Origin of the sequence: Sphingomonas trueperi, assembly GCF_040545665.1 — a bacterium.
Lineage (GTDB): Bacteria > Pseudomonadota > Alphaproteobacteria > Sphingomonadales > Sphingomonadaceae > Sphingomonas > Sphingomonas trueperi_B.
Window position 1 is genome coordinate 111,399 of sequence record NZ_JBEPMH010000002.1, and the last position, 112,394, is coordinate 223,792.

A 112,394-nucleotide genomic window follows, 5' to 3' on the forward strand; every position below is an offset into this window, starting at 1 on the left:
CAGATCGGCGATGCGCCCGTCCACATCGCCACGCCCGAGACCGCGACCATCGCCGAGGGGGCCTATCTCGATCTGCATGGCGGCGCGCTGGTATTTGGCGGGGGCGAGGCGTGCCGGGTCGGCGCGCAGATGCAGGCGGACCTGCACGGCGTGCGCTGCTACGGCGTCGATTATCGGACGCCGCCCGAGCATCCCTATCCTGCCGCATTGGACGATACGCTGGCGGCCTATGTCCATGTGCTCGAGCGTCACAAGCCTTCGGACGTGGTGATCGGCGGCAGATCCGCAGGCGGCAACCTCGCCGTCGCCATGCTGCTGCGGGCGCGGGAGGCGGGGCTTCCCATGCCCGCCGGTCTCGTCCTGCTGTCCCCCGAGGTGGACTTGACCGAGTCCGGGGACAGTTTCGCAGTGAACCGCCTGGTGGATCTGATGCTGCCCCTGCCGCTGCGCGCGGCGAACCTGCTCTATGCAGACGGCGCAGACCTTTCCGATCCCGCGCTCTCCCCGCTGTTCGGCGACCTGACCGGACTGCCGCCGACGCTGCTCCAATCCGGCACCCGCGACCTATTCCTCTCCAACACCGTGCGCATGCATCGCGCCCTGCGTCGCGCCGGCGTTTCTGCCGAGCTTCACGTCTTCGAGGCGATGCCGCATGGCGGCTTCCTGAGCGGCACGCCGGAGGATCTGGAGCTGAGCGGCGAGCTCGTCCGCTTCGTCCGCACCTGCCTGCGCGACAGCTGAGGCCGTCGACCCATTTCTTCCAGGACCCCTATGATCGACACCGAGCGGCTTCTCCTGCGTCCCTATGAACCCGGCGACGTGCCGGCGATTCTGGCGCTGTCGGCGGATCCCGACGTGCGCAGGTTCATCAGCAATCTCCCCGATTCCGAAGAAGGCGCCTGGACAAGGGTGCTACGCTGCGCGGGCCATTGGAGCCTCTTCGGCTTCGGCACGCTCGCCGTCGTCGAACGGGCGAGCGACCGGGTCGTGGGCGAAGTCGGGGCGGGCTTCTTCAGGCGTGGCGTCGATCCGATGCTCGACAGCGTCCCCGAAGCCTCGTGGCTTTTCTCGTCCGACGGCGGCGGGCGGGGTTTGGCGTTCGAGGCGATGACCGGCCTTCTGCGCTGGCTGGCACAGGCCACGCCCCATGACCGCGTCGCCTGCCTAGTCGAGCCCGTCAACCTTGCCTCGCTGAAGCTTGCCGAAAAGCTGGGACTCCGGCGGATCAAGGATCTCTCCTACCGGCAAAGACCGTTCGTCCTGTTGGCTAGCCCGGCCCGACCTCCCGCAGGTGCTGCTCCAGCACCGCGATGAACGCGCGGAGACGCTGCAGATGCTTGAGATCGCGATGATAGCCCATCCAGATGTCGCGGCTGGGCGGCGCCTCCGGCAGGTCGAGCAGGCGCAGCCCCGGGGTTTGGCTGCCGACGGCGCGAGGAAGGACGGCGATACCGATCCCCTGTCTGCACATGCGCGCCTGCACATTCCGGTTGTTCGAGCGCATCACTGTCGTCGCCTTGGGGAAGCTTTCCAGGAGCCAGGCGATGTCGGGAAAATGGCCCGTGGAGGTATCATGGGTGATCAGCCGGAAGCCGGTGCCGTCGCCGAACACGGGCTCGGGCGCGCCCGCGGCGATGTAGACGCCGTAGTGCAGCCGGGCCAGCCGCCGCTGGACGATGTCGGAGGTGTCGAAGGGCACGATCCGGAAGGCAATGTCCGCCTCGCGCTGCGCAAGGCTGAACAGGCGCGTGCCGGTCAGGATCTCGACGTCCACGTGCGGATGGGCGCGCGCATAGTCGGCGATGATCGGGGGCAGCACATAGGCGCCGAACCAGTCGGCCGAGGAAATGCGCAGGCAGCCGCGCAGATGTTGCTCCTGCCCGGCAAGCCGACGCTCCATCGCCAGCGCACCTTCCTCCATCTGCTCGGCCAGCGACACGATGGCGCTCCCCTCCTCGGTGAGGATAAGCCCCTCGGCAGTGCGCTGGAACAACGTCTGGCCCGTCGCCGCCTCAAGCGCGCGCAGCCGCCGGCCGATGGTGGGATGGCTGAGGCGCAGCGCGCGTGCCGCGCCGCCCAGCGTGCCGGCGCGCACTATGGCCAGGAAGATACGGACGTCGCTCCACTCCATCCCCTGTCCTTACGCGTTGCCAAGGCGGGGTACACCCTCCGGCAGAAAAGTTCGACGCAGAGTGACCGGGCTCGCGTCGCCGGCGAATAAGGATTCATGCGCCCGGACTTTCTTTCGAGACTCATCTCAAGGCCGCCCCCGGGCGCGCCACAGTCCGCGCGCGCACGGCCTTTCGGCATGGCGCCCGACAGCTGGAGCGGCCTGATGGAGGCGGCCCAGAATGGGCATGGCGGCGCGTATCGGCGGCTGCTGGCAGAGACGTCGGAATGGCTGCTGCGCTATTTCGAGCGGCGGCTGCCGCCTGGCGAGGTCGACGACGCCGTTCAGGAAACCCTGCTCGCGATCCATCGGCGGCGCCATACCTATGACCCGCGCTATCCCTTCGCTCCGTGGCTGGCGGCGATCGCCAAGAACAAATGGGTGGACCAGCTACGCAGCCTGGCGCGCCGCTCAGCGGACGAACTGCCCGACGCGATCGCCATCGCCGATCACGAGGCGGCGGTGGTCAGCAGCTCGGTTCTTGCCAGCCTGCTCGACCAGCTCCGCCCGGCCCAGGCCCGGGCGATCCTTCTGGTCAAGGTGCAGGGCTATAGCGTCGACGAAGCCTCGGCCCAGACCGGCCTCTCCCCGTCGGCCGTGAAGATGAACATCCACCGCGGGCTCGCCCGCCTGACGGCATTGATCGAGAAGACCCCCGATGTCGAATGAAGCCCTGATCCTCGACCTGTCATCCGACCTCGCGCCGGTCAGGCGGCGCAGCATGGTCCGCGAAGGCCTGCTGCTCCTCGCGCTGTGCGCGGTGGAACTCGCCCTTGCCCCGGCTACGGGCCTGATGCGCGCCGACATGCATCATATGGGTTGGGCGCCGCATCTGATGTGGCGGGTGGCGAGCCTCGGCCTTCTCGCCTTGGCTGCCTGCATGCTGGCGGTCCGATCCTTTTCGCCGACGGCACGACCACGGCAAGGGCTGATGCTCGCCTGCGCGTTCGCTGTGCTGGCCATTGTCGGCGGTGCGTTCGTCACGCCCGCGGGCATGGGCGAGCTGGGGCTGCTCGACCGTATCAACCCGGTGAGCGGCATGCGGTGCGCAACCTCGATCTTCGTGCTCTCGCTGCCGATCCTCGCATTGCTCGGGGCGCTGATGCGTCGGGCGGCGCCGACCCAGCCCGGGCTGAGCGCGCTCGCGAGCGGCATCGCCGCCGGGACCTGCGGCGCCTTCGTCTTCGCATTCTGCTGCCCGTTCAACGATCCCCTCTACGTGGTGGTCTGGTACAGCGTCGGGTGCACCGCCGTGGCGGCCGTGGCGCGATGGTGCCTGCCGCAACGCTTCCGCCTCTAACCATCACGCGCGCGGCCGATCGCCGGCCGCACGCTGCCTGAACCGCCGACGATCGACCCACCCGGCTAGCCGGGCGGGAGACGTGCGCCTGCATCACAGAAAGGAACCAAGCCATGAAGACCGTCACCGACGCGACGTCCCCGGACCGCGACTGGCTCAAGACCTATTATTACCTGCGCTTCGCCGTCGCCGCGATCTGGGTCGTCCTCGCCTTCGCCGTTGCCAGGACCATGCCGCCGCTGGCCGCGGTGCTGCTCGTCGCCTATCCGGCCTGGGACGCGCTGGCCAACTATCTCGACGCCCGCCGGAGCGGCGGCCTGGCGCGGAACAAGAGCCAGATGCTCAACTTCGTCGTCAGCATCGTGACTGCCATCGCGGTCGCCGTGACCCTCCCGCACGGCATGCACGCGGTCCTCCAGATCTTCGGCGTGTGGGCGGTGCTCTCCGGCTTGTTCCAGCTCCTCACCGGCGTGCGGCGCTGGAAATCCTATGGCGCGCAATGGGCGATGATCCTGAGCGGTGCCCAGTCCGGCCTGGCCGGCGCGCACATGCTCAGCAAGGCGGCGGGCGCCGCCCCGGTCAGCATTGCCGACATTGCACCCTATGCGGCGTTCGGCGCCTTCTACTTCCTGGTCTCGGCGGTCTCGCTGACGATCAGCGACGTGCGTCGCCGCGCTAAGGCCGTCGCAGCGTGAGCGGGCTGGGATTGGGAGGCCATGGCATGGTGGTGCAGGCCATTCTTGCCGTGGCGGCTGCCGCCGCGACGCCCCCCAATGCCGCCTCGCCAGCCGAGAACCTGCTACCGGTCGACGCCGCGCTTGCGCGATGGGACATGGCCGAGGCGCGGAGGCTGGCGCAGGCGATGCCGAAGGGCGCCGAGCGTTGCGCGGTCGAGGGGATCATCGCCGAGCGCGACAACCGCCTCGAGGAAGCGACGACATCGCTCCCGCGATGCTTGGCGACATTGGAACAAATCCATTCTCCCCGGGCACATGCCGCATTCAGGGCGCTGCTCGACTCCTATGCCCGGCAGGGCGCGTACAGGAAGGAATATGCGTTGATCGTGCGGTGGCTTGCGGCCCATGGCGACCCTGCCGATCCCGACGAACTTGCCGATCTGCGTGAGGCGATCGGAACGGCGGCGGTGTTGCGTGACGTGTCCAGACCAAAGGCGACAGGCAGCAGCACGGCGACCTTGCGCAGTTACCGCAATGTGCTGGGCACGCGGAATGTCGATCTGACGGTACGCGGCGTCCCGCTTTCGTGGAACATCGATACAGGTGCCAACCTTTCCGTTGTAACCGAGAGCGCGGCCCGACGGATGCAATTGGCGGTTCGCGACACCGGCGCACGAGCGGTTGGTTTGACGGGCCATTCGGTTCCGACACGCATCGCTGTCATACACAGGCTTCCGCTTGGCGGTGTGATCCTTCGGAATCTAGTGGCAATCGTTGTACCCGACAGTGCATTGTTCATCCGGTCTCCGCTAGGCGGCTATCAGATCGAGGCGATACTCGGCTGCCCTGCGCTCGCGCAGCTAGGCCGATTCAGGATCGATGCCGACGGCACGTTCGCGATCGATCGGGCGGGTCCGTTGCTCAGATCGGGAGCGAGGCTGTTCATGAAGCAGCTGACGCCTGTGGCCGAGGTGGAGATCGCGGGGCGCAAGGGTTTGGTGAGCATCGACACCGGGGCAAACCGAAGCAGCCTCCATGCGAGCTATGCTACCCGCTTCGCCGACCGCGCGCATTTGGTCGAGGAAGCGAGACACGACATTGGGCCTGGGTGGCGGCACCGAAGGTGATGTGGCGATCGAACCGCGGCTGATGATCACCGCAGGGGCCGCGACGGTGGCCGAACAGGATGTGGCCGTCACGTTGGAGGGCGACACGACGGCGCCCGTTCTTGGCAATCTAGGACAGCCCGCATTGACGGTCAGGGGCAGCTACACGTTCGATTTTCGTGCGATGCGGCTGTTGCTCGGGCCAGAGCTTTCGAATTGATGTGCGGCTCGCTTCGTTCAGCGCCTGTGCAATTGACCGCTGAATGTCTGCTCCTGGCGATAGCGGATGTTGAGCTTATCACCACCCAATGACCGCTTCGCCCTCTGAACGGCCGGCAGCTGTCGACCAGAAATGGTCATGAGACAGCCGGCCTCTGGAAGGCAGCTTTGCTAGAAAACTGTCATCGATCGCCGTTTTATAGCTGAAGGGCTAGCCCCTGTTACGGCCCGCCACGGGCAAGGTTAGCCTGAAAATGGATCCCGTGCCGGTCCGGCCGTATGCGGCATCGCCGCCATGGGCGCGCGCGATGGCCCGGACAACCGCGAGCCCCAATCCCGTGCCCTGCGTGCGCTGTGTGTCCCTCGCGAATGGATCGAACGCCCGGTTCTCGAAGCCAGCACGAAGGCCCGGCCCTTCATCGATGACGCTCACGGAAGCGGTTGCGTCGGTGAAGTAGGTTTGAATGCGGATCACGCAGGGATCGGCATGGCGGCGCGCATTCTCGACGAGCGCAAGGATCGCCTGGCGCAGCCGACCGGCATCGGCTTGGACGGATCCGGGCTGCAGATCCAGCGCCAGGCCGAAACCCGCGGGCGTGAGCATGGAAATAAGGATTGGCGCCAGCGCCTCCACCTCCGCCGCGAGATCCACCTCCGTCAGCATCAAGTCCAACCGCCCGCTGTCCGCCAGACTGACGCTGCGAAGGTCCTCGACGAGGCGGGTAAGGCCGTCGACCTGCTGCAGCAGTCCGGCAATCAGTTGTGCGTCGAGCGCGAAGACGCCGTCCTGTGCCCCCTGCAGCCTCCCGCGCAGGATCGTGAGCGGGGTGCGCAGTTCATGCGCAATCTGGGCATTCCAGGTCGACAGATCCTCGGACATGCCCTGCAACCGCCCCGCCATCGCGTTGAAGTCCGCAATCAGCAGCGCCGTCTCGCCATGCGCGTCCGAAATCTCCTCCACGCGGGTCGCCAGATCCCCGCCGGCGATATTGCGCGCAGCCTCTCCCAGAGCGCGCAGCGGATGAACGATCCGCCTGGATACCCAAAGCGCGATACCCAGCGCCAGCAGCGCGCCGAACAGACAGCCCGCGAGGAGGATGCCGAAGTCGAGGCCGGTGAAGTCATCGGCTCCGGGCGGCGGCGGGGCGAGGATGTGCAGCCGTTCGAGCACCGCGTAGACGATGTAGAAGGTCGCGGACGTGGCGACGATCGCCATTGTCGCGAGCGCCGCCATCACCAGCGCCAGCTGGCGGGTAAGGCTGATCCGCTGTTTCATGCGCGCGACCAGAGCCGGTAGCCGACGCCGCGGACGCCTTCCGGCATGTCGGGGGCGCCCGCCTGGTCCAGCTTGCGCCGCAGCTTACTGATGTGGCTGTCGACCGTGCGATCGAGCGCATCCGATCCCGGCAGGCACGCGTCGAGCAGTTCGCTGCGGCTGAAGACACGAGTGGGCGTGCGGGCCATATGGGACAGCAGGCGGAACTCGGTGAGCGTCAGCGCAACCTCGCCCCGATCGGTGCGGACGATATGCGCGACGGTGTCGATCTCGACCGGGCCGATCCGCAGCACACCGCCCGCGGCCCCGGGCCCCGCGCGGCGCAGCACGGCCTTCACCCGCGCCACCACCTCCACCGGGTTGAACGGCTTGACGACATAATCGTCGGCCCCGATGCGCAGCGCCTGCAGCTTGTCGATGTCCTGATCGAGCGCGGTGAGGACCAGCACCGGCGTGCCGCCCCGACGCCGCACTTCGGACAGCACTTCCCATCCGTCGGCCAGCGGCATCGTGATGTCGAGCAGCAGTATGTCGGGCTTGAGCGCCAGGTGCAGGTCCAGCGCGGTGCGGCCATCGCCGGCCTGCACGGTGCGGAAGCCCTCGCGCTCCAGATAGGCGCGCAGGATGTCGGCAATGTCCTTGTCGTCTTCGGCGATCAGGGCAAGCGGGTTCATGCGGGGCGGGCTCCGGCAGGCATGGTGCGATCCCTATCAGTCAAAGCGGAAGCGCCGCCAGTGCGCCTCCACAAAGCCTCCACACAATGTCGACGGAGGCGCAACCGGACGCGCGGATAGGCGCTGGCATGATGGCTCGAATGCTTCCCCGAACCCTGCCCCTCGCGCTGGCGGTCGCCGGTGCGCTGGGCGCCTGCACTGCCGATACGTCGCCGCTCCCTTCCACCGAGGAGGTCGAGGTGCTGACGCTGCGTGTCGCCCCGCGCGCCGTGATCTCCACCGACGAGCTGCCCGGCAGGGTGGTCGCGTTCCGCACGGCGGAGGTGCGGCCGCAAGTCGGCGGGATCCTCCAGCGTCGCAGGTTCGAGCAGGGCGCGACGGTGCGTGCGGGGCAGGTGTTGTTCGAGATCGGCGCGGCGCCGCTGCGCGCCGATGCCGATACGGCGCGCGCGACCCTGCAGAAGGCGGGCGCTGCCTATGCCCGCGCGCGGACTCAGGCGGAGCGGCTGAAGCCACTGGTCGCCGCCGATGCGATCAGCCGCCAGAGCTATGACGATGCCGTCGCCGCGCGCGACCAGGCCGCCGCCGAACTCGCCGAAGCCCGCGCGACGCTCCACCGCCGCCAGATCGACCTGGGTTTCGCGCGGCTGACAGCGCCGATCGCAGGCAGGATCGGCGCCGCGAACCTCACCGAAGGCGCGCTGGTCACTGCCGGCGACGCCACGCCGCTCGCCACCATCCAGCAGATCGACAAGGTCTATGTGGACGTCCGCCAGCCAGCCGAGCGCTATGCAGCGCGGCGGGCAGCAGGCGGCAGTGCCGGTCCGGTCGAGATCGTCCTGGCGTCGGGTGCGACACATCCGATCAAGGGACACATCCTGTTTTCGGGCGTCGCCGTCGATCCGGCGACCGGGGACGCACTGGTCCGCGTGGAAGTCCCCAATCCCGGCGAGCGCCTGCTGCCGGGCATGTTCGTCCGCGCCCGCCTGCCGCGCGCGCCGATGCCTGCCGCGCTGACCGTGCCGCAACAGGCCGTCACCCGCGCCGACGACGGCGCCGCGCAGCTCGCGGTGGTGGATACGCAGGACCGCGTGCATCACCGGCGCGTGCAGCTCGGGCCGATCGTCGACGGCCGCTACGTCGTGCTGTCCGGGCTTCGCGCCGGCGAGGTGGTGATCGTCGAAGGGCAGGACCGGGTGCAGCCCAACACCCCGGTGAAGCAGCTCCCCTGGCGCGATGGCAGCGCGGGCTGAGGACAGGACCATGCCGCACTTCTTCATCGATCGCCCGGTGTTCGCCTGGGTCATCGCGATCGCGATCGTGCTGGCGGGCGTGCTCGCCATTCCGCAGATGCCCGTCGCGCGCTTCCCCAGCGTCGCGCCGCCGACCGTCAGCATCTATGCCAGCTATCCCGGTGCCACGCCGCAGACGCTGAACGACAGCGTCGTCTCGCTGATTCAGCGCGAGCTTTCGAGCGTAAAGAACCTGCTTTATTTCGAAAGCTCCGCCGACAGTTCCGGCTCTGCCTCGATCACCGCCACCTTCCGCCCGGGCACCGACCCGGAAATGGCGCAGGTCGACGTGCAGAACCGGCTCAAGGCGATCGAGGCGCGGCTGCCCCAGGTCGTGCGGCAGACCGGCGTCACCGTAGAATCCGCAAGCTCCGGCTTCCTGATGCTCGTCAGCCTGATGTCCGACGGGCAGCAGGACGAGGTCGCGCTGTCCGACTACATGACCCGTAACATCGTCGACGAGCTCAAGCGCGTGCCCGGGGTCGGCCGCGTCCAGAATTTCTCCGCCGAGCGCGCGATGCGAATCTGGATCGATCCGGCCAAGCTCGCCGGCTTCGGCCTTACCGCGAGTGACGTGACCGCGGCGATCACCGAGCAGAACGTGCAGATCGCGCCGGGCGCGCTCGGTGCGGAGCCGACCACGCAGGGGCAGCGCGTGCTGGTGCCGCTCACCGCCGACGGCCAGCTCAAGACGATCGAGGACTTCGCCGGCGTCATCCTGAAGGCGAACCCCGACGGATCGAGCGTCACGCTCGACAAGGTCGCCCGCATCGAACTGGGGTCGCAGAGCTTCGGCAACGCCACCCGCGAGAACGGCAAGGTCGCCGCCTCCGTCGGCATCCAGCTCAGCCCCGGCGCTAACGCGGTCGCAACGTCGCAGGCGGTGCGCGCGCGGATGGACGAACTCGCGCGCGCGCTGCCCGTGGGAATGAGCTGGTCGGCCGGCTTCGACACCGCGCCGTTCGTGCGCATCTCGATCGAGAAGGTGGTCCAGACGCTGGTCGAGGCGATGCTGCTCGTCTTCCTGGTGATGTACCTGTTCCTGCAGAAGGTCCGCTACACGCTGATCCCGGCGATCGTCGCGCCGATTGCGCTGCTCGGCACGATCGCGGTGATGCTGGCGACGGGTTATTCGATCAACGTGCTGACCATGTTCGGCATGGTGCTGGCGATCGGCATCATCGTCGACGATGCGATCGTCGTCGTCGAGAATGTCGAGCGGTTGATGCACGAGGAGCATCTGTCCCCCCGCGACGCCACGGCCAAGGCGATGCGCGAGATCACTCCGGCGGTGATCGGCATCACGCTGGTGCTCTCGGCGGTGTTCGTGCCCATGGCGCTCGCCGCAGGATCGGTGGGCACCATCTATCGCCAGTTCTCCATGGCGATGGCGGTATCGATCCTGTTCTCCGCCTTCCTTGCCCTGACGCTGACCCCGGCACTGTGCGCCACGCTGATCAAATCCGTGGAGAAAGAGCCGCGCAAGAACCGCTTCTTCGCCTGGTTCGACCGCAGGTTCGAGGCCGCCACGCGGCGCTACCAGGGCTGGGTGCGGGCGCTGCTCAAGCGATCGCTGCGGATGATGCTGGTGTTCGCGGCGCTGCTCGGCCTGCTGGGCCTGGCCTTCACCCAGCTGCCGTCGTCGTTCCTGCCCGAAGAGGACCAGGGCTATTTCATGACCAGCATCCAGCTGCCCGCCGACGCCACAGCCACCCGCACCCAGGAAGCCGTGCAGGCGTTCGAGCGCCACATGGCGGGGCGGCCGGGCGTCGAGCGGACCGAGGCGATCCTGGGCTTCGGCTTTTCGGGTTCGGGCCCCAATGCGGCGATGATCTACACCATCCTCAAGGACTGGGGGCATCGCGGCGACACCGACGTCCGCCAGGAAGCCGCGGCTGCCGATGCGGCGATGCAGAAGGCGGTGCACGAAGGCCAGGTGATGAGCATGTTGCCGCCGGCGATCGACGAACTCGGCACCTCCTCGGGCTTCGCGCTGCGGCTGGAGGACCGCGCGGGCAAGGGACGGCAGGCGCTGTTCGCCGCGCGCGACGCGCTGATCGCCACCGCCGCGCACAGCCAGAAGCTCGAGGGCGTCTATGCGGAAGGTCTACCTGCCGGCGCCAGCGTGCGGCTCGACATCGACCGGGCCAAGACGCGCGCACTGGGTGTTTCGTTCAGCGCGATCAGCGACATGATCGGCACCGCGCTCGGCAGCAGCTATGTCAACGACTTCCCCAACAAGGGCCGCCTGCAGCAGGTGATCGTCCAGGCCGACGCCAAGGATCGCATGAACCTGGACGACGTGCTGCGGCTGCGCGTGCGCGGCGCCGACGGCAAGACGGTAGCGCTCGCCGAGCTGGTGACGCCGGTGTGGACCACCAGCCCTCTGCAGCTCGCCACCTATAACGGCTATCCTTCGGTGAGCATCACCGGCACCGCCGCGCCGGGCACCTCGAGCGGCGATGCGATGCGCGAGATGGAGCGGCTGGCGGCGCAGCTGCCGCCCGGCTTCGCGATCGAGTGGACCGGACAGTCGCGCCAGGAGCGCGAGGCGGGCGCGCAGGCGCCCCTGCTGATCCTGCTCTCGATGCTGGTGGTATTCCTAGTGCTGGCCGCGCTGTACGAGAGCTGGGCGATCCCGGTCGCGGTGATGCTGGTGGTGCCGCTGGGGCTGATCGGCGCGGTCTCCGCCGTGGCGCTGCGCGGGCTGACCAACGACATCTTCTTCAAGGTGGGCCTGATCACGATCATCGGGCTGAGCGCCAAGAATGCGATCCTGATCGTCGAATTCGCCAAGCAATATCGCGCGAACGGCAGCGGCCTGGCCGAAGCCGCGATCGCCGCGGCCCGGGTGCGCCTGCGGCCGATCGTGATGACCAGCCTGGCCTTCACGCTCGGCGTGCTGCCGCTGATGCTCGCGCACGGCGCCAGCGCCGAGACCCAGCACGCCATCGGCACCGGCGTGTTCGGCGGCATGATCACCGGCACGGTGCTCGCACTGTTGTTCGTGCCCGTCTTCTTCGTGGTTGTGGTGGGGCTGGCGGAGCGCTGGCAGACGCGCCGTGCAGGCAAGGAGGCATGACGATGCGCCGTGTTTCGCTCGTGCTGCTGCTGGCGACGACCGCCTGCTCGATGACGCCGAAACTGACCCTGCCGGCGGCGCCCGTTGGCGACGCCTATCCCGTCGCAGACGGTACCGAGGCGCTGCCCGAATGGCGGGGCATGTTCGGCGATCCGCGGCTGCAACGACTGATCGCGCTGTCGCTCGACAGCAACCGCGACCTGCGCATCGCCGCGCTGAATGCCGAGGCGACCTACGCGCAGCTGCGGGTCCAGCGCGCGCAGGCGTTACCCGGGGTCAACGCGGAGGGAAGCTATGCCCGCCAGCGCCAGCCCTCGTCGGTGGCCGGCGCCGGGGTCGGCCTGGCGCCGGGGGGCGGCGCCGCGGGCTTCGAATTCGGCCAGTTTGCCGCACAGGCGGCGCTGATGAGCTTCGAGCTCGATCTGTTCGGGCGGTTGCGCGCGATGAACGCGGCGGCGCTGCAGCGCTGGCTAGCCTCGGTCGAGGCGCGGCAGGCGGTGCGGCTGGCGGTGATCGGCGCAGTCGCCGAGGCCTATTGGAACGAGCGGCTCGCAGAGGAACAGCTGGTCCTGGCGCGCGCGACGCTGGAGGACTGGCAGGCATCGCTCGAGATCGCCCGCCTGCGCCGGGCGGCGGGCCAGGCGAGCGGCGTCGATCTCGCCCAGGCGGAAGGGCAGGTCCGGCAGGCGCGGGCCGATCTCGCCCAGCGCGAGCGCGAACGGGTGCAGGCAACGAACGCGCTGACGCTTGCGGTGGGGGCGCCGTTGCCCGCCGATCTGCCGCCCGCGCTGTCGCTGTTCGACCAGCCGATCCGCACCGCATTGGCAGCAGGTGCGCCTTCGGATCTGCTGATGCATCGCCCGGACATCGCCCAGGCGGAGCACGAGCTGCGCGCCGCCAACGCCCATATCGGCGCAGCCCGCGCGGCCTTCTTCCCGCGCGTATCGCTGACCGGGGCGTTCGGCTTTGCCAGCCTGGCGCTGGACAGCCTGTTCCGCGGTGCCAACCGCAGCTGGTCGTACACGCCGGCGATCAGCCTGCCGATCTTCCGTGGCGGCGAACTGCGCGGGACTCTCGACCTCGCCAGGCTGCGCGCGTCGAGCGCAATCGCGACGTATGAGAAGGCGATCCAGACAGGATTCCGCGAGGTTGCCGACGGGCTGGCCGCGCAGGCGACCTATACCACGCAGCTAGCCGAACAGGGCGCAGCCATCCTCGCCGCCGAACGCCGTACCGCGCTGGCCGCCATGGCCTATGCCGCCGGGCAGACCAGCCGTCTCGAACTGCTCGACGCACAGCGAACCACCTATGCCGCACGGCAGGCCGCGCTTGTCGCCCGCCGCGACCAGCTTGCCGCATCAGCGGCCCTGTACCGCGCCTTGGGCGGGGACACGGCGTTCGAGAATCGACCGGTGACGTATCGCAGCTAACCTGCGCGCGTCACAGCGCGGCGGACGTGAACCGGGAGGCCATGTCCACCATTCTCGATCCGCACGGACCCGGCGCCGGCTGGCGCTGGCGCTATTGGTCGATCTTCAGCGGACAGACGCTGTCGGTGATCGGTTCCGCCATGACCCAGTTCGTGCTGATCTGGTGGATCACCGATACGGTGGGAACCTTCGGCGCGCTGGCGACCGCAGGACTGGTGGGGCTGTTGCCACAGGCATTGCTCGGACCGATCGGTGGCACCTTTGCGGATCGCTACAGCCGCCGCATGCTGATGATCCTGCCCGACGCGATTGGCGCCGGCTGCATCCTGATGCTGATCGCGCTCTTCCTGCACGGCAGCGTCACCCTTTGGCATGTATATGCGGCAATGTTCGTGCGGAGCGCCGCCGCCGCCTTCCAGATGCCGGCAGCGGCGGCCAGCGAGGCGATGCTGGTGCCCGCTCCTTTCCTACCGCGCGCCGTCGGACTCAATCAGACGATGATGGCAGCGTTACGGTCGCCGCCGCGCCGCTGGGCGCGCTGGCGATCGGCGTGATGCCGGTGGGCATGGCCTTGTGGATCGATGTTTTGACGGCGGCGCTCGGCATCGTGCCGCTGCTGTTCTTCCGCATACCGCAGCAGCGGGTGCCTGGCGAAGGCAAAGGCATTTGGAGCGAATTCGGCGAGGGCGTCGCCGTCGTATGGCGCAATCCCAGGCTGCGTCGTGTCTACGCCCTGCTGACGGCCGTGGTGCTGGTGGTGATGCCCAGCGCGGAAATGCTGCCATTGCTTGTGAAGCAGCATTTCGGCGGCGGGGCGCCGGCGGTTGCGATGCTGGAGGGGCTAGGCGGCGCGGGCATGGTGGCGGGCGGCGGGATCGTCGCGCTGTTCGTACCGATGAGACTGGTCTCCTGGGTGCTGTGGGGATTCGCTCTTTCCTGCGCGACGCTCGCGGCGATGGCGCTGGTGCCGCCGAACCTGTTCTGGCTGGCAGCGGCGTTCTGGACGCTGAGCGGCGTCACCTTCATCCTGGGCGACGCGCCGTTCACCCTGCTGATTCAGACGACCGTGCCGAACCATCTGCAGGGCCGTGCGCTGGCGCTACTCGGCACGATGATGGGCTTAGCCGCCCCTGTCGGCCTGGCCGTGCGCATGGAAAACGGTCTTGGCGATATCCAGCCCGATTGTGATAGCTTGCGACACGGACGCCTCCCTCAGTGGTGCTTCAACACCTCCACTCTGGCACATCGATGCCGTCGGGGGGCGTCCACCCCATCAGCTTTCCTCAAAACCTGCCGCTCTCTTTCTCCTGAATCGGGCAGACTGCTTCACGCCCAGAAACGCCCATTCGCAAATCGAACAGCCGGTAGGCAGAAAGGCGACCTAGCGGGCGCCATTCCGCGTAAGGATCCAGCAAGTTCAAACCGAACCCGGGACAAGGTGTACAGCATTCGAGCACATTCCAACCTATAAAGGCGGCTTCGCCGTCGCTGGAGCTCCGAAGCGCGAATAGAGTGTCGGGAGCACGAATAACGTGAGCAGGGTCGCGCTTATCAAGCCGCCGATCACGACAGTCGCCAGCGGCTTCTGGACCTCGGCGCCGGCACCATGGCCCAGAGCCATCGGCACGAAGCCGAGGCTGGCGACCAGCGCGGTCATCACCACCGCCCGCAGGCGAACGAGGGCGCCGCCGCGCGCGGCATCCGCCCGGTCGTTACCCTCGGCAACGCGTTGCCGGATGGAGCTGACCATCACCAAGCCGTTGAGCACTGCGATACCTGACAGCGCGATGAAGCCCACCGCTGCCGAAATCGAGAAGGGCATGCCCCGCAGCACCAGCGCCAGAACGCCGCCCACCAGCGCCAGCGGCACGCCGGTAAACACGATCGCCGCGTCCCGGACATTGCCCAGCGCGCCGTACAGCAGCATCAGGATCAGCACGAAGCAGGCGGGCACGACGATTGCCAGACGGGCGCGGGCGGAGGCAAGGTTCTGGAACTGCCCGCCCCATTCGAGCCAGGTGCCCGCCGGCAAGGCGATGTCGCGCGCGATTGCTGCCTGCGCTTCGCCGACGACGCTCGCCACCTCGCGCCCGCGCACATTGGCCTGGACGACGACGCGCCTTTTGCCGTTCTCGCGGCTGATCTGGTTCGGACCGTCGAGCAACCGGATGTCGGCGACCGAAGCGAGCGGCACAAAGGCGCCCATGGGCGTCGGCACCGGAATCTGGCCGAGCGTCTCCAGATCGGCGCGCATCGCATCGTCCAGACGAAGGACGATCGGAAAGCGCCGGTCACCCTCGAAGATCATGCCGGCCTGGCGTCCGCCCACGGCGGCGGAGACAGTGTCTGCCACGTCCTGCGCACGAACGCCGAGCCGGGCCGCCGCGTCATGATTGAACGCGATGTCGAGCATCGGCAGCCCCTCGGTCTGCTCGACTTTCACGTCCTCGGCGCCCGGCACCTTGCGCAGAATGGTCGCGATTTTCGCCGCGGTCGCGTTGAGCGCGCCGAAATCCTCGCCGAAGATTTTTACGGACACGTCCGATCGCACGCCGGCGATCAACTCGTTGAAGCGCATCTGGATCGGCTGGGTGACTTCATAGGCATGGCCCGGAACCTGGGCGAGCCGTGCTTCGATCCGCTTTATGACCGCCGCCTTGTCCTCGGATGGATTGGGCCAGTCCTTGCGATCCTTGAGCATGATGAAGGTGTCGGTGGCGTTGGATGGCATCGGGTCTGAGGCGACTTCGGCGGTGCCGGTGCGCGAGAAGACGGTGCGGATCTCCGACATGCCCGCCAGTGCCTTCTCGATCTGCGCCTGCATCTTCTGGCTCTGCTCGACTGAGGTGCCCGGCACGCGGAAGGCTGAGACCAGCACGTCGCCCTCGTCGAGTTGCGGCAGAAACTCCTGGCCGAGCGTGGTGTAGGCGGCGCCTGCCAGCGCGAGGGCACCGAGCGCGACGCCGATGGTCAGCTTCGGCCGTCGCATCGCCCGGTCCAGAGTGGGTTCGTAGCCTCGGCGAAGCCAGGCGACGATCCGCCCCTCCTTCTCGTCGACCGGCCTGGACAGGGCCACGGCTACGGCGGCGGGTACAAAGGTGAGCGAGAGGACGAAGGCGAAGGCGAGCGCGATGATCACGGTCAGCGCCATCGGTTCGAAGGTCTTGCCTTCCACCCCGGTCAGGGTGAGCAGCGGCACATAGACGAGCATGATGATGGCCTGACCGTAGACGGACGGGCGGATCATCTCCCGCGCGGCGTCGGAGATGGTGGCGAGACGCTCCGGCAGTTCGAGCGCGCGCTGTTCGGCATGCTGGCGCTCGGCGAGGCGGCGCAGCGCATTCTCGACGATGATCACGGCGCCATCGACGATCAGGCCGAAGTCGAGGGCGCCGAGGCTCATCAGATTGGCCGAGACGCCCGCCTGCAGCATGCCGAAGCCCGTGAGCAGCATCGTGATCGGGATCACCATGGCGGCGATCAGCGCGGCGCGGAAATTGCCGAGCAGCAGGAACAGCACGACGATGACGAGCAGCGCGCCCTCGGCGAGATTTCGCGAGACGGTGGTGATGGTTGCATTGACCAGCCTGGTGCGGTCCAGCACCGGCTCGATCACGATGTCGCGCGGCAGCGAGGAAGCGATCGCCTTCAGCTTGGCATCGACGCCGGTGGAGACCGTGCGGCTGTTCTCGCCGATCCGCATGATCGCGGTACCGGTGATCACTTCGCGACCATTTTCCGATCCGGCGCCCATGCGTATACCCTGGCCGAGACGCACCTCGGCAACCTGGTCGAGCGTGATGGGTGTATTTTCGCGCGTCGCAATCACCGCGGCCCGCAGCTCCGCCAGGCTGCGAATGCGGGCATCGGCGCGCACCGCAAGACCTTCGCCATTGCGGTTCACCGTGCCACCACCGGTGGCAACATTGTTGCGTTCGAGCGCCTCGGCGAGGTCGGACAGCGACAGGCGCAAGCTCGCGAGCCGCTGAACGTCGGGCACGACCAGATATTCCTTCTCGAACCCGCCGAGCGAGTCGATGCCGGCCACGCCATGCACGGTTTTCACCTTCGGCGCGACGATCCAGTCCTGCACGGTGTGGAGATAGGTCGCCTTTTCCGCCTCGCTGGCGAGCCTGTCGCCTTCGGGCGTGATGTAGCTGCCGTCGGGCTGGAGGCCGGGCTCGCCGGGGCGGTGATCGGCGTGCCCGCGCTCCGCATAACGCAGCGTCCAGATATAGACCTCGCCCAGCCCGGTCGCGATCGGCCCCATTTCGGGGCGGGCGCCGGCGGGCAGGTCTTTCTGCGCTTGCGACAGGCGCTCCTGCACCTGTGCCCGCGCGAAGTAGATGTCGGTGGAATCCGAGAAGATCGCGGTGACCTGGACGAAGCCGTTGCGGCTGAGCGAGCGGGTGCTCTCCAGCCCCTTGATCCCCGAAAGCGCGGTCTCGATCGGGAACGCGACCTGCTTCTCGATCAGTTCGGGCGAGAGCGCAGGTGCCAAGATATTCACTTGCACCTGGTTATTGGTGATGTCCGGCACGGCATCGATGGGCAGGCGCCAGAGCGCGCCGGCGCCAACAATGGCGGCGATGAGGGTGAGCAGGAGGACAAGCCAGCGCTTGTCCACCGCCCATGCGACGATGCGGTCGATCATGCCCTCAGTCCTCGTGGCCGGCTTCGGACGCACCGAGCGCCGATTTCAGGGTGAAGCTGTTCGCAGCCGCGATGGTTTCGCCGCCGGTCAGTCCGGACGCGACGATCACCATCGCTCCGTCCCGGCGACCGAGCGTAACCGGCGCGGCGCGAAAGCCACGCCCGGCGCGGACGAAAACGACCGTACGGCCCTCGACCGTCTGCACCGCGGTGGAGGGCACGCGGACCGCGCCGTCGCCATTGCCCGGCAGCGCGACCGATGCACTGACCGGCTCGCCCGCGCGCCACTGGCCAGCCCGGTTGTCGAGTTCGGCGAGGACCGGCACTTGCCGGGTCTTTTCGTCGAGCACAGGGGAGACGAAGCGGATGCGCGCCTGCCCGGTTCGATCGGCGGCCCGGACCTGCACCGTCGCCCCGACACGGATGCGCGCCGCATCGGCGGGGGAGACGGAGAGCGACACGCTCAGCCGATCCAGCCGGGCAATGCGGAACAGCTCGGTCTCCGCAGCATCGGCGGCGAAGTTCTGGCCGAGCACGGCAGTGCGCGCGATCACCTGGCCGGAAATCGGGGCGGCGAGGACAATGCGGTTATAGCGTCCCCCGCGCGATCCAGTGGCGGCCACCTGCTCACGCGCAAGGCGAAGCGCCACGTCCGCCTGCTTTGCGGCAGCACGCGAGATGTCCACCTCGCGCAAGGGACGGAAGCCCTTGGCATACAGCGCCTCATCCCGGGCGAGCGTCCTGTGGGCAAGTTCCGCGCCGGCGGCGGCGCGCTGCACTTCGGCCTGCAAGCCGGCGGCTTCGCGGCTTTCGAGCACGGCCAGCGTTTCACCCCGACGAACATGATCGCCAAGGTTGCGGCGCAGTTCGACGATGCGGCCGGGTACGGTGGCGGCGACGATCCGTGTCGCTTGCTGGTCGCTTTCGAGCAATGCGGGCAACGCGATAGCGCCGCCGCTGCGGCCAAGCGTCGGGTAGGTCAACTCGATGCCAGCTGTGGTGATCTGTTGTGGGGTCAGCGCAACGACGCTTTCCTCGACCTGTGTGGTCTCGGCCGGCTGGGTCTGATTGGTCTGGTTGGTCTGCGGTTTTCCGCCACCGCCGCCGCAGGCGGCAAGCGTCAGGGTAAGCGGCAGGGCCGCGAATAGCATTCTCATCGATCGGGTTCCTCGGCCGGCTACGCCGGCGATTGCGGTCAGGGATGGACGGCGCTGGCGCGCGTCTCAGCCTCTGGGCGGCCGCAAGGCGGGATCGATCAGGAGCGAGGCCAGCGCGGCGGCACTCGGCGCCACGGCAAGACCCGCCAGATTCAGGTGCAGGAAAGGGGCCGGCGAACCGGCTTCCAGCCCAACCGCATGGCCGTGGCAGCCGCCATGATGGTGCGGCATGTTCTGATCGCCATCGGCCGGCACCTGATCCCTGTCGCCATCGGCGTGCGCCTCTCCGCCGCAGGCGATGGCGGTACTGTCCGGGGCCTCGCGGGCATGCACTGCTCCACTCGTCGTCAGCGCGACGGCGAACAGGACGATCAGCAGGAGCCAGGCATGGCGCAGCATGGCCGCCGCCTTAGCGGATCGCGTCGCGTCTGTCATTTGCCGGATCTGGCGTTCCGGAGCCCAGTTGATACCAGCACCCTGACGATTGGCTAAGCCCGACCAGATATGGCCGTTCACATGTTTGGCCCGATCGTCCTGATTTGACGGAAGCCGCCGACGAGGCGCCACTAAAGCGGCGACAGTAATCGCCGCAGACATTGCCGTTCAATCGATCTCCCTCGTTCCCGAATTCGCCCGTTCTAAAAAAATGCGCGATCGTCCCAATTTTTCATCTGGGATGCGCCATTTCGGGAAAACACAATTGGGAACAGGTTTCGGGAAAGCCACCCCTGTCACCGAGTGCCAGCGCATGCAGCCATCAGCTGGCCCGCGTCAGCACCAGACGAACCGTTCTGCCGGCAAGCCGTTAGGGTCCATCCTGCATCGACACGCTCCACCACCCCCCGAACGATGCAAGGTGATAGCAATGCACTCCAAGGCAACGGACCGCATCCTCCGGCTCAAGGCCGTCCTCGCTCTAACGGGCCTCACCGCGTTCCACCCTTTACCGGAAGATGGACGCAGGCATCTCCCCAGCTAGCACGCAGATCAGCACCGTTGTATCGGCTGGCGCGAGTCCGCTGTTACCCGCTGGCCTGATAACCCTATGAGATATCAGGCGGCTCCGCCCCCCGAGAGATGAGGCGACGATGGACCGGATGTGGGACAAAACAGTCGTCTCGGAGAGATATGCTGAACGGCAGCGCCAGTCAGGAGCCGACCATCGCCCTCCTGCAGCATGAAACCCCGCCCTTCCTTTCAGAACCAACCGTCGTTCACGTGCCACGCCCATAGCGATACGCCAGCGGGTTCGATGGCCAGCCCGAGACGGTTGGCTTGCAAAGCATGCCTTGGAAGCTTCGCTGGATGTGTCGGTTCCTGACCTGATTGTCAGCCAGCTTGAGCCTGACGCCGCAGCACGGCAACCGATCGATGCAACCGCAGCTATCCATCGGGCTTCGACGTCCCCATATGCAGGCTATCGCAGCATCCGCCACGAGCGCCGCTGCGACTGAGAGATGCTACGTGCTCCCGCTCGGCGAGGACACATGCATGACCATCGACCAGACAAAGACAGGCCTGCCCGACGACGCTGCCCCGCTCCCCTGCGCGCCAGCCGGATCGGATGCGGATGCGCTCGAGGCCGCGCTTGCGGACATGACCAGGGCGTTCTCCAGCGACTTCGTCGCTGGTCGGGTGGGGGAGCGCCACAACACCTATCAACATCGCACCCGCGTGCTGCGCCAGTTGAGCGGTCAGCTGGCCACCCTGCGCGAACGGGAAGCGGCGGGGCACTGAGGGGGAGAAAGCCTGAGCGCGGAGATGCGCTCCGCCGAACAACCATCAGACATGGCAGTGCGGGCAGTGCCAGCTTCTTTCGCACGCGCCGGTACCCGATCCGCTCGCCGGCCGGTTAAGCAACGATGGACCATGCCAGCTTGCTCCCCTCCACCTATATCCTGGTCCTGACCGGGACCGGCCTGTTGGTGGCGCTGGTGGCGTGGCTGCCGCTCGCGCTGCGCAAATTGCCGCTATCGCTGCCGATCGTGTGCATGGGCATCGGCGCGACGATCTTCCTTCTGCCACAGGTCACGCTGCGACCGCTGCCCATGCGGTATCCGGACATTACGGAGCGATTTTCGGAGCTAATCGTCATCATCGCGCTGATGGGCGCCGGTCTCAAGATCGATCGGGTGTTCGGGTGGGCGCGCTGGGCGGTCACCTGGCGGCTGCTGGCAATCACCATGCCGCTCAGCATCCTCGCGATCGCGGGCATCGCCGGGTGGACCCTGGGGCTGCCGCTGGCGACGGCGCTGCTGCTGGGAGCGAGCCTCGCGCCCACCGATCCGGTGCTCGCCTCAGACGTCCAGGTCGGCCCGCCAAAGACCGGAGAAGAGGATGAAGTCCGCTTCGGGCTCACCTCCGAAGCCGGGCTCAACGACGGGGCAGCCTTTCCCTTCGTCCATCTGGCGATCCTGCTCGCGGCCAGCGCCGTTTCGGGGACACCGTGGCTGGGCGAATGGCTGGGCTATCGGGTGCTGTGGGAAATCGGCGGCGGCATTCTCGGCGGATGGCTGGTCGGCCTCGCCTTTGGCTGGCTCACCTTCCACGTGCGCGCCGACTCCAAGCTCGCCAAGACCGGTGACGGCCTGATCGCGCTTTCGGCGACGTTCGTGTCCTACGGCCTGACAGAGATCGTCCATGTCTACGGCTTCCTGGCCGTGTTCGTGACCGCGTTGACCTTCCGCCACACGCACCGCGAGCACGCATTCCACCACGAGATGCACACGATCATCGAGCAGCTCGAGCGGCTGGTGATGATGGCGCTGCTGATCCTGTTCGGTGGTGCGCTCGTCAGCGGCCTGCTGGCGCATGTCGGCTGGATCGACATCGCCGTTGCGGCGACGATCCTGCTGGTCGTGCGGCCCTTGGCGGGGTGGATCGGGCTGCTCGGCTACCGCGCCGATCGCAGCGAGAAGCTGACGCTGGCCTTTTTCGGCATCCGCGGCGTGGGGACGATCTATTACCTGGCCTATGGCATGAACCACATGGCGGTGGCGCAGGCCGAGCGGCTATGGGGCATAATCGGGCTGGTGGTGCTGTTCTCGATCCTGCTGCACGGGCTGACGGTGACGCCGATCATGCGATCGCTCGATCGCCGGCAGGGGCGGGATCCGGACGCCGGGGACCTGCCGGCGGCGAAAGAAAGCGGCGCGTGACGGATGCGCGCGCCGCCAAGCATCACCCCAGCGCGCGCAGCACCGGTCGATCGGCAAAACCGCGATCCGGATTCTCGCTCAAGCCACGATCCTCCGTGGTGCGTTCGAGACTCGCTTCGATCCGGTGCAGGCGGGTGGCGACCTCGCGCGCCTCGCGCTTTTCGGCCGCGAGCGCTTCCTTTTGCCAGGCTGCAGCTGCGATGAACGCTACGTCACGGACATTGGGCAACGGGGCATCGGTCGCCAGCTGACGCTGGCGGGCTTCCTGCGCGCGGCAGGTGAAGGCGGTCGGCTGCATCGTGGTGACTCCTCGGTGTTCGCGATAGGTACATTGGCGCGGCAATTGGTTGCCCGATCAGATGCGCCGTGCGGGCCGCTGGCCGCGCGTCACCGCGCCGTCGAGCAGGCGCCCCTGAAACAGCTGGCGGATTCGCTCGGCATCCTCTGCGCGGGCAAGGACAAGATGGGTGCCGCGTGGCGCCATCGGCTCGATCGCGCTGATCCGCACCTGCTGCTGTGCGCAGGTCGCGAGCACCTGTTGCATGGCCGCGTCGATGTTGACGACGCGCGACATTCAGGCGGATTTCGGGCTGGGCGGGCCGGCGGGATCGTGTCGCGGCGCGAAAATCGACAGGGTCTGCCTGCGGCGCGCGCTGCCATCGACAAAGGGAACGACGTTGGGGGACCGCGGAACCAGGGAGAAAGAAGACATGGGGCTGCTCCTTCGAAGAGCGGGAGCAGGATTCTCTCTCAGCCGCGGCGTTGCTCAGGCAAGGCTGGCCGCGATAGTATCGATATGGGGATCCACCACGTATTTACTAGGGACGCTGCACGAGATCGTCGGCGAGCCTTCGATAGAAATGGCCTACGCGCTGCAGGTCCGTCGGTAGAATGACGAGCATCGTGCCCGGATCGGGCGCCGGTGGCGTGCCAGACCTGCCGAGGCCGCTCCAGCACGCCGTCGCCATTGCCTGGCTGCGCAGGATTCCGTCACAGTGGAACAGGCACGCGCGCGTGCCGCCCAGTCCCAGCAGCCGGCCGTGATCGTCGTCGCCATGCCCCAGCGCCGCGTGCAGCGCGCGCAGCTTGTTGGCGCTGTTCCGCTGGCCAGGCGCGGCACCCAGGCCATGGGCGTGCGCGACCGCGTCGAGCAGGTGGTGGAGGAACCGATCGAGTTCGCGCAGGCCGTTGCCGATCCATTTCGACCGGTGCCGATGGCTGATCGGCACGGCGATCTCCGGCGGCGGCGCCCCCTGCCCCATGGGGCCGGCGAAGAAGCGCGCGCCGCGGCACAGCGTCCGATAGGCGCGATCGAGTTCGGCGGCGCGTCCGTTCGGATCGGGCATCTCAGAGGGCAAAAGCGTCGAAGGCACCGGCGGGCGCGCTGCTCGTCTCGACCGTCACCTGAACCTGCATGTCGAGAAAGTCCTCGGGCGCGCCGAGATAGCTGCCCCGCACCGGGTGGATGCGGGCGATGTTGCCCGCGACCGCCACCGGGATCAGGCCCGCCCCGCCCATGCGGCCATGGGTGGGATCGAAGGGGATCCAGCCGGCGCAGGGCAGATATACCTCGGCCCAGGCGTGGGTGGTGCCGTGCTGGTCGCCCGGCAGCTCGGGCTGGAGATAGCCCGACACCGCATGCGCGCCAAAGCCGAGGTGGCGCACCGCCTCGATGAACAGCGTCGCGAAGTCGCGGCACGATCCGCTGCCTTGGTCGAGCGTCTCGTCCGGCGACTGGGTGCCCTCTTCCTCCCGCACCCGATAGGTGAGGCTGGTCGCGATGGCGGTGTTGATCGTCTTGAGCAGCGTCAGCGTGTCGGTCGGCCCGGTACCGCGATACTGCGCCACCCACGCGCCCACCCGGTCCGCCGCCTGCGGATAATGGGGCAGCCGCATCCCGCCAAGATCGGCGATGTCCGCATCGGAATAGGTGAAGGGAAACTGGTGCGCGGACGGCGCGATGGTGAAAACCGGCCAAGCGGCGGCGGAATGATCCACCACCATCCGGCTGTCGATCGTCAGCGTCTGGGCCGCCTCCGCGAAGCTCGCCGTCGCGATCAGGTTGCCGAACACGTCCTGCGTCCAGTCGATCGCGGCAGGCGGCACGCAGCGGAGCTCGGTCGTGCGCAGCCGCAGATCATGCTGGCCGCGCGGGCACAGCATCATCCGGTGGGGTTGCAGCCAGACCGGCCGCGCATAGCGGTAGCTGGTGCGGTGACGGATGGTCAGCAGCACTTCGGCGCTTCAACGGCGCTCGGCACGGGCGGCGATCACCTGCTCCACCGCCTCGCATCCGACCGGGCTGGCAACGGCAAGGTCGAGCGGCCGGCCCATTGTCTCGATCCGGTCGGCATAGGCCCGGGCGAGGCTATGATGCGCATAGCGGCGGCGGATATGGTCGATGTCCATGGATCGGCTCCCGGGTCAGGTAAGCGGGAGCGCGTCGGTCTCTCAGTCGATGGCGCCTACGGAGGAATCTGCCAACGATGCACTTGGTATAAGGTGGAGAGGTGCAACAGCCTACCCCCTGCCGCCAATTAAGCGCACCCTTCCGCTAGCGCATCAGTCCGCCCGCGCGCAGCGCCGCCTCGATCACGCGTCCGATATCCCGTCCGGCAGGTGTCTGCGTGGAGTTCGCGGGCACCAGCATGGACGGTGGGGCTGGATCTGGCCTTGCCGGTACCGCGCGCGCCGTGTTGCCGACGGTCTGCGCCGGGGCGTCGGGATCCGCAATGCCCCAGAAACGGCAGAGATGGGCCGTAGAAGATATCCCCGTCTCGAGCATATAGGCGCCGCTGCTGCCGCAGCCTTCGGCGCCGGCCGTGTCGAGCGGGGTGCCATGGCCCATGCCGGTGATCTGGTATTCCTCGAGCAGGATGCGGCCCTCGCCGTCCGCCCACAGGTGATGGGGATAGCCGTCGACCCGGTCAGTGCGCGTCGGTGCCTCGGGGAGACCGTGCAGCGTGCGCCACTGCGCGACGATGGCGCCCGCGTTGGACGGCGCGACGGTCGCATCGCCCGTCCCGTGCCACACCGACACGATCGGCCACGGGCCTTGGTGCGGCGACGCATCGCGGACCAACGCGGTCAGCCCCGCGGCGTCCGGACCACCCTGCCCCCGCATCCGCTCGAACGCCTGCGGCATCGAGGTTGCAGATCCGTAGGGCAGGCCGGCGATGATCCCGCCACCGGCGAACACGTCCGGATAGGTGGCGAGCAGCACGGAGGCCATCGCGCCGCCCGCCGACAGGCCTGTCACGAAGATGCGCGCGGGATCGATACCGTGTCGCGCCACCATCGCGGCGACCATCGAGCGGATCGACAGCGCCTCGCCGCCGCCGCGACGGCTGTCCTCGGGCGCGAACCAGTTGAAGCAGAGATTGGCATTGTTCTGGCGCTGCTGCTCGGGGAACAGCAGCGCGAAGCCGTGGCGATCGGCCCAATCCGACCAGCCCGAGCCGCGGTCATAGCCCGCCGCATTCTGGGTGCAGCCATGAAGCACCACCACCAGCGCGGGCCGCTCGGCCAGTGCGGCGGGCAGATAGCTCCAGCCGGCAAGGCCGCCGGGGTTCGGCCCGAAGTCGCCGAGTGGCGCCAGCCGGCCGGCCCTCGAGGACGGCACTGTCCCGCTGGCGGCGCGCAGGGCGGCAAGGCGGGCAAGGGTGTCGGAAAGGCCAGGCATCGTAGCGTCCTTTGAGAAGCGCTCGAAAGCGGCAGGGTCGCATTCATGCTGCGATGCACAAATATGGGAGTTCAGGCGGGAAGCGCAATCACCGACGCTATTCATATAGGTTAACACGGTGATCATTCAGCGATCGGGAGTTGCCACCGCCTCAGATCGCTGCTTTCAGGGGTTCCGGCTTCTTGCCGTCCGGCAGCGTGTCGCGCAGGTGCGCGTGGACCATCGCCGCGGTGAAGGGCTTGCCGATGAAGGTCGCCTTTTCCGGCATGTCCCCCGGTCCGGGCGTGACGCGGCCGCTCGCAATCACGATCTCGATCCACGGATAGTGTTCGGCAACGTGGCGCGCCAGAGCGAACCCGTCCGTGTCCCCCGGCATGTCCACGTCGGAGAACAACAGGATCACGTTGTCGGCACATCCCGGCAGCATGGTCAGCGCCGCATCGCCGTGATCGGCTTCGTAGGTGCGAAAGCCCGCATCCTCCAAAATTCCGGTGACATCGAGAAGGATCATCGGATCATCATCGACCGCGATAGCATAAGGCATTGTGGAAGCTGTCATTTTGCTAGAACACACAGCATCGACAAAGGACCCCTGCCAAAAGCGGCGCGGCGCGTTAAAGAGCGATGATGGTGGCAGATCCTTCCCTTCCCGAACCAATCGCCGCCGATATCGCCACGATCGGTGCGTTCGACGTGGTGCCGACGCTGCTCGACACCGTCTGCCGCATCACCGGCATGGGATTCGCCGCGATCGCCCGCGTCACCGACGACCACTGGGTCGCCTGCAGCGTACGGGACGAGATCAATTTCGGCCTCCAGCCCGGCGATGCACTCAAGCTCGAGACCACCATCTGCCACGAGATCCGGCAGCACCGCCAATCGGTCGTGATCCCCGACGTGGACGCCGATCCCGTCTATGCCACCCACCCCACGCCCGTGCTGTACGGGCTGAAGAGCTATATCTCGGTGCCGATCGTACTGCCGGACGGCCGCTTCTTCGGCACGCTCTGTGCGATCGATCCCAAGCCGCAGGACCTGAACCGGCCCGAGATCCTGCCGACGTTCGAGATGTTCGCCCGGCTGATCTCGCTCCAGCTCGAACAGGCAGACCAGGCATCGGCGCGCGCGCGGGCGAACGACGTCACGCGCGAAAGCGAGGCACGGCACCGCCAGATCCTCGACAGCGCGACCGACTTCGCGATCATCGCGACGGACTGCGAAGGCCGGGTGACCCGCTGGAACGCCGGCGCCGAGAACATCCTGGGCTGGCGCGAGGCGGACATGCTGGGTGCTACCATCGAGCGGTTCTTCACGCCCGAGGACTGCGCGATCGGGCGCCCGGCGCACGAAATGGCCCGCGCACTCGAGGTCGGCCATGGCAATGACGAGCGCTGGCACCTGCGCGCCGACGGCAGCCGTTTCTGGGCGCAGGGGGAGATGACGCCGCTCCGCGACGCGGACGACACGGTGATCGGCTTCGTCAAGGTGCTGCGCGATCGCACCGAGGAGCGCCTGCGCGAGCAGCGGCTGGACCTGCTCGCGCGCGCCTCGGCCGGGCTGCTGTCCTCCGACGATCCCGACCAGGTGCTGCAGGAAATCCTGTCGAGCGGCGCGGAAAGCCTCGGCTACGACCGGAGCTACAGCTATCTGCTCAACAACGATTGCTCGCGGATGCGGCTGCTCCAGTCCACCGGCGTGGAGGAGGAGACCCAGGCATGGCTGGCGGACGTCTGCCCGGTCGACGTGCCGCTGTGCGGGCTGGTCGCCGAGCAGCGCGCGCCGCTGATCCTCGAGCATGTCCAGCAATCGACCGATCCGCGCACCGAGATCAGCCGGCGCAACGGCACGCGAGCCTATGCGGGCTTTCCGGTGCAATCGGACACGACGCTCTACGGCGTGATCTCGTTCGTCTCCACCAGCCGTGACCGGTTCGAGAGCGAGGCGATCTCGTTCTTCGAAAGCTTCGCCCGGTTCCTCTCGATCGGCCGCGAGCGGCTCGACCGGGAAGCGGCGCTGAGCGATCTCGCCATGACTCTCGAGCACCGGATCGAGGAGCGGACGCGCGAGCTGATGGCCTCCGAAGAAGCGCTGCGGCATTCCCAGCGCATGGATGCGGTGGGCCAGCTCACCGGCGGTGTCGCGCACGACTTCAACAATCTGCTGACGGTGATCCGGGGCTCGGTGGACCTGCTGCGCCGCCCGGACCTGCCGCCCGAACGGCGCGCGCGCTATATCGAGGCGATCGGGGACACCGCCGACCGCGCGGCCAAGCTGACCGGCCAGCTGCTCGCCTTCGCGCGGCGGCAGACGCTCAACCCCGCGGCGTTCGAAGTCGGCGAGCGGCTGCGCACCGTCGCGGACATGCTCAACTCGGTCACGGGCAAGCGGGTCGCGATCGCCCTCGACCTTCCCGACATCCCCTGCATCGTGCGCGCCGACGTCAGCCAGTTCGAGACCGCGCTGGTCAACATGGCGGTCAATGCACGCGATGCGATGGCAGGACAGGGACAGCTCACCATTCGGCTCGCCTGTTCGGTGCCGAAGCCCGTCATTCGCGGCCATGCCGCGTCGGACAGCCACTTCGCCGCGATCTCGCTGATCGATACCGGCGCGGGGATCGAGGCCACCATCCTGGAGCGCGTGTTCGAGCCCTTCTTCACCACCAAGGCGGTCGGCAAGGGCACCGGCCTCGGCCTGAGCCAGGTGTTCGGCTTCGCCAAGCAGTCGGGCGGCGACGTCGCTGTCGAGAGCGTGCCCGGCCATGGCACCACCTTCACCCTGTACCTCCCGCAGGCGGGGCCTGGCACGGAACCCGAGGTGGCGCCGCACACAAAGGAAGCCGCCGTCCGCAAGGCCGGCCTGTCGATCCTGATCGTAGAGGACAATGAGGAAGTGGGCAGCTTCGCCCGCGAGGCGCTGGATGACCTGGGGTATCGCACGCTGCTCGTGTGCAGCGCAGAGGATGCGCTGCATCGCCTGGGGTCGGACGGCGCCGGCTTCGACGTCGTTTTCTCCGACGTGGTGATGCCGGGCATGGGCGGGCTGGAGCTGGGCAAGCGCCTTCGCGAAACCCACCCGAAGCTCCCCGTCATTCTGGCAAGCGGCTACAGCCACATCCTCGCCGAAGAAGGTGCCCATGGTTTTCAGCTGCTGCAGAAGCCCTATTCTACACAGCAGCTCGCACGCGCCATTGACGACCGCTTCGCCAACATGAACCGGGGCGAATGAGTCCCGGCCTTCGGATCGTTGTTTCGCAAATGTAAGCAGATGCCGGCTAAATGAATGTTAGTCAATAATCCTCCTGTCGATCGCATTATGTGCGGGTCTTTCGCATCGCCGAACCGTTAGCCAGACCGAGTAGTTCTAAAGGACATGGCTATGCGCGCATTATGCTGGCACGGAAAAGGCGACGTTCGCGTCGACACCGTCAAGGATCCCGAGATTCAACATCCTCGGGACGCGATCATCAAGATAACGGCCTGCGCGATCTGCGGCTCCGATCTTCATTTGCTCGACGGCTACCAGCCGACAATGGAAGCGGGCGACATTCTCGGCCATGAGAACATGGGTGTCGTGGTCGCGCTGGGCTCCGAGGTCACCAACCTCAAGATCGGTGACCGGGTGGTGGTGCCGTTCACGATCAGCTGCGGCGACTGCTTTTTCTGCCGCAAGGGCCTGTTCTCGGCCTGCGAGCGGACCAATCCCAACGCCGAGATGGCGATCAAGGCGATGGGCCATTCGCCCGCCGGCCTGTTCGGCTTCAGCCATATGCTCGGCGGCTATTGCGGCGGACAGGCGGAATATCTGCGCGTGCCGATGGCCGATTTCGGCCCGATCAAGGTGCCCGACAGCGTCACCGACGAGCAAGCGCTGTTCCTCTCCGACATTTTCCCGACCGGCTACATGGCCGCCGAGAATGCCCAGATCGAGCCCGGCGACACGGTGGCGATCTGGGGCTGCGGACCCGTCGGGCAATTCGCGATCCGCTCGGCGCTGATGCTGGGTGCCGGCCGCGTGATCGCGATCGACGAAGTCCCCGAGCGGCTGGCGATGGCCGAGGCGGGCGGCGCCGAGACCATCGACTTCAGCAAGGTCGAGGACGTCTATGACGAGCTGCAGTTCCGCACCAAGGGGCGCGGCCCGGACAGCTGCATCGACGCCGTCGGCTGCGAAGCCTCCGGCCACGGCGCGGTCGATTCGGTCGTCGACAAGGTCAAGGCAGCGACTTTCCTCGCGACCGACCGGGTGCACGTGCTGCGCGAGGCGATCATGAGCTGCCGGATGGGCGGCACGGTCTCGATCCCCGGCGTCTATGTCGGCATGGGCGACAAGATCCCGATCGGCGCGATGATGAACAAGGGCCTGACGATCAAGACCGGCCAGACCCATGTTCAGGCCTATACCAAGCCCCTGCTCGCGCGGATCGAGGCCGGGGACATCGACCCGAGCTTCGTGGTGACGCACCCCGCCAGCCTTGAGGAGGCACCCGAAATGTACAAGAAGTTCCGCGACAAGCAGGACGGCGTCATCAAGGTTGTCCTACGCCCCTGACAACCGGCAGACCGCCGGCACGAGGGATCCGGGCGGCGCGCAAGCCGCCCGGACGCCGATCCCCGGCCCAGCCTAGGCGGCGTTGCGCAGGCGCCGGTGGAGATAGTTCTCGTCGAAACCGGCGACCTGGATCAGCTTTGCCGGGTCGGTGATGATAAGGCTGCCGCGCTTGAGCAACATCGTGCCGGACAGCCGCAGTTCCTTAAGGACCCGGTTGAGGTGCACGGGGGTCATGCCCAACGAGTCCGCCAGCATCAGCTGCGACAGCGGCAAGGCGAACTGCGCGTCCGAGGTCAGCCCGATATTCCTGGCCCGGAGATAGAGTTCGCACATCAGATGCGCCACGCGTTCGATGCTGGAGCGCCGACCCATGCTGGTGATCCACGCGCGCATCGTCCCCTCGTCCACCAACTGCGCCAGATAGATCGCCTTCGCCACGGCGCGGTGGTTGTCGAGGATCGTGTCCATCTGCGGCCGATCGATCGTGGCGACCACGGACGGCGTTATGGTCTGGATGCCGTGGTCCATCTCGGCCAGCAGCCCAACGTGCAGGTCGCAGGAATCGCCCGGCATCAGATAGGCTAGCACCTGGCGCGTGCCGCTGGGCAGGATCTTGTAGCGGCAGGCCCAGCCCTCCAGCATCACGAAGACGGGGCCCGGCCGATCGCCTTCGCGAATGAGATCCGTTCGTGCCGCGACCTTGCGTGCCCGCGATGTGGCGGCCGCCAGCGCATCGACGTCCGACTGGCTGAGCGACCCGAAGCCTGACAGCTTGTCGATGAAGCGGTTCGTCATCCTGTATAGTCCCACGTCCCGATCGCCATAGATATTGCTCAAAGTTATAGTCCAAAGTTGATCTTAGTGATGGCAATCCACGGCAGGTGGCGTATGCCTGTCTGATCGTCGGCCCCGACTTTCAGGCTCCGGCGGCTGAGAGACGCGGACGCTCTCGCCTGCGCAGGAGCGACGCCATGGCCGGAAACACCAACGACAATGAGAATCTCCGCGCGGATCGACGTGCTGATCCCCCGGACGCCCATGGCCAGGCGGCGATGCTCCTTGTCGAAAGCCTCCTCCACGGTCTGGTCGCGCGGTCCGTGATCAGCCTGGCCGATGCGGTCGAAATCGTCGAAACCGCGGCCGACGTGAAGGAAGAGATCGCCTTGGAACGCGGCGAGGATGCGAAGACGCAGCAAACGTCGATCATGTTGCTCGACATGATCCGTGCCAGCCTGAGCAATGATCTTCCCCGCGCCTAGCCCTGGCGCGATCCCGTAATCGCCGACATCCATCGCGAAATGGCAAGAACGATATTCCCAACGCATCCGGCAGAGCGTCGACGCCGTCCCATCGGCACACTGGGCCCCAAAAACTCGGGCCACAGCCGCATGCTTCTTTTGGGCAGCGTCTTGCCGGCCGAGAGGGGTTCGGCGTAGATAACGCGGCGCGCCCGCGAAGGCATCCTTGTTGCGTGGCGTTAGTTCATTGATTCCTCCCGGCGGCCGACCTGGCAACATCGAAGCCGATCGCAGCTCTCCGACCTTTCAAAGGCACGTTTTCCCCTAATGCACTCAGGCGTACCCGCGCGCAGCGCAACCCCGGCCGATGCCAGGGCCGAACAGCCATATATCGACGTACGGGATGTCACCCGAAAGGTGGCCGCCTTCCGTACAACCGATGACCGGCGCGGGTTGCTGGAATTGCTCGTCAGCGCGGTGCCGCTGATGCTCCTTTGGCTGCTGATGTGGTTTGCCCTGGACATCCATTATGGGCTCGCCTTGCTCCTGTCGGTTCCCGCCGCCGGTTTTCTGCTGCGCCTTTTCCTCATCCAGCATGACTGCGGCCACGGTGCCTTTTTCACCGGGCGGCGCGCCAATGACTGGGTAGGCCGATGCATCGGCGTGCTGACCCTCACGCCCTATGAATATTGGCGGCGCACCCACGCCCTGCATCATGCCGGCACCGGCAATCTCGATCGGCGCGGCTTCGGCGACGTGACGACTCTGACGGTCGAGGAGTTCGCGAGCCTGGGAAGCTGGGCACGGCTGCGATATCGCCTGTATCGCAGCCCGTTCACCCTGTTCGTGCTCGGGCCGGCCTTCGTCTTTCTTCTGCAACACCGCCTGCCTATCGGATTGATGAACGCCGGGTGGCGCCCGTGGATCAGCACCCTGGGTACGAACGCGGCGCTGCTGGCCGCGTGTGCCGGCCTTATCCATATCGTGGGCTTCTGGACGTTCCTCTCCATCCAGCTGCCGATCACCCTGATCGCGGCATCGGTGGGCGTGTGGCTGTTCTACGTCCAGCACCAGTTCGAGCACACCTACTGGCAATCCGGCAGGGCGTGGAGCTTCCAGGAAGCTGCGCTGTTCGGCAGCTCCCATTATGCATTGCCGCCGATCCTGCGATGGTTCACGGCCAATATCGGGCTGCATCACCTCCATCACCTGTGCAGCAGGATACCCTTTTACCGTCTTCCGGCAGCCCTTGCCGCTCGACCGGAACTCGCGGATCTCAACCGTCTAGGCTTCGCTGAAAGCGTGAGGTCGGTGCGGCTCGTCCTGTGGGATGCCCAGTCGGGACGCCTGGTTTCCTTTGCGGAAGCAGCGTCGGCAGCGGCATGTGATCGGAAGAACCCGGAAGTTCCGGCGACGGCGCGCGAGCTTCATCCCGCCATCACACTTGGATCGACACGCGGCTGAAGAGGATCGATCTCCTCGAGCCGCTGCCCCCCCCTGAAAGCGACTCCGTATAAGGCGGAAGAAGCGTGCAACTTTGTGCACTGCACAATGGTTCATTTCGCATGACACGGAAACCCAACAAGAAGCTCGCGCGGATGCGCGCCGCGGCCGCCACGCCCGCACGTCGCAGCTTCGTCGCCCGGCACGCGCGATCGCTCGGCGCAGGTGCCGCCGCACTGGTGGGGAGCGCCGTGATCAACCAGATCCAGGCGCGCCGCGCCGAAGCCAAGACGCCGCCTGCCGGCGCGTTCGTCGACATCGACGGAACGCGGCTCCATTATGTCGAGCGCGGTCAGGGTCCGGCCGTCCTTCTGTTGCACGGCAACGGCATGACGCTGCAGGACTTCGAAGCCAGCGGCGTCCTCGGGCTCGCTGCGGAACATCACCGCGTGCTGGCGTTCGATCGCCCGGGGTTCGGCTATAGCAGCCGGCCACGGTTCACCCTGTGGACCCCGGCCGCACAGGCGGACGTCATCGCGCGTGCGCTGGTGCAGCTTGGCGTGGAGCGCGCCGTGGTGGTCGGGCACAGCTGGGGCGCCATGGTCGCGCTGGCGCTGGCGCTGAACCACCCGGAGATCGTCGGGGGGCTGGTGCTCGTCTCGGGCTATTATTACGGCACGGTCCGGCCCGATGTCCTGCCCGCAGCCTTGCCGGCAGTCCCCGTCGTTGGGGATCTGATAGCAATGACGCTCTCGCCAATCGCCGGGCTGCTCACCGGGCCGATCGCGCTGAAGGCGAGCTTCGCCCCGGCGCCGGTTTCCGACAAGATGGCCGATTTCCCGGCCGGACTTGCCCTGCGCCCATCGCAGATCCGCGCAGCTGCGGCGGAAGGCGCGCTGATGATACCGGCAGCGATGGCGCTCGCACCCCGCTACCCCGAACTTGCACTGCCGGTGATCATCCTGGCCGGCGAAGGCGATCGGGTGACCTTTCCCAAGAAGCATGCCGAGCGTCTCGCTCGGGATATTCCAGGCGCCGAGCTGCGCCTGGTGCCAGGCCAAGGCCACTTTCTTCATTATGGCGTTCCGGAGCAGGTGACGGCCTCCATCGCCGCGCTCATCCGTCAGGCGAAGATGCCGGCGTCGCGGGATGCGCCGACAGCGTGACGAGAAGGTACACCTGGCTCCCTTCGGATGCCGCGCTGGCTTCGCAAGCGCTTCACGCCTCGCGGCACCGGACGTAGGAACGATCTGAAGCGAAGCGAATAATTGTTCGCCCCCCTGCCCGATCTTAATCCTCGTCATGAACGCGATCCGCGCTCGATGTACTTTAAGGCCTCCTCCAGGGGGTACGCGTCGATGAACCGAGAGACTGAAGCCTCCCGAAACGCGATGGATAACACGCGAAACGAGTCACGATCGCTTATCCACCTGTTCAGCCCCACCCCTCCATTATTTTCAGGCGACGCTGCCGGTTTGCAATCCCGCCCGTCGATATGGGCCGAGGACTCGGCGCACCGCGCAAAAAACCTGTCGCAACTGGCGTCGGCACTGACGCGTATCCGATCGCCGATCGTCGTATCCTGCGACAACACGAGGAATGCACAAATCGCTCGCGAGCTGGCGGCTGCCTATGCGGCACTCGCGGAAGAAAAGCCGGACGGCGTGCCGACACCTTGTGCCGCGCTTCTCGTCGCGATCGGGGAAGGCCTGGTAACGCTCTTCGGTCAACATCCGCAGCCTGTCGGGCTCCGTTGCCTCGTGTCGGAACAATGGCTTTCCAGCCACGCCCGCCGCGTGCTGGTGCTTATTGCAAGCGAGCTCATCATCAACGCGCTGAAATATGCATTTCCGACCAAGGGCGGGTCCATCGTCGTCACCCTTGGCTCCTTCACGGATCACTTGGCCATGCGGGTGCAAGATGATGGCGTTGGTACGTCCGCAACAATGGCATCGGGCACTGGCGGCCGCATACTCGATGACCTTGCTGCTCAGATCGACGCGCGCGTTGAACGCACGCAACCGTCTGACGGCGGACTTTGCGTTTCCGTGATCATGCCCCTGCGCGCGGCGCGCTGAGACACTCGGCAGGGTTGCCACGTAACCGCCCTTCCGCCGTCAACGCAGCTACAGCCACAATCTTCGGTAAATTCTGCTAACTACCCAGCCACCGGACTGCACGAAAATGTTCGATACTGAGAAATCGGACATTTAAATGCGAATTTGTATCGCGTTGATTGACCGGATTAGCCAGTATTCAACTTCGCATCTTTGGCGGGAGCTCGCTCGGCGTCGCTGCCTTGTCGGAGTCCGGGGCGATGGCGGCATGGGCGGCGGGCTGGGCCAACGCCAGCACCGCCATGGCCGTCGAAACAGGCGCGATCGCGCGGAGCCGGAACTGCATTCTCATCCCCTGCCGCGTGGATACGTGGCTCGCGAAGCCTAATACCCAACAATCAGTATGATTGTCCGCCGAGCAAACGAGTTCGATCCTGACATCGATTGGAAATGATCAATCGACGTCCCGCGTGCGCGCAGCACCGTCGACGGTGTGCAGCGTCGTCACCCGCGAACCCGGCGCGCCGGCAATTGACAGTCGATGGGGAACATGGCTGACTGCCCGCATGGGGATGGCGATCTCCCCACGAGGCGTCAGCTAGAGAATCGCGTCCAGCATCAACATCGTGAGGGACGCCGCATGCCCGCTCCGAATTCGATTGCGCCGGACAAGCTGGCGCGCATGGTGGCGCTGAACGGATCGCCCCGTATCCTCGATCTGCGCGCCCAGCCTGTAGAGACCATCCCCGGCGCGACCTTCGCGCTACCGGACGACCCAGCATCCCCGTTCTGGGTCGTCGTCGTGGACGACAGCGCAAGCAGCGTCGCGGCAGCCCGGGCGGCCATGCTCCGAAGCGACGGCATCTCAGCCGAGGTGCTGGAGGGCGGCTTCGCGGCGTGGCGGGCGGGGGGATGGCCCACCGTGTCGCTGACCCATCTGCCGCCACGGCATGCGGACGGCCGGACCTGGTGGGTCACCCGCGCCCGCCCGAAGGTCGACCGCATCGCCTGCCCCTGGCTGATCCGGCGCTTCGTCGATCCCGACGCGCGATTTCTGTTCGTCGCCCCGGCGGAAGTTCTCGACGTCGCCGCCCAAAGCCAGGCCGAGCCGTTCGACATCGCCGACGACCGCGTCTTCTGGAGCCATCGCGGCGAATGCTGCACCTTCGACGTGATGGTGGAGGCCTTTGGGCTCCAAACCCATGCCCCGCTGGCGCGCCTCGCGACGATCGTTCGCGGCGCTGATACCGATCGGCTGGATCTCGCGCCAGAGGCCGCCGGTCTGCTCGCACTCTCGCTTGGCCTGTCCCGCATCCATGCCGATGATCACGTCCAGCTGGAGGCCGGCATGGCGATCTATGACGCGCTCTATCGCTGGTGCCGCGATGCGCAGGAGGAAAAGCACAACTGGTCCTCGCACCAGCCCGCCCGCTCCAAGGTGCCGGCATGACCTCGGACCCACGTGACGTCGCACCCAGGGCGAGGCCGGAGTCGGTCACGCTGCGCCAGGCCTTCTGGGTATGGCTGCGGATCGCCCTGCTCTCGTTCGGCGGACCGGCAGGGCAGATCGCGGTGATGCACCGCATCCTCGTCGAGGAGAAGCGCTGGATCGGGGAGCAGCGATTCCTCCATGCGCTCAACTATTGCATGCTGCTGCCCGGCCCTGAGGCGCAGCAGCTCGCCACCTATATCGGCTGGCTGATGCACCGCACGCGGGGCGGCATCGTCGCCGGCGTTCTGTTCGTCCTGCCCGGCGCAGCGGCGATCCTGGCGCTGAGCTGGATCTATGTCCTCTACGGGCAGGTCGGCATGGTGTCGGCGCTGTTCTTCGGCCTCAAGGCAGCGGTGCTGGCGGTGGTCCTTCAGGCCGTGGTGCGGATCGGCAGCCGTGCGTTGCGAAGCGGCCCGGCGCGGCTGTTGGCAGCCGCTGCCTTCGTGCTGATCTTCTTCGCCGGCGTTCCCTTTCCCGTGATCATCCTAGGCGCAGGAGTCATCGGCTGGTGGTCCGCCCGTGCAGGAAGCACCGCGTTTCGGGGTGGCGGGCACGGCGCCGCCAAAGGCGCGGCCGTTGCCGATGCCGAGACTCTGCTCGGCGAGGAACTGCCCGAGCATGCGCGCCCAAGCTGGCGGGAGACGCTCCGCACCGCCCTGATCTGGCTGGGCTTGTGGCTCGTACCCGTCGCCGCGCTTCTGATCGTTTTCGGCCCCGACAATGTGTTCAGCCGCATCGCCATCTTCTTCTCGACAATGGCGACCGTGACGTTCGGCGGCGCCTATGCGGTTCTCGCCTATGTCGCGCAGCAGGCGGTCCAGGGCTATGGCTGGCTGAGCCCCAAAGAGATGCTTGATGGCCTGGGTATGGCCGAGACGACGCCGGGACCGCTGATCATGGTGCTGCAGTTCGTCGGGTTCCTCGGCGCCTATCGCGATGCCGGCGGGCTGTCGCCGCTTCTCGCGGGAACGCTCGGGGCCCTGCTCGCCACCTGGGTGACGTTCGCGCCCTGCTTCCTGTGGATCTTTCTCGGCGCACCGTTCATCGAGCGGCTGCGCGGCAACGTCGCGGTCGGCGGGGCGCTGTCCGCGATCACCGCCGCCGTGGTCGGGGTGGTGCTCAACCTCGCGGTGTGGTTCGCGCTCCACACGCTGTTTCGCGCGACGGTCCCGATTGCCCTGGGCTCGATCCGGTTCGACGCACCGCTGCTGCACAGCATCGACCCCGCGGCGCTCGTGCTCGCCCTCGGCGCTGCCCTTGCGATCTTCAGAATGCGCGCCGGGGTCATCACGACCTTGCTGGGCACCGCGCTGGCCGGGCTGGCACTCCACGCCATCGGCGCAATCAGGTGAGCCGGACGCGCGCCCTTGGCTAGATCAGGCCCCGCGGCGCGTCAGGATCCGCTTCCTCGACGACATTGCCCCTCGGCAGCGCGGAGGCGTCGCCCCGCGCGCGCTCGGCAAAGGCTTGGTGGATCACGCTGCCCGGCGGCACGCTCTCGGTGAGCCAGACATTGCCGCCGATCACCGCGCCCGCCCCTACCGTGACGCGCCCGAGGATCGTCGCGCCCGCATAGATCACGACATCGTCCTCGACGATCGGGTGCCGCGCCACGCCTTTGGTGAGCGTGCCGTCCTTCTCCGAGGGGAAGCTGCGCGCGCCCAGCGTGACCGCCTGGTAGATGCGCACGCGCTCACCGACGATCGCTGTCTCGCCGATCACCACGCCGTTGCCGTGATCGATGAAGAAGCTGCCGCCGATGCTGGCGCCGGGATGGATGTCGATGCCGGTCTGCGAATGGGCGACCTCGGCGATCACGCGGGCGATCAGCGGCGCGCCGTGCCGGTACAGGCTGTTTGCCAGCCGATAGGGAATCACCGCCTGGATGCCGGGGTAGCAGATCAGCACCTCGTCGACGCTACGCGCCGCCGGATCGCCGGCATAAGCGGCCTCGATATCGGTGTCGAGCACGCGGCGGATGGCCGGCAGTTCCTTCGCGAACGCCGCGACGATACGCCCGGCTTCCGCCCGCGCTTCGGGCTCCGGGGTCGTGCAGCGCGCGACGATTTCCAGCTGCACCTGGTCGCGCAGCGCCGCCAGCGCGCGGCCGAGCGCCTGCTCGACATAGCTCGCCTCGTTCTCGGCCAGCACCGAGCTCGGCCCCAGCCGCAGCGGAAACAGCGCGCCCGAAAGGTCGGAGAGGATCAGCTCCAGTCGCCGTCGCGAGGGGAATCGCACCAGTGCGCACGGGCCCGGCCGGTAGGCGGCGCGCCAATCCTCGCGGGCGGCGAACAGACCCGCTGCGATCTCCGCGACGTTCCATTCGTCCGTATCGAGGCGGGTGTCTTCGTATTTCCCCGTCATCGAGGCGAGGCCGACCCGCCCCGGCGGGTGCCGGAGCTCGCTTCCATAAAACCGCAATGCACTGTCATGATCGGCACGATATTCCCACTGGTTCGGTGTGAAAGCGATAAGAGCTACGCCGCGTGAAAGGCGAAGTTGCTCCCCTCGCATTGCGCGCGCAACTATCAACAGGGAGGGCACGGCCTGTGATCCGCCGGTCCGCACCCGATTGCCGGCGTCGTTTGCTCCCGGCAATTCGATGGCGAGGCGGCTATGATCCTGGCGGATATCCATCGCCGGCGTGCTGGTCGGCCTGCTCGTCGGCGTAACCGGCGTCGGCGGCGGCTCGCTGATGACGCTGGTGCTGGCGTTCGGCTTTCACCCCGCGACCGCGGTGAAGACCGATCTTCTCTATGCCTCCGCCACCAAATAGGTCGGCCGGCGCACGTCTCGTGCCGACCGACGGGAGTGAATCGGACCGTCACCGCTACTTTGAGAGCCGGTTGTTCAACACCATCGGTCTTTAGCGGTCGAACGATCGTGGAACATCTAAGACGTTCGTAATTGCCCAACCCGATCGCGTTTGTTCTCCGGAGCCGATCAAGAACAGGTGCGTGGGGCCCGCCCCCTGTACCTCCATATTTTTGCTGCAGTGCGATACGTACTGATCTTGCGACGCGCATGCTTAACCGTTGGATTCCCTCATCCCCATGTTCCGATTTCACGAGATCACACGCCGCCTCGCGACCCGCGGGGATCCGGCATCCATTCGGCGACGGTCTGGGCCGTGGCGGTTGCATACGCAGCGGCGTTAGCCAGTCAGCGGAATGCGGGCGGCTCTAATTTTATCACGCCGCCAAGACCTCGGCCCTAGCCGGCGACAGAAGCGCGTGCGCGCTAAGGCAAAGGCGCGCTCGAAAGGCGCTCCGCGCTGTGCGACCGCCTTTGCATACCGCCCTTTAACTGCGAATTGATCGATCTGCGGGCGCTGGTGGCGGTTGCGGACGGCAAGAGCTTGCGCGCTGCCGAACTTCTCAACCTTTCGCAGCGGGCGCTAAGCGGCCGCGTCCAAAAACTTGAGGCATCGATCGGTACGGCCTTGATGGAACGTACGACGCGCAGCGTGCGGCTGACGCCCGCTGGACAGGAGATCCTGCCGCTACTGCGCCGCCTGCTGGAGGAAATGGACAGCTCGCTGCTCGGCATGATTGCGCTGGGCGAGCGCCAGGCCGGGCGCCTGACCGTGGCCAGCATTCCCAGCGCAACCGTGCGCTTCCTGCTCGAAGCCCTGGAGCGGTTCGCGCTCGAGTATCGCAATGTACGCGTCCGCATCCTCGATCTTTCGGCTACCGAATGTGCCGAGGCGGTTCGCACCGGCGAAGCCGAATTGGGCATCACCCACCGCGGCGACCTTGGGGATAAACTGGTATCTCAACAATTTCGTGCGCCTGCAGCTGAACGCGATCGATTGGACGATCGTCCGTCCGGATGCCAAGGGGGTGGTCGTCAACGATCACGGACGGAGCGTCGTCGGTCGCGCGCAGATCGCGCTTTGATGCGCTGGGCAGGCAGGAGGTGCGTGAGGCTTCATGCGGTGGAGACGACGTAATTTGGCTTCGATGAGCGCGGACGTCGGCGACGGCCTCGCGCCCGCGGTCGAGGCGGTGACCACGCCGGCCAAGCCGGAACGGGGCAGCGGCAGCGGCTACCGCGCGATCGCGCTGGTGGTCGCCGCGGCGCTGTTCATGCAGCAGCTCGACGGCACCGTGCTCACCGTCGCGCTGCCGACGATGGCACGCGACCTCGGCACCTCCGCCACCAGCCTCAGCCTCGCGCTGACCAGCTACCTGCTCGCCCTTGCGCTGTTCATCCCGGCGAGCGGCACGCTGGCCGACCGATTCGGCTCGCGCACCATCTTCTGCGCGGCGATCGCCATCTTCCTCGCCGGCTCCCTCCTCTGCGCGCAGGCGGGGACGCTGCCGATGCTCGTCGCCGCCCGCTTCCTGCAGGGGATCGGCGGCGCGATGATGGTGCCCGTCGGCCGGCTGGTGCTGCTGCGCAGCGTCGCCAAGGAAGACATGGTGCAGGCGCTGTCCTGGCTGGTGATGCCCGCACTGATCGGGCCGATCCTGGGGCCGCCGCTGGGCGGCTTCATCGTCACCTGGCTCGACTGGCGCTGGATCTTCTACCTCAATCTGCCGATCGGCATCGCCGGCATCATCGGCGCCATGCTGCTGGTGCCCGAGATCCGCAGCGACGCCCGCCCGCGCTTCGATACCAGCGGCTTCTTCCTTTCCGGCGTGGCGCTGGGCTGCCTGCTGTTCGGCTTCGAACTGTCGAGCTATCCCGGCACCGGCCGGGTGGCGGTTGCGCTGCTCGGCATCGGGCTGGTCTTCGGCCTCGGCTATGTCTGGCATGCCCGCCGCGCCAGCGACCCGATCCTCGACCCGCGACTGATGCGGATCGATACCTTTCGACTCTCCACCATCGCCGGCTCGCTTACCCGCATCACCCAGGGCGCGCAGCCTTTCCTCCTGCCGCTGATGTTCCAGCTCGGCTTCGGCTTTTCCGCCGCGACCACCGGCACGATCACCATGGTCGGCGCGATCGGCGCGCTGGCGATGAAGGCGCTGGCACCGCGCGTACTGCGCCGCTGGGGGTTCCGCGACAGCCTGATCGTCTCCGGGCTGATCAGCAGCCTCGGCTATGCCAGCTGCGCGCTGTTCCGGCCCGATTGGCCGGTGGCTGCGATGGTGGCGGTGCTGGCGCTTTCGGGCTTTTTCACCTCCTTCCAGTTCACCGGCTACAACGCGATCGCCTATGCCGATGTCGAGAAGCAGGAGATGAGCGCCGCGACCAGCCTTTACGCCACCTTCCAGCAGCTGACCCTGTCGCTCGGCATCTGCACCGCGGCGACTGCGCTCGAACTGGGACCGCGGCTGGCGCATCGGCAGGCGCTCCATCTCGCCGACTTCTCGCTGGCCTTCGTGATCGTAGCGGGGATCTCCGCCTCGGCGCTGTTCTGGAACCGCCGCTTCGCCCACGACGCCGGCGCGGCGATGAGCGGGCATCGCGGGGCCGCACGCTCGGAGCGGTGAAAAAGCGCCGCAGGCGCCTCAGCAAGGGCGTGCAACCGTTGACCGGTCCAAGGCGAAGCGTGCCCTCTTCGTGCGACTGCGGCAGCACGCGTATCGGCGCATCCTCCGTGCACAAGCAGGTTTAGGCTTGAACGAAGCATCTCGAATCCTTCAGGATGTGCCCAAAGGATGGCCGAGGCGGGAGAGACGAGATGCGTAAGATACTGGCCGTACTGGCGCTTTTCGCGTCGGCGCAAAGCTTGCCGGACCCGCATCTCCCCAAGCCGATCCAGGATTCCGTCGCGCCGACACTGCCCCAAGGCTTGCAGCACGCAGTCCTGATCGTGTCCAAGACCAATGGCTGGCGCCATATCGAGCATATCCCGCACTCGAACACCGTGCTCGCCAGCATCGCCAAGGATCTCGGCCGCGCAAGCTTCGTCACCGAAAATGCGGCGGTCTTCAACGACGAGCAGTTGCGCCACTTCTCCGTCGTCGTGCTCAACAGCACGAGCGGCGACTTCCTCACCCCCGAGCAGCGCGCTGCCTTCGCGCGGTTCGTCGCGCGTGGCGGCGGCGTCGTGGCGCTACATGCCGCGGGCGACAACAGCCATACCGATCCGTGGTATGTCCAGACGGTGATCGGCACGACGTTCATCGGGCATCCGGGCGGCGACGATCATCTCCAGTCCGCGCAGTTGCTGGTCGACAAGCCGGACCACCCCGCCATGGCCGGCGTCAAGCTGCCCTGGTCGCTGGTCGACGAATGGTATTCCTTCGATTCGAACCCTGCCGCGAAAGGCATGACCGTGCTCGTGCGGATCGACGAGGCGAGCTACCGGCCGGGGGCCAAGCTGGCGATGGGCGTCCATCCGGTGATTTGGGTCAACCCATCGACCAAGGGGCGCGTCTTCTATTCGGCACTCGGCCATTCGCCGGAAGCCTATGATGATCGCAATTATCGGCGCATCCTCACCAACGCCATCCGCTGGGCTGCACGCTAGTCGACAACCCGCCCCTGCGCGCAACGCAGCGTTGCGGAGCATCTCGATAGGCACGCTCGCTGCCGGGTGAGCCACGTCCCCGCCAAACCGATCGCTTCCCATTGTTGATTCCATCGCTTTGGCCGCGCCGCTTTGAACAAGCGATGCGTCCTTTTCCACGCGGTAGCTTCAATGACGGCGGACAGACACCCAACCCCGCGCACAATCACAACCTAGAATGATCAGAATGATATAAACTGATCATTGGAAAGACTGGTTCTGCAGCCGCACCTGTGCCTCACCAAGGAGACACACGGTGACCACGCAGAGCCTATCCCGCCCCTTCCCCCTGCTCGGCAGCACGCTGCTGCCCGGCCTGACGCTGTGCCTGACCGTCACCGGCGGCGCATTCGTGCTGCAGCGGATCGAAGAGGCGGTGTTCGGACGCGCCTGGCTGGAAGCGCTCGTTCTCGCCATCCTGATCGGTACGGCCGTGCGCACCACCTGGACGCCGGATAGGCGCTGGTTCCCCGGCATCACCTTCAGTGCGAAGTTCCTGCTCGAACTCGCGGTCGTCCTGCTCGGCGCCTCGGTAAGCGCCGCGACGATCCTCGCCGCCGGACCGGGCCTGCTACTCGGCATCGCGGGGGTGGTCTGCGTGGCGATCGCAAGCAGCTATCTGATCGGCCGGATGCTGCGGCTGCCGAAGCGCATGGCGCTGCTCGTCGCCTGCGGCAACTCGATCTGCGGCAACTCGGCCATCGCGGCGGTGGCGCCGGTGATCGGCGCGGACGGCGACGACGTCGCGGCCTCCATCGGCTTCACCGCCGTGCTGGGCGTGGTGGTCGTCCTGGCACTGCCGCTGCTCGCCTTAGGCCTCCACCTGAGCGGTCACCAGTTCGGCGTGCTTGCCGGCCTCACCGTCTATGCTGTGCCGCAGGTGATCGCCGCCGCTGCGCCGGGTGGTGCTGCCGCCGTCCAGATGGGCACGCTGGTCAAGCTGGTGCGCGTGCTGATGCTCGGCCCGGTCTGCCTGATGCTTTCGCTGATCGCGCCAAAGCTGCGCGAGGAAGCCGACGAACGGCCCCCGCACGTCACCACCGGCGAACGCCCTGCGGCCGGGCGGCCGGCGCTGCACCATTTGGTGCCCTGGTTCATCCTCGGCTTCCTCGGCCTGGTCGGCCTGCGGTCCTTCGGCCTCATCCCGCATGCGGCCCTTGCCCCGGCGAACGAAGCCGCGACGCTGCTCACCGTCGTCTCGATGGCAGCGCTTGGCCTGGGGGTCGACGTCCGCACGGTGGCCCATGCCGGCGGCCGCGTGACCGCCGCAGTGGTCCTTTCGCTTCTCGTGCTCGGGGCGATCAGCCTCGGCCTGATCCACCTGCTGTGGCTCGCCTGAACCTGCCCGCCCCGGCCCCGGCGCGCTTGCAGCGGCGACCATCAGGAAGCCGGCCCTGCCCCTCCCAAGAGGGCGACCCGGTGGTGCTGAACAACGGCATCGCGTTCACCGTCCCCTGCCGTTCGCGTCGAACCGACGGCATCGCAGCGACGCCCCGCTGTTCATTGCCACGCGCTCCCGGGAGGCATGACGTCCGACGGTTCATCCGCTATGGATGTTGTACCGATACAGGACCACCGGATGGGAGCATCGTCTCAGCCGCCAGTCCGGCTGCTTGAGACATGCACGAATGCGCTTCGAAAAATCCGCCCTGCCATCCCTCGATCCCCCCACGAGCGCCGCGAAGGTCTCGCCGATGACACCACGGGCGGATGCATTGGATCGACGGCAGCGACAGCGGATCTGCCTCGCGGTTGCGGTGGGGAGCTGTTTTGAGCTGTATGACTTCGTTCTGTTCAGCCAGTTCGCGGTCGTCCTTTCCCGGCTCTTTTTCCCCGCCCATGATCCGGTCACGTCCCTGATGCTGACCTTGTCCACCTTCGGGGTCGGCTTCGTGACCCGCCCGATCGGCGCGGTCGTTTTCGGCGTCTATGCCGACAAACAGGGGAGGCGCGCCGCGGTCGTCCTGACGCTGGCACTGATGACCCTGGGCACCGCAATGGTCGCCTGTGCGCCCGTCTATGCCTCGGTTGGGGTGCTGGCGCCGATCCTCCTGGTGACGGGGCGATTGATCCAGGGCTTCGGGATCGGCGGCGAAGTCGGGCCCAGCGCCGCGATCCTGCTCGATCTGGCACCGGCGTCACAGCGAACCTCCTATGTGAGCATCTTCATGGCCGCCCAAGGCGTGGCGGCGATATTGGCGGGACTGACCGGCCTGTGGCTGAACGCCACCTTCAGTGCTGCCGCCATCGAGAGCTGGGCGTGGCGCCTTCCGTTCTTGTTCGGGCTCTTGCTTGGGCCCGTGGGCATGATGCTGCGGAGCGCATCCTATTTCCCCGAAACGGCGCGCAGCAAGGCGTCGCCCCTGCGCGATGTACTGACCAGGCACAAGGCCGGCGTCGGGATCGGCCTGGTCATGTTCATGTCGGGCACCTCGACTACCTATGTGGCGATCTTCTATATCCCGACCTATCTGTCGGGCATCCTCGGCATGCCGGTCCATACGGGCTTCGTCGCCGGGGCCTGCGCGGGCACGGTGATGGCGGCGATGTCGCTGGTAGGCGGCCGGCTTTCGGACAGCGTCTTCTCCCCCCGCCTGCTCGCGATGCTGGGGTCCGGCGGGTTGGCGATCCTCTCCGTGCCTGCCTTCACGATACTGTCCCATTCCCCGGGTCTGGCGTGGATCCTGGTGATCACCAGCGTGCTGATCTGCCTCAACGGCCTGCAGGCCGGGGCGACCTTGATCATGATCCTGCGCGCCTTCGCCGATCAGGTCCGCGCGACGGGTCTTGCGCTGGTCTATGGCCTTGGCGTCCTCGTCGGCGGCTTTGCCCAGTTGGCGGTGACCGGGCTGATGCGCGCGCTCGGCACACATTCCGCCCCGGGCTATTACATGCTGGTCTGTTCGGCGCTCAGTTTCATCGCCTTTGCCACGGCTCGAGGAGAATCACGCGCGCGGCAATGAGCCTGAAGGGCCGGTCAGCCCGCCACCCGTTCGCGATCCGATGCGTGGGGCGCGAGGAACGGCACCGAGAAGGTCACGCGCGCACCCGAGGGGTCGCTCTCGATATCGAGGACGCCGCCATGATCCTCGACGATGCGCCGGCAAATGGAAAGCCCCAGGCCCAGCCCTTCACGCTTGGTGGAGAAGAAGGGCGTGACAGCCGCGGTCAGGTCGGCAAAACCGGGCCCGGCGTCGGCGATGCTGAAGTGGCAGCTGTCCTGCGTTTCCCGAACCGCGACCTGGATCCGGCGTTCCCGCGCCCCGTTGACCTGCCCCGACATCGCCTGGATCGCATTGATGACAAGGTTTACGACGACCTGCTTTATCTGGATCGGATCAACGCTGATCGGCCGGAGACCGGTCTGTGCCGAGACGCTGACGCTGATCCCCTGCCGCCGGCTTTCGGGTTCGACCAGTGCGATCGCTTCAGACAGGAGTTTCGTCGGATCGACCTCACTGAGGTGATGCTGGGCGCTGCGCGAGAAATCCCGCACGCGCGCGATCACCTCCCCAGCGTGATTGGCGTTGGCCAGCACCTTTCGGGTCAGCGCAGCCGCTTTCTCCACCCGCGGCGGCGCGTGCGAAAGCCATTTGTCCATGGCGCCGGCCAGAATGGCGATGGAACTGATGGGCTGCGACACCTCATGGGTCATCGACGCGACGAGTTCCCCCACCAGCGACAGGCGTCCTGCATGGTTGAGGTTGGCGCGCGCAAGATCGAGTTCGGCCTGGGCCTGCTTCTGGCGCGAGACATCGACGGCAAAGAAATAGACGCGGTTGAAGTTGGCCGGGTCTTCGGGAAGCGTGGAGCGCCAGAGAATCGGCGTCCGGTTGCCGAGCGCGCTGGGCAGATCCCGCTCGCCCTCGCAACGCCGCTCGCCGCCGACGATCGCTTTCACCACCTGCCCCGTGGGATCCGCCGGAAGCAGCATGTGCACGATCGACTGGAGATGCGCGACGTCGCGAACCCCCAGCAATTGGAGCGCCGCCGGGTTCGCGTCGACAATGCTGTGCATGCCGCGCAGGCGATGCAGATAGGTCGCGTCTTCCTCGATCCTCTGATTCAGGCGCTCAACGTCGTCGCCGAAATCCTGCAGCACGACCTCGCGGATCTTCGACCAGTCCTCGCACAAGATCGCGATGGGAGAGTCCAGGAATACGTCCGGATGGTTCATTAACGCACGTCTACTCTTGGGGAAAGGCCACGCAGGGACTGCCATCGAAGCCGGCCGGGAGATCATTCCTTCACCTTGCGCATTGTAAAGGCCAGCCTCTGGGCTGTGCGGCTGTTCGCGCGATGGCGCCGGAGCGTCAACATATACCACCTACCGTATTCCCTAACCCGCACGCCAGCCCAAAAGCCAGACGGACGGGGGTAGCAGATGGGGAAGTTTCAAGGTCATATGGGGATCCGCGAGCGGGACCGGAACGTGCCGCTTCGACGCACCCCGGCCGCGTACTGCAGGCGCGGCGCAAGGATCTTGGCATTTCCGGCCTGCATGGCGTCGGTCATCGCGCCGGCCATGGCGCAGGAGGCGGCGATTGCACCGGGTGGCGAGCCTTACTCCACCTCCGAAATCACGGTCACCGGCTCCCGGGTCTATGACGGCCGGGCATCCACCGTACCCGTATCGGTGCTCGGCGAGCGCGATATCGCCGCGCAGAACCCCGCCAACCTGATAGATCTCCTCGCGCAGTTGCCGGCGATCACGCCCGGAAGCACGCCGGGCAACAGTTCGGGCAACATGTCGAACGGGCTTGCCGGGATCGCCGCAGTCAATCTGCGCGGCCTTGGCACGATGCGAACGCTGGTGCTGATCGACGGGCAGCGCACCGTCGGCGCCGCGATCAACGGCGTCGTGGACATCAATACCATCCCGCAGGCGCTCGTCCGCCGGGTCGAGGTGGTGACCGGGGGCGCATCGGCCCAATATGGTTCGGATGCGATCGGCGGGGTCGTCAACTTCATCCTGGACACGGACCGCCGCGGCACCGAGGTAAAGCTTGACCAGGGCCTCTCCACCTATGGCGACGGCGCGTACCGGCGGGTGGGAATCACCTCGGGCCTGTCCCTCCTCGACGGCAGGATCAGGATCCTGCTGAGCGGCGAATATTTCGACCAGGACGGCGTCGACACGATCGCTCGCCCGTGGAACGCGCGCGGCTATTTCCAGATCAACAATCCGGCCTATACGCCCGCCAACGGCCAGCCCCAGCGCATTGTCGGCACCGGCGTCGCGCCCGCCACCTATGCACCGGGCGGGCTGGTGACGTCGGGACCGCTGCAGGGTACGCAGTTTCTGGGCGCCGGCGCCACGACGACCCTGCGCTATGGACAATATGCGCCGGCGATCGGCGCCTGGATGGTGGGCGGCGACACGTCTTCGACGCTGGCGGGCCATGTCGGTACCAACGCGCTGATCCCGCAGGAACATCGGATCAGCCTGTTCCAGCGCACCACGGTCGACCTGGGCGGCGGGACGTCGCTGGCGATCGAGGGGGCGTGGAACCGCTATGCGGGAGAAAGCGCCTACCAGCAGACGCCGAGTACCGGCGTCACCATCGCCGCGGACAATGCCTATCTGCGCGCGCAATATCCCCAGATCGCCGCCCGCATGGACTCGCTTGGCCTGCGGTCCTTGTCGATCGGCACCAGCAATGCCGGCTTCCCGGTGCCGGGTAGCAGCAACCGGCGCGACGTGTTCCGGCTGTCGGGCACCCTGCACGGCGACGTCGCGCTGCTCGACGGGCGCTTCCAATGGGATGTGCATGCCCAGCATGGCAAGACCTCGGCGCGCGAGCGGCTGAGGAACGTCTGGAACCTGCAGCGCATGCAACTCGCGCAGGACGCCGTCGCAACCGCAAACGGGCCGGTCTGCCGTTCCACGCTCACCGATCCCGCCAATGGCTGCATTCCGATCGACCGGCTGGGCACGGAAGACCCCTCCGGCGCGGCGCTGGCCTATGTAATGGGCCCCGGCCAGCCGGAGCGGACGGAACGGCTGACGCAGGATCTCGTGAACATGCGCCTCCAGGGGCCCTTGTTCGCGCTTCCCGGCGGCAACGCGGTTCTCGCCGCGGGCGCGGAGTGGCGGCGCGACGCGATCTCGTCGCAGGTCGCCGATCCCTATCGGTCAGGCTGGCTGTACGGCAATTATCAGCCCGCCCACGGATCCAGCAACGTCGGCGAGGCCTATCTCGAACTCGGCCTGCCCATCCTGTCCTCCGTCCGGATCGACGGCGCCGCCCGGCTTGCCCGCTACGCCACCTCCGGCTGGGTCGGGACGTGGAAGCTCGGCGCGGCATGGGAGCCGCTCCCGGGCGTTCGCCTGCGCGGCAATGTCAGCCGGGACGTGCGGGCGCCCAATCTCGCCGATCTCTATGCGGGCACCACCTCGCGGACCAACAGCGTCGTCCTGCCGGCGAATGCACCGGCCGCGGGCACGGTGTCGATCGTCGAACTCACCCTGCCCAATGCCGAACTGAAGCCCGAAAGGGCGAGAAGCTGGACCGCCGGGATGGCATTCGCACCGCGTTTCATCGAAGGACTGACGGCATCGGTCGACTATTTCGCGATCTCCATCCGCGATGCGATCGGCGCGGCGACCGCCCAGCAGACGGTCGACCTCTGCTATTCCGGCGCGAGCGTCTATTGCGGCAATCTCGTCTCCACCGGCGGGGTGCCCACATCGGTGCTGGTACGCCCGGTCAATTTCGCGCGGCAATCCGAGCGCGGGATCGATTTCCACGCCAGCTATGCGATCCCGCTGGCGCACATCGCCCGCAGCCTGCCGGGAGAATTTCGCGTCGATGGCGCGGCGACGCACTACATCGACAATATCGTCGATAACGGGATCTACCCGGTCGATTATGCCGGCGTGAACGGCGACAGCACGTTCAACAGCCCCGCCGTGCCGAGCTGGGTCTTCCGCGCAAGCGCCTTCTGGACGGTCGATCCCGTGAGCTTCAACCTGGTGGCACGCGGGTTCGGCTCGGGCGTCTACAGCAACAGCTATGTCAGTTGCACGAGCGGATGCCCGGCATCGACCGCCCAGCACCGGACGATCAACGACAACCGGATCAGCGGCATCACCTATCTGGACGCATCGGTGCGCGTCGATTTCGGCGGCCCCGGCCGCGAGCGATCGCTGACGCTGGCGGTTACGGACCTCCTCGACAAGGCCCCCGTGCCGGTCGGCAACGGCCCGGACGGCAACAACTGGCCGGCCTATGCGCAGACCAACCGGTTGCTCTACGATGTGGTCGGGCGGGTATTCCGGCTGACGATGCGCATCGGCTTCTGAGGCGTGTGCAGCACTCGCCTATTCAACCCGCCGGATAAATCCGTGACCGGCCGCCGCCGCTCGGATATCGGCGCGGCATGGCGAGAAAGAAGCGCTACCTGACCGCAACCATGGCCGATGGCTATGTGAAGACCATCGGCCCCACCGCCGCACCCTTCACCCATTTCTGGCGCATCGTCGCGGTGCTTGAGAACGGGAAGACGGAAGTGTTCTGGGGGCACAGCAAGTCGGCCAAGGAAGCGACCGGCAAGAAGGCGGCGACCGCGGAGGCCGCCAGGAAGCGCGGCTGGACGTCCTTCGCATTCGAGATCGTCGAGCTTCGCGAGGAGGACTCGGCGTGACCTTGCGCTGCCCCCGCAACCCGGTAAGCTCCTGACCCATCAGCCGATCGGGGGATTTTTCATGCGTGCATCTCTTCGCCTCGCCATGGTGGCGCTTGCGTTCGCGTGCGGCACGGGCGCCGCGCACGCGCAGCAGCATCCGCAGGCCGAGGCGCAGGCGCTGGATCTGCTCAAGCGCGGCATCGCCTTCCGCACCGTCGCGGGCCCCGGCAACCAGACGCCCGCCTATGCCGCCTTCCTCAAGCAGACGCTCGTCGCCGGCGGCTTTGCGGAGGGCGATGTCGAGATCGTGCCGGTGGGCGACACCGCCTATCTGGTCGCCCGCTACCGCGGCACCGGCAAGGCCAAGGGCGGCGCCAAGCCGCTGCTGATCTCCGGCCACATGGACGTGGTCGAAGCCAAGCCCGCCGACTGGACGCGCGACCCGTTCACCCCGGTGATCGAGAACGGCTTCATCTACGGCCGCGGCGCCGCCGACATGAAGTACGACCTGTCGACGATGGTCGCGACGCTGATCGACCTCAAGCGCACCGGTTTCAAGCCTGCCCGCGACATCGTGCTGCTGCTCTCCGGCGACGAGGAGACGGCGATGAAGACCACCGCGCTGATGGCCGATCGCTTCGCCGATGCCGAGCTGCTGCTCAACGTCGATGGCGGCGGCGGCGCGCTCGATGCCGCCGGCAAGCCGACCTATTTCGGCATCGACGGTGCCGAGAAGACCTATGCCGATTTCGAGCTGACCGTCACCAATACCGGCGGCCATTCGAGTGCGCCGCGCCGCGACAATGCGATCTACACGCTCGCCCATGCGCTCACCCGCATCGAGGCCCATGCCTTTCCCGGCCAGATCAACGAGATCACCCGCGGCAGTTGGGAAGCCGAGGCCGCCAAGGCCGAACCCGCCCGCGCCGCGATGATCCGCCGCTTCCTCGCCAACCCCAACGATGCCGAGGCACTCACGGCGTTGCGTGCGGAGCCGAGCCTGGTCGGCCAGACGGGCACCACCTGTGTCGCCACGATGATCAACGGCGGCCACGCGACCAACGCCCTGCCCCAGCGCGCGACCGCCAACATCAATTGCCGCATCTTCCCCGGCACGCCGGTGGAGGAGGTGCGGCAGACGCTCGCCACCGCGGCCGCCGAGCCGACGCTGACCATTCGCACGCTCGACAGCGGCTCGGTCGCCAGCCCCGCCTCGCCGCTGCGCCCCGATCTGATCGCGGCGGTGACCGGCGCGATCCATGCGCGCTTCCCCGGCGTCGCGGTGGTGCCGGGCATGAGCACGGGCGCCAGCGACTCGATGTGGTTCCGCGCCAAGGGCGTGCCGAGCTATGGCGTCAGCCCGATGTTCACCACGCCGGGCGAAAGCTTCGCCCACGGGCTGAACGAGAAGTCCCCGCTGAGCGAGATCGCGCCGTCGATCACCTATTATCGCAGCGTGCTGACCACGCTCGCCCGCTAGAGCCAGCCCAACGCGCGGAAGCTCGCCGTGCCGCGCCGGGCAAGCACGAGATGGTCGATCAGCCGCACGTCGATCGGTTCGAGCGCGGCGAGGAGGCGGCGGGTGGACGCGCGGTCGGTTGCGCTCGGCGTCGGATCGCCGCTCGGGTGGTTGTGCGCCATCACGACCGCGACGGCATCGAACGCCAGTGCGTCGGCAACCACCTGCCGCACCGGCACATCGACCAGATCGGCCTGCCCCCCTTGCAGATGCCGCATGCCGAGCAGGCGGCCGTTCCGCGCCAGATAGGCGAAGGCGGCGATTTCGGTGGGCGCCTCGGTAAGGTTACCGAACAAGGCCCGCGCGCCGCCCAGGTCGAGGATGTACGGTTCCGGAGGCGCTAGCACCATGTCCCGGCATGCCACCCTGCGCCGGCCGCACGAACCGCAACCGCGCCCGTTCCGGATATCCGAAATGGCGCGAAGCCGGATGACTCGCGCGGCGCGCACCGCTAGGTTCCGCGCCATGCACCAATATCTCGACCTGATGGCCCGCGCGCTCAACGACGGCGTGGAGGTGATGGACCGCACCGGCACCGGCACGCGCAGCGTGTTCGGCGCGCAGATGCGCTTCGACTTGCGCAAGGGCTTCCCCTTGCTCACCACCAAGAAGCTCCACCTGCGCTCGATCCTGATCGAGCTGCTGTGGTTCCTGCGCGGCGACACCAATGTCCGCTGGTTGCAGGAGCGCAAGGTCAGCATCTGGGACGAATGGGCCGACGACAACGGCGATCTCGGCCCGGTCTATGGCAAGCAGTGGCGCGACTGGGAGGCCGCCGACGGCCGCCATATCGACCAGATCGCCGAGCTGATCGAGACGCTGAAGACCAACCCCGGCTCGCGCCGGATGGTGGTCTCCGCCTGGAATCCGGGCGAGCTGGGGGCGATGGCGCTGGCACCGTGCCACTGCCTTTTCCAGTGCCATGTCGCCAATGGCCGGCTGAGCCTGCAACTCTACCAGCGCTCGGCCGACATCTTCCTCGGGGTGCCGTTCAACATCGCCAGCTATGCGCTGCTCACCCATTTGCTCGCGCAGCAGGCGGGGCTCGAGGTCGGCGACTTCATCTGGACCGGCGGCGACTGCCACCTCTATCTCAACCATCTCGAGCAGGCACGGGAACAGCTGAGCCGCACGCCCGGCCCGCTGCCGCGGCTGGAGATCCTCCGCAAGGCGCCGTCAATCGACTCGTACGAGTATGAGGATTTCGCGATCCACGACTATGTCGCGCAGCCGCACATCAAGGCGCCCGTGGCGGTATGATCAGCTTTCACCTCGCCCGGGCGGACAATGGCGTGATCGGCCGCGACGGCCAGCTGCCGTGGCGGCTGCCCGCCGACCTCAAGCGCTTCAAGGCGCAGACGCTGGGGCGGCCGATGATCATGGGCCGCAAGACCTTCGAGTCCTTTCCCGCCCCCCTGCCCGGCCGGCGCCACATTGTCCTGACCCGTGACACCGGCTGGCAGGCGGACGGTGCCGAGGTGGCACACGACGTCGACCAGGCGCTGGCGCTGGCCGGCGAGGATGCGGCGGTGATCGGCGGCGCGGAGGTGTTCGCGCTGTTCCTGGACCGCGCCGATCGGATCGAGCTGACCGAAGTGCATCTCGATGCCGAAGGCGACGCGCACGTCCCCGCCTTCGATCCCGCTGATTGGGAAGAGACCGCGCGCGAGCCGCATCCGGCGGACGGCGACCGTCCCGCCTACGACTTCGTGACGCTCCTCCGGCGGCGATGAAGCGCCCGATCCTGATCGGCGTCGCGGCGGTGCTCGCCATCGCCGCGTTCGGCTTTTTCGGGATCGCTCCGGCGGCGGTGGAGGCGGGGATGAACCGCGTCGTCCCCGCTCCCCTCCCTCATGTCACGCCCCAGACCCGCGCGCTGCATGCGAGCCTCGCCATCGCCGACATGCACGCGGACACGCTGCTGTGGCGGCGCAACCTGCTCGATCGCGCCAATCGCGGCCAGGTCGACCTGCCGCGGCTGCAGGCGGGCAATGTCGCGCTGCAGGTCTTCTCCTCGGTCACCAAGACGCCGCGGCACCAGAATTACGACGCCAATGGCGCGGACAGCGACAACATCACGCTGCTCGCCATTGCGCAAGCGCAGCCGCCGCGCACCTGGGGCTCGCTGCTCCAGCGCTCGCTTTGGCATGCGGAGAAGCTGGAGCGCGCGGCCGCGGCCTCGGGCGGCACGCTGCGGGTGATCCGCACGCCCACCGAGCTCGACCGGCTGCTCGCCGATCGCGCTACCGGGCGCAAGGCCACCGGCGGCCTGCTCTCGATCGAAGGTTTGCAAGATCTGGAGGGCAACCCCGCCAATCTCGATCGGCTCTACGCGGCCGGGTTCCGCATGGCCGGGTTCGCACATTTCTTCGACAATGAGGCTGCGGGCTCGATGCACGGGCAGGCCAAGGGCGGGCTGACGCCGCTGGGCCGGCAGGTGCTGCGACGGATGGAGGCGCTCGGCATGGTGGTCGATGTCGCCCATGCCAGCCACGCGGCGGTGGCCGACATTCTCGCGATGGCGCGGCGGCCGGTCGTCTCCAGCCATGGCGGCGTGCAGGCAACCTGCAAGGTCAACCGCAACCTCACCGACGACGAGATCCGCGGCATCGCCCGCACCGGCGGGGTGGTGGGCATCGGCTATTGGGAGGCGGCAGTCTGCGCGACCAGCCCGGAGGCGATCGCGGCGGCGATCGCGCATGTCCGCGATCTGGTCGGCATCGACCATGTCGGGCTCGGCTCGGACTTCGACGGCGCGGTGACCACCGGGTTCGATGCGTCGCAGCTGGTGGTAGTGACCCAGGCGCTGGTCGATCGCGGCTTTTCGGAGCAGGAAATTGCCAAGGTGATGGGAGGCAACGTGCTTCGCGTGCTGCGGGCGGGGATGGGGCGTTCCAAAATCTAAGCCCCTCCTCCTTGGAGGAGGGGTGGGGTGGAGGGATTCCAGAGCGCGCGCTGGTCTCGGTGAGACCCTGCCCCACCCCAACCCCACATCAGGTGAACAGCGCCCCGCACTGTTCAGGCGCTGCTGGGAGCAGCGCCGACCTGATGCGCCTGAAGGGGAGGGGCTTGAGTAGGTGCACGCCCCCTCCCCCATTGGCATCGCCCCGGCCAATCCCTATAGCCACCGCATGCAGCGGCTGGACGGCGGCTCGACGGTTCCGCTTCCTCTCCGGGGCGCGATCGTCGCGCTCGGGAATTTCGATGGCTTCCATCTTGGGCACCAGGCGGTCGTCGGCCGCGCGGTGGCGCGTGCCCGTGCCGAGGGGCGCCCGGCGATCGTCGCGACCTTCGATCCGCACCCGCGCCGCTTCTTCCAGCCCGACGCCCCGCCCTTCCGGCTGACCACGCTGGACCAGCGCGAGCGGCTGTTCGCCGCCGCGGGCGCCGACGGCATGCTGGTGTTCCATTTCGACGCCACCCTTGCCCGCCTCACCGCGCGCCAGTTCGCCGAGCAGCTGGTCGACACGGTCGGCGCCGCCGGGGTGGTGACCGGCGAGGACTTCACCTTCGGCAAGGGCCGCGAAGGCAATATCGCCACGCTGGCTGCGCTGGGCGCCGAGCTCGGCTTTACCGCCGAGACGGTCGGCGCGGTGGCGACGGAGGACCAGATCGTCTCCTCCAGCCGCATCCGCGAACATCTCAAGGCTGGCGAACCGCGCGGTGCGGCGGCGCTGCTCACCCGCCCCTTCGCGATCGCGGCGGAAGTAGAAGGCGGCGCCAAGCTGGGCCGCCAGCTCGGCTACCCCACCGCGAACATGCGGCTCGGCACCTATCTCCGCCCGAAATACGGCATCTACGCCGTGCGCGGGCGCCTTCCCGACGGGCGCGTGCTGAACGGCGTCGCCAATCTCGGCATCCGGCCCAGCTTCGATCCGCCGATCGAACTGCTGGAGAGCTTCTTCTTCGATTTCAGCGGCGACCTGTACGGCCAGACGCTGGAAGTCGCGCTGATCGACTATCTCCGCCCCGAAGCGAAGTTCGACAGCCTTGATGCGCTTACCGTTCAGATGGATCTGGACGCAGCACAGGCGCGACAGCTGCTCTCCCAGCAGCCCTAACGCTCGCCACACGGCCTTCCCAAAACAATAGTGTCGCCCGCCCGGCCGCCTTCGCGCACGATGGCGCGCCCGCGACAATGTTGCTGGCAGTCACAGTTTGTTGCCAAATTGTAACAGTGGAATATTCATTCCAATCAGCAGTGAAATTTATATATTTGTTTCCTTCGAGCTACATCTTTGCTCCTTAACTGTGTTCTGGAAGCCACATGGCTGCGACAAAGCCGCTGGGGGTGGCGGAGGCTACTTTACACCATGGTTACAGCGGCTCATGCCCCGGCGCAGTGTCGTCGCCAGCCTAGCTGCCGACACGATCTAGGGAGAGCGCGCGCCCCTCCGCTCGGAAGGCCGGCGCGCGCAGCAAAGGAAGATAGTAGGTTATGTCTCGTATCGCGTATGCCCTCCGCGCCGGCACGGCGCTGGCTGGAATGGGCGCAGTGGCGTTGTTCGCCGCGCCCGCCTTTGCACAGGACCAGAATGGCACGGCCGATGCCGCGCAGCAGGGTGCCGGCACCGAAATCGTCGTGACCGGCTCGCGCATCGCGCGCCCCGACCTCCAATCCTCGACCCCGGTCGCTGTCGTCAGCGCCGAGCGCATCGAGCAGACCGGCGCCTCGAACATCCAGGACGTGCTCGCCACGCTGCCGTCGGTCGGCCAGAATATCAGCCGCACCAGCTCGAACTTCTCGAACACCGGCAACGGCACCGCGACGGTGAACCTGCGCAACCTCGGCTCGTCGCGCACCCTGGTGCTGATCGACGGCCGTCGTACGCTGGGTATCGCCGGCAGCTCGGCCGTCGACGTCAACAACATCCCAACCGATCTGGTCCAGCGCGTTGAAGTCGTCACCGGCGGCGCCTCGGCAGTCTATGGTTCGGAAGCGATCGCAGGCGTGGTCAACTTCGTCCTCAAGAACGACTTCCAGGGCCTGCGCGTCCGCGCACAGAACACCCTTTCGGACAAGGGCGACGCAGCGCGCCAGTATGTCACGATCACCGGCGGCCAGAATTTCGGCGGCGGCCGCGGCAACGTGACTGCGAACTTCAGCTATGACAATGATCACGGCCTGTATTCGCGCGACCGCGCTTTCTCGTCGCGCGACCTGCCGAACCGCAGCTCCTACGCTTCGCAGGGTGTGTTCGACGTCAGCGGCCCGAATACCGATGGCTTCACCGCCGGCAACCCCAGCACCTTCACCTTCGGCCCGAACAACGCCCTGAAGGGCTATCAGGGCGCGAACATCGATGGGTACAACCGCAACGGCGATCGCCTGCTGTCGGTGCCGGTCGAGCGCTACCAGGGTGCGGTCCTCGCTCATTACGACTTCTCGGATGCGTTCAAGCTCTACGCGCAGGGCCAGTACAGCCGCACCAACTCGAACGCTTCGCTCGAGCCGTCGGCCATCGCCAACACGGGCGCGGGCGCAGCGCTGAACTTCGACGGTTCGGCCTATGCCGGCATCCCGATCAGCAGCCCCTACGTGCCGGACGCGATCCGCGCAGCCGCGGTTGCCAACGGCGTGGACGTCGTCCAGTTCCGTCGCCGCTCGAACGACATCTTCAGCCGCAGCAACAAGAACGAGCGTGATTTCTATCGCGGCGTGATCGGGGCGAAGGGTCAGTTCACCGCCGGCACCAACTGGTCGTACGATATCTACTACGAGCACTCGGAAAGCCGCGACCACACCACCGCCCAGTCGATCTACACGCCCAACTACGGTGCGGCGCTGAGCAACGAGATCGGCCCGGACGGCCAGGTTCGCTGCTCGGATGCAGCAGCGCGTGCAGCGGGCTGCGTGCCGATGAACATCTTCGGCGCCAATACCGTCTCGGCGGCAGCCTCGAAGTTCCTGCAGACCTATACCGGCCCGACGCGCAACGTGACGCTGATCGACGGCGGCACCGTGCAGCTGGTCAACGGCAGCAACGTTGCCTTCGACTATCTGGCGAAGGTGAACCAGGACGTCGTCTCCGGCAGCATCAACGGCGACCTGTTCTCGCTGTGGGGCGGTCCGGTCGCGATCTCGTTCGGCGGCGAATATCGCCACGAAAAGAGCTCCGAAGTGTTCGATCCGTTCACCCAGGCGGGCCTGAGCGCGGGCAACCAGATCACCAACACGCAGGGCAGCTTCAACGTGAAGGAGGGCTTCGTCGAAGTCGTCGCGCCGATCGTGGAAGACCGTCCGGGCATCAAGTATCTCGGCCTTGAGGGCGCAGCGCGCTATGCCGACTACTCGACCGTCGGCGGCGTGTGGAGCTTCAAGGGCGGCGCGACCTTCGCACCGACCTCGGACATCCGCTTCCGCGGCGTCTACTCGCGTGCGACCCGCGCACCGAATATCGGCGAACTGTTCGCTTCGATCAGCCAGACGTTCCCGGCGGTGACCGACCGGTGCGACCAGCGCGGCGGCGATGGTGACGGCGCCCCGATCGGCGCACTGAACCCGGCCTGCGCCAACATCCCGGGTATCGCGAACACGATCGCAACCCGCGGTGCGTTCGCCTACAGCACGGCACAGATCCAGACGATCGACGGCCTGCTCGGCGGCAATCGGAACCTGCGCGAGGAAACCGCCGACACCTTCACCGCCGGTGCGGTGATCACGCCGACGTTCTTCAAGAACTTCAGCATGACCGTCGACTACTACACCATCAAGGTGAAGAACGCGATCGGCATCATCGGCCAGCAGGTCTCGATCGACGAATGCATCGCATCGGGGAACCCGCTGTTCTGCAACAACGTCGTCCGCGACAGCAACGGCTTCATCACCCGCGTCAACGCGCTCAACCTGAATACCGGTTCGTTCCTCGTGTCGGGCATCGACGTTGAGGCGCGCTATGCGGTGCCGGTCGGCGCCTCGCGCTTCGACTTCGACGTGATGTACAACCATCGCTTCAAGCAGCAGCAGACGCCGTTCCCGGGTGGTCCGGTCCAGAACGAGCTGGGTCAGGCCGATTGCTATAGCTGCGGTCGCCTCGGCTCGGGCTTCAAGGACAAGGGCGTGGCCAACATCACGTTCAGCGCCCCGAAGTTCCAGCTGAACTACCGCATCGACTATATGGGCCCGCTGACCGACAACCTCGGCGATCCCGATGCGCAGCGTATCTCGGCCTATTTCTACCACAACCTGCAGGGCAAGGTGATGGTCGGCGAGAAGCAGCAGATGGAGCTGTATGCGGGCGTGAACAACCTTCTCGACACCAAGCCGCCCGTCTTCGGCGACACCAACCAGGTCACCTGGCCGGGCACGCAGACGGTGGCGGATACCTACGATCTGTACGGCCGCATGCTGTACGTGGGCGCGACCTTCAAGTTCTGATCTATCCCCTAGGGGATGATCGAATGGGAGCGGCACTCTTCGGAGTGCCGCTCTTTTTTTTGGCGTTTGTCGGTGATCGAGGCGCCGCGCGTAACGCAGCCGAAAGTCAGATTCCGCCGTCGACCGCCTCGAGGCCGCGCGCTTCCAGCCCGTCGGCAAGGATCGCGATGACGCGGTCGACGAGTGCCGCATCGGTAGCGCGCACCACGAAGTTGGCGCCCACGCGCCCATCGCGGAAGAAGGGGTAGCTGCCGATCGATACGCCTTCGTGCGCGCGTTCGGTCTCGCCGAGCAGATCGGCGATCTCGCTTTCGGCCACCCAGCAGCCGATCGTGCGCGAGACGACCGGCAGCCCGCCTTCGAGCGTGCCGGTGAGCGCATCGAGCATGCCCGCAGCGATGTGCGGCACGCCCGCCAGGATGAAGATGTTGCCCCAGCGGATCCCCGGCGCGCCCGACATGCGGTTGACGATCAGCTCGGCGCCCTCCGGCACCCGCGCCATCCGCAGCCGCGCCTCGGTCAGCCCGCCCTTGCTGGCATAATAGTCGGCCAGCGCCGCGCGCGCTTCTTCGTGCACCACCACCGGTACGCCCAGCGCCGCGGCGATGGCGTCGACGGTGATGTCGTCATGCGTGGGACCGATGCCGCCGGTCGTGAAGCAATAGTCGTTGCGCGCCCGCAGCGTGTTGACCGCCTCGACGATCGCCGCCTGCTGGTCCGGCACCACCCGCACCTCGGCGAGGCGGATGCCCTGCGCGTTGAGCCAGGTGGCGAGCTGCGCGATATTCTTGTCCTGGGTGCGGCCCGACAGGATTTCGTCGCCGATCACCACCAGGGCGGCGGTCCAGATCCGCGGGGCCATCAGAGACCCGCCGCCCGCTTGCGCTCGGCCAGCGCGCGCATCCGGGCCAGCCGATCGGGCGGCAGGAACGTCGCCGGGTCATAGGCCGCCTCGAACTGCGGCACGCCTTCGGGCAGCGTCACCCAGGGCATGCGATTGGCGGTGAAGATCGCCGCATCCGGCCGGATGCCAGTCGGGTCGTCCAGCGTCGCAACCCGCACCCCCGCGCCGAGCCGCCCCAGCCGGGGGTAGAAGCTCCACAGCGCCGTGCCGCAGGTCGCGCAGCGGACGATCTCGTGCGGACCACCCGAGCCCGTCTTCACGACATGGCTGCTGGTCTCGCCCGCGAGGCGTTCCAGCCTCTCGCTTTCGATGAACAGATTGACCACGCTGGTCGAGCCGGTCTGGCGCTGGCAGAGGGTGCAGTAGCAATTGTTGACCGCGATCGGATCGGCGGCCACGCGATAGCGCACCTCGCCGCAGGCACATCCGCCTTCCAGCCACGCCGCGCCCGATTCCTGCATCCGCAATCCTCCATGCCCCCTCGCCCTTTGCGCCCGGGGCTCCTATATCGCAAGCATGACCGAATATGTGAACGTGACGGCGGACATGCCGCAGGCGCGCAGCCATGCGATCAAGCTCCATGGCCCGGAAGGCTTCGAAGGCATGCGCAAGGCCGGCCGCCTCGCCGCCGAGATTCTCGACGCGCTGGTACCGCATGTCGTCCCCGGCGTGACGACGCAGGAGCTGGACGACATCGTCCGCACGATGACCGTGGCCGCCGGGGCCGTGCCCGCCACGCTCGGCTATCGCGGCTACACGCATAGCTGCTGCATCTCGATCAACCATGTCGTCTGCCACGGCATCCCGGGCGACCGAGTCCTCAAGGACGGCGACATCGTCAATATCGACGTGACCCCGCTGCTCGGCGGCTGGCACGGCGATACCAGCCGCATGTATCTGGTCGGTGACGTGCCGATCAAGGCGCGCCGGCTGGTCGACGTGACCTATGAGTGCCTGATGCTCGGCATCGAGCAGGCCAAGCCGGGCAACCATCTCGGCGACATCAGCCATGCCATCCAGCGCCATGCCGAGAAGCATCGCTACGGCGTGGTCCGCGATTTCTGCGGGCACGGCCTCGGCCAGGTGTTCCATGACGCGCCAGAGGTGGTCCATGTCGGCCGCCCCGGCACCGGCCCCGAACTGCGCCCGGGGATGTTCTTCACGATCGAGCCGATGATCAACATCGGCCGCCCGGATGTGAAGCTGCTCGACGACGGCTGGACGGCGGTGACGCGCGACCGATCGCTCTCGGCGCAGTTCGAGCATTCGATCGGCATCACCGAAACCGGCTGCGAGATCTTCACGACCAGCCCCAAGGGCCTCCACCAGCCGCCATACTGAGGCGGCGGCCCGAGACCAAATCCTCGTCGTCCCCGCCTTCGCGGGGATGACGGTGGCAGGGCGACGCGGGCGCCGCCAACTGCAAATGGCGCTCCGCAACAATCTTGCGCCCTTCCGCAACTTCCGTTATTCGCTGCTGCAGCATCAAGAGTCGGGCCGACGCCCGGCACCAACCTGCCCCGTGCAAGGTGGTGCCTCCATGGCAAAGTGGAGGGATGTGGCCGAACCCGGCAACACGGTGTCCACGCCACATTTCCTGTCGTCGCCCGCCTCCTGGAACAGGAAGAAGGCAGTAGAGCGTGACGACCGAAGCCCAGCAATTCGCCAGCGACAATTATGCCGGAATCTGCCCCGAAGCCTGGGCAGCGATGGAAGCCGCCAATACCGGCCACGCGCCGGCCTATGGTGACGACCGTTGGACCCACACGGCCGCGGACGCATTCCGCACGCTGTTCGATACCGATTGCGAGGTGTTCTTCGCGTTCAACGGCACGGCGGCCAATTCGCTCGCGCTGGCGGCGCTCTGCCAGTCCTATCACAGCGTGATCTGCTCGGCGGCGGCGCATGTCGAGACCGACGAGTGCGGTGCGCCCGAGTTCTTCTCCAACGGCTCCAAGCTGCTCGTCGCGCAGAGCGAGGACGGGAAGCTCACGCCGGCGGCAGTGCGCGCGGTGGCGACCAGCCGCTCCGACATCCACTTCCCCAAGCCGCGCGTCGTGACGATCACGCAGCCGACCGAGACCGGCCAGGTCTACACGGTGGACGAAGTGAAGGCGCTCTCGGCGGTGTGCCGCGAACTCGGCCTCAAGCTGCACATGGACGGTGCGCGCTTCGCCCATGCCTGCGCGACGCTGGGCTGCGATCCGGCGGAGATCACCTGGCGCGCGGGCGTCGACGTGCTCTGCTTCGGCGGCACCAAGAACGGCATGGCGGTGGGCGAGGCCGTCCTCTTCTTCGATCGCGCGCTGGCGCAGGACTTTGATTATCGCTGCAAGCAGGCCGGGCAGCTCGCCTCCAAGATGCGCTTCCTGGCGGCGCCCTGGGTGGGTATGCTGGAGAACGGCGCCTGGCTGCGCAACGCGCGGCACGCCAATGCCTGTGCGCAGCGGCTGGCGGGGCAGATCCAGGGGTTGCCGGGCGTCGAGCTGATGTTCCCGGTGGAGGCCAACGGCGTCTTCGTCCGGGCTCCGGAGGCGGTGCTGGAAGGCCTGCGCGCGCGGGGCTGGCGCTTCTATACCTTCATCGGCGGCGGCGCGCGGTTCATGTTCGCCTGGGATGCCGATCCGGCCCGGGTGGACCAGCTGGCGGCGGATATTCGCGCAGTCAACGGCGCGACTGCCCTCGCCGCCTGAAGATCAACCGTTTCCTCCCTCGGAGCGCAGCTCCGGGGGAGGGGGACCATTTGCGCCAGCAAATGGTGGAGGGGGCATCTCGCGGCGGGAGGGTTTTCCCCCTCCACCACCGCCTTCGGCGGCGGTCCCCCTCCCCCGGCTTCGCCGAGGGAGGAGACGCTCATTGAAGCGGCGAGGTTCAGCCGACGAAGGCGCGCTCGATCACGAAATCGCCCGGCGCGTTGTTCGAGCCTTCCTTGAAGCCCTTGCCCTCGAGCAGCGTCGCGAAATCGCGGATCATGTCCATCGATCCGCACAGCATCACGCGGTCGGTCTCGTGGTGCAGCACCGGGTCGCCCGGCACGCCTTCGAACAGCTTGCCGTTCTCGAGCAGCGCACCGATGCGCTCGCTGGTGTGGAACGGCTCGCGGGTCACCGTCGGCACATAGTGGAACTGGTGCGCGGCCTGCTCGCCGATCAGGGGATCGTCGGCGAGCTTGGCGGCGAGCTCGTCATGATAGGCCAGGTCGCTCACTCGGCGCACGCTGTGCACCGCGATCACCTGCTCGAAGCGCTCGTAGATCTCGGGATCGCGCGCGACGCTGAGGAAGGGCGCCAGGCCGGTGCCGGTCGAGAGCAGGAACAGGCGGCGGCCCGGCAGCAGCGCGTCGGCGACCAGCGTGCCGGTCGATTTCTTGCCGAGATAGATGTCGTCGCCCGGCACGATCTTCTGCAGCTTCGAGGTCAGCGGACCATCCTGCACCTTGATCGAGAGGAATTCGAGCTCCTCGGCCCAGGATGGGCTGGCGACCGAATAGGCCCGCATCAGCGGCTTGCCGCCCTCGCCTTCCAGCCCGATCATCACGAACTCGCCCGAGCGGAAGCGGAAGCTCGCCGGACGCTCGATCGCGAAGCTGAACAGATGCTCGTTCCAGTGGCGGACCCACAGCACCTTGGCGGTGGCGAAGGCGGGATGTTCGGGAAGCAGCGCGGGCGCGCGCGTGTCGACGGTCATGAAAGCGGGTCCTCGTAACGCTCTGGTCGGCCCGGCCGCCGCAGGGCTGGGCCGGATTTGGCAATACAAAGGCGGCCCTCTGCCATCAGAAGCCGCCTGCGTCCAGAAAGTAGCGCTTCGGGGGCCTAAACGCCCTGTGCCATCGGGGCACCGGTGGTCCAGTGCCGCAGCAGCGCCATGGTGTCGTCCGCGGTCAGAGTTCCACCCTCGGTTTCAATCCAGCAGTCGCCGCGCTGTTCGGGCAGCACTGCCGAAAGCCCATGGGCCATCAGCACCAGCGAGCCGCGGGCCACCACCACCGAGCGTGCGCCCGCCGACGCAACGCCATCGGCGATCCGGCGTCGCAGCTCGGCCGGCGCATTCATCGGCAGCGATCGCATCGAAGCTTCCCCTGTTCAGTGCGTGATCGTCGCCGCTAACGTTCACACCTCGCTTCAGCCGCAAATGTGCGAAGATTTCATGGGGGAATGTCGTAAACCTGTCATCAAACACTAATCGCTCGTTTACCGCCGTGCCCTACCGGAGGCGGCGATGCTCGACATGCCCGCCCATCTCCGCTTCCTCTTCGCGTGGCTTACCGAGGCCGAACGCGCGCCGCCCTGGCTGACGCTGGAGACGCCGCTCGGCGAGGCCGTGCGCTGCTTCCAGGACGATCCGTCGCTGCGGCTGCTGCCGGTACTCGATGCCCGCCATCAGCCGCTGGGCGCGGTGTTCGAGAAGGACGTGCGCCGGCTGCTGCTCAATCCCTATGGCCATGCGCTGCTGCGCAACCCGGCCTATGGGCGGCGGCTGGAATCGATGGTGCGCCCCTGCCCCGTCGCCGATTATGCCCAGTCGCCGCGCGCGCTGGTTGATGCCTATTCGGCCGCCGACGGGCAGGAAGGCATGATCCTCACCCGCGGCGGGCAGCTTTTCGCCGCGATCAGCAACCGCCGCATCATCCAGCTCGCCGCCGAGGACCGGGTGCGCGAGGCCGCCGAGCAGACCGCCCGCGCCCGCCGTATCGAAGCCGCGAGCGAGCGGATCGAGGCCGAGGTCGGCGCGATGGCGGGGCAGCTCCGCGATCTCGCCGGCACGCTGCGCGCCAGCGCCGCCGCCACCGTCGAGCGGGCGAGCGCCAACAGCGCCTCGGCGACCGCGCTCGCCGCCGCGGTTGCGCAAAGCCACGACAATCTCGCCGCAATCGCCCGCGAATCCGAGGCGCTGGCGGCGACGCTCGACGCGATCGGCCGGGACACGGTCACCGCGCGCGCCTCGGCCGCCGAGGCGGTCGCGCTGGTCGACGACAGCCGGCTGGGTACCGCCGAGCTCGACGCCTTCGCTGAGAATGTCGGCGCGGTCACCGCCACGATCGGCGAGATTGCCGGGCAGGTGAACCTGCTCGCGCTCAACGCCGCGATCGAGGCGGCGCGTGCGGGCGAGGCCGGCCGCGGCTTCACCGTGGTGGCCAACGAGATCAAGGCGCTGGCCGGCCAGGTTCGTCACGCCGCGCAGAGCGTCGGCACCAAGGTTGCCGGCATCCGAACCGTGGTCGACCGTGTGACCACCAATCAAGGGCGGGTCGAGCAGGCGATCACCGGCATTGCCGGCCTGTCCTCCAGCATCGAATGCGCGGTGCGCGACCAGCACCACGCGACGCGTAGCATCGCCCGCAACGTCGCCGAAAGCGTCTCCGGCACCCGCGCGGTACAGACCGATATCGAGCAGGTCCGCGCCGCCGCGCAGGCCGCCTCGGGCAATGCGCACGCCATCGCCGATCTCTCCGCGGGCCTGCGCAGCGGTGCGGAGGAACTGTCCGACGAGGTCGACCGTTTCCTGCTCGAGGTCCGCGCCGCCTGATCTGCTGCGCGATTGAGCAGCCAATGCCCGATAATCGAGCAGATTCTTGCGCCGAAATCCGTTCGGCGCGTGGGGGCACGCTGGCTATTCCCGTTCTGGCATGCAGGTTGCTAAACACCCAGGAATCAGACCTGTCGCGGGCGTTTCCGCTGCCTGGGGGAAAACGTGAAAAAGATCGAAGCCATCATCAAGCCGTTCAAGCTGGATGAAGTGAAGGAGGCGCTGCACGAAGTGGGCGTCTCGGGGATCACCGTCACCGAAGCCAAGGGCTTCGGCCGCCAGAAGGGCCATACCGAGCTGTATCGCGGCGCCGAGTATGTCGTGGACTTCCTGCCCAAAGTGAAGCTGGAAGTGGTGGTGGAAGACACGCTGGCCGAACGCGTGGTCGAGGCGATCGCCGCCGCCGCGCAGACCGGCCGGATCGGCGACGGCAAGATCTTCGTGATCCCCGTCGAGACGGCGCTGCGCATCCGCACCGGGGAGCGGAACGAAAACGCCGTTTGACGTGGACGGGGGCGGCGGCGATGAGGCCGCCGCACGAGTAATTTTATTGCCCGATTCGTCGGGCACACGAAAGAGAGCGAAAGGGCAATACGATGGCGAATTCGGCCAGTGACATCCTGAAGATGGTGAAGGATCAGGAGATCGAATGGATCGACCTGCGCTTCACCGACCCCAAGGGCAAGTGGCAGCACCTGACCATGGTCGCGTCGATCCTCGGCGAGGACGAGCTGACCGACGGCCTGATGTTCGACGGTTCGTCGATCGAGGGCTGGAAGGCGATCAACGAGTCCGACATGATCCTCAAGCCGGATCTGGACGCGGTGTGGATCGATCCGTTCTCTGCCACCCCGATGCTGATCCTGGTGTGCGACATCGTCGAGCCGTCGACCGGCGAACTCTATGCCCGCGACCCGCGCTCGACCGCGAAGCGCGCCGAGGCGTATCTGAAGACCACCGGCATCGGCGACACCATCTATGTCGGCCCCGAAGCCGAGTTCTTCATGTTCGACGATGTCCGCTTCGAGAACAGCTACTCGACCAGCTATTACAAGATCGACGACATCGAGCTGCCGGGCAATTCGGGCCGCGAGTACGAAGCCGGCAACCTCGGCCACCGTCCGCGCGCCAAGGGCGGCTATTTCCCCGTCGCGCCGGTCGACAGCGCCGTCGACATCCGCGGCGAGATGGTCTCGACCATGCTAGAAATGGGCCTGCCCTGCGACAAGCACCACCACGAAGTCGCCGCCGCACAGCATGAGCTGGGCCTGACCTTCGGCACGCTGGTGACCACCGCCGATCGCATGCAGATCTACAAGTATGTCGTGCACCAGGTCGCCCAGGCCTATGGCAAGACCGCGACCTTCATGCCGAAGCCGATCAAGGAAGATAACGGCTCGGGCATGCACACCCACATGTCGATCTGGGAAAAGGGCCAGCCCCTGTTCGCCGGCAACGGCTATGCGGGCCTCAGCGACACCTGCCTCTACTTCATTGGCGGCGTGATCAAGCACGCCAAGGCGCTCAACGCCTTCACCAACCCGTCGACCAACAGCTACAAGCGTCTGGTTCCGGGCTATGAGGCGCCGGTGCTGCTCGCCTATTCGAGCCGCAACCGCTCGGCATCGTGCCGCATCCCGTACGGCACCGGCAGCAAGGCGAAGCGCGTCGAGTTCCGCTTCCCGGACGCGCTGGCCAACCCGTATCTCTGCTATTCGGCGCTGCTGATGGCGGGCCTGGACGGCATCCAGAACAAGATCCACCCGGGCGACCCGATGGACAAGAACCTGTACGATCTGCCCCCGGCCGAGCTGGCCGAAGTGCCGACCGTATGCGGTTCGCTCCGCGAGGCGCTGGACAGCCTGGAAGCCGATTTCGACTTCCTGCTGAAGGGCGACGTGTTCTCGAAGGACCAGATCGAGGCCTATATCGAGATCAAGCGCGCCGACGTGGCCCGTTGGGAAATGACCCCAAGCCCGGTCGAGTACGACATGTACTATTCGAGCTGATCCTTTCGGGATCTGCTGAAGAAAGGGGCGTCCGGAGCGATCCGGGCGCCTTTTTTGTCTGACGATCCACGGGAGATCGTTGCCGTCTGTGAGCAGCAACCCCAAAGCAGCGCCGAAACGGCAATTCGCGCAGCGATACATTGCACATACAAATCAACGCCCTGCCATTGCGCCCCTTACAAAAATATCCAAATCGCATGAACTTGCTCAGCATCAATTCAATCCTGGTAGCAGTCTACTTGCGAAATCCATATTATCGATCGGGGGCAAGACATCGATAGATGGATTTGGGAGAGATCTGATGCGGCGTCGAAAGCTTGCATGCGCCCCGCATGTACTCGCTCTACTATTCGCACCTTGCGCTGCTTTGGCCGACACCTGCATCGGCAATTGCGGAACTGCGACGGCGGCCGACGGAGTCGTCACGGCACCGCCGGGCGGCGCGACCAGCTGGAACTGGGTATCCACCCATCTCGGCCAGGATGGGGCCGCGAGGATCACCGGGTATAGCGGCAGCGCGACCAACGGCTCCGAACTCCGCTCCTCCGCGTTTGCCGCCCGGGTCGGCGACAAGGTGTCCTTCTACTTCAACTATGTCACCTCGGACGGCGCAGGCTTTTCCGACTATGCGTTCGCCCAGCTGCTGACGGCAGGGGCGACCGACGACAGCCTGGCGGTGAACCTCTTCACTGCCCGCACCAAGCCGAGCGGCACGATCGTCCCGGGCCAGAGCATGCCGGCAGTGAACGCGGTGCTGACTCCATCCACCGTTCCGATCATCGCCGGCGGACCGGTCTGGTCTCCGCTGGGCCCCAGCAGCGGCGATTGCTACGATATCGGCTGCGGCTATACCGGCTGGATCAAGTCCGAATACACGATCACGACCGCCGGCACCTATCAGCTGCGGTTCGGCGCCGCGAACTGGAGCGACACGTCATTGGACACCGGCATGGCGTTTACCGGCGTGTTCGTGAACGGCACCCAGACGGGCAGCACCCCCTCCAATCCCTTTCAGCCTAGCGTGCCCCAGAACCCTGTCACCAAGGCCTTCACCTTCGACTTCGTCGCAACGCCCGCCACGCCGATCTTCATCGATCCGGACTATGCGACCGGCTATATCTACGACGTGCTTTCCGGGCCGAACATCGCGAGCGCGATCTTCCCGACCATCCCCGGCGACGCCAATGGCTACGACGTCTACAGCCTCAACGACGTGCTGCTGGCGCACGGCGTCTACAGCTTCGATTTCACGACGCTGTTCGCGGCCGGCGTCACCGGGTTCAAGCTGAAGGGCATCGACCTGACGGCCGCGCTCGACCCGACCGACGGGGGCGCCTTCGTCACCGGCCTCACCTTCGTCGCCGGCGGTGCCGTGACGATGACCCAGACGCCGATCATCACCACCACCGGCGTACCCGAGCCTGCGGCATGGGCGACGATGATATTGGGCCTCGGGCTGGCCGGCCATGGGTTGCGGCGGCGGCGCGCGACATCGGCGACCGCGTGAATCCTGCGCATCGATCGGGATAAGCGCCGTCGGACGCGCCTATCCCGATCGGGCACCCGACGCGCGTGCGAGGAGAATTGAGTCGCTTCTTCGACCGTGGTAGCGAGATATATCACTTCGAGGACCACCCGATTCATGCGCCTCCCGCGTCTCGCAGCCCTGCTGCTCGGCACTTCGCTGCTCGCTTCCCCCGCCCTCGCCCAGACTGCCGACAAGGCGAAGTATGGCCCCTGGGGCGTCGATCTCACGACGATGGACCGCGGCGTGAAGCCGGGCGACGACTTCTATGCCTATGCGCTGGGCAGCTGGCTGCGCGACGCGCCGATCGCGCCCGACAAGGCACGGATCGGCTATAATTACGACCTGCCCGACGAGACCGAGGTGGAGGTGCGCAAGCTGATCGAGGATGCGGGCCCCGCGCCCAGCGATCCCGTCTTGCGCCAGGTCGCGACCTATTATCACGCCTTCATGGACGAGGCCGGCATCGAAGCGCGCGGCACCGCGCCGCTCAAGCCCTATCTCGCCCGCATCGATGCGGTGCAGGATCGCCATGCGCTCGAGCTGCTGATGGCCGACCATGGCTATGCCAGCCCGATCGGCATCGGCATCTCGGCCGACGAGAAGGATCCGACCCGCTACACGGTGATGGCCGGCCAGGCGGGCCTGGGCCTGCCGAGCCGCGACTATTACCTGCTGCCCGGCGATAAGTACGAGACGATCCGCAAGGCGTATCGCGCCTATATCGTGAAGATCCAGCAGCTGGCCGACATCGCCGATGCCGAGGCCAAGGCAGATGCGATCCTCGCGCTCGAGACCAGCCTCGCCAAGGACCAGTGGACGCCCGAGGCGCGCCGCGATCCGCAGAAGACCTACAACCCGATGGACCGCGCCCAGCTCGCCAAGCTGGCGCCCGAGTTCGACTGGGGTGCGGTGCTCGCCCACCAGGGCCTGGGCAAGATGCCGACCGTGGTGGTGCGCGAGACGACTGCCGTCACCGCCGCCGCCAAGCGGCTGGGCGACGTGCCGCTCGCCACCTGGAAGGACTGGCTGCGCTTCCGCTTCATCAGCGATCATGCCGCGGTGCTGCCCAAGGCATTCGACGCCGCGCAGTTCGATTTCTACGGCCATACGCTCCGCGACGTGCAGGCGCAGTCGGAGCGCTGGAAGCGCGGTGTGCGCGTCGTCAACGGCGCGCTGGGCGAGGCGATCGGCAAGATCTACGCCGAGCGCCACTGGGGCCCGGCGGCGGAGGCGCTGTCGAAGGAACTGGTCGAGGATCTGCGCGCGTCTTACGCGGACAAGATCAAGGCGGCCGCCTGGATGGACGCGCCCACCCGCAAGGAAGCGCTCGCCAAGCTGGCCGCGTTCGATCCGCGCATCGGCCACCCGGACAAGTATATCGACTATGCGTCGATGCCGGTCAGCGCCACCGATCCGCTGGCGAACGACCTCGCCTCGGACGAATTCGAGTGGAAGCTGCAGCTATCGCGACTTGGCAAGCCGGTGGATCGCACGCTGTGGGAGATGACCCCGCAGACAGTGAACGCCTATTACGATCCGGTGATGAACCAGGTGACCTTCCCGGCCGCCCAGCTCCAGCCGCCCTTCTTCGATCCCGCCGCCGATCCGGCGGTGAACTATGGCGAGACGGGCGCGACGATCGGCCACGAAATGGGCCATGGCTTCGACGACGAGGGCCGGCAGTTCGACGCCACCGGCAAGCTGCGCGACTGGTGGACGGCGCAGTCGGCGGAGCGCTACACCGCGCACGCCCAGGCGCTGGTCAAGCAGTTCGATGCCTATGAGCCGATCCCCGGCGTCCACATCAAGGGCCAGCTGACGCTGGGCGAGAACCTTGCCGACCTCGGCGGGCTCGAAGTCGCCTATGCCGCCTATCGCCGCTATGTCGCCCGCCACGGCGAGCCCAAGGTGCTGGACGGCCTCACCGGCGACCAGCGCTTCTTCCTCGCCTATGCCGCCAGCTGGCAAGGCAAGGCGCGCGAAGGCGCGGTGCGGGCGCAGCTGCTCTCCGATCCGCACAGCCCGGACAAGTACCGCGTCAACGGCATCGTGCGGAACATGGACGCATGGTACAAGGCATTCGGCGTGAAGCCCGGCGATGCGCTGTATTTGGCGCCTGAAGCGCGGGTGCACGTCTGGTGAGCGGCAGCCGGGGGCGCCCTGCCCCCGGCCTCATATCGCGCGATAGGCGAATACCCCGGCGGCCTTGGCCATGCCGGTTTCGGCGACGTCGTAGCGCGCCAGCAGCGTCAGCCGCTCCACCGGCAGCGGCGCCCGCCACGGGTCGCCGACCAGCACCTCCACCCCAGCCGCCACGCAGCGATCGAGGAAGGCGGTGACGCGCGTCGCCACGTCGGGCGCGTAGAACACGTCGCCGACGAGCAGCAGATCGGCGTCGGGCGCCGGGCCGTCGGTCATGTCGCCGACGATCTCCGCCAGCGTGACCGCATTCAGCGCCGCGTTGAGCGCGATGGCAGCGCGGGCGTGCAGGTCGATCTCGGACGCCGTGACCTTGGCCGCACCGGCGCGTGCGGCGGCGATTCCGACCAGGCCCGACCCCGCGCCGAGATCAACCACGCGGCGCCCCATCACCTGCACGGGATGGTCCAGCACGTACCGCGCCAGCGCCAGCCCGCCGCCCCACCAATAGGCCCAATAGGGTGCCGCATCGCCTAGCCGGCCCACGCCGCTTGCGGGCCCCGCCTTGTGCAACCGCAGTTCGGGGACGCAGGCGACTTCCAGGACCGGCAGCTGCTTCCGGATGAACGCGGCGACGTCGGCAGCCCCGCTCACAGCGCGCGCCCCAGCCAGGCGACCCGCCCGATCAGCTGAAACCGCCCCGCGCGTGCCAGCCGCACCGGATAGTCCGGGTTGTCGCTCACCAGCTCCACCCCGCCCACCGCCGGCCGCAGCCGCTTGACCAGCAGCTCGCCCTCCACCCGCAGCACGAAGATGCCGCGGGCATCGATCCGGCAACGATCGCGGTCGACCAGAATCTCGTCGCCATCGCGCAGCGTCGGCGCCATCGAATCGCCCGCCACGCGCACCATCGAGGCCGCCTCGGGCCGCACGCCGAGCTGGCGCAGCAAGAGCGGCGGAAAGGCGAAGGGCGCCTGAGCGGTTTCCTCCTCCGCCCAGCCCCCCGGCCCCGCCGACGCGCCCAGATCGATCCGCGGCACGGTGACCAGCGCCGCCTGCGGGCGACCGCCCAGCAGCGTCTCGTCGACGCCCAGGTACTCGGCCAGCCGCGCCCGATCGCGCTCGGGTAGTTCGCGGGGCGAGCCACGCATCAGATATTGCTGCAGATAGGCCGGGTTGCGCCCGAGCACGCGCGACAGCGTGGCGAGACGCACCCCCTTGGAGGCCACCAGCTTCGCAAAATTTGCCCGTTGAACATCGGCTTCCATACCCCCTTTCCTACACTTAGGATTTTTCCTACGCAAGACTCAGATGAGAACATATCGTGATCATCCGAGTCGAAGGAGGAGGACATGGGTGTCCTTGCATGGGGAAATCGAAGCGTTCCTAGAACGGACGCGGATGCCGGCGACGCGGTTCGGGCGCTTGGCAGCGGGCGATCCGCGACTGGTCGGCGATCTGCGCCTGGGCCGCGTACCGGGACCGGACCTGACGGCACGGCTGCGCGCCTTCCTCGCCGCCCCGCCGGCCTGGAAGCCCAAGCGGCGCGGCGGCGCGATATCGGCGCGCGGCTCGAACGGGCGCTGATCGCGGCGGCGGCGACGGAGGGCTGCGTGCTGCGGATCGTGGAGGCGAGCTGGGTGCCGTGGGCGAGCGTCACCTTCAGCGGTGCGCGGCACCGGCTGCTGCTGGAGCTGGATGCGAGCGTCGTCGCGCAGGCCTGGTTCGTCGCGCTACCCGAATTAGAATTGCCGATCCGCGGGCACCTGGTCGCCGATCTGCAGGTGGGGGCAGTGGAGACCGTCGACGGCGTACTGCGCGCCGCGGTCGAGGCGCTCACCGTCGAGGAGTGCTGAGTCGGCCCTCAGGCCTGGCGGGCGAGGCTGCGCAGCGCGGCGAGGGCATCGTCGAGTCCGCGATCGGCCCGCACGCGGCCGCGCACCTGCGCCGCCGGGTTGCGGTGAACGACGCCCCGCTCGAGCCGTTCGAGCAGCGCGTGCACCGAAACGTCGGTTTCGGGGCGGACGAGCCGATCACCGGGCTCGCGGCTGGCCGGCGTCCGCTGGCCGGCGCTCGCGGCGCGTTCGCGGCGCGGTGGGACGGGCGGCGGCAGCGGCACCGCCGGGATCGCGGTGGGGTCGAACGCGGCGAGCGGCTGGTCGAGATCGACGGGCAGGTCGCGCTCGGCGGCGGCCGGTTCCTGCTCCACCGGCACTTTGGGCAGCGCCCAGGCGGGCATGTCCAGATCATGGCTTGCGCGCAGCGGCGGCCGCGGTCGCGCGTCGGGATGCGCATCGGCGCGGCGGATGATCGGGGTCGGCAGCGTTTCCGGTTCGTGCGCCGCGGTTGCCACGGGATCGCGGCGGCCGATCCAGCGCGCGGCCAGCACGCCCACAACCGCGCCGACAGTACCGGCGGCAAGCGCAAGGAGGAACCTGGAAGGATCGGACAGCGGCACCGTGCCGCCTGCGCCACCGATGGACGGTATGATAATGCCTGCCGCCGGAAGGGCGACGACGGCCAGAGCCGATACGCCGCCCAGCAAAAGGGCGGCAAAGGGGACGAGCGGCAGCTTCATGCGTTCACCCGATACGTGTGCGACCACGTGGTTCTCATGCCATCTTTATGGCAAGGTTTTCATACAAACCGTAATAGACGGCAATATTTACAAACCAGTTGCGCTCGGCCTCGATATACGCGCGGGCCTGTTTTCTGCGAACATCCCATTGATCGCGCATGCAAAATAGATTTTCAAGCGCATTTGCGAGCGCCGCCGGGTCATCCGCCGGAAACAAAGTGCCGGTGATGCCGTCCTCGATCAGCTCGCGGTGGCCGCTCACATCCGAGGCGGCGACGAGGCGCTGCTGCGCCATTGCCTCCAACGGCTTGAGCGGCGTGACGAGGTCGGTGAGCCGCATCTTCTTGCGCGGATAGACCAGCACGTCGATCAGGCTGTAGTAGCGCTCCACTGCCTCGTGGGGCACGCGGCCGAGGAAATGGATGCGGTCCGCGACGGGCGACGCCGCCGCCTGCGCGCGCAAGGCCGGCTCGGCCGGGCCGCCACCGACAAGCAGCAGTTGCATCGCCGGCCGCGCCGCGACCAGCGCCGGCATCGCGGCGATCAGAATATCGAGCCCCTCATAGTCGTAGAAGCTGCCGATGAAGCCGATCGTTTCCGCGCCGTCCAAGCCCAGTTGCGCGGCGAGGTCGGCATCCTGCGGCACCGGCTCGCCGAACAGTTCCATGTCGACGCCGTTGGGGGAGACCGCGATCTTCGCCGGATCGATGCCCCGCGCGATCAGGTCGCCGCGCAGCCCCTCGCAGATCACCGCCACCGCATCGGCCTGACGGACGGCGTGGGTCTCCAGCGCCTTGGTGATGCGGTAGCGCAGGCTGCCCTCGCGCCCGGTGCCGTTGCCGACCGCGGCGTCTTCCCAGAAGGCGCGGATCTCGTAGAGCAGCGGCACCCCGCTCCAGCGCCGCACCCGCAGGCCGGCGAGTGCACAGAGCACCGGCGAATGGGCGTGGAGCACGTCGGGGCGGAAGCTCTTCACCACCTGGTGAATACGTTGTGCAAAGGCATCGATCTCGCGCCACTCGCTCAGGCCGGGCAGCCTGGCTGCGACCGGCCGGGTGCGGAAGAAGCGCAGGCCGTCGACCACTTCCTCGTCGGCGGGTGCGGGGCCGTGCCGCGGGCCGGTGACAGCCGCCACCTCCCAGCCGCGCGCCAGTTCCGCCTTCAGGATCGCCCGGGTGCGGAATGCATAGCCGCTATGGAGCGGCAGGCCATGATCCAGAAGATGGAGGACTCGCATGCCGACTGCATGCCACGCCGCGCTTAACGGCACGTCAACTGCACCTGCGCTAGGGAGGGCGCGGAAGGAACGGCCCGCCCGATGATCGACAATCTCTCGCTTGCGCTCACCCATGGGCTGATGCTGCTCGCCGCCTTCCTGCTGCTCCGCCGACCGGACCTCGACCGCGAGGACGCCGCGCCCAAGGAAAAGAAGCGCAGCCGCTGGGGCAAGCGCGGTGCGTGATTATGTCTTCGTGCTGTTCCTGGCAGCGTTCTTCGGTAGCGGCTTTCGCAAGCCGTTCCTGTTCGTGCTGGTCTATGCCTATATCGACATCGTCGCGCCCCAGCGGCTGACCTACCTCCTGCTCAATTCCCTGCCGATCTCGGCGATGGCGGCTGCGCTCGCGCTGGGCGGGTTCCTGCTGTTCGACGACAAGCGTGACGTGCGGGTGGCCCCGCGCCAGCTGCTGATCGTGGCGCTGATCGGCTATTGCTGGTTCACCACCCTCCACGCCGACTTTCCGGTCGAGGCCAGAGACAAATGGGACTGGGTGTGGAAGGCGCTCGCCTTCGCGGCCTTCCTGCCGCTCACCTTGCGCACGCGCCTGCGGATCGAGGCGCTGCTGCTGTTCATGATCCTCTCGGCCAGTTCGATCATCATCGTCGGCGCGATCAAGACCATCATTTCGGGCGGCGGCTATGGCGAGCTCAACCTGATGGTCTCGAACAATTCGGGGCTGTACGAGGGCAGCACCATTTCCACCGTCGCGATCGCGATCCTGCCGCTGATCCTGTGGTTCACCCGCCACGGCACGATCTTCGCCCCCGACTGGCGGATGAAGGCCTTCGCCTATGCGCTGTGCTTCGCCTGCCTGCTGATCCCGATCGGTACCTCGACCCGCACCGGACTGCTCTGCATCGGATTGGTCGCGCTGCTGATGCTGCGGGACAGCCAAAGGAAGCTGCTCTATCTCGGCTGCGTGGCGGCGATGGGCCTGGCCGCCCTGCCCTTCCTGCCCTCCGCCTTCACCGAGCGGATGGGGACGATCAAGACCTATCAGGGCGACGCCTCCGCCTCCACACGCCTCGCCGTCTGGCAATGGACGATGGACTATGCCCGCAGCCATCCGCTCGGCGGCGGGTTCGAGGCCTATCGCCAGAACCAGATCCGCTACGAGAAGGTGGCAGTGGAGGACCAGGGCGGCGTCGCGGTGGTCGATCGCTCGCTGGAGGTGGACAAGGCGCGCGCCTATCACAGCGCCTATTTCGAGATGCTGGGCGAACAGGGCTATCCGGGGCTCGCATTGTGGCTGCTGGTCAATGTCGCCGGGCTGTTCCGCATGGAGGTGCTGCGCCGTCGCTATGCCCGCGCGGAGGGTGATCAGGCCTGGATCGCACCTCTGGCGGCCGCGCTGCAGAATGGCCACATCGTGTACCTGCTCGGCGCGGCGTTCGTGGCGATCGCCTTCCAGCCCTTTATCTACATGTTGATCGGCGCGCAGATCGGGCTCGACACCTATTGCGCCCGCAAGCGCGCCGCGGCGGACTGGCGGCCGCTGCGCAAGGCGCGCGTCGCCGCCGCATGAGCGGGCGGGCCGAGCTGCGCGCGCTTACCTCCGCGCGCGGCGTCGCGGCGTGGTGGGTGGTGCTCTACCATCTGCGCGGCGCGCTCGCGGCCCTGCCCCTTGCGGTCGAGGCCGTCCTCGCCAAGGGCTATCTCGCCGTCGACTTTTTCTTCCTGCTGTCCGGCTTCGTGCTGGCGCTCAGCCATGGCGAGCGGCTGCGCAGCGGCGGCATGGCGGTGGTACCCGGTTTCCTGCGCCGACGGATCGCACGGATCTGGCCGCTGCACGCGGCCATGCTGGGCTTCGCGCTGCTGCTTCTCGTAGCCCTGCGCGCCAGCGGCCGCGCGGCACCGGAATTTCCCCTGGCCGCGCTGCCGGTGCATCTGCTGCTCGTCCAGGCCTGGGGCTTCGCCGAGCCGCTACGCTGGAACGATCCCGCATGGTCGATCTCATGCGAGCTGGCGGCGTACCTGCTGTTCCCGCTCTGGGTGATGGCAATCGACTGGCGCCGCCGGGCCACGCCCGTTCTTCTGGGCGCGATCGGGGCACTCCTGCTGGCGCTGGGCGCGGCGTTCGTGCTGCGCGGTGCCGAGACGTTGGGGCAGGACATCCCGCATCTCGGGGTCCTGCGCTGCCTGCTGGAGTTTGCTACCGGCACGCTGATCCATGCGCTTTGGCAGCGCTGGCGGGAACGCGGCGTCGCCCTTTCCTGCTTCGGTATCGCGACGCTGTTCGCCGTGGCGTGGCGGCTCGGCGCACCAGAAACGCTGAGTGTTCCCGCAGCCCTCGCCGCGCTGCTGCTGGGACTGGCGCTGACTGCCGGCCGGCCGGGCAATCCTCTCGAGGGCGCGCTGCTCCACCGCCTCGGCGAGATCAGCTACGCGACCTATCTCAGCCATTTCCTGCTGTGGTTCGCCTTCAAGCTCGCCTTCGTCCGCACCGCCACGATCGGCTGGCCGTTTGCGGCGTGCTACCTGCTGCTGGTCCTCGCCGCGTCGGTGGCGCTCCACCGCTGGGTGGAGCGCCCCGCGCAGCGCTGGATCAACGCCCTCGGGTTCAGGCCGGGGCGGTCACGTCTTCGAGCGCGGCGATCACCGCGCGGTTGAAAGCGGGGATATCGTCGGGCTTGCGGCTGGTGATCAGGTTGCCGTCGCTCACCACTTCCTGGTCCACCACATCGGCACCGGCATTGGCGAGATCGGTGCGGATCGATGGCCAGCTGGTCAGCCGGCGACCAGCAACCACATCGGCCTCGGCGAGCAGCCAGGGCGCATGGCAGATCGCAGCGACCAGCCGCTTCGAATCCACGAAGTTGCGGACGATCTCGACCGCCTTGGGCTCCATCCGCAGCTTGTCCGGATTGCCGACGCCGCCCGGCAGCACCAGCGCGTCGAACTGATCGAGCTCGACCTGGTCGAGGGTCGTGTCCGGCGTGATGCTCTTGCCCTTTTCGCCGCCGCTTTCGCCGGTGATCGGATCGGTCTTGATCGAGGCGAGCGTCACCTGCGCGCCGGCGTCGAGCAGCGCCTGGCGCGGTTCGAACAGCTCCGATTCCTCGAAGCCGTCGGTGGCGAGCATCAGCACGCGCGCATTCTGGAGATTGGCCATGGGGGCATCCTTTCCCGTTTTTTCGGAAGATGCCGGGCCAACCCGGAGCCCCTGCCCCTTGTTCCGGAACGAATTGTTGCTGCGGGGCATTTGCCTAGGCTCTGCCCCAAGGAACCGCGATGGACAGCGCCGACATCGTCTATGTCGAAGACCAGGCCCCCGGCATCACCCGGCGCAAGATGCGCCACGGCTGGGGCTATTTCGACGCTGACGGCACCCGCATCACCGACCGCGACGAAATCGACCGGCTCAACGCGGTCGGCCTTCCGCCCGCTTACGAGAATGCCTGGTTCTGCCCCGACCCCAACGGCCATATCCAGGCGACCGGCTATGACGTGAAGGGCCGCAAGCAGTATCGCTACCACAATGGCTTCCGCGAGGCGCAGGAGGCAGCGAAGTACGATCGCTGCGGCATGTTCGGCGAGCGCCTGCCCCGCCTGCGCCGCAAGGTGGAGAGCGATCTCCGGCTGCGCGGGCTGTGCAAGGACAAGGCGGTTGCCGCCGTCGTCCGCCTGCTCGACCTCGGCTCGATCCGCGTCGGCAACGAGACCTATGCGCAGGAGAACAAGAGCTTCGGCGCCACCACGCTGCGCAAGCGCCACGTCAAGGTCGCCGGCGGCACCCTCAAGCTCCAGTTCCGCGCCAAGTCCGGCAAGCTGCGGGTGATGACCGTCTCGGACAAGTCGCTCAGTCGCTTCGTCAAGCGCTGCCAGGACCTGCCCGGCCAGAACCTGTTCCGCTGGATCGACGATGCGGGCGAGGCGCATCCGGTCACCTCCAGCGACGTCAACGCCTATATCCGCGAGGCGATGGGCGAGCATTTCAGCGCCAAGCATTTCCGCACCTGGGGCGCGAGCGTGATCGCCTACCGCACGCTGGCGCAGGCCGACGACTATATCGGCCTGAAGACGCTGCTGGAGCCCGTGACCGAAGCGCTGGGCAACACCCCCGCCATCGCGCGCAAATCCTATGTCCATCCACGGCTGATCGAGCTGGCGCGCGACAAGCCCGGCCAGGCGCTGTTCCGCGCCGGGTTGCGCCTGCCCCGCACGACGCAGTACCTCGACCGCTACGAACGCGGTCTGATCGTCTTCCTGGAGACCGATCCGGCCGAACAGCCCGCCAAGGCAGCCTGACGAGACCCGATGCTGATCACCGCCCGCACCAAGCCCACCCATTTCGAACGCCAGCTCCAGGCTTTCATCGGCGACACGCCCGATTGGATCGCCGACCATTGGCTGAGCATCCTGGTCGCGATCGGCATCGCGGTCGGCATCGCGCTGTTCCTCCACACCCTGCGCTCTTGGGGCATGCGGCTGTGCCGGAACAGCGACGGCAGCGGCACCAACTGGTACACGATCTTCGGCCGCACGATCGCGCGGACCAACAATTTCTTCATCGTGACGCTGGCGATCCGGCTGGTGGTGAACGTGGCGGAGACGCCCCCGCTGCTCGACAAGACGATCACCTTCCTGTTCACCATCGCGGTGACCTTCCAGGTGGCGATCTGGGTTCGCGAGGTCATCTTCGGCCTGATCGAGCACCGCACCCGCGGCGACAGCCCCAGCGAGAGCCTGGCCAGCGCGGTCGGCATCATCCGGCTGCTGATATCGATCGCCCTGTTCGCCATCGCGCTGGTGATGGTGCTCGGCAATATCGGGGTGAACGTGACCGGCCTGGTCGCCGGTCTGGGCGTCGGCGGCATCGCCATCGGTCTGGCGGCGCAGGGCATCTTCGGCGACCTGATCGCGGCGCTATCGATCCTGTTCACCCGCCCCTTCCGCGTCGGCGACAACATCAAGTTCGACCAGACCAGCGGCACGGTGGCCGAAATCGGGCTCAAGTCCACCCGCGTCCGCTCGTTCGACGGCGAGATGCACATCATCTCGAACCGCCAGTTGCTCGACAAGGAACTGCAGAACCTCACCGACCGCACGCGCATCCGGCTGCCGTTCAAGATCGGCGTGGCGTACGAGACGCCGCCGGAGAAGCTCGAGCGGCTGCCCGAGATCTTCAAGGAGATCGTCGAGGCCAACGGCGCGACCGCGGTGCGCAACGGCTTTGTCGGATTCGGCGCGAGCTCGATCGACTATGAGCTGATCGCCGAGGTCGCGACCGGCAGCTGGGATGTCGGCCACCCGACCCGCGATCGCATCCTGATCGCGATCGTCCGCAAGCTGGCGGAAGAAGGGATCAGCATCCCCTATCCGACGCAGACCACCTTCACCGCCGCACCCGACGGCAAGATCATCATGCCCTATCCGGACGTGACGCCGGTGATGCGGGTGGACAAGGAAGACGGCGAGCGCTGAGGAGGCGCCCCGCCCCATCAGCCGTCATCCCGACGAAAGTCGGGATCCATTCGCCACTCGGGCGCAGCAGGAGCCGATCCGGCGACCCCAATGGATTCCGGGTTTCGCCGGAATGACGAAGGTGAGGTGGAGGACGCAGCCCTCAATCGTACTTCGTCACCAGCCAGCTCCACACGCCCCAGGCGAGCAGCGCCCAGACCCCCAGCACGATCGCGATCCCGCCCCAGCTCACCGGCCGGTGGCTCGCCTCCTCCGCGGCCGCGCGGTGCTCGGCGAACTGCTCCGCCGGGATCAGCCGTTCGAACAGCCACACGCCGAGCGGGATCAGGATGGCGTCGTCCACCAGCCCGAGCACGGGGATGAAATCGGGGATCAGGTCGATCGGCGACAGCGCATAGGCCGCGACCAGAATGCCAACGATCCGCGCAGCCAGGGGCGTGCGCGGATCGCGGATGGCGAGCCATACGGCATGCGCCTCGGTGCGGACGCGGTGAGCGAGCGAAGGACCCATGGCCCTGGATCGCCCAGCCGCGTCGCGCGGTCAATCTCGGCTCAGCGCTCCGCGGTGGTCTCCACCTTGGCGTGGCTGCCGGTCTCGTCCGACTTGATCTTGCCGCCGAACAGCATCTTCACCTTGCCGCTGAGCGAGATGTCCGTTTCCCACAGCTCGGCATCGTCGATATCGACGCGGAGCAGCGCGAGGTTCGGGTCCTGCTTGCCGCCCGGAAACCAGGCTTCGACCTGGTTGTTCCACAGCTTGTCGATCATCGCGAAATCGTTGTCGACGCGCGCGGTGCCGGAGAGGCAGGCGAAGAAATCATGCCCCTTGGACACGAACTGCAGCATCGCCGGGCCGCCCTTGGCCATGCGGTTGTCCTTGCCGATGAAGAAGAAGATCGTGTCGACCTGGTCCTCGTCGAGCTGCGCGGTCAGCGGCTCGCTGTGCTGGCCGTCCTGCAGGCCCGCCATCATGAAGGGGCTGTCCGCCAGCTTGGACCAGAAATGCTTCTTCAGTTCGACCGTGTCGGCCATGATCGTCTCCCAAGTTTGGATACCAGCGGGTAACGTGCAGGTCCGCTCAGGCGTTCCGGATCGCGGCAGCGGCGCCGATCAGTTCGAGGTCGGCGCGGTTGACCAGCGCCACCGGCGTCTCCGCGAGCTGGCGGCGAAAGGCGGTGCGCGCCTCCATCCGTTTACGGAAGCCGGGCTGCTTGAGCTGCGGCTCCAGCGCACGGGCGATCGCGCCGGTCAGGAACACGCCGTCCCAGGCATCGAAGGTGAGGACGAGATCGCCGACGAAAGCCCCAAGATGCTCGACGAACATGCGCACCACCGCCGCGGCGATGGGATCGCGGCCGGCGTTGCGGGTCACGTCCTCCGGCGCGGGCAGCCGCTTGCCGCCCGACAGCGCCTCATAGGCGATCAGCAGCCCGTTGGCGCTGAGCAGGGTCTCGACCTCGACCAGCCCGCCGCGCGCCTTGCAGAAGGTCGCGAACCGCTCCTCGTCGCCGGACTGCGGCGCGAAGCCGATATGCCCCGCCTCGCTCTGCACCGGCACGTGACGGCCGTCCGCGCTGATGAGCGCGGCGACGCCCAGCCCGGTGCCGACGCCGATCACCGCGTAATTGCCGCCGGGCGTGATCGGTTTCGGCGCCGCGCCAGGAAGCGCTGTAAACGTTGTCGGCGCAAGCCGCGTAAGTGCCAGCGCGTTGGCGGCGCATTCGTTCAGCGCCACCGGCTTTTCGCGCAGCACCGCCTCGACGCCCGCCAGCGAAATGTACCAGCGGCTGCCGGTCAAGTTGATCAGATCGCCGCGTACCGCGCCTGCCACCGCGAGCACGCTCGGCAGCCGAGCGTCGCGCAGGCCCACCCCAGCAAGATAGGCGACCAGGGCGCTCGTGAAGGTCTGATGATCGCTGTTGGAAAAGCGCTTGATCTCGCGAGGCTCGTCACCTTCCGCACCGCCAGCCAGGCCGAAGCGAACGGATTGCCTGCCGATATCGGCCACTAGCGCCACGCCATGTTCCATCAAGCACTCTCTCCCCTGCCGACTTCTTTTTAAAGCTCGGACAGGCGATATCGCTAACAATGGTTACAGTAGCAATAAATAAGCCAATTATTGCGGGAGCCTGTCGCTTTTCAGGCCGCGCGCGGGTCGCCGCCGAAACGGTTCCGACCGATCGCGGGCGACCAGTAGAGCGCCACGGCGAGAACCGCGAGCGCGACTTGCCCCGCGATCGGCAGCATCGGCACGCCGGGATGCAGCCCGATCGCCACCTGGGTGCGGTCCAGATCCCCCGCCACGCCGATTGCGGCGAGCAGCAGCCCGGGGATCGCCGGCAGCCCGACATCGTGCAGCCGCCGCACGATCAGCCCGATCAGCGGCACGAACAGCAGCAGCGCCAGCGTCTCCTCCACCGCCACGCGGCGCCAGAAGACGGTGACGTTCAGCGGCGTCGGCGGATGGAAGAAGTGAAAGCCGAGGAACAGCAGCACCTCCCCGATCGCGATCAGGATCAGCGCACTCGTCAATTCGCTGCGCGTCGAGCGGCCGTGGAATACGAAGCTCTGGCCGATGGCGCGGAGGCCGTTGCGCAGCGACACCCCGTCGCGATAGCTGGCTGCTGTCATGAGGCGGAGGGTGCAGCGCGCCGCACCCTCCGGTCAAGTGGTTACAGCGTCTCGAAAAGACCCGCGGCACCCATCCCGCCGCCGATGCACATCGTCACGACGACATATTTCGCGCCGCGGCGCTTGCCCTCGATCAGCGCATGGCCGGTCATGCGGGCACCCGACATGCCGTACGGGTGGCCGATCGAGATCGCACCGCCGTTGACGTTGAGCAGTTCGTTGGGGATGCCCAGCTTGTCGCGGCAATAGAGCACCTGCACCGCAAACGCCTCGTTGAGCTCCCACAGGCCGATATCGTCCATCTTCAGGTTGAAACGCTCGAGCAGCTTGGGGATGGCGTAAACCGGGCCGATGCCCATCTCGTCGGGCTTCGTGCCCGCCACTGCCATGCCGATATAGCGGCCCAGCGGGGTGAGGCCGCGCTTCTCGGCGAGCTTCTCCTCCATCAGCACCGCGGCCGAGGAGCCGTCCGACAGCTGGCTGGCATTGCCCGCGGTGACGGTTCCGTTGGGCACCACCGGCTGGAGCGCCTGCAGGCCTTCCAGCGTGGTTTCAGGGCGATTGCCCTCGTCCTTGGAAAGCGTGATCTCCTTCTGCGAGACTTCCTTGGTCTCCTTGTTGACCAGGTTCATCGTCGCGGTGACGGGCACGATCTCGTTGTCGAACTTGCCCGCTGCCTGCGCGGCGGCAGTGCGCTGCTGCGACTGGAGCGCATAGGCGTCGCATGCGTCACGGCCGATGCCGTAGCGCGCGGCGACCACTTCGGCGGTCTGGAGCATCGGCATATAGGTGTCGTTGTGCATCGCGATCAGCTCGCGATCGGGCTCGACGCGCATCTGCGGGGTCTGGACGATGCTGATCGACTCCACGCCGCCGCCGAGCGTGATGTCCATGTTGTCGACGACGATCTGCTTGGCCGCGGTGGCGATCGCCATCAGCCCCGAGGCGCACTGGCGGTCGATCGACATGCCCGGCACTTCCACCGGCAGGCCGGCGCGGAGCAGCGCGAGGCGGGCGATGTTGGGTGCCTGGCTGCCCTGCTGGAGCGCGGCGCCGAACACCACGTCGTCGACCTGGCCCGGCTCGATGCCGGCGCGCTCGACCGCGGCGCGGATCGCGTGCGCGCCCAGGGTCGGCGCCGGCGTGGCGTTGAACGCCCCGCGATAGGCCCGGCCGATGCCCGTGCGGGCGGTGGAAACGATGACTGCGGAGCGCATAGGGTTCCTCTCTTCTGAATTCTCAAGCCCGGCCTGTGCAAGCCGGGGCATCCGTGGGTTCAAACATAGACGAGCGCGATCCACTCGGCGATCACCGCCGGCTTCTCCTCGCCTTCGATCTCGAGCACATAGTCCTGCACCTGCTCCCAGACGCCGGGCTTGCGCTCGACGAACTTCCTGAGCGTGAATCGACCGCGCACCCGCTTGCCCGAGCGCACCGGCGTGAGGAACCGGACCTTGTTCCCCCCATAGTTCACGCCCATCCGCGCGCCTTCGATCGCCGGCGCATCGGTGCGCGCGGCGAGCATCGGCATCAGCGAGAGCGTCAGGAATCCATGCGCGATCGTGCCGCCGAACACCGTCTCCGCCGCGCGCGCCGGATCGACATGGATGAACTGGTGGTCGCCGGTCGCGTCCGCGAACTGGTCGATCATCGCCTGGGTGACCTCCACCCAGTCCGAGACATGCTCGGTACCGACCCGTTCGGCCATCGCTTGCGGGGTGACGGTCGCTGCCAAGACTATCCTCTCGCGTAATTATCTTTCATAGGCACGCCATATCTAGTGGGGCCACCGGGCTCCCTGCAAGCTTTAGCCGACCGGAAACTGGAAAATGCCGACTGCCGTACCGTCACACCACCGCGAATCGATGGCCAAGCTGCACCGTGCGGCCGAACCCGATGTTCTAAAACCGCTTCTGGAGCGTGCGCGACTCACGCCCGATTCGCGCGAGCGGGTGATGGATCATGCCCTCGCGCTGCTGGCGGACCTGCGCGCGGCGCAGACCCGCGGCTGGGTGAACCAGTTCCTCCAGGAATATCGGCTGAACTCGTCCGAGGGCGTCGCGCTGCTCAGCCTCGCCGAGGCATTCCTGCGCGTGCCGGACCCCGAGACCGCCGACCTGCTGATCGCCGACAAGATCGGCGATGCCGACTGGAAGGCGCATTCGGGCAAGTCGAACTCGGTACTGGTCAATTCGGCCACCTGGGGCCTGATGCTGGGTCGCGCGTTGGTCGGCGACGAGAAGACCGGCGCACTCCGCCGCCTGATCTCCCGCGCCGGCGAGCCCTTCGTCCGCCAGGCGGTGGGCGCCGCGATGAAGCGGATGGGCGAAGTCTTCGTGATGGGCCGCACCATCGACGAGGCGATGAAGCGGATGAAGAAGCCCGAGAACAAGGGCTTCACCGCCAGCTTCGACATGCTGGGCGAGGCGGCGCGGACCAAGGCCGATGCCGAGCGGTACTTCCAGGCCTATTTCGAGGCGATCCGCGCAGTGGGCCGCGATCCCAAGGCGGGGCATTCGATTTCGGTGAAGCTCTCCGCGCTCCACCCGCGCTACGAAGTCGCGCAATATGACCGCTGCGTGCCCGAGCTGACCGACATGCTGGCGCAGCTCGCCTCGGAATCGGCGGCGCAGGGCATTCCGCTCACCGTCGACGCCGAGGAGAGCGAGCGGCTGGACATGAGCCTCGACATCATCGGCTCGGTCGCGCGCCGGCCGGAGCTCAAGGGCTGGAACGGCTTCGGCATGGCGGTGCAGGCCTATGGCAAGCGCGCCCGCGCGGTGATCGGCTGGGCCGACGATCTGGGCCGGCCGATGCATGTCCGCCTGGTCAAGGGCGCCTATTGGGACAGCGAGATCAAGCGCACCCAGGTCGAGGGACTGTCCGATTACCCCCTGTTCACCCGCAAGGCGGCGACCGACGTTTCGTACCTCGCCTGCGCGCGCGACATGCTCGCGGCCCGGAACATCGTGCCCGCCTTTGCGAGCCACAATGCGCTGACCGTCGCGACCATCCTCGACTGGGCGGGTGACAGCCGCGACTTCGAGTTCCAGCGCCTGCATGGCATGGGCGAAGGGCTGTACGAGCGGCTGGTCAACGAACAGGGCTATCACTGCCGCATCTACGCGCCGGTGGGCGGCCACCGCGACCTGCTGGCCTATCTGGTCCGCCGCCTGCTGGAGAATGGTGCGAACTCCAGCTTCGTGCATCAGTTGGCCGACGAGCAGCTCAGCGAGGCGGAATTGCTGGCCGATCCGGTGGAGAAAATCGCGGCGGTGGGCGGCACGCGGCACCCGAGCATCCCGCTGCCGGTCGAGCTGTTCGGGGCGTGGAAGAATTCTGGCGGGATCGATCTCGCCGAGCGGACGATCCTCGCGGAGACTGCGATGGCGATCGCAGCCAAGCCCCTCCCCTTCAGGGGAGGGGTTGGGGTGGGGCAGTCCGCCTCCAGCGAAGGGCTTGCGGATCGGTCATCCCCCACCCCCAACCCCTCCCCTGAAGGGGAGGGGCTTGTCCGGTCTGCCATCGACCGCGCCACGGCCGCCTTCCCCGGCTGGGCCGCGACCCCGCTCGGCACGCGCGCCGCGATTCTCGAACGCCTTGCCGACCTGCTCGAGGAGAACCGCGTCGAGCTGATGGCGCTGGCCGTCAAGGAAGCCTTCAAGACCATCCCCGACGCCCTCGGCGAGGTCCGCGAGGCGGCCGATTTCTGCCGCTATTACGCGCTCCAGGCCCGCACCGGCCTTGCCCCCATCACCCTCCCCGGGCCGACGGGCGAGCGCAACGAGCTGCGCATGGAAGGCCGCGGCGTATGGGCGACGATCGCGCCGTGGAACTTCCCACTGGCGATCTTCCTCGGCCAGACCGCGGCGGCTTTGGTCGCGGGCAATGCCGTGGTCGCCAAGCCCGCCCCGCAGACCCCGGAGATCGCTCGCGCCGCCGTACGCCTCGCCCATCAGGCGGGCGTGCCGGAGGATGCGCTGGTGCTGGTGACCGGCGGCCCGGAGGTGGGCGCCGCGCTCACCGCCGATCCGCGCATCGCCGGCGTGGCCTTCACCGGCTCGACACCCACCGCCAAGAAGATCGCCGCGTCGCTGCTCGAAGGTGACGACCGCCCGCTGGTGCCGCTGATCGCCGAGACCGGCGGCATCAACGCGATGATCGTCGATTCGACCGCGCTGCCCGAGCAGGTGGTCGCCGACGTGCTCACCTCGGCCTTCCGCTCGGCCGGCCAGCGCTGCTCGGCGCTGCGCCTGCTCCTCCTGCAGGAAGAGATCGCCGAGGGCGTGATCGAGATGCTGCGCGGGGCGATGGAACTGCTGATCCTCGGCGACCCCGCCGATCCGCGCACCGATATCGGCCCGGTGATCGACCAGGCGGCCTATGACAAGCTGATGGCCTATCGCGACAGCGCCAAGGCGCAGTGGATCAAGACCGTGCCGGTGCCCGCCACCGGCCTGTTCGTACCGCCGACGATGATCCGCATCGATCGCCCGGAAGACCTGACGCGTGAATGGTTCGGCCCGATCCTCCACGTCGCTACCTGGAAGGCAGGCCAGCTCGGCGAAACGGTGGCGCGGGTGAACGCCAAGGGCTTCGGCCTAACGATGGGCCTGCACAGCCGCATCGCCCGCTCGGCCGAGCTGGTCGAGGCGGACGCGCGGGTGGGCAATCTCTACATCAATCGCTCGATGATCGGCGCAGTGGTGGGCTCGCAGCCCTTTGGCGGCGAAGGCCTTTCGGGCACCGGCCCCAAGGCGGGCGGGCCGCACTATCTTCACCGCTTCTGCGCGGAGCGGGCGGTGTCGGTGGATACAACCAGCGCCGGCGGCAATGCGACGCTGCTCAGCCTGGACGAAGGGGGGATGTGATTAAACCTGTCTATCCTCTCCCTCGAGGGAGAGGATAGCGTAGCTTGGCGGCTTGCCGCCTAGCGAAGCTTGGAGAGGGTGAGCGGCGCGCAAGCGCCGCTTGGCTGCTCGGTCGTCGAAGTGCCCCTCTCCCTCCCACTGCCTTCGGCAGCGGGCCCCTCCCTCTACCCGGTGGGGAGAGGGACATCAGGCTCACCCGCTATGCGTGGCCATCCACTGCTCGACGACCGGCGCGATGCGGTTGCGCCACTTCGAGCCGTTGAAGATGCCGTAATGGCCGACGCCTTCGGCCAGATGGTACTGCTTGTGCGATTCCGGCAGCTTTGTCGCGATGGTCAGCGCGGCCTTGGTCTGGCCGATGCCGGAGATATCGTCGCGCTCGCCTTCGATCGCGAGGATGCCGATATCGGTGATCGCTGCCGGATCGACCTTGCGGCCGCGGTGCAGCATCTCGCCCTTGGGCAACGCGTGCGTCTGGAACACCGTGGCGATCGTCTGGAGGTAGAATTCGGCGGTCATGTCGCAGACCGAGCGATATTCCTCGTAGAACTTCATCGTCGCATCGGCGCTCTCGTCGTCGCCCTGGACGAGATGCTTGAACATCTCCCAGTGCGAGATGAGATGGTTGCCGAGATTCATCGTCATGAAGCCGGCGAGCTGCAGGAAGCCCGGATAGACCTTCCGGCCCGCACCCGCATAGGTCATCGGCACGGTGGCGATGACGTTGTGCTCGAACCAGCTGTACGGCCGCTCGGTCGCCAGCGTGTTGACCGCGGTGGGCGCCTCGCGCGTGTCGATCGGGCCGCCCATCATGGTCAGCGTCGCCGGGCGGTTGGGGTGGTTGTCCGCGCTCATCACCGCCGCGGCGGCGTAGCAGGGGACCGACGGCTGGCACACCGCCAGCATGTGCGGGCGCGGCGCGCCCTCGGCGCCGATATGCGCCAGGAAATCGATCACGTAATCGACATAGTCATCGAGGTCGAAGCGGCCTTCGCTGGTCGGCACCAGCTTCGCGTCGCGCCAGTCGGTGATGTAGACGTCCGCCACCGGCAGCATCCGCTGCACCGTGCCGCGCAGCAGCGTGGCATAGTGGCCGGACATCGGGGCGACGATCAGCAGCTTGGGGGCCCCCTCGACGCCCTGGCGCACGAAGCGCTTGAGCTGGCCGAAGGGCTTGCGCAGCACGATTTCCTCATGGACCTCGACCCGGCGGCCGTCGATCTCGGTGAAGTCGAGCGCAAAGTCCGGCTTGCCGCGCGGTGCCGAGGCGTGCGCGAACACCTCCAGCGCAGAAGCCATCACCGGTCCGCCACCGAAATAGGCGAACGGATTGGCCGGATTATTGAGCAGCCCCGCGCCGAAATTGGCCAGAGCACTCGCACCGGCGAGCATTGAACGTTGGAATTCGTAAGCGTCGTACAGCATAAAATTCCTTCCCCGCGCCCCGATCCCTGCAGCGGGGGTTGTCTTACCACTCATATAGACGCCGCCCTTGTGCGTCGCAACGTCGTAGCTATGCGGAACATAGACAAACGGAGGTAGTTCCCCTGCCTCGCGAACCGCGCTAGTCGCTTGCACCATGGCCGACACGACCCCGCCGCCGGCGCCGCGCCGCAAGCTCAGCAGCCTGCTCGTCATCTGGCAGTTCACCCGCCGCTATCCGCTGCAGATCGCCATCGCCTCGATCGCGCTGGTCACCTCGTCGCTGGCGACCCTGTGGATTCCGCGCACCTTCCAGAAGATCGTCGACAACGGCTTCGCCAAGGGGGTCGATACCAGCCGCATCGGCGTATATTTCGAAGGCCTGCTGGCGGTGATCCTCGTGCTGTCGATCGCGACGGCGATCCGCTTCTTCTTCATCTCCTGGGTGGCGGAGCGGACGGTGGCGGATCTTCGCGTTGCGGTGCACCGCAACCTGCTGCGCCTGCCGCCGAAATGGTTCGAGGAAAACCGCCCCTCGGAAATCTCCTCGCGGCTCACTTCCGACACCGCACTGGTCGAGCAGGTGGTCGGCTCCACCGTGTCGATCGCGCTGCGCAACCTGCTGACCGGCATCGGCGGCGTGATCTATCTGTTCGTGCTGTCACCCAAAATCGCCGCCTATCTGATCGTCGGCATGCCGCTCACCGTGCTGCCGATCGTCTGGCTGGGCGGGCGCGTCCGCCAATATTCGCGCAACAGCCAGGACCGCGTCGCCGATATCGGCGCGATCGCCTCCGAAACGCTGGGGGCGATGCGAATCGTCCAGGCCTTCGGGCAGGAACGCCGCGAGAGCCAGCGCTTCCAGGACGCGGTCGTGCGCAGCTTCGCCGCCGCGCAGAAGCGCTTCGCCCTGCGCGCAATCATGACCGCGCTGGTGATCGGCCTGCTGTTCACCGCGATCACGCTGATCATGTGGGACGCGGTGTCGGGCGTCGCCGCCGGGCAGATCAGCGGCGGCGCGATTACTGCCTTCGTGATCACCGCGGGCCTCGTCACCGGCTCGTTCGGCGCGTTGACCGAAGTGTACGGCGACCTGCTGCGCGCTTCGGGCGCCGCCAGCCGACTTGCCGAGCTGCTCCAGCAGGAGCCGGACATCGCCCCGCCCGCCAACCCGGTGGCGCTGCCCAGCCCGGCCAAAGGCGCGATCGCGTTCGACGCGGTGACCTTCCGCTACCCCACCCGCCCCGAAGTCTCGGCGCTGCAGGACTTCTCGCTGTTCGTGGCGCCCGGCGAGACGGTGGCGGTGGTCGGCCCCTCGGGCGCCGGCAAGTCGACGCTGTTCCAGCTGCTCCAGCGTTTCTACGATCCCGAGGCGGGGGAAATCCGGATCGACGGCGTCGCCATCCCCAAGGCCGATCCCACCGACGTGCGCGCCCGTATCGCGATGGTCCCGCAGGAAACGGTGATCTTCGCCGCCAGCGCGCGCGACAATCTCCGCTACGGCGCGTGGGACGCCGGCGACGAGGCGATCTGGGCCGCGGCCGAGGCGGCCAATGCCGCCGAATTCCTGCGCAGCCTGCCGAACGGGCTCGACACCTTCCTCGGCGAAGGCGGCGCGCGGCTTTCCGGTGGGCAGCGGCAGCGGCTCTCCATCGCTCGCGCGCTGCTCCGCGATGCGCCCATCCTGCTGCTCGACGAGGCGACCAGCGCGCTCGACGCCGAGAGCGAGAAGCTGGTGCAGGATGCGCTCGAGCACCTGATGCAGGGCCGCACCACGCTGGTGATCGCCCACCGCCTGGCTACGGTGCGCGCGGCGGGACGGATCATCGTGATGGACGGCGGCCGGATCGTCGAGACCGGCACTCATGCCGAACTGGTGGCGCAGGGTGGGCTCTACGCACGCCTCGCGGCGCTGCAGTTCAACGAAGCGGCGTAGTAGCCCAACCTCTTCAGCGTTTCCTCCCTCGCGAAGCGGGGGAGGAAACGCTTAAGCGGCCAGCGCCTGGCGCGCGTCGATCCACTCGGCGAACGCCGCCGCTTCCAGCGGCCGTGCGAACCAATACCCTTGCGCTTCCTCGCAGCCCATGCCGACGAGAATCGCCGCGGCATCCGCCGTCTCCACGCCTTCCGCCACCACGCGCCGGCCGAGCTTCTGGAGTAGACCGACCATCGTCTCGACTAGCACATAATCGGCGCCCCAGGCGGCGCTGAGGCCGCGGACGAAGGCCTGGTCAATCTTTACCACATGCGCCGGCACCTGCTGGAGATAGGCGAGGCTGCTGTGGCCGGTGCCGAAATCGTCGATCGCCAGCGCGATTCCCGCCTCGGCCAGTTCGCGGAGCATCGCCAGCGCCTTTTCGGGCTGCGCCATCATCGCGCTTTCGGTGAGCTCGATCTCCAACTGCGAAGGACGCAGCTGCCGCGCGATCAGCGCCAGCTGGATCCGCTGGATCAGATCCTGCTCCATCAGATTGGCAGCCGAGATGTTGACCGATAGCGTGAGGTCGAGCCCCGCAGCGCTCCACGCGGCAAGCTGATCGAGCGCGTTCTCCAGCACCCACTGGGTCGTGGGGCGGGCGAGCGCAGTCTGCTCGATGATCGGGATGAACTCGGCCGGAGAGACTTCGCCGAGTGTCGGATGGCGCCAGCGCAGCAGCGTCTCCGCCCCCAGGCAGCGGCCGGTCGCGAGGTCGACGCGCGGTTGGAAGACGAGTCGCAGCTGGTCGCCCGCCTCCAGCGCCGCGCCGAAATCCTGGAGCAGGTCGTAATGGCGCCGCATCGCAGAGTCGCGCGCCTCCGAATAAAGCGCGATCGCACCGTCCGTGCGGCGCGCATCCTGCGCCGCGCTGGCAGCGCCGCGCAACACGTCCTCGGGCGGCACCTCGCCCAGCCGGAACGGGCGAACGCCGATGGCGACGCTGGTGACGAAACGGACGCTTGAGGTTGCCCGGATCACCTCGAAGCCACGTTCGAGCACCGCGATATAGGCTTGCACCTCCACGTCGGGCGCCGACAGGAAAGCGAATTGGGTGGTGCCTACATGATAGGCGGTCCGGTCCGGCCCCAGAATGTTCTGAATGGCGTGTGCCGCCTCGCGCACCATCTCGTCGAGACGCGCGGCGCCCATCGCGCCGACGATCTTGGCGATCTGGTCGTCACGCGCGAGATCCGCCACCACCGCGATGCGCGCCTGGCCGGGGCAGTCGAGCGCGAGATCGACCAGATCGTCGCAGAACTGCGCGCGCGTCGGCAGTCCGCTGATCGGATCGATCCGCCCGAAGGAATGCTGCAGCTCGATCTGCTCCATCACCATCGCGGCAAGGTCGGTCAGCGCCGCGAGTTCCTCCGGGGTTGCAACGCGGGGCTCGGCACCCAGCACACACAGCGCGCCCAGCCCATAGCCGTCCCGCGTCACCAGCGGCGCACCGGCATAGAAGCGCGTGCCATGCTCGGCGAGCAGGCTGTCCGAATAGCAGGGGTGCGTAGCGAAGTCCTCGATCACCACCAGGCCGCGCGCCTCGGCAACTTCAGAGCACGGCGCCCTTTCGCGCGGGATGCTGCTGTGCTCCACGCCGACCCGCGACTTGAACCATTGGCGGTCCTTGTCGGTCAGCGACACCGCGGCGATCGGCAGGCCGAAGATCCGGGCCGCCATCCGCGTGATGCGGTCGAAATGCTCGCTCGGGGGCGTGTCGAGCAGCTTTAGCTGATGCAGCGCGTCGAGCCGCGCCGCTTCCCGATAATCCTGCACAATCGTTCCCTTTCCCGCTCATTATAGAAGCGGGAGGGCCCTAATTTTGCATGTGGAAGAAATGCGTTGGTTAATCGGCCAGGATGCTCTTCGCGACCGCCTCGGCGACCTTGATGCCGTCGATTGCCGCCGAAAGGATGCCGCCGGCATAGCCCGCGCCTTCCCCCGCCGGGAACAACCGCGGCGTGTTGAGGCTCTGCAGGTCCGGCCCCCGGGTGATCCGCAGCGGCGAGGAGGTGCGCGTCTCCACGCCGGTCATCACCGCCTCGGGATGGTCGTAGCGGGCGATCTGGCGGCCGAACACCGGCAGCGCCTCGCGGAACGCCTCGATCACGAAGTCGGGCAGGCAGGCCGAGAGGTCGGTCGGCGTCACGCCCGGCTTGTAGCTCGGCACCACCTGCCCCAGCGCGGTCGAGGGCCGCCCGGCGAGCAGGTCGCCGACCAGCTGGCCCGGCGCGTTGTAGTTGGAACCGCCGGCGATATAGGCCGCGTCCTCCCATTTCCGCTGCAGGTCCAGCCCGGCGAGTGGCCCGCCCGGATAATCCCGCGCCGGATCGATCGCCACCACCAGCCCCGAATTGGCGTTGAACTCGGCGCGCGAATATTGGCTCATGCCGTTGGTGACGACGCGGCCCTCCTCGGAGGTCGCGGCCACCACCCGCCCGCCCGGGCACATGCAGAAGCTGTAGACGGTGCGGCCATTGGCGCAGTGGTGCGACAGCGCATAGGCGGCGGCGCCGAGGTCCGGATGCTTGGCGCAATTGCCGAAGCGCGCCTGGTCGATCCAGCTCTGCGGATGCTCGATCCGCACGCCGATCGAGAAGGGCTTCGCCTCCAGATGCACGCCCATGCGGTGGAGCATCTCGAAGGTCGGCCGCGCGCTGTGGCCGACCGCGAGTACGACATGGTCGGCCTCCAGGAAGCTTCCGCCGTGCAGGTGCAGCCCGCGCATCTTGCGCTCGCCGTCGAGCTCGATCGCGTCGACGCGGGTCTGCCAGCGATATTCGCCGCCCAGTTCCTCGATGGTGCGGCGCATGCTCTCCACCATCGTCACGAGGCGGAAGGTGCCGATATGCGGATGCGCCTGCCACAGGATGTCGTCGGGCGCGCCGGCCTTGACGAATTCCTCGAGCACCTTGCGGCCGAGGAAGCGCGGATCCTTGACCCGGCAATAGAGCTTGCCGTCGGAGAAGGTCCCTGCCCCGCCCTCGCCGAACTGAACGTTCGAGTCCGGGTTGAGCTCGGATCGGCGCCACAGGCCCCAGGTGTCCTTGGTCCGCTCGCGCACGATCTTGCCGCGATCGACGATGATCGGGCGGAAGCCCATCTGCGCGAGGATCAGCCCGGCGAACAGCCCGCACGGTCCCGCGCCGATCACCACCGGGCGCAGGCCCTGCCAGCCCTGCGGGGCCTGGACCGGCGGGCGGTAGGTCATGTCCGGGGTCGGGCGCACATCCTTGTCGCCGGCGAGGCGCGCCAGCACCTCGGCCTCGTCGGTCAGGTCGACGTCGACGGTGTAGACCAGCAGGATCGCATTGCGCCGCCGGGCATCGTTGCCGCGCTTGAACACGGTGAAGCCGCGTAGCTCGGCCGGCGCCACGCCCAGCCGCGCCGCGATCGCCGGGGCCAGCGCATCGGCGGGATGGTCGAGGGGCAAGGAAAGTCCGGACAGGCGCAGCATCGAAACTCGGGTTCCAGCAGATGTGGGGGGCGAAGGTGCATCCCTTATACAAGGTTGCGTCGATGGGAACCCGTAACCCCGCCCGCCATCCCGGCGAAAGCCGGGATCCATTGGGGTCTCCGTCTCGGCATTATCTGTGACCGAGTGGCGAATGGATCCCGGCTTTCGCCGGGATGACGGCGTGGAAAACGAGTCCCCGCAACGCGAAATGATGTTAGCGTCAGTCCGTTCTCCGGCAAACCGGAGATCGGCGCGAACACCCTCACCCCCGCGCCAGCGAGTCGCGCAGCGCCTGCGCCTCGCGGTTGAGCGCCGCCAGCCGCTCCAGCGTCAGGTCGGTCTTCTCGAGGATCGCCTCGCCCAGACAGCCGCATTGCTCGCGGATCGCCTGGCCCTGCGCCGTGAGGAATACATGCACCTGGCGCTCGTCCTCCGGGTTGCGCTTGCGCTCGACCAGCCCGGCGGCCTCCAGCCGCTTCACCAGCGGGGTGATCGTGCTCGACTCGAGCGCGAGCCGCTCGCCGATCGCGCCCACCGTGCGACCGTCCTTTTCCCACAGGGCGTGGAGCACCAGATATTGCGGATAGGTGATCCCCAACCGATCGAGGATCGATTTGTAGACGCGCGTGATCGCCATGCTCGCGCTGTAGAGCGAAAAGCAGAGCTGGCCGTCGAGCGGAAGCGGGGCAGGCATGGGCAGAAACTCCTCCCCGCCGGACAGCGGCGGGATAAAACATATATCGCGATAAAGATTCCTCTGGACAAGGGGGGCAGCCTAGCCTATCTAGCATTTATCGCGATAACAATTATCGCAGCAAGCAAGGAGACACCCGATGTCGGTCGATGTGAAGTACAGCACCAAGGCAACTGCAACCGGCGGGCGTGACGGCAGCGCGCGTTCGGAAGACGGCGTTCTGGAAGTGAAGCTCTCGACCCCGAAGGAACTGGGCGGCGCCGGCGGCGACGGCACCAACCCCGAGCAGCTGTTCGCGGCGGGCTATTCGGCCTGCTTCATCGGCGCGCTCAAGGCCGTCGGTGCGGGCATGAAGATAAAGGTTCCGGCCGACGTGAAGGTCACCGCCACGGTGGGCATCGGCCCGCGTTCGGAAGGCGGCTTCGGCATCACCGCCGACCTGCTGATCGACCTGCCGGGCATGGATCGCGAGGAGGCCCAGAAGCTGGTCGACGCCGCCCACCAGACCTGCCCCTATTCGAACGCGACCCGCGGCAACGTGAATGTCGGCCTGACGCTGGCGTGAAGGCGGACAGCCCTCCCCCCTCTTCGGAGGGGGCATCGGGGGCGTCCGACAAGCAAAGCGTGACGAAACCCTCTTCCGGCTCGGGAGAGGGTTTTCGTTTGTGGATTAGACCCGCATGTCCAGCAGCGAACCCATCATCCGATCCTCGGTCTTGATCACCGAGAGGTTCGCGCGGAACGAGAAGAGCGCCTTGCGCTGCTCGACATCCTCGCTCGCGAAATCGACGTCGGGCGCCTCGACGTTACCATCCTCGTCGGCATCCTGCGATTCCGGGTCGTAGCGCGGCCCCGTGCCCGGCACCGCCGGTACCGGCTTGGCGTTGACCCCGCCCGCAGCAGCGGCCGCCTGGTAGATCGCGATCGGCTGATAGGCGTGGTTGACCGTCTTGCCGATCGCCTCCGCCGCCTTCACCGCCTTGACGGTCTCGCCGGTGGTATTGGCGTTGGCGACGTTCTGCGCGCTGACGTCGATCCGCGCGACGCTGGCCTGGACCCCCGAAAGGGCAATGTTGGTGGCGATCATGGCGCTGCTCCGATGCGCCAGTGTCGCAGTTAGGTGTGAACGAGCGGTTGCGGAACATGCTTAACCACCCGCACACGCAAAAAGGGCCGCGCCTGCCGATCGAGCAGGCGCGGCCCTTTTGTCAGCGCATCACTTGCGGATGAACGCCAGCAGGTCCGGGTTCAGCACGTCGGCGTGCGTGGTCAGCATGCCGTGCGGGTAGCCCTTGTAGACCTTCAGCTCGCCATTCTTGACCAGCTTGACGCCCAGCATCGCCGAGTCCGCGATCGGCACGATCTGGTCGTCGTCGCCGTGCATGAACAGCACCGGCACCTGGATCTTCTTCAGATCCTCGGTCTGGTCGGTCTCCGAGAAGGCCTTGATGCAGTCATACTGCGCCTTGGCGCCGCCGATCATGCCCTGGCGCCACCAATTCTGGATCACGCCCTGCGAAACCTTCGCACCCGGGCGGTTGAAGCCGTAGAACGGGCCCGACGGCACATCGAGGTAGAATTGCGCGCGGTTGGCGGCGAGCGCAGCACGGAAGCCGTCGAACACCTCGATCGGCAGGCCGCCCGGGTTGCTGGCGGTCTTGAGCATGATCGGCGGGATCGCGCCGACCAGTACCGCCTTGGCGACGCGGCCCGGCTTGGACCGCGCGACATAGGCCGCGACTTCGCCGCCGCCGGTCGAGTGGCCGATATGCACGGCATTCTTCAGGTCCAGCGCCTCGGCCAGCTCCAGCACGTCCGACGCATAGGTCGCCATGTCGTTGCCGGTGTCGGTCTGGGTCGAACGGCCATGGCCGCGGCGATCATGCGCGATCACGCGGAAGCCCTTCTCGAGGAAGTACAGCATCTGCGCATCCCAGTCGTCCGCGCTCAGCGGCCAGCCATGGTGGAACACGATCGGCTGGGCGGTCTTGGGGCCCCAGTCCTTGTAGAAGATCGTCGTGCCGTCCTTGACCGTGATCGTCGCCATGTTTGCTTCTCCGTGATGTGAATGGCCCTGGGCCATCGCCTGCGCTGCCGGGGCGAGCGCTGCGACGGCACCCACCGCCAGCGCGCCTTCCAGCAATTCGCGGCGCGTGACGCCCAGCATATTCTCGATTCCGCTCATCGCGCGCTCCTCCGAACCAATGCCGATTCGACGATGGCGCGCGGTGCGCCCGATCGGCTGCGGCCGGTCATGGCAGAATCGGTACGGCGGCGAAATCGAACGCTGGTATAGGGCGACCTAGCCAGCGGTTGGGAACCGATAGCAGTACGCTCGTAACCGTTTAGCCTTCTAGGAAAGCGGCCAGCTCCTCCGGCGTGCCGTTCGGAAAGGCCTCCTTCAGATAGTCGAGGAATGCCGACACGCGCGCGCTGAGCAGCCGCCGCGAGGGATAGAGCGCCCACAAGGCCACCGCCGCGCCCGCGAGGTCGCCCCAACGGACCAGTCGGCCGCTGGCGATGTCACCGCTCACCAGCGAGAGCGGCAACCGCGCCGCGCCCACGCCCATCCGCACCGCATCCCGCAGCATGATGTTCGATGACATGGCCAGAACCGGCGTCACCTGCACATCGACCGACCCATCCGGCGTATCGAGCTTCCAGACGTCCGCCCCGCCCAGCGGCCCGCGCACCAGCGCCGGCACCGTCTCCCCCGGCGCCGGTCGTGTCAGCCCAGGTGCCGCGACCACCACCTGCCGGTCATGCAGGAAGGCCCGGCCGACCAAGGCGACGTCCGGCTGCGGATTGACCCGGATCACCAGGTCATAGGCCTCCTCGATCATGTCGACTGCGCGATCTTCGACGATGATCTCCGGCCGCACCTCAGGATAGGCAAGCGCGAAGCCCGCCGCGATCTTGCCCATCGCCGCCTGCGAGAAGAGCAGGGGCGCGCTGATCCGCAACCGCCCGCGCGGACGCTCGCCCCCGGCGGCGATCGCGGTGGCGGTCTCCTCCAACTCGGTGAGCAACTGGCCGGTGCGGACGAACAGCGCCCTGCCCTCCTCGGTCAGCTGCAGAGCGCGGGCGCCGCGCTCGAACAGCCGCAGGTCCAGCGCCGCCTCCAGTTCCGCAACCCGCCGCGACAGCGTCGCCTTGGGCCGGCCGGTCGCCCGCGCCGCCTTGCCGAAGCCGCCATGCCGGGCGACGAGGTTGAAATCGGCAAGTGCCAGCAGATCCATCTTGTTCCACCTGTGAGACGGTGTGTCCAGATATAGCGGCTATTGGATCACCTGTGGATCATTAATTTCGGGGTTAGCCAATCACGGCCAGCCAAGGATCCCCGCCATGATCTATTCGACCGCCACCGTTCCGGTGAACCCCGCCGGCGCAACCCGGCTCACCCGCGAACAAATATGGAAAGGGCTGGAGGCCAAGGCGCGCGACGCCCGGCTGTTCCTCCCCGAAGGCCTGTGCACCCGCTGCGACGTGACCGGGGAGAGCGCGACCCATTTCGTCCGCGAGGCAACCATCGCCGGCGCAGATCTGCGCGAGATCATCACGCTCGAACCGGGGCGCAAGGTCACCTTCTTCCAGGCGACCGGCCCGCGCAAAGGCGCCATCGTCAACGAGCTGTTCGAGGATGCGGACGGCGCGCTGCACCTGCGCTTCTATTGCTATCTCGGGCTGCGCGATCACGCACCCGGCGGCCCCGAGGAACAGGCCGAGCAGGCCAGCTTCGACAGCGAGCGCGGCTACAAGGCCGCCCTGCGCTCCACCCTCAAGCGCACCCGCGAGCTGCTGGCCGAAGGTCGCCTCTGATTCCCCACATCTTCCCAGGAGACATATCATGACCCACCTCTGGACTCCGTTGACCGCCGGCACATTGCAACTCCCGCACCGGCTCGCCATGGCACCGATGACGCGCAGCCGCGCCAAGCCCGACGGCACGCCCGGCGATCTCGCCGCGCTGTACTACACCCAGCGCGCCGGCATGGGCCTGCTGATCACCGAGGGCACCCAGCCTTCGGACGACGGCCAGGGCTATCTCGCCACGCCGGGCATCTACACCGATGCGCATGTCGCCGGCTGGCGCATGGTGACCGATGCGGTGCACGCCGCGGGCGCGCGGATCTTCGTCCAGCTGATGCACGTCGGCCGCCGCGCGCATCCGGACAACACGCCGCACCACCGCCAGCCGGTCGCCCCCTCGCCAATCGCGCCGGGTGAGGAGATGTTCACCGCGGCGGGCATGCAGCCGGTTCCCGCGCCCCGCGCGCTGTCGACCGCCGAGGTGCAGCAGACCGCCGCCGATTTCGCCTACGCAGCAAGGCGCGCGATCGAGGCAGGCGCGGACGGCGTCGAGATCCACGGCGCCAATGGCTATCTGGTCCACCAATTCCTCGCCCACGACGCCAACCAGCGCACCGACCGCTATGGCGGATCGATGGAGAATCGCGCGCGCTTCGCGATCGAGGTGGTGCGTGCGGTGGCGGAAGCAATCGGCCCGGAACGCACGGCGATCCGCCTCTCCCCCGGCGTGCCGACCGGCGGCATCGCCGAGGGCAGCGGCAACGACGATCTCTACCGCTATCTAACGGCCGAGTTCGACGGGATGGGCCTGGCGTATCTGCACCTGCTGTTCGTGCGCGGCGAGGATCCGCTGCTCGCCGAGCTACGCGGGCTGTTCCATGGCACGCTGGTGCTGAACCGCCCCGGACGGCAGCGTAACCGGATCGGCGCGGATGTTGCGGCTGGCCTCGCCGATATGGAAGCATTGGGCGTACTGGCGCTCGCCAACCCCGACCTGATCCAACGGTTGAAGACCGATGCCCCGCTCAACGAGGTTCGCCCGGCACTGTTCTACGCAGGCGGCGGGGCGGAGGGCTATACCGACTATCCGACGCTTGACGCGGCCTGACCGTGCGGCGGGTGGCGCGCCTGCCATCCGCCGCTCCCCGCCGGCGCCAGCGGCATTGGCGCTGGCACGACGATCGACTAGGCCGTCGCATTCAAAGCCGCCCGTTCGACAGAAAGAACCACCCATGTTGCCTGCAGCAAATCTCGTCGACGCATTCGAGCGCGTGACCGATTATTGGTCCCCCAAGGTGATCGGCCGCGTGAACGACCAGCTGCTCAAGGCCGCCAAGCTGAAGGGGGAACTCGTCTGGCACGCGCATGATTCGGAGGACGAACTATTCTATGTCGTGAAGGGCTCGCTCCGCATCGAGTTCGATGACGGCGCGACCACGCTGCGCCAGGGGGAGTTCCTGACTGTCCCCAAGGGGGTGCGGCACAATCCGGTTGCGGACGAGGAATGCTGGATCCTGCTGATCGAGCCTGCCTCGACCTTGCATACGGGCGCGGAAATGACCGATCGCACCCGCAGCCTGGAAGAGCAGCTCCGCTAGGCGGAGCGCCGTTTCTTCATCTCTGGGGAAGCGATCGATCTCGCCGATCAGGCGCCCGGCAATGCCGGGATTCCGGGGGGAAATGGTGGAGCCGAGGGGGATCGAACCCCTGACCTTCGCAATGCCATTGCGACGCTCTCCCAGCTGAGCTACGGCCCCATTCCCCGGGAAGGCGGCCCCTCTATAAGGGCCTTGCGGGGTTGGCAAGCGCCTTTTTCGCGCTTGCCAAATTTTTTCGGACTTACTGCTCGTCGTCGTCGCTGACGGTCTCGACGCCCAGGTCGTCGTCGCCGCCCAGATCGACGTCGTCGTCCGGCGAGGGCTCCTCGTCGTCCGCACCGATGTCCAGATCGTCATCGCCCACCAGATCGGAATCTTCCGCTTCCGGCTTGTCGGTATTGGCCTTCACTGCCTCGAACGGCAGCGGCTGCTTCGACTTCAGGATGGGCTCGGGCTCCCAGGCGAAACCGCAGTTGATGCAGGTGACCGGCTCGTCCTTGGTCAGATCATAGAAGCGCGTACCGCACTTCGGGCAGCTGCGCTTGGTGCCCCATTCCGGCTTCACCATGTGTTGCCTCTTCGCCTTTCGCTGTGTTCGGAGATTTCGGGATGTGATCCCGGAAAGTGGGGCGCGCCTTGCCATGCTGCAAGCCGCCTGTCAAAGCCGCGCCCATGTCGAACACCGATCCCCGCCCTCTCACCCTCGCCGCCCGCGGTCCGTTGCGCGGCACCGTTACCGTTCCCGGCGACAAGTCGATCAGCCACCGCGCGATCATGTTTTCCGCGCTCGCGGTCGGCGAGAGCCGCATCGAAGGCCTGCTGGAAGGCGAGGACGTGCTCGCCACCGCCGCGGCGATGCGCGCGATGGGTGCGCAGGTGAAGCGCGGCGAAGACGGCGTTTGGCGGGTACACGGCGTGGGCGTCGGCGGGCTGCAACAGCCGGCCCAGGCGCTCGACATGGGCAATAGCGGCACCTCCACCCGGCTGCTGATGGGCCTGGTCGCCAGTCACGGCATCACCGCCACCTTCACCGGCGACGCCTCGCTCTCGGGCCGCCCGATGGGCCGCGTGATCGAGCCGCTGAGCCAGATGGGCGCCGAGATCACCGCCAGCCCCGGCGGTCGCCTGCCGCTGATGCTCCGCGGCATGTGCCCGGCGGTGCCGATCGAATACACCCTGCCCGTCGCCTCGGCGCAGGTGAAGTCGGCGGTCCTGCTCGCTGGCCTCAACACCCCCGGCATCACCCGCGTGATCGAGCCCGTCCCCACCCGCGACCATAGCGAGCGGATGCTGCGCGGCTTCGGCGCCGAGCTGACCGTCGAGGACGGCCCCAACGGCAAGATCATCTCGATCACCGGCGAGGCGGAGTTGAAGCCCCAGCACATCGTCGTGCCGGGCGACCCCTCCTCCGCCGGCTTCTGGATGGTCGCGGCATCGATCGTGCCGGGATCGGAAATCACCATCGCCAATGTCTGCATGAACCCGACGCGCACCGGTCTGATCACCGCGCTGCGCCTGATGGGCGCGGACATCGCCGAGACCAACGCCCGCACCGTCGGCGGCGAGCCGGTCGCCGACCTCGTCGTCCGCCACGCGCCCTTGAAGGCGATCGAGGTGCCTGCCGATCTCGCCCCGAGCATGATCGACGAATATCCGGTGCTGTTCGTGGCCGCCGCGCTGGCCGAGGGCCGCACCGTTGCCCGCGGCGCGCATGAGCTGCGGGTCAAGGAATCGGACCGTATCGCCGCGATGCGCACCGCACTCGAAGCCTGCGGCGTGGTCACCGAGGAGTTCGAGGACGGCCTCGCCATCCAGGGCTCGGGCGGGGCACCGCTCGCCGGCAGCGGCACGGTCGCGACGTTGCTCGACCACCGCATCGCGATGAGCATGACCGTCGCCGCGCTCGCCGCCGAACAGCCGATCGCGATCGACGACGTATCGCCGGTGGCGACCAGCTATCCGAACTTCTTCGCCACGCTGGACGCGCTGACTCACAGCTAATGCGACAAGTTCACGGCAAGTCCCTTGACGCACACCGCCGGTCTCGCAAGGGAACCACATGATTATCGCAGTCGACGGCCCGGCAGCTTCGGGCAAGGGCACCATCGCGCGCGCCCTCGCCCGCCAGTACAACTTGCCGCATCTTGATACCGGCCTGCTCTATCGTGCCGTTGCCGCAACGGTACTGCGCGAAGGCCTGGACCCGAGCAAGGAAGCCGATGCGGTCGCCGCCTGCAGCTTCGACGATTCGCTGCTCGCCGACTCCTTTCTGCGTACCGACGAGGTGGGCCAGACCGCCTCGATCGTCTCGGCGCATCCTTTGGTGCGCGCGGCGCTGCTTGCGCGCCAGAAGCGCTTCGCCCAGCAGCCCGGCGGCGCGCTGCTCGACGGCCGTGACATCGGCACGGTGATCGCACCCGATGCGGACGTGAAGCTGTTCGTCAAGGCGACCCCGATGATCCGCGCCCAACGCCGGCATCTGGAGTTGCGCAAGAACGGCATCAACGTCAGCCTCGACAAGGTGCTCGCCGACATCCGCGCCCGCGACGAGCGCGACTCGCAGCGCAGCGAGGCGCCGCTGGTGCAGGCCCCCGATGCGGTAACGCTGGATACCAGCTTCCTGTCGATCGACGCCGCGGTGCAGCGCGCGATCGAGATCGTCGAGAAGCGGAAAATAGGGGGCTGAGCCTTCTAAGCCCCTCCCCTTGAGGGGAGGGGTTGGGGTGGGGCTGCGCCTCGCAGAGACCAACGTTGGTTCTGGAATCCCTCCACCCCACCCCCTCCTCCAAGGAGGAAGGGCTAAGAAGGCCCCCACCCCCGAAAACCTTGCGTTTCGACCCCATCCGCAGTAAGGCGCGCGCATCCTGCGGGCGGGTGCTCGTGGGGGATGGCGCTGGGAGCCTTGCTTCCATGCGCCCTTTTCGCGTTTTGGCGCGACTTGCCCGTCCTCCACTGGAACCCGCGCAAGGGATGTCGCGACCGGCATTCGGCCGCCGCGGCGATTCTGGCCCTCAAGACCGCCGGATCCAACCGGCTGGCCGGAAAAACGAACGTTAGGAACCTCTTTTTTATGGCCACTTCGGCAACCCCATCCCGCGACGATTTCGCGGCACTGCTCGACGAAACTTTCGGTCAGGCGGACGGCTTTGAAGGCCGCGTCGTGATCGGCACCGTCACCGGCATCGAGAATGATCTCGCCGTCATCGACGTGGGCCTCAAGTCCGAAGGCCGCGTGCCGCTGCGCGAATTCGCAGCCCCCGGCCAGAAGGCGGACCTCAAGGTCGGCGACGAAGTCGAAGTCTATGTCGACCGCGTCGAGAACGCGAACGGCGAAGCGATGCTCAGCCGCGACCGCGCCCGCCGCGAAGCCGCCTGGGACAAGCTCGAGGCGGAATTCGCCCAGAACACCCGCGTCGAAGGCGTCATCTTCGGCCGCGTCAAGGGCGGCTTCACCGTCGACCTCAACGGCGCCGTGGCCTTCCTGCCGGGCAGCCAGGTCGACATCCGTCCGGTGCGCGACGTCACCCCGCTGATGGACATCGCCCAGCCCTTCCAGATCCTCAAGATGGACCGCAAGCGCGGCAACATCGTCGTGTCGCGTCGTGCGGTGCTCGAGGAAACCCGCGCGGAGCAGCGCTCGGGCCTGATCCAGAGCCTCGCCGAGGGCCAGGTGATCGACGGCGTCGTCAAGAACATCACCGATTACGGTGCGTTCGTCGACCTGGGCGGCATCGACGGCCTGCTGCATGTCACCGACCTGAGCTACAAGCGCGTCAACCATCCGTCGGAAGTCCTGAACATCGGCGACACCGTCCGCGTTCAGATCATCCGCATCAACCGTGACACGCAGCGCATCTCGCTGGGCATGAAGCAGCTCGAGAGCGATCCGTGGGATGGCGCGAGCGTGAAGTACCCAGTCGGCGCGAAGCTCTCGGGCCGCGTGACCAACATCACCGAGTACGGCGCGTTCGTCGAGCTGGAGCCGGGCATCGAAGGCCTGGTCCACGTTTCGGAGATGAGCTGGACCAAGAAGAACGTCCACCCGGGCAAGATCGTGTCGACCTCGCAGGAAGTCGATGTGGTCGTCCTCGAGGTCGATCAGGAAAAGCGCCGCATCTCGCTCGGCCTCAAGCAGGCCCAGCAGAATCCGTGGGAAAAGTTCGCCGAAGAGCACCCGGTCGGTTCGACCGTCGAGGGCGAAGTCAAGAATGCCACCGAGTTCGGCCTGTTCATCGGCCTGGACAACGACGTCGACGGCATGGTCCACATGTCCGACATCGCCTGGGGCATCTCGGGTGAGGACGCGCTGGCCCTGCACCGCAAGGGCGAAACCGTCACCGCGATCGTTCTCGCCGTCGAAGCCGACAAGGAGCGCATCTCGCTCGGCATGAAGCAGCTCGAGCGTGGCGGCGTCGCCGCTGCCGGTTCGACCGGTGGTGCCGATCGTCTGGGCAAGAACTCGGTCGTCACCGTCACCGTCCTCGAAGTCCGCGACGCGGGCCTCGAAGTGCAGGTTGGCGACGATGGCGCGACCGGCTTCATCAAGCGCACCGATCTCGGCCGCGACCGCGACGAGCAGCGTCCGGAGCGTTTCCAGGTCGGCCAGAAGTTCGACGCGATGGTCACCGGCTTCGATCGTTCGAAGAAGCCGACCTTCTCGGTCAAGGCGATGCAGATCGCCGAAGAGAAGCAGGCCGTGCAGCAGTATGGCTCGTCCGACTCGGGCGCGTCGCTGGGCGACATTCTGGGTGAGGCCCTCAAGGCGCGCAGCCAGAACAACTAATTTTGCGACCTGAAGAGGGGCTCGGGCACCGCGCAAGCGGTTCCCGGGCCCTTCTTTTTTGATTTTAGGACAGCATCAACCACATCTTCTGGTTGCTGCAGATTGGGAAAAAGCGCTAAGGTTTCCTTGGGGATAGCCGTTGCGCGGCCATTGGGGGGCGCGTTTCGCCAAGGGAGGGGCCCGGATGATCCGGTCTGAGTTGGTTCAATTGCTGGTGCAGGAAAATCCGGGCCTTTCGGTCCGGGAAGTCGAAAAGATCGTTTCGATCTTCTTCGACGAGATTGTGGGCCGGCTGAGTGAAGATGGGCGCGTGGAGCTTCGCGGCTTCGGTGCATTCTCGACCCGCGCGCGCGATGCCCGCACGGGTCGCAATCCGCGGACCGGCGAGTCCGTGGAAGTGGACGCCAAGCGCGTCCCCTATTTCAAGCCCGGCAAGGAGATGCGCATCCGCCTCAACATGTGATGCGCGCTTGACACGCGGCGTGCGGCAGCCTCTTGCCTGCCGCCCACGCGGACGTGGCGGAACCGGTAGACGCCGGAGACTTAAAATCTTCTGCCTTTCGAGGCGTGCGGGTTCGAGTCCCGCCGTCCGCACCAGCTTGGGCTTGGTTCCACGCTGAAAGGGCCCGGGTATCGGCAGCAACGCCGACACCCGGGCCTTGTCGCATCCGGGCCCTAGAAGCGCACGCGTGCGCCGAGCCGCAGCGTCCGCGGTTCGACGACCCGGCTCAGCCGCCCCTCCACCGGGCCGTCGCGATCGACGGCGGGCAGGTAGGACTCGTAATAATAGGCGATGTCCTTGTCGCGGCTGTCGAGCAGGTTGAGCAGCTCGCCATAGAGCTGCAGCCGCCCCAGCGTGCGCGCCGCGCGCAGGTTGACCACCGTGCTGCCCTTGTCGCGCACGCTGTTGTCCTCGATCAGCGGATAGGGACCCAGGTGGCGGACACGGAGGCTCGCCTCCCAGCCGGCGCGCACCACCGCCACGCCGGCCGAGGCTGCGTTCTCGAACGCGTTGGGGATGCGGTCGCCACTGTCGTAGCGCGAATGGCTGGCGGTGTAGTTGCCGTCGATCGCGAGCCAGGGCGCTGGCCGCCAGAAAGCGACCAGCTCATAGCCATGCCGGCGGCTTGCGCCCGTGGGCTCCACCGCATTGGAATCGCCGACGAAGCGCAGCTCGCTACCCACCGCCAGCCACCAATAGGTGCCGGTGAGCGTGACGCCGCCGCGCTGCCAGCGCGCGCCGAGTTCCTTGCCGGTGCCGCGGACCAGCACCGGCACCGGCGTCTCGACATTGACCGCCCCGCGCACGTCGTTCGAGTGGAAGCCCCGCCCCCAATTGCCGTACAGCTCCAGATGCGGGGTTAGCGCATAGGCGATCGACGCCTTGGGCGAGACGATTCCGTCGCTCCCCGCGCCCGTCCCCAGCGCCGCCGCCTCGGCATCGCGTGGCCGGACGGCGTAGCGATAGCCGTCGCCGCGCAGCCCGCCGATCAGCCGCAGCCCCGCCAGCGGCGTCCAGCGCGCCTCGCCATAAAGCGCGGCCGAGCTTTCCTCGACATGATAGCGGCCGAGCGAAAAGAGCGGCTTCCCCTGGTCGGTTCGGGCCACGCCGACATCGCCGATATGGTCGTACTGCGCCTCGCCCCCGACCGACAGCGCGAGCGCAGGCGCGACCTGCCAGCGTTTCTCACCGCGCCCGCCCAGGATCCAGCGCTTGTCGAACTGGCGTATCTGCGCGCTGGTGCCGTCCGGATCGGTGTAGGTCGGGTTCGATGTCATCGCCCAGTCGTAGAACTGGCCATAGACATTGCCGTCCCAGCCCTGCTGGCGGATCGCGACATTGCCGATCAGCCGCGTCGTCCGGCCCCGCGCGCTCGGATCGGGTGCGCAGAACACGTCCGGGCATGCCGCGGTGCCGATGGCGCGTTCGGGGATCTGCTCGGTCGGGCGCCAGCTGGCGTGATAGGCGTGCAGCGTTGCCGCGATCGTGCCCGCGCCCAGCGGCGCGGCGTATTTGGCGAAGCCCGAGGCATGACGGAGATGCTCGGGCTCCTGCCACGGCCCGTCATAGGCGCGCAGCTGGCCGACCAGGGTGAGCGTACCGGCGCCCACGCCCTTCGCCGAACCACCGGCAGCGATGCGCCGATAGCCATAGGAACCGCCCTCCACCGACAGCCAGGGCCGATCGAACCCCGTGATGGACGTCATCGCCGCTGCGCCCGCCAGCGCGAAGTCGCCGCCATCGGCGCGGTACGGCCCTTTGCGGAAATCCTCGCGGCCGACGATCTCGGGAATAAGGCCGTTGAGGTCGAGATAGCCCTGGCCATGCCCGTGCGAGCGCAGGTTCATCGGAACCCCGTCGACCAGCGTGGTAAAATCGGTGCCATGATCGAGGTTGAAGCCGCGCAGGAAATATTGGTTGGCCTTGCCGCTGCCCGAATGCTGGGCGGCGATCATGCCGGGCACCGCCTCGAGCAGTTCGGCGACGCGCAGCAGCGGCCGCACCAGCAGATCCGCACCGGAAACCGTGCCCTCGCTCGCCGCCTGCGCGACGCCGATCTTGGACTCGCCGCGGCCGAAGACGAGGATGTCCTCGCCCTCTGCCTCCTGTGCGCATGCCGGCGCGGCAAGGCCGACGGATATCGCGGCCAGGCTGGAAATAAGCAATCTTCTCAATCGTCTTCTCCGGGCGTCGAGCGACACGCGGCGGAGTCCTGCCGTTCGCGAACGGCCGGCACGCCCCGCGCGCGGACGCCGGGAGCGCCACGAGACGAACCGATGCGGCCTCCACCGCTCGTTCGTCGCTCAGACGGAGAACCGTGCCACGGCCATCCCCTGGGCCAGGGCAAGAGCGACCTCTCGCTGGCAGGTCTCCTGGCTCACGGGTCGTCGCTCGATGCGCACCTTCCCAGGCCCAGGGCCCAGTGGCTGCTTCCGTCGGAGGAAGCCCGCGCATCTCGCTCGCCGCTTACAGTTGCAGGGACAGCCTCGGCTTCGGGCGCATGCGCCCACACCGCGTTCCCTTTTAAGCCCCTCTCGGGGCACCAGCGCGATCATGGTTCGGCTTCAGACGACGTCCTTGGCCGAATGCGGCCGGGAGTAACCGGGCAGCATCGGCCTGGCAAGCCGGCGATTGCGCTACCAGTCCTGGGGCAGCGGCTGCCCCGCGCGCCATTCGGCGAGGCGGCGGGCGGTGCCGGCGGCAATGCCATCGGGCAGCGCGTCGAGATCGAAAGCCCGCGCCTCGACGATCTCCAGCGACGGGCGGAAGGCGAAGGCGACATGCTCGACGAGCGCTAGCGTCACCGTGTCGCGACGGAAATTGGGGCGATGCTGCAGCGTGCCGAGGATGCGTACCGCACCATGCGACACCATCCCCGCTTCCTCGCGGAGTTCGCGCAGCACCGCTTCCGCCGCGGTCTCGCCTGCCTCCTGGCCCCCGCCCGGCAGATGCCAGCCTTGTATATAGCTATGGCGGACGAGGATCACCTGGCCTGCGGGCGTCAGCGCGATCGCGCGCACGCCGCGCGTCTGCGGCCGCGTGACGAACCAGCCGAGCGTCCGCACCGCCAGATAGCCGCGCAGCGCCAGCGCGATCGCCGACGCCACGGCCGGGTGCGAACGGAGCCGATTCGATGCCATATCCGCCTGATAGGCGCCGGATCGTGCCCACGGAACCCACCGGGGTTGGCAGCACGGGCTCGCTCCCATAGAGCTTGGGCTTCGCCGCCAGGGACCCGCCGATGCAACGCCTGCGCCTGCCCGTGATCGCCCTGCTGCTCACCGCCACCGCGTGCGGCGGGCCGACGGGGCAGCGCAAGGACACGAGCCCGGTGGTGGTCAGCGCGATCGGTGGCGAGGCGCTGCTTGCCGATCCCAGCACCACCGCGATCGACACGGCCCAGGCGGTGGCGCTCGCCGCGACTGCGCAGGGCCTGGTGCGTTTCGATCGCAACGGGCAGATCGAACCGGCGCTGGCCGAACGCTGGGCCGTGTTCGACGACGCGCGCAGCTATATCTTCCGGCTGGGCGAGGCGACCTGGCCCGAAGGCCAGCCGGTCACCGCCGGCGAAATCGTCCGCGTGCTGCGCCGTGCCGTGGCGGCGAACAGCAAGAGCCGCCTGCAGCCCTATCTCGCGGTGATCGACGAAATCGTCGAGATGACGCCCCAGGTGATCGAGGTGCGGTTGAAAAGCCCCCGCCCCGATCTGCTCAACCTGTTCGCGCAACCCGAGATGGCGGTGTTCCGCGGACGCAATTTCGCCGGATCGGGGCCCTTCCGCATCGTCGCGGGCAAGCGCGACGGGCTGCTGCTCCGCCCCGCCGAGGAACCCGGCGACGATCCCAAGGCGGCACCGGCGCCGCAGGAATATGTAAGGCTGCGCGGCGAACGCGCGGCGGCAGCCATCGCCCGGTTCCGCGCGGGGGCTTCCGATCTCATCCTCGGCGGATCGCTGGTCGACTGGCCGATCATCGAGGCGGCGGGCATCGCGCCGGAGAATATCCGGGTCGATGCCGCGGTCGGCCTGTTCGGACTGGCGGTGCTCCACCGCGACGGTTTTCTCTCCACCCCGCAGAACCGCGCGGCCATCGCGATGGCGATCGATCGCAACGCGCTCACCGCGGCCATCGCCCCCGACTGGACGCCCGCCGAGACGATCCTGCCCGCGCAGATGGATTCGGCAGCACCCCCTGCCCCCGGCAGCTGGATGACGGTCGCACCCGACCAGCGCCGCGCGCTCGCCAGCCAGCGGGTGCGCGAATGGCAGGCGGTGCATCGCGGCCCCGTCGACATTACCCTCGCCTTGCCGTCGGGCGCAGGCGCGACGCTGCTCTGGGGACATCTCGCCGCCTCGATGATCGCGATCGGGCTCACGCCGCACCGCGTGGGCCTCGGCGATCCGCGCGCCGATCTCGCGCTGGTCGACGAAGTGGCGCCCTATGACAGCGGCCGCTGGTACCTGGCCAACGCCTGCCGCGCCTGCTCCGACGATACCGCGACGCTGATCGCGGCAGCGCGCGACGCGCCCGATCTCTACAATCGCACCCACCGCATCGCCGAGGCCGACGCGATGCTGGCGAGCGACGTTGCCTTCCTGCCGATCGCGCGTCCGCTGCGCTGGTCGATCGTCGCGCTGCGGCTCTCCAACTGGCAGGGGAACGCGCGCGCCTGGCACCCGTTGAATCACCTGCGCAAGCAGTGAGGTCAGGGAATGGCACGGGCAACAAGGTTGAATGAGGGATTCGCGCAGCGGCTGCCGATCGGCACCGATGCCGCGGCGGTCCGCCAGCGGATCGAGGCGATGGAGCATCTGCTGGAGGGCATGGTGACCATCCCCGGCACCCGCCGCAAGGTGGGGCTGGACGTGCTGCTTGATTTCGTGCCGGCGGTCGGCCCCAGCATCGCCGCGGCGATGGGCGCCTATCTCGCCTGGGAAGCGCGCAACCTGGGCATGCCCAAGCGGACGATCGCACGGATGGCGGGCAATATCGGCGTCGACTGGGCGCTGGGGATGATCCCGTTCGTCGGCGCGGTGCCGGACTTCTTCTTCCGCTCGAACACCCGCAACGTGCGGCTGATCAAGCGCTATCTGGACAAGCATCACCCGGCGAGCGTGGTGATCGACGCGTAAAACGCCGTCTCTAGCCCTTCCGCTTCGGGCGTATCCGGTCGGCGCGGCCCCGGCCTGAATAGCGCGGGGCGGCGTTCCCCCGATATGGGGTTGGGATGAGTCGGCGTGTCACCGAGACCAACGTCTGATCTGGCATCCCTCCACCCCAACCCCTCCTCCGGGGAGAAGGGGCTTCGGTCGTGGACCCATAAACGTCCGCTCTTGCGAGGGCACCTGAATGTCCGAGCATGGTGGGAAGCTGCCGTTGACGAACCCTCGCGCGCAGATCACGATCGATCGATGTATTCATCCGTCTATTCGTTTGCCAAGTGGGCGCGCTCAACGTTCGTGATCGCTCTAATGAGCGCGCCTGTTTCAGCGCCGGCCGCCGCTGATTCGATGTGTACGGATTACACCTTCCGTGACGTGGGGCCGACTGCTCTAGACTTCGCCGACTATTATATCGCGCCGGGTAAGCTGGCTCCGACCGCTCCAAAGATCACACGCG

At 67.3% G+C, this 112,394-nt stretch carries 105 protein-coding genes, 2 tRNA genes, 1 pseudogene and 2 riboswitches (2 of these 110 cut by a window edge); of the genes and pseudogenes, 64 read left to right on the forward strand and 44 right to left on the reverse strand.

Going from position 1 to position 112,394, the window contains the following annotated elements:
• Together ABIC65_RS07735 and ABIC65_RS07740 are read left to right on the forward strand one after the other, a co-directional pair.
• Positions 1-741 carry the 3' portion of an alpha/beta hydrolase gene (locus tag ABIC65_RS07735; RefSeq protein ID WP_354307919.1) on the forward strand. Its footprint begins 213 nt before the window's first position, so the window shows 741 of its 954 coding nt (coding positions 214-954); the start codon falls outside the window, past its left edge; the stop codon is at positions 739-741.
• 30 nt (positions 742-771) lie between these two features.
• Complete coding sequence (locus ABIC65_RS07740) at positions 772-1,314, forward strand: GNAT family N-acetyltransferase (RefSeq protein WP_354307920.1); 543 nt, start codon at positions 772-774, stop codon at positions 1,312-1,314.
• On the opposite strand, the gene ABIC65_RS07745 is transcribed toward ABIC65_RS07740, so the two are convergent.
• Complete coding sequence (locus ABIC65_RS07745) at positions 1,268-2,131, reverse strand: LysR family transcriptional regulator (RefSeq protein WP_354307921.1); 864 nt, start codon at positions 2,129-2,131, stop codon at positions 1,268-1,270. The two genes, ABIC65_RS07740 and ABIC65_RS07745, sit on opposite strands and share 47 nt — an antisense overlap.
• Before the next feature lie 177 nt (positions 2,132-2,308).
• On the opposite strand from ABIC65_RS07745, the gene ABIC65_RS07750 reads away from it, so the two are divergent.
• From ABIC65_RS07750 to ABIC65_RS07770, 5 genes are all read left to right on the forward strand, one after another.
• A complete protein-coding gene (locus tag ABIC65_RS07750) occupies positions 2,309-2,839 on the forward strand; it encodes a sigma-70 family RNA polymerase sigma factor (RefSeq protein ID WP_354307923.1) in 531 nt (176 codons plus the stop codon).
• Positions 2,829-3,470 (forward strand): DUF1109 domain-containing protein, encoded by a 642-nt coding sequence (locus tag ABIC65_RS07755; protein WP_354307924.1) that lies wholly within the window; start codon positions 2,829-2,831, stop codon positions 3,468-3,470. Before ABIC65_RS07750 ends, ABIC65_RS07755 begins: the two co-directional genes overlap by 11 nt.
• 113 nt (positions 3,471-3,583) lie before the next feature.
• The gene (locus tag ABIC65_RS07760; RefSeq protein WP_354307925.1) at positions 3,584-4,165 is read left to right on the forward strand and encodes a DUF308 domain-containing protein; all 582 of its coding nucleotides are present in this window, start codon (positions 3,584-3,586) and stop codon (positions 4,163-4,165) included.
• A gap of 26 nt (positions 4,166-4,191) precedes the next feature.
• The gene (locus ABIC65_RS07765) at positions 4,192-5,274 is read left to right on the forward strand and encodes a retropepsin-like aspartic protease (protein WP_354307926.1); all 1,083 of its coding nucleotides are present in this window, start codon (positions 4,192-4,194) and stop codon (positions 5,272-5,274) included.
• A 1-nt stretch (position 5,275) separates the two neighbouring features.
• Positions 5,276-5,473 carry a hypothetical protein gene (locus ABIC65_RS07770; RefSeq protein ID WP_354307927.1) on the forward strand — a complete coding sequence of 66 codons (198 nt, stop codon included), beginning with the start codon at positions 5,276-5,278 and terminating at the stop codon, positions 5,471-5,473.
• A 210-nt stretch (positions 5,474-5,683) separates the two neighbouring features.
• On the opposite strand, the gene ABIC65_RS07775 is transcribed toward ABIC65_RS07770, so the two are convergent.
• Both ABIC65_RS07775 and ABIC65_RS07780 read right to left on the reverse strand, forming a co-directional pair.
• Entirely contained in the window at positions 5,684-6,748 is a 1,065-nt protein-coding gene (locus tag ABIC65_RS07775) for an ATP-binding protein (protein WP_354307928.1), read from the reverse strand.
• Complete coding sequence (locus ABIC65_RS07780; RefSeq protein WP_354307929.1) at positions 6,745-7,422, reverse strand: response regulator; 678 nt, start codon at positions 7,420-7,422, stop codon at positions 6,745-6,747. Before ABIC65_RS07780 ends, ABIC65_RS07775 begins: the two co-directional genes overlap by 4 nt.
• Positions 7,423-7,562: 140 nt before the next feature.
• On the opposite strand from ABIC65_RS07780, the gene ABIC65_RS07785 reads away from it, so the two are divergent.
• Genes ABIC65_RS07785 through ABIC65_RS07805 form a run of 5 tightly spaced genes read left to right on the forward strand, consistent with a single transcriptional unit; the run spans position 7,563 to position 14,697 of the window.
• The gene (locus tag ABIC65_RS07785; RefSeq protein WP_354307930.1) at positions 7,563-8,675 is read left to right on the forward strand and encodes an efflux RND transporter periplasmic adaptor subunit; all 1,113 of its coding nucleotides are present in this window, start codon (positions 7,563-7,565) and stop codon (positions 8,673-8,675) included.
• Between the two features lie 10 nt (positions 8,676-8,685).
• Positions 8,686-11,796 (forward strand): multidrug efflux RND transporter permease subunit, encoded by a 3,111-nt coding sequence (locus ABIC65_RS07790; protein WP_354307931.1) that lies wholly within the window; start codon positions 8,686-8,688, stop codon positions 11,794-11,796.
• A gap of 2 nt (positions 11,797-11,798) precedes the next feature.
• Positions 11,799-13,226: an efflux transporter outer membrane subunit gene (locus tag ABIC65_RS07795; RefSeq protein WP_354307932.1), complete on the forward strand. Its 1,428-nt coding sequence runs from the start codon at positions 11,799-11,801 to the stop codon at positions 13,224-13,226.
• A gap of 41 nt (positions 13,227-13,267) precedes the next feature.
• The gene (locus ABIC65_RS07800; RefSeq protein WP_354307933.1) at positions 13,268-13,780 is read left to right on the forward strand and encodes an MFS transporter; all 513 of its coding nucleotides are present in this window, start codon (positions 13,268-13,270) and stop codon (positions 13,778-13,780) included.
• A gap of 11 nt (positions 13,781-13,791) precedes the next feature.
• The gene (locus ABIC65_RS07805; protein WP_354307934.1) at positions 13,792-14,697 is read left to right on the forward strand and encodes an MFS transporter; all 906 of its coding nucleotides are present in this window, start codon (positions 13,792-13,794) and stop codon (positions 14,695-14,697) included.
• On the opposite strand, the gene ABIC65_RS07810 is transcribed toward ABIC65_RS07805, so the two are convergent.
• From ABIC65_RS07810 to ABIC65_RS07820, 3 genes are all read right to left on the reverse strand, one after another.
• The gene (locus ABIC65_RS07810) at positions 14,692-17,880 is read right to left on the reverse strand and encodes an efflux RND transporter permease subunit (protein ID WP_354307936.1); all 3,189 of its coding nucleotides are present in this window, start codon (positions 17,878-17,880) and stop codon (positions 14,692-14,694) included. The two genes, ABIC65_RS07805 and ABIC65_RS07810, sit on opposite strands and share 6 nt — an antisense overlap.
• A 4-nt stretch (positions 17,881-17,884) precedes the next feature.
• Positions 17,885-19,030, reverse strand: coding sequence for an efflux RND transporter periplasmic adaptor subunit (locus ABIC65_RS07815; RefSeq protein ID WP_436286720.1), 1,146 nt, complete (start codon positions 19,028-19,030; stop codon positions 17,885-17,887).
• A 72-nt stretch (positions 19,031-19,102) separates the two neighbouring features.
• Positions 19,103-19,435: a hypothetical protein gene (locus tag ABIC65_RS07820; protein WP_354307938.1), complete on the reverse strand. Its 333-nt coding sequence runs from the start codon at positions 19,433-19,435 to the stop codon at positions 19,103-19,105.
• A 1,092-nt stretch (positions 19,436-20,527) separates the two neighbouring features.
• Here ABIC65_RS07820 and ABIC65_RS07825 point away from each other — a divergent pair.
• Positions 20,528-20,773: a hypothetical protein gene (locus ABIC65_RS07825; RefSeq protein WP_354307939.1), complete on the forward strand. Its 246-nt coding sequence runs from the start codon at positions 20,528-20,530 to the stop codon at positions 20,771-20,773.
• A 125-nt stretch (positions 20,774-20,898) separates the two neighbouring features.
• Positions 20,899-22,194: a cation:proton antiporter gene (locus ABIC65_RS07830; RefSeq protein ID WP_354307940.1), complete on the forward strand. Its 1,296-nt coding sequence runs from the start codon at positions 20,899-20,901 to the stop codon at positions 22,192-22,194.
• Positions 22,195-22,216: 22 nt separating this feature from the next.
• Here the strand turns inward: ABIC65_RS07830 and ABIC65_RS07835 are convergent, their stop codons facing one another.
• The 7 genes from ABIC65_RS07835 to ABIC65_RS07865 all read right to left on the reverse strand — a co-directional run bounded on the left by ABIC65_RS07835 (position 22,217) and on the right by ABIC65_RS07865 (position 26,534).
• Complete coding sequence (locus ABIC65_RS07835; protein WP_354307942.1) at positions 22,217-22,492, reverse strand: hypothetical protein; 276 nt, start codon at positions 22,490-22,492, stop codon at positions 22,217-22,219.
• Positions 22,493-22,549: 57 nt separating this feature from the next.
• Complete coding sequence (locus ABIC65_RS07840; RefSeq protein ID WP_354307943.1) at positions 22,550-22,768, reverse strand: hypothetical protein; 219 nt, start codon at positions 22,766-22,768, stop codon at positions 22,550-22,552.
• 244 nt (positions 22,769-23,012) lie between these two features.
• Positions 23,013-23,540, reverse strand: a complete 528-nt coding sequence (locus ABIC65_RS07845; RefSeq protein WP_354307944.1) for a hypothetical protein — start codon at positions 23,538-23,540, stop codon at positions 23,013-23,015.
• A 1-nt stretch (position 23,541) separates the two neighbouring features.
• Positions 23,542-24,429, reverse strand: coding sequence for a transglutaminase family protein (locus ABIC65_RS07850; protein WP_354307946.1), 888 nt, complete (start codon positions 24,427-24,429; stop codon positions 23,542-23,544).
• Positions 24,430-24,438: 9 nt separating this feature from the next.
• The gene (locus ABIC65_RS07855) at positions 24,439-24,603 is read right to left on the reverse strand and encodes a hypothetical protein (protein ID WP_354307947.1); all 165 of its coding nucleotides are present in this window, start codon (positions 24,601-24,603) and stop codon (positions 24,439-24,441) included.
• A gap of 145 nt (positions 24,604-24,748) precedes the next feature.
• Complete coding sequence (locus ABIC65_RS07860; RefSeq protein WP_354307948.1) at positions 24,749-25,876, reverse strand: extracellular catalytic domain type 1 short-chain-length polyhydroxyalkanoate depolymerase; 1,128 nt, start codon at positions 25,874-25,876, stop codon at positions 24,749-24,751.
• Between the two features lie 151 nt (positions 25,877-26,027).
• Positions 26,028-26,534 carry a response regulator gene (locus ABIC65_RS07865; RefSeq protein WP_354307949.1) on the reverse strand — a complete coding sequence of 169 codons (507 nt, stop codon included), beginning with the start codon at positions 26,532-26,534 and terminating at the stop codon, positions 26,028-26,030.
• Between ABIC65_RS07865 and ABIC65_RS07870 the strand changes: the two genes are divergently transcribed.
• A complete protein-coding gene (locus ABIC65_RS07870; RefSeq protein WP_354307950.1) occupies positions 26,507-29,104 on the forward strand; it encodes a GAF domain-containing protein in 2,598 nt (865 codons plus the stop codon). The two genes, ABIC65_RS07865 and ABIC65_RS07870, sit on opposite strands and share 28 nt — an antisense overlap.
• A gap of 150 nt (positions 29,105-29,254) precedes the next feature.
• On the forward strand, positions 29,255-30,427 hold the full coding sequence (locus ABIC65_RS07875) for a zinc-dependent alcohol dehydrogenase (protein ID WP_354307952.1): 1,173 nt from the start codon (positions 29,255-29,257) through the stop codon (positions 30,425-30,427).
• Positions 30,428-30,499: 72 nt separating this feature from the next.
• Here ABIC65_RS07875 and ABIC65_RS07880 read toward each other — a convergent pair whose 3' ends face one another.
• Positions 30,500-31,222, reverse strand: coding sequence for a Crp/Fnr family transcriptional regulator (locus ABIC65_RS07880; RefSeq protein WP_354307953.1), 723 nt, complete (start codon positions 31,220-31,222; stop codon positions 30,500-30,502).
• 176 nt (positions 31,223-31,398) lie between these two features.
• Here ABIC65_RS07880 and ABIC65_RS07885 point away from each other — a divergent pair, with 176 nt between their 5' ends.
• From ABIC65_RS07885 to ABIC65_RS07900, 4 genes are all read left to right on the forward strand, one after another.
• Entirely contained in the window at positions 31,399-31,686 is a 288-nt protein-coding gene (locus tag ABIC65_RS07885; protein ID WP_354307954.1) for a hypothetical protein, read from the forward strand.
• A 396-nt stretch (positions 31,687-32,082) separates the two neighbouring features.
• Positions 32,083-33,129, forward strand: coding sequence for a fatty acid desaturase (locus tag ABIC65_RS07890; protein ID WP_354307956.1), 1,047 nt, complete (start codon positions 32,083-32,085; stop codon positions 33,127-33,129).
• A 101-nt stretch (positions 33,130-33,230) separates the two neighbouring features.
• On the forward strand, positions 33,231-34,274 hold the full coding sequence (locus tag ABIC65_RS07895; protein WP_354307957.1) for an alpha/beta fold hydrolase: 1,044 nt from the start codon (positions 33,231-33,233) through the stop codon (positions 34,272-34,274).
• Between the two features lie 192 nt (positions 34,275-34,466).
• On the forward strand, positions 34,467-35,186 hold the full coding sequence (locus ABIC65_RS07900; RefSeq protein ID WP_354307958.1) for an ATP-binding protein: 720 nt from the start codon (positions 34,467-34,469) through the stop codon (positions 35,184-35,186).
• 178 nt (positions 35,187-35,364) lie between these two features.
• Here ABIC65_RS07900 and ABIC65_RS07905 read toward each other — a convergent pair whose 3' ends face one another.
• A complete protein-coding gene (locus ABIC65_RS07905) occupies positions 35,365-35,511 on the reverse strand; it encodes a hypothetical protein (protein ID WP_354307960.1) in 147 nt (48 codons plus the stop codon).
• A gap of 294 nt (positions 35,512-35,805) precedes the next feature.
• Between ABIC65_RS07905 and ABIC65_RS07910 the strand changes: the two genes are divergently transcribed.
• Together ABIC65_RS07910 and chrA are read left to right on the forward strand one after the other, a co-directional pair.
• Entirely contained in the window at positions 35,806-36,615 is an 810-nt protein-coding gene (locus ABIC65_RS07910; RefSeq protein WP_354307961.1) for a chromate resistance protein ChrB domain-containing protein, read from the forward strand.
• Entirely contained in the window at positions 36,612-38,009 is a 1,398-nt protein-coding gene (gene chrA, locus ABIC65_RS07915) for a chromate efflux transporter (RefSeq protein WP_354307962.1), read from the forward strand. The genes ABIC65_RS07910 and chrA overlap by 4 nt, the downstream gene beginning before the upstream one ends.
• Positions 38,010-38,028: 19 nt before the next feature.
• Here the strand turns inward: chrA and epsC are convergent, their stop codons facing one another.
• Positions 38,029-39,021: a serine O-acetyltransferase EpsC gene (epsC, locus tag ABIC65_RS07920; RefSeq protein WP_354307963.1), complete on the reverse strand. Its 993-nt coding sequence runs from the start codon at positions 39,019-39,021 to the stop codon at positions 38,029-38,031.
• A gap of 265 nt (positions 39,022-39,286) precedes the next feature.
• On the opposite strand from epsC, the pseudogene ABIC65_RS07925 reads away from it, so the two are divergent.
• From ABIC65_RS07925 to ABIC65_RS07950, 6 genes and pseudogenes are all read left to right on the forward strand, one after another.
• Positions 39,287-39,430: pseudogene (locus ABIC65_RS07925) on the forward strand (sulfite exporter TauE/SafE family protein); the annotation flags it as partial.
• A 540-nt stretch (positions 39,431-39,970) separates the two neighbouring features.
• Positions 39,971-40,609 carry a LysR family transcriptional regulator gene (locus tag ABIC65_RS07930; protein ID WP_354307964.1) on the forward strand — a complete coding sequence of 213 codons (639 nt, stop codon included), beginning with the start codon at positions 39,971-39,973 and terminating at the stop codon, positions 40,607-40,609.
• A gap of 10 nt (positions 40,610-40,619) precedes the next feature.
• Positions 40,620-42,098, forward strand: a complete 1,479-nt coding sequence (locus tag ABIC65_RS07935; RefSeq protein ID WP_354307965.1) for a DHA2 family efflux MFS transporter permease subunit — start codon at positions 40,620-40,622, stop codon at positions 42,096-42,098.
• A gap of 191 nt (positions 42,099-42,289) precedes the next feature.
• Positions 42,290-43,081 (forward strand): ThuA domain-containing protein, encoded by a 792-nt coding sequence (locus ABIC65_RS07940; protein WP_354307966.1) that lies wholly within the window; start codon positions 42,290-42,292, stop codon positions 43,079-43,081.
• A 295-nt stretch (positions 43,082-43,376) separates the two neighbouring features.
• A complete protein-coding gene (locus ABIC65_RS07945) occupies positions 43,377-44,459 on the forward strand; it encodes a YeiH family protein (RefSeq protein ID WP_354307967.1) in 1,083 nt (360 codons plus the stop codon).
• 289 nt (positions 44,460-44,748) lie between these two features.
• Positions 44,749-46,083 (forward strand): MFS transporter, encoded by a 1,335-nt coding sequence (locus tag ABIC65_RS07950; RefSeq protein WP_354307969.1) that lies wholly within the window; start codon positions 44,749-44,751, stop codon positions 46,081-46,083.
• A 14-nt stretch (positions 46,084-46,097) separates the two neighbouring features.
• Here ABIC65_RS07950 and ABIC65_RS07955 read toward each other — a convergent pair whose 3' ends face one another.
• A complete protein-coding gene (locus tag ABIC65_RS07955) occupies positions 46,098-47,297 on the reverse strand; it encodes a sensor histidine kinase (RefSeq protein WP_354307970.1) in 1,200 nt (399 codons plus the stop codon).
• A gap of 324 nt (positions 47,298-47,621) precedes the next feature.
• On the opposite strand from ABIC65_RS07955, the gene ABIC65_RS07960 reads away from it, so the two are divergent.
• From ABIC65_RS07960 to ABIC65_RS07970, 3 genes are all read left to right on the forward strand, one after another.
• Positions 47,622-50,426 carry a TonB-dependent receptor plug domain-containing protein gene (locus tag ABIC65_RS07960; protein ID WP_354307971.1) on the forward strand — a complete coding sequence of 935 codons (2,805 nt, stop codon included), beginning with the start codon at positions 47,622-47,624 and terminating at the stop codon, positions 50,424-50,426.
• Positions 50,427-50,503: 77 nt separating this feature from the next.
• A complete protein-coding gene (locus ABIC65_RS07965; RefSeq protein WP_354307973.1) occupies positions 50,504-50,767 on the forward strand; it encodes a hypothetical protein in 264 nt (87 codons plus the stop codon).
• 61 nt (positions 50,768-50,828) lie between these two features.
• Positions 50,829-52,229, forward strand: a complete 1,401-nt coding sequence (locus tag ABIC65_RS07970) for a M20/M25/M40 family metallo-hydrolase (protein WP_354307974.1) — start codon at positions 50,829-50,831, stop codon at positions 52,227-52,229.
• Here the strand turns inward: ABIC65_RS07970 and ABIC65_RS07975 are convergent.
• Positions 52,226-52,618 carry a JAB domain-containing protein gene (locus tag ABIC65_RS07975; RefSeq protein WP_354307975.1) on the reverse strand — a complete coding sequence of 131 codons (393 nt, stop codon included), beginning with the start codon at positions 52,616-52,618 and terminating at the stop codon, positions 52,226-52,228. The two genes, ABIC65_RS07970 and ABIC65_RS07975, sit on opposite strands and share 4 nt — an antisense overlap.
• 115 nt (positions 52,619-52,733) lie before the next feature.
• Here ABIC65_RS07975 and ABIC65_RS07980 point away from each other — a divergent pair, with 115 nt between their 5' ends.
• The 5 genes from ABIC65_RS07980 to ABIC65_RS08000 all read left to right on the forward strand — a co-directional run bounded on the left by ABIC65_RS07980 (position 52,734) and on the right by ABIC65_RS08000 (position 59,646).
• Positions 52,734-53,528 (forward strand): thymidylate synthase, encoded by a 795-nt coding sequence (locus ABIC65_RS07980; protein ID WP_354307976.1) that lies wholly within the window; start codon positions 52,734-52,736, stop codon positions 53,526-53,528.
• Entirely contained in the window at positions 53,525-54,001 is a 477-nt protein-coding gene (locus ABIC65_RS07985; RefSeq protein WP_354307977.1) for a dihydrofolate reductase, read from the forward strand. Before ABIC65_RS07980 ends, ABIC65_RS07985 begins: the two co-directional genes overlap by 4 nt.
• The gene (locus ABIC65_RS07990; protein ID WP_354307979.1) at positions 53,998-55,173 is read left to right on the forward strand and encodes a dipeptidase; all 1,176 of its coding nucleotides are present in this window, start codon (positions 53,998-54,000) and stop codon (positions 55,171-55,173) included. Before ABIC65_RS07985 ends, ABIC65_RS07990 begins: the two co-directional genes overlap by 4 nt.
• Before the next feature lie 226 nt (positions 55,174-55,399).
• Positions 55,400-56,329 (forward strand): bifunctional riboflavin kinase/FAD synthetase, encoded by a 930-nt coding sequence (locus tag ABIC65_RS07995; RefSeq protein ID WP_354307980.1) that lies wholly within the window; start codon positions 55,400-55,402, stop codon positions 56,327-56,329.
• 377 nt (positions 56,330-56,706) lie between these two features.
• The gene (locus ABIC65_RS08000; protein ID WP_354307981.1) at positions 56,707-59,646 is read left to right on the forward strand and encodes a TonB-dependent receptor plug domain-containing protein; all 2,940 of its coding nucleotides are present in this window, start codon (positions 56,707-56,709) and stop codon (positions 59,644-59,646) included.
• Between the two features lie 106 nt (positions 59,647-59,752).
• Here ABIC65_RS08000 and ABIC65_RS08005 read toward each other — a convergent pair whose 3' ends face one another.
• A complete protein-coding gene (locus ABIC65_RS08005) occupies positions 59,753-60,508 on the reverse strand; it encodes a competence/damage-inducible protein A (protein ID WP_354307982.1) in 756 nt (251 codons plus the stop codon).
• Positions 60,508-61,011: a GFA family protein gene (locus ABIC65_RS08010; protein ID WP_354307983.1), complete on the reverse strand. Its 504-nt coding sequence runs from the start codon at positions 61,009-61,011 to the stop codon at positions 60,508-60,510. The genes ABIC65_RS08005 and ABIC65_RS08010 overlap by 1 nt, the downstream gene beginning before the upstream one ends.
• A 55-nt stretch (positions 61,012-61,066) precedes the next feature.
• On the opposite strand from ABIC65_RS08010, the gene map reads away from it, so the two are divergent.
• Both map and ABIC65_RS08020 read left to right on the forward strand, forming a co-directional pair.
• A complete protein-coding gene (map, locus tag ABIC65_RS08015) occupies positions 61,067-61,891 on the forward strand; it encodes a type I methionyl aminopeptidase (RefSeq protein WP_093293885.1) in 825 nt (274 codons plus the stop codon).
• A 136-nt stretch (positions 61,892-62,027) separates the two neighbouring features.
• A riboswitch (SAM-I-IV-variant riboswitch) is annotated at positions 62,028-62,139 on the forward strand.
• Between the two features lie 51 nt (positions 62,140-62,190).
• Positions 62,191-63,243, forward strand: coding sequence for a threonine aldolase family protein (locus tag ABIC65_RS08020; protein ID WP_354307984.1), 1,053 nt, complete (start codon positions 62,191-62,193; stop codon positions 63,241-63,243).
• Positions 63,244-63,421: 178 nt separating this feature from the next.
• On the opposite strand, the gene ABIC65_RS08025 is transcribed toward ABIC65_RS08020, so the two are convergent.
• Positions 63,422-64,237, reverse strand: a complete 816-nt coding sequence (locus ABIC65_RS08025) for a ferredoxin--NADP reductase (RefSeq protein WP_354307985.1) — start codon at positions 64,235-64,237, stop codon at positions 63,422-63,424.
• A 125-nt stretch (positions 64,238-64,362) separates the two neighbouring features.
• Positions 64,363-64,617, reverse strand: a complete 255-nt coding sequence (locus ABIC65_RS08030; protein ID WP_354307986.1) for a hypothetical protein — start codon at positions 64,615-64,617, stop codon at positions 64,363-64,365.
• Positions 64,618-64,768: 151 nt separating this feature from the next.
• Between ABIC65_RS08030 and ABIC65_RS08035 the strand changes: the two genes are divergently transcribed.
• The 5 genes from ABIC65_RS08035 to ABIC65_RS08055 all read left to right on the forward strand — a co-directional run bounded on the left by ABIC65_RS08035 (position 64,769) and on the right by ABIC65_RS08055 (position 71,755).
• Positions 64,769-66,076, forward strand: coding sequence for a methyl-accepting chemotaxis protein (locus ABIC65_RS08035; protein WP_354307987.1), 1,308 nt, complete (start codon positions 64,769-64,771; stop codon positions 66,074-66,076).
• A 165-nt stretch (positions 66,077-66,241) separates the two neighbouring features.
• Entirely contained in the window at positions 66,242-66,580 is a 339-nt protein-coding gene (locus ABIC65_RS08040) for a P-II family nitrogen regulator (protein WP_010544265.1), read from the forward strand.
• A 92-nt stretch (positions 66,581-66,672) separates the two neighbouring features.
• Positions 66,673-68,085: a type I glutamate--ammonia ligase gene (gene glnA / locus ABIC65_RS08045; protein ID WP_354307988.1), complete on the forward strand. Its 1,413-nt coding sequence runs from the start codon at positions 66,673-66,675 to the stop codon at positions 68,083-68,085.
• Between the two features lie 367 nt (positions 68,086-68,452).
• Positions 68,453-69,592, forward strand: a complete 1,140-nt coding sequence (locus ABIC65_RS08050; protein WP_354307989.1) for an NF038132 family protein — start codon at positions 68,453-68,455, stop codon at positions 69,590-69,592.
• A 135-nt stretch (positions 69,593-69,727) separates the two neighbouring features.
• Complete coding sequence (locus ABIC65_RS08055; protein ID WP_354307990.1) at positions 69,728-71,755, forward strand: M13 family metallopeptidase; 2,028 nt, start codon at positions 69,728-69,730, stop codon at positions 71,753-71,755.
• Between the two features lie 30 nt (positions 71,756-71,785).
• On the opposite strand, the gene ABIC65_RS08060 is transcribed toward ABIC65_RS08055, so the two are convergent.
• Positions 71,786-72,406 carry a class I SAM-dependent methyltransferase gene (locus ABIC65_RS08060; protein ID WP_354307992.1) on the reverse strand — a complete coding sequence of 207 codons (621 nt, stop codon included), beginning with the start codon at positions 72,404-72,406 and terminating at the stop codon, positions 71,786-71,788.
• Positions 72,403-72,981, reverse strand: a complete 579-nt coding sequence (locus ABIC65_RS08065) for a S24 family peptidase (protein ID WP_354307993.1) — start codon at positions 72,979-72,981, stop codon at positions 72,403-72,405. Before ABIC65_RS08065 ends, ABIC65_RS08060 begins: the two co-directional genes overlap by 4 nt.
• A 127-nt stretch (positions 72,982-73,108) precedes the next feature.
• On the opposite strand from ABIC65_RS08065, the gene ABIC65_RS08070 reads away from it, so the two are divergent.
• Together ABIC65_RS08070 and ABIC65_RS08075 are read left to right on the forward strand one after the other, a co-directional pair.
• On the forward strand, positions 73,109-73,339 hold the full coding sequence (locus ABIC65_RS08070; RefSeq protein ID WP_354307994.1) for a hypothetical protein: 231 nt from the start codon (positions 73,109-73,111) through the stop codon (positions 73,337-73,339).
• 26 nt (positions 73,340-73,365) lie between these two features.
• Positions 73,366-73,608, forward strand: coding sequence for a hypothetical protein (locus tag ABIC65_RS08075; protein ID WP_354307996.1), 243 nt, complete (start codon positions 73,366-73,368; stop codon positions 73,606-73,608).
• Positions 73,609-73,616: 8 nt separating this feature from the next.
• Here ABIC65_RS08075 and ABIC65_RS08080 read toward each other — a convergent pair whose 3' ends face one another.
• Positions 73,617-74,330, reverse strand: a complete 714-nt coding sequence (locus ABIC65_RS08080) for a hypothetical protein (RefSeq protein ID WP_354307997.1) — start codon at positions 74,328-74,330, stop codon at positions 73,617-73,619.
• Positions 74,331-74,364: 34 nt separating this feature from the next.
• Positions 74,365-75,567, reverse strand: a complete 1,203-nt coding sequence (locus ABIC65_RS08085) for a TIGR04063 family PEP-CTERM/XrtA system glycosyltransferase (RefSeq protein WP_354307998.1) — start codon at positions 75,565-75,567, stop codon at positions 74,365-74,367.
• An 81-nt stretch (positions 75,568-75,648) separates the two neighbouring features.
• On the opposite strand from ABIC65_RS08085, the gene ABIC65_RS08090 reads away from it, so the two are divergent.
• From ABIC65_RS08090 to ABIC65_RS08100, 3 genes are read left to right on the forward strand one after another with little or no spacing between them, the layout of a single operon-like run.
• Positions 75,649-75,792 (forward strand): hypothetical protein, encoded by a 144-nt coding sequence (locus ABIC65_RS08090; RefSeq protein WP_354307999.1) that lies wholly within the window; start codon positions 75,649-75,651, stop codon positions 75,790-75,792.
• Positions 75,785-77,134 carry a putative O-glycosylation ligase, exosortase A system-associated gene (locus ABIC65_RS08095; RefSeq protein ID WP_354308000.1) on the forward strand — a complete coding sequence of 450 codons (1,350 nt, stop codon included), beginning with the start codon at positions 75,785-75,787 and terminating at the stop codon, positions 77,132-77,134. Before ABIC65_RS08090 ends, ABIC65_RS08095 begins: the two co-directional genes overlap by 8 nt.
• Positions 77,131-78,219: an acyltransferase family protein gene (locus ABIC65_RS08100; RefSeq protein WP_354308001.1), complete on the forward strand. Its 1,089-nt coding sequence runs from the start codon at positions 77,131-77,133 to the stop codon at positions 78,217-78,219. The genes ABIC65_RS08095 and ABIC65_RS08100 overlap by 4 nt, the downstream gene beginning before the upstream one ends.
• Here the strand turns inward: ABIC65_RS08100 and ABIC65_RS08105 are convergent.
• On the reverse strand, positions 78,170-78,721 hold the full coding sequence (locus ABIC65_RS08105; RefSeq protein ID WP_354308002.1) for a type 1 glutamine amidotransferase domain-containing protein: 552 nt from the start codon (positions 78,719-78,721) through the stop codon (positions 78,170-78,172). The genes ABIC65_RS08100 and ABIC65_RS08105 overlap by 50 nt on opposite strands.
• A gap of 119 nt (positions 78,722-78,840) precedes the next feature.
• Here ABIC65_RS08105 and ABIC65_RS08110 point away from each other — a divergent pair, with 119 nt between their 5' ends.
• Together ABIC65_RS08110 and ABIC65_RS08115 are read left to right on the forward strand one after the other, a co-directional pair.
• Positions 78,841-79,857: a DNA topoisomerase IB gene (locus tag ABIC65_RS08110; protein WP_354308003.1), complete on the forward strand. Its 1,017-nt coding sequence runs from the start codon at positions 78,841-78,843 to the stop codon at positions 79,855-79,857.
• A 9-nt stretch (positions 79,858-79,866) separates the two neighbouring features.
• On the forward strand, positions 79,867-81,033 hold the full coding sequence (locus tag ABIC65_RS08115; RefSeq protein WP_354308004.1) for a mechanosensitive ion channel family protein: 1,167 nt from the start codon (positions 79,867-79,869) through the stop codon (positions 81,031-81,033).
• 142 nt (positions 81,034-81,175) lie between these two features.
• Here ABIC65_RS08115 and ABIC65_RS08120 read toward each other — a convergent pair whose 3' ends face one another.
• The 6 genes from ABIC65_RS08120 to ABIC65_RS08145 all read right to left on the reverse strand — a co-directional run bounded on the left by ABIC65_RS08120 (position 81,176) and on the right by ABIC65_RS08145 (position 85,372).
• Positions 81,176-81,544, reverse strand: coding sequence for a YkvA family protein (locus ABIC65_RS08120; RefSeq protein ID WP_354308005.1), 369 nt, complete (start codon positions 81,542-81,544; stop codon positions 81,176-81,178).
• Positions 81,545-81,585: 41 nt separating this feature from the next.
• Positions 81,586-82,065 carry a pyridoxamine 5'-phosphate oxidase family protein gene (locus tag ABIC65_RS08125; protein ID WP_354308006.1) on the reverse strand — a complete coding sequence of 160 codons (480 nt, stop codon included), beginning with the start codon at positions 82,063-82,065 and terminating at the stop codon, positions 81,586-81,588.
• A gap of 46 nt (positions 82,066-82,111) precedes the next feature.
• Entirely contained in the window at positions 82,112-83,050 is a 939-nt protein-coding gene (locus tag ABIC65_RS08130; RefSeq protein WP_354308007.1) for a glucokinase, read from the reverse strand.
• Between the two features lie 122 nt (positions 83,051-83,172).
• A complete protein-coding gene (locus ABIC65_RS08135; RefSeq protein WP_354308008.1) occupies positions 83,173-83,664 on the reverse strand; it encodes a DUF805 domain-containing protein in 492 nt (163 codons plus the stop codon).
• A 41-nt stretch (positions 83,665-83,705) separates the two neighbouring features.
• A complete protein-coding gene (locus tag ABIC65_RS08140) occupies positions 83,706-84,881 on the reverse strand; it encodes an acetyl-CoA C-acyltransferase (RefSeq protein ID WP_354308009.1) in 1,176 nt (391 codons plus the stop codon).
• 59 nt (positions 84,882-84,940) lie between these two features.
• Positions 84,941-85,372, reverse strand: coding sequence for a MaoC family dehydratase (locus ABIC65_RS08145; RefSeq protein ID WP_354308594.1), 432 nt, complete (start codon positions 85,370-85,372; stop codon positions 84,941-84,943).
• Between the two features lie 157 nt (positions 85,373-85,529).
• Between ABIC65_RS08145 and putA the strand changes: the two genes are divergently transcribed.
• On the forward strand, positions 85,530-88,535 hold the full coding sequence (gene putA, locus ABIC65_RS08150; RefSeq protein ID WP_436286721.1) for a bifunctional proline dehydrogenase/L-glutamate gamma-semialdehyde dehydrogenase PutA: 3,006 nt from the start codon (positions 85,530-85,532) through the stop codon (positions 88,533-88,535).
• Positions 88,536-88,727: 192 nt separating this feature from the next.
• On the opposite strand, the gene ABIC65_RS08155 is transcribed toward putA, so the two are convergent.
• Positions 88,728-89,960 (reverse strand): polyhydroxyalkanoate depolymerase, encoded by a 1,233-nt coding sequence (locus tag ABIC65_RS08155; RefSeq protein ID WP_354308012.1) that lies wholly within the window; start codon positions 89,958-89,960, stop codon positions 88,728-88,730.
• A gap of 154 nt (positions 89,961-90,114) precedes the next feature.
• Between ABIC65_RS08155 and ABIC65_RS08160 the strand changes: the two genes are divergently transcribed.
• Entirely contained in the window at positions 90,115-91,893 is a 1,779-nt protein-coding gene (locus ABIC65_RS08160) for an ABC transporter transmembrane domain-containing protein (RefSeq protein WP_354308013.1), read from the forward strand.
• Between the two features lie 51 nt (positions 91,894-91,944).
• Here the strand turns inward: ABIC65_RS08160 and ABIC65_RS08165 are convergent, their stop codons facing one another.
• The 3 genes from ABIC65_RS08165 to ABIC65_RS08175 form a co-directional block, all read right to left on the reverse strand.
• Positions 91,945-93,708, reverse strand: coding sequence for a putative bifunctional diguanylate cyclase/phosphodiesterase (locus ABIC65_RS08165; protein ID WP_354308014.1), 1,764 nt, complete (start codon positions 93,706-93,708; stop codon positions 91,945-91,947).
• Positions 93,709-93,778: 70 nt separating this feature from the next.
• Positions 93,779-95,389: an NAD(P)/FAD-dependent oxidoreductase gene (locus ABIC65_RS08170; protein WP_354308015.1), complete on the reverse strand. Its 1,611-nt coding sequence runs from the start codon at positions 95,387-95,389 to the stop codon at positions 93,779-93,781.
• A 262-nt stretch (positions 95,390-95,651) separates the two neighbouring features.
• Entirely contained in the window at positions 95,652-96,083 is a 432-nt protein-coding gene (locus tag ABIC65_RS08175; RefSeq protein ID WP_354308016.1) for a MarR family winged helix-turn-helix transcriptional regulator, read from the reverse strand.
• A gap of 139 nt (positions 96,084-96,222) precedes the next feature.
• Between ABIC65_RS08175 and ABIC65_RS08180 the strand changes: the two genes are divergently transcribed.
• Positions 96,223-96,648 (forward strand): organic hydroperoxide resistance protein, encoded by a 426-nt coding sequence (locus ABIC65_RS08180; protein WP_354308017.1) that lies wholly within the window; start codon positions 96,223-96,225, stop codon positions 96,646-96,648.
• A gap of 105 nt (positions 96,649-96,753) precedes the next feature.
• Here the strand turns inward: ABIC65_RS08180 and ABIC65_RS08185 are convergent, their stop codons facing one another.
• The 3 genes from ABIC65_RS08185 to ABIC65_RS08195 form a co-directional block, all read right to left on the reverse strand.
• On the reverse strand, positions 96,754-97,170 hold the full coding sequence (locus ABIC65_RS08185; RefSeq protein ID WP_354308018.1) for a flagellar basal body rod protein FlgC: 417 nt from the start codon (positions 97,168-97,170) through the stop codon (positions 96,754-96,756).
• Positions 97,171-97,299: 129 nt separating this feature from the next.
• On the reverse strand, positions 97,300-98,130 hold the full coding sequence (locus tag ABIC65_RS08190) for an alpha/beta fold hydrolase (RefSeq protein ID WP_354308596.1): 831 nt from the start codon (positions 98,128-98,130) through the stop codon (positions 97,300-97,302).
• Between the two features lie 298 nt (positions 98,131-98,428).
• A complete protein-coding gene (locus tag ABIC65_RS08195) occupies positions 98,429-99,322 on the reverse strand; it encodes a LysR family transcriptional regulator (protein ID WP_354308019.1) in 894 nt (297 codons plus the stop codon).
• Positions 99,323-99,428: 106 nt separating this feature from the next.
• Here ABIC65_RS08195 and ABIC65_RS08200 point away from each other — a divergent pair, with 106 nt between their 5' ends.
• The 3 genes from ABIC65_RS08200 (at position 99,429) to ABIC65_RS08210 (ending at position 101,491) form a co-directional block, all read left to right on the forward strand.
• Positions 99,429-99,902 carry an AtaL-like protein gene (locus tag ABIC65_RS08200; RefSeq protein ID WP_354308020.1) on the forward strand — a complete coding sequence of 158 codons (474 nt, stop codon included), beginning with the start codon at positions 99,429-99,431 and terminating at the stop codon, positions 99,900-99,902.
• A gap of 28 nt (positions 99,903-99,930) precedes the next feature.
• Entirely contained in the window at positions 99,931-101,001 is a 1,071-nt protein-coding gene (locus ABIC65_RS08205) for an alkene reductase (protein ID WP_354308021.1), read from the forward strand.
• Between the two features lie 124 nt (positions 101,002-101,125).
• Positions 101,126-101,491: a cupin domain-containing protein gene (locus ABIC65_RS08210; protein ID WP_354308022.1), complete on the forward strand. Its 366-nt coding sequence runs from the start codon at positions 101,126-101,128 to the stop codon at positions 101,489-101,491.
• 83 nt (positions 101,492-101,574) lie between these two features.
• Here the strand turns inward: ABIC65_RS08210 and ABIC65_RS08215 are convergent.
• Positions 101,575-101,650 (reverse strand) — tRNA-Ala (locus tag ABIC65_RS08215).
• Positions 101,651-101,732: 82 nt separating this feature from the next.
• Positions 101,733-102,059 (reverse strand): TIGR02300 family protein, encoded by a 327-nt coding sequence (locus ABIC65_RS08220; RefSeq protein ID WP_121074901.1) that lies wholly within the window; start codon positions 102,057-102,059, stop codon positions 101,733-101,735.
• Positions 102,060-102,163: 104 nt separating this feature from the next.
• Between ABIC65_RS08220 and aroA the strand changes: the two genes are divergently transcribed.
• From aroA to ABIC65_RS08245, 5 genes are all read left to right on the forward strand, one after another.
• A complete protein-coding gene (aroA, locus tag ABIC65_RS08225) occupies positions 102,164-103,492 on the forward strand; it encodes a 3-phosphoshikimate 1-carboxyvinyltransferase (protein WP_354308023.1) in 1,329 nt (442 codons plus the stop codon).
• A gap of 58 nt (positions 103,493-103,550) precedes the next feature.
• Positions 103,551-104,177: a (d)CMP kinase gene (gene cmk, locus ABIC65_RS08230; protein WP_354308024.1), complete on the forward strand. Its 627-nt coding sequence runs from the start codon at positions 103,551-103,553 to the stop codon at positions 104,175-104,177.
• Positions 104,178-104,561: 384 nt separating this feature from the next.
• Positions 104,562-106,274 carry a 30S ribosomal protein S1 gene (gene rpsA, locus ABIC65_RS08235; protein WP_354308025.1) on the forward strand — a complete coding sequence of 571 codons (1,713 nt, stop codon included), beginning with the start codon at positions 104,562-104,564 and terminating at the stop codon, positions 106,272-106,274.
• 184 nt (positions 106,275-106,458) lie between these two features.
• On the forward strand, positions 106,459-106,737 hold the full coding sequence (locus ABIC65_RS08240; RefSeq protein WP_141986357.1) for an integration host factor subunit beta: 279 nt from the start codon (positions 106,459-106,461) through the stop codon (positions 106,735-106,737).
• A 47-nt stretch (positions 106,738-106,784) separates the two neighbouring features.
• Positions 106,785-106,871: transfer RNA gene (locus ABIC65_RS08245), tRNA-Leu, on the forward strand.
• A gap of 78 nt (positions 106,872-106,949) precedes the next feature.
• Here ABIC65_RS08245 and ABIC65_RS08250 read toward each other — a convergent pair.
• On the reverse strand, positions 106,950-108,926 hold the full coding sequence (locus ABIC65_RS08250; protein ID WP_354308598.1) for a TonB-dependent receptor: 1,977 nt from the start codon (positions 108,924-108,926) through the stop codon (positions 106,950-106,952).
• Positions 108,927-109,121: 195 nt separating this feature from the next.
• Positions 109,122-109,338, reverse strand: a riboswitch (cobalamin riboswitch).
• A 74-nt stretch (positions 109,339-109,412) separates the two neighbouring features.
• Positions 109,413-109,916, reverse strand: a complete 504-nt coding sequence (locus tag ABIC65_RS08255; protein ID WP_354308026.1) for an NUDIX domain-containing protein — start codon at positions 109,914-109,916, stop codon at positions 109,413-109,415.
• Positions 109,917-110,017: 101 nt separating this feature from the next.
• Between ABIC65_RS08255 and ABIC65_RS08260 the strand changes: the two genes are divergently transcribed.
• From ABIC65_RS08260 to ABIC65_RS08270, 3 genes are all read left to right on the forward strand, one after another.
• Positions 110,018-111,478: an ABC transporter substrate-binding protein gene (locus ABIC65_RS08260; protein WP_354308028.1), complete on the forward strand. Its 1,461-nt coding sequence runs from the start codon at positions 110,018-110,020 to the stop codon at positions 111,476-111,478.
• Between the two features lie 9 nt (positions 111,479-111,487).
• The gene (locus tag ABIC65_RS08265) at positions 111,488-111,907 is read left to right on the forward strand and encodes a DUF4112 domain-containing protein (RefSeq protein ID WP_354308029.1); all 420 of its coding nucleotides are present in this window, start codon (positions 111,488-111,490) and stop codon (positions 111,905-111,907) included.
• 279 nt (positions 111,908-112,186) lie between these two features.
• Positions 112,187-112,394, forward strand: partial view of a hypothetical protein gene (locus ABIC65_RS08270; RefSeq protein ID WP_354308030.1) — the beginning only. 341 nt of this gene lie beyond the right edge of the window; 208 of the gene's 549 nt are visible here — the first part of the coding sequence; its start codon is at positions 112,187-112,189; the stop codon falls past the right edge of the window.

Coding starts and splice junctions, on each gene's coding strand:
- ABIC65_RS07740 (WP_354307920.1), top strand. CDS start 772: ATGATCGACACCGAGCGGCTTCTCCTGCGTCCCTATGAACCCGGCGAC.
- ABIC65_RS07745 (WP_354307921.1), bottom strand. CDS start 2,131: ATGGAGTGGAGCGACGTCCGTATCTTCCTGGCCATAGTGCGCGCCGGC.
- ABIC65_RS07750 (WP_354307923.1), top strand. CDS start 2,309: ATGGCGCCCGACAGCTGGAGCGGCCTGATGGAGGCGGCCCAGAATGGG.
- ABIC65_RS07755 (WP_354307924.1), top strand. CDS start 2,829: ATGTCGAATGAAGCCCTGATCCTCGACCTGTCATCCGACCTCGCGCCG.
- ABIC65_RS07760 (WP_354307925.1), top strand. CDS start 3,584: ATGAAGACCGTCACCGACGCGACGTCCCCGGACCGCGACTGGCTCAAG.
- ABIC65_RS07765 (WP_354307926.1), top strand. CDS start 4,192: ATGGTGGTGCAGGCCATTCTTGCCGTGGCGGCTGCCGCCGCGACGCCC.
- ABIC65_RS07775 (WP_354307928.1), bottom strand. CDS start 6,748: ATGAAACAGCGGATCAGCCTTACCCGCCAGCTGGCGCTGGTGATGGCG.
- ABIC65_RS07780 (WP_354307929.1), bottom strand. CDS start 7,422: ATGAACCCGCTTGCCCTGATCGCCGAAGACGACAAGGACATTGCCGAC.
- ABIC65_RS07785 (WP_354307930.1), top strand. CDS start 7,563: ATGCTTCCCCGAACCCTGCCCCTCGCGCTGGCGGTCGCCGGTGCGCTG.
- ABIC65_RS07790 (WP_354307931.1), top strand. CDS start 8,686: ATGCCGCACTTCTTCATCGATCGCCCGGTGTTCGCCTGGGTCATCGCG.
- ABIC65_RS07795 (WP_354307932.1), top strand. CDS start 11,799: ATGCGCCGTGTTTCGCTCGTGCTGCTGCTGGCGACGACCGCCTGCTCG.
- ABIC65_RS07800 (WP_354307933.1), top strand. CDS start 13,268: ATGTCCACCATTCTCGATCCGCACGGACCCGGCGCCGGCTGGCGCTGG.
- ABIC65_RS07805 (WP_354307934.1), top strand. CDS start 13,792: ATGGCCTTGTGGATCGATGTTTTGACGGCGGCGCTCGGCATCGTGCCG.
- ABIC65_RS07810 (WP_354307936.1), bottom strand. CDS start 17,880: ATGATCGACCGCATCGTCGCATGGGCGGTGGACAAGCGCTGGCTTGTC.
- ABIC65_RS07815 (WP_436286720.1), bottom strand. CDS start 19,030: ATGCTATTCGCGGCCCTGCCGCTTACCCTGACGCTTGCCGCCTGCGGC.
- ABIC65_RS07820 (WP_354307938.1), bottom strand. CDS start 19,435: ATGCTGCGCCATGCCTGGCTCCTGCTGATCGTCCTGTTCGCCGTCGCG.
- ABIC65_RS07825 (WP_354307939.1), top strand. CDS start 20,528: ATGACCATCGACCAGACAAAGACAGGCCTGCCCGACGACGCTGCCCCG.
- ABIC65_RS07830 (WP_354307940.1), top strand. CDS start 20,899: ATGGACCATGCCAGCTTGCTCCCCTCCACCTATATCCTGGTCCTGACC.
- ABIC65_RS07835 (WP_354307942.1), bottom strand. CDS start 22,492: ATGCAGCCGACCGCCTTCACCTGCCGCGCGCAGGAAGCCCGCCAGCGT.
- ABIC65_RS07840 (WP_354307943.1), bottom strand. CDS start 22,768: ATGTCGCGCGTCGTCAACATCGACGCGGCCATGCAACAGGTGCTCGCG.
- ABIC65_RS07845 (WP_354307944.1), bottom strand. CDS start 23,540: ATGCCCGATCCGAACGGACGCGCCGCCGAACTCGATCGCGCCTATCGG.
- ABIC65_RS07855 (WP_354307947.1), bottom strand. CDS start 24,603: ATGGACATCGACCATATCCGCCGCCGCTATGCGCATCATAGCCTCGCC.
- ABIC65_RS07860 (WP_354307948.1), bottom strand. CDS start 25,876: ATGCCTGGCCTTTCCGACACCCTTGCCCGCCTTGCCGCCCTGCGCGCC.
- ABIC65_RS07875 (WP_354307952.1), top strand. CDS start 29,255: ATGCGCGCATTATGCTGGCACGGAAAAGGCGACGTTCGCGTCGACACC.
- ABIC65_RS07880 (WP_354307953.1), bottom strand. CDS start 31,222: ATGACGAACCGCTTCATCGACAAGCTGTCAGGCTTCGGGTCGCTCAGC.
- ABIC65_RS07885 (WP_354307954.1), top strand. CDS start 31,399: ATGGCCGGAAACACCAACGACAATGAGAATCTCCGCGCGGATCGACGT.
- ABIC65_RS07895 (WP_354307957.1), top strand. CDS start 33,231: ATGACACGGAAACCCAACAAGAAGCTCGCGCGGATGCGCGCCGCGGCC.
- ABIC65_RS07900 (WP_354307958.1), top strand. CDS start 34,467: ATGAACCGAGAGACTGAAGCCTCCCGAAACGCGATGGATAACACGCGA.
- ABIC65_RS07905 (WP_354307960.1), bottom strand. CDS start 35,511: ATGCAGTTCCGGCTCCGCGCGATCGCGCCTGTTTCGACGGCCATGGCG.
- ABIC65_RS07910 (WP_354307961.1), top strand. CDS start 35,806: ATGCCCGCTCCGAATTCGATTGCGCCGGACAAGCTGGCGCGCATGGTG.
- chrA (WP_354307962.1), top strand. CDS start 36,612: ATGACCTCGGACCCACGTGACGTCGCACCCAGGGCGAGGCCGGAGTCG.
- epsC (WP_354307963.1), bottom strand. CDS start 39,021: ATGACGGGGAAATACGAAGACACCCGCCTCGATACGGACGAATGGAAC.
- ABIC65_RS07935 (WP_354307965.1), top strand. CDS start 40,620: ATGAGCGCGGACGTCGGCGACGGCCTCGCGCCCGCGGTCGAGGCGGTG.
- ABIC65_RS07940 (WP_354307966.1), top strand. CDS start 42,290: ATGCGTAAGATACTGGCCGTACTGGCGCTTTTCGCGTCGGCGCAAAGC.
- ABIC65_RS07950 (WP_354307969.1), top strand. CDS start 44,749: ATGCGCTTCGAAAAATCCGCCCTGCCATCCCTCGATCCCCCCACGAGC.
- ABIC65_RS07955 (WP_354307970.1), bottom strand. CDS start 47,297: ATGAACCATCCGGACGTATTCCTGGACTCTCCCATCGCGATCTTGTGC.
- ABIC65_RS07960 (WP_354307971.1), top strand. CDS start 47,622: ATGGCGTCGGTCATCGCGCCGGCCATGGCGCAGGAGGCGGCGATTGCA.
- ABIC65_RS07965 (WP_354307973.1), top strand. CDS start 50,504: ATGGCGAGAAAGAAGCGCTACCTGACCGCAACCATGGCCGATGGCTAT.
- ABIC65_RS07970 (WP_354307974.1), top strand. CDS start 50,829: ATGCGTGCATCTCTTCGCCTCGCCATGGTGGCGCTTGCGTTCGCGTGC.
- ABIC65_RS07975 (WP_354307975.1), bottom strand. CDS start 52,618: ATGGTGCTAGCGCCTCCGGAACCGTACATCCTCGACCTGGGCGGCGCG.
- ABIC65_RS07980 (WP_354307976.1), top strand. CDS start 52,734: ATGCACCAATATCTCGACCTGATGGCCCGCGCGCTCAACGACGGCGTG.
- ABIC65_RS07985 (WP_354307977.1), top strand. CDS start 53,525: ATGATCAGCTTTCACCTCGCCCGGGCGGACAATGGCGTGATCGGCCGC.
- ABIC65_RS07990 (WP_354307979.1), top strand. CDS start 53,998: ATGAAGCGCCCGATCCTGATCGGCGTCGCGGCGGTGCTCGCCATCGCC.
- ABIC65_RS07995 (WP_354307980.1), top strand. CDS start 55,400: ATGCAGCGGCTGGACGGCGGCTCGACGGTTCCGCTTCCTCTCCGGGGC.
- ABIC65_RS08000 (WP_354307981.1), top strand. CDS start 56,707: ATGTCTCGTATCGCGTATGCCCTCCGCGCCGGCACGGCGCTGGCTGGA.
- ABIC65_RS08005 (WP_354307982.1), bottom strand. CDS start 60,508: ATGGCCCCGCGGATCTGGACCGCCGCCCTGGTGGTGATCGGCGACGAA.
- ABIC65_RS08010 (WP_354307983.1), bottom strand. CDS start 61,011: ATGCAGGAATCGGGCGCGGCGTGGCTGGAAGGCGGATGTGCCTGCGGC.
- map (WP_093293885.1), top strand. CDS start 61,067: ATGACCGAATATGTGAACGTGACGGCGGACATGCCGCAGGCGCGCAGC.
- ABIC65_RS08025 (WP_354307985.1), bottom strand. CDS start 64,237: ATGACCGTCGACACGCGCGCGCCCGCGCTGCTTCCCGAACATCCCGCC.
- ABIC65_RS08030 (WP_354307986.1), bottom strand. CDS start 64,617: ATGCGATCGCTGCCGATGAATGCGCCGGCCGAGCTGCGACGCCGGATC.
- ABIC65_RS08035 (WP_354307987.1), top strand. CDS start 64,769: ATGCTCGACATGCCCGCCCATCTCCGCTTCCTCTTCGCGTGGCTTACC.
- glnA (WP_354307988.1), top strand. CDS start 66,673: ATGGCGAATTCGGCCAGTGACATCCTGAAGATGGTGAAGGATCAGGAG.
- ABIC65_RS08055 (WP_354307990.1), top strand. CDS start 69,728: ATGCGCCTCCCGCGTCTCGCAGCCCTGCTGCTCGGCACTTCGCTGCTC.
- ABIC65_RS08080 (WP_354307997.1), bottom strand. CDS start 74,330: ATGAAGCTGCCGCTCGTCCCCTTTGCCGCCCTTTTGCTGGGCGGCGTA.
- ABIC65_RS08085 (WP_354307998.1), bottom strand. CDS start 75,567: ATGCGAGTCCTCCATCTTCTGGATCATGGCCTGCCGCTCCATAGCGGC.
- ABIC65_RS08090 (WP_354307999.1), top strand. CDS start 75,649: ATGATCGACAATCTCTCGCTTGCGCTCACCCATGGGCTGATGCTGCTC.
- ABIC65_RS08100 (WP_354308001.1), top strand. CDS start 77,131: ATGAGCGGGCGGGCCGAGCTGCGCGCGCTTACCTCCGCGCGCGGCGTC.
- ABIC65_RS08105 (WP_354308002.1), bottom strand. CDS start 78,721: ATGGCCAATCTCCAGAATGCGCGCGTGCTGATGCTCGCCACCGACGGC.
- ABIC65_RS08110 (WP_354308003.1), top strand. CDS start 78,841: ATGGACAGCGCCGACATCGTCTATGTCGAAGACCAGGCCCCCGGCATC.
- ABIC65_RS08115 (WP_354308004.1), top strand. CDS start 79,867: ATGCTGATCACCGCCCGCACCAAGCCCACCCATTTCGAACGCCAGCTC.
- ABIC65_RS08120 (WP_354308005.1), bottom strand. CDS start 81,544: ATGGGTCCTTCGCTCGCTCACCGCGTCCGCACCGAGGCGCATGCCGTA.
- ABIC65_RS08125 (WP_354308006.1), bottom strand. CDS start 82,065: ATGGCCGACACGGTCGAACTGAAGAAGCATTTCTGGTCCAAGCTGGCG.
- ABIC65_RS08135 (WP_354308008.1), bottom strand. CDS start 83,664: ATGACAGCAGCCAGCTATCGCGACGGGGTGTCGCTGCGCAACGGCCTC.
- ABIC65_RS08140 (WP_354308009.1), bottom strand. CDS start 84,881: ATGCGCTCCGCAGTCATCGTTTCCACCGCCCGCACGGGCATCGGCCGG.
- ABIC65_RS08145 (WP_354308594.1), bottom strand. CDS start 85,372: ATGGCCGAACGGGTCGGTACCGAGCATGTCTCGGACTGGGTGGAGGTC.
- putA (WP_436286721.1), top strand. CDS start 85,530: ATGGCCAAGCTGCACCGTGCGGCCGAACCCGATGTTCTAAAACCGCTT.
- ABIC65_RS08155 (WP_354308012.1), bottom strand. CDS start 89,960: ATGCTGTACGACGCTTACGAATTCCAACGTTCAATGCTCGCCGGTGCG.
- ABIC65_RS08160 (WP_354308013.1), top strand. CDS start 90,115: ATGGCCGACACGACCCCGCCGCCGGCGCCGCGCCGCAAGCTCAGCAGC.
- ABIC65_RS08170 (WP_354308015.1), bottom strand. CDS start 95,389: ATGCTGCGCCTGTCCGGACTTTCCTTGCCCCTCGACCATCCCGCCGAT.
- ABIC65_RS08175 (WP_354308016.1), bottom strand. CDS start 96,083: ATGCCTGCCCCGCTTCCGCTCGACGGCCAGCTCTGCTTTTCGCTCTAC.
- ABIC65_RS08180 (WP_354308017.1), top strand. CDS start 96,223: ATGTCGGTCGATGTGAAGTACAGCACCAAGGCAACTGCAACCGGCGGG.
- ABIC65_RS08185 (WP_354308018.1), bottom strand. CDS start 97,170: ATGATCGCCACCAACATTGCCCTTTCGGGGGTCCAGGCCAGCGTCGCG.
- ABIC65_RS08190 (WP_354308596.1), bottom strand. CDS start 98,130: ATGGCGACGATCACGGTCAAGGACGGCACGACGATCTTCTACAAGGAC.
- ABIC65_RS08195 (WP_354308019.1), bottom strand. CDS start 99,322: ATGGATCTGCTGGCACTTGCCGATTTCAACCTCGTCGCCCGGCATGGC.
- ABIC65_RS08200 (WP_354308020.1), top strand. CDS start 99,429: ATGATCTATTCGACCGCCACCGTTCCGGTGAACCCCGCCGGCGCAACC.
- ABIC65_RS08205 (WP_354308021.1), top strand. CDS start 99,931: ATGACCCACCTCTGGACTCCGTTGACCGCCGGCACATTGCAACTCCCG.
- ABIC65_RS08210 (WP_354308022.1), top strand. CDS start 101,126: ATGTTGCCTGCAGCAAATCTCGTCGACGCATTCGAGCGCGTGACCGAT.
- ABIC65_RS08220 (WP_121074901.1), bottom strand. CDS start 102,059: ATGGTGAAGCCGGAATGGGGCACCAAGCGCAGCTGCCCGAAGTGCGGT.
- aroA (WP_354308023.1), top strand. CDS start 102,164: ATGTCGAACACCGATCCCCGCCCTCTCACCCTCGCCGCCCGCGGTCCG.
- cmk (WP_354308024.1), top strand. CDS start 103,551: ATGATTATCGCAGTCGACGGCCCGGCAGCTTCGGGCAAGGGCACCATC.
- rpsA (WP_354308025.1), top strand. CDS start 104,562: ATGGCCACTTCGGCAACCCCATCCCGCGACGATTTCGCGGCACTGCTC.
- ABIC65_RS08240 (WP_141986357.1), top strand. CDS start 106,459: ATGATCCGGTCTGAGTTGGTTCAATTGCTGGTGCAGGAAAATCCGGGC.
- ABIC65_RS08255 (WP_354308026.1), bottom strand. CDS start 109,916: ATGGCATCGAATCGGCTCCGTTCGCACCCGGCCGTGGCGTCGGCGATC.
- ABIC65_RS08260 (WP_354308028.1), top strand. CDS start 110,018: ATGCAACGCCTGCGCCTGCCCGTGATCGCCCTGCTGCTCACCGCCACC.
- ABIC65_RS08265 (WP_354308029.1), top strand. CDS start 111,488: ATGGCACGGGCAACAAGGTTGAATGAGGGATTCGCGCAGCGGCTGCCG.